The organism is Pontibaca salina, from assembly GCF_016307205.1.
In the GTDB taxonomy this organism is placed as follows: Bacteria; Pseudomonadota; Alphaproteobacteria; order Rhodobacterales; family Rhodobacteraceae; genus Pontibaca; species Pontibaca salina.
The window spans coordinates 1-115343 of the sequence record NZ_JAEIJD010000002.1 but is presented as its reverse complement, the minus strand read 5'-3'; the positions used below and the strand labels follow the sequence as shown (position 1 = coordinate 115343).

At 59.6% G+C, this 115343-nt stretch carries 110 protein-coding genes, 2 tRNA genes and 1 other RNA gene (1 of these 113 running past the window's edge); 49 read left to right on the top strand and 64 right to left on the bottom strand.

Annotated elements, in window-relative coordinates:
- From JAO82_RS03260 to JAO82_RS03250, 3 genes are all read right to left on the bottom strand, one after another.
- Positions 1–1467 carry the 5' portion of an OmpA family protein gene (locus tag JAO82_RS03260; RefSeq protein WP_198684916.1) on the bottom strand. Its footprint begins 714 nt before the window's first position, so 1467 of the gene's 2181 nt are visible here — the first part of the coding sequence; the start codon lies at positions 1465–1467; its stop codon lies beyond the left edge, outside the window.
- A 270-nt stretch (positions 1468–1737) separates the two neighbouring features.
- Positions 1738–1995 (bottom strand): succinate dehydrogenase assembly factor 2, encoded by a 258-nt coding sequence (locus JAO82_RS03255; RefSeq protein WP_198684915.1) that lies wholly within the window; start codon positions 1993–1995, stop codon positions 1738–1740.
- The gene (locus JAO82_RS03250; RefSeq protein WP_198684914.1) at positions 1992–2390 is read right to left on the bottom strand and encodes a helix-turn-helix domain-containing protein; all 399 of its coding nucleotides are present in this window, start codon (positions 2388–2390) and stop codon (positions 1992–1994) included. Before JAO82_RS03250 ends, JAO82_RS03255 begins: the two co-directional genes overlap by 4 nt.
- A gap of 88 nt (positions 2391–2478) precedes the next feature.
- Between JAO82_RS03250 and JAO82_RS03245 the strand changes: the two genes are divergently transcribed.
- Entirely contained in the window at positions 2479–3681 is a 1203-nt protein-coding gene (locus JAO82_RS03245; protein WP_198684913.1) for a pyridoxal phosphate-dependent aminotransferase, read from the top strand.
- An 85-nt stretch (positions 3682–3766) separates the two neighbouring features.
- On the opposite strand, the gene JAO82_RS03240 is transcribed toward JAO82_RS03245, so the two are convergent.
- The 3 genes from JAO82_RS03240 to ppk2 all read right to left on the bottom strand — a co-directional run bounded on the left by JAO82_RS03240 (position 3767) and on the right by ppk2 (position 7298).
- Positions 3767–4840, bottom strand: coding sequence for a PAS domain-containing sensor histidine kinase (locus JAO82_RS03240; protein ID WP_232897206.1), 1074 nt, complete (start codon positions 4838–4840; stop codon positions 3767–3769).
- A 68-nt stretch (positions 4841–4908) separates the two neighbouring features.
- The gene (locus JAO82_RS03235; RefSeq protein ID WP_198684912.1) at positions 4909–6261 is read right to left on the bottom strand and encodes an MATE family efflux transporter; all 1353 of its coding nucleotides are present in this window, start codon (positions 6259–6261) and stop codon (positions 4909–4911) included.
- 95 nt (positions 6262–6356) lie between these two features.
- Positions 6357–7298, bottom strand: a complete 942-nt coding sequence (ppk2, locus tag JAO82_RS03230) for a polyphosphate kinase 2 (protein ID WP_198684911.1) — start codon at positions 7296–7298, stop codon at positions 6357–6359.
- A 152-nt stretch (positions 7299–7450) separates the two neighbouring features.
- Between ppk2 and parE the strand changes: the two genes are divergently transcribed.
- From parE to JAO82_RS03195, 7 genes are all read left to right on the top strand, one after another.
- A complete protein-coding gene (gene parE / locus JAO82_RS03225) occupies positions 7451–9409 on the top strand; it encodes a DNA topoisomerase IV subunit B (protein WP_198684910.1) in 1959 nt (652 codons plus the stop codon).
- An 872-nt stretch (positions 9410–10281) separates the two neighbouring features.
- Positions 10282–11535 carry an ABC transporter substrate-binding protein gene (locus JAO82_RS03220; RefSeq protein ID WP_232897205.1) on the top strand — a complete coding sequence of 418 codons (1254 nt, stop codon included), beginning with the start codon at positions 10282–10284 and terminating at the stop codon, positions 11533–11535.
- A gap of 74 nt (positions 11536–11609) precedes the next feature.
- Positions 11610–12479: a branched-chain amino acid ABC transporter permease gene (locus JAO82_RS03215; protein ID WP_198684908.1), complete on the top strand. Its 870-nt coding sequence runs from the start codon at positions 11610–11612 to the stop codon at positions 12477–12479.
- Entirely contained in the window at positions 12472–13449 is a 978-nt protein-coding gene (locus JAO82_RS03210; RefSeq protein ID WP_332872474.1) for a branched-chain amino acid ABC transporter permease, read from the top strand. The genes JAO82_RS03215 and JAO82_RS03210 overlap by 8 nt, the downstream gene beginning before the upstream one ends.
- Positions 13446–14213 (top strand): ABC transporter ATP-binding protein, encoded by a 768-nt coding sequence (locus tag JAO82_RS03205; RefSeq protein WP_198684907.1) that lies wholly within the window; start codon positions 13446–13448, stop codon positions 14211–14213. The genes JAO82_RS03210 and JAO82_RS03205 overlap by 4 nt, the downstream gene beginning before the upstream one ends.
- Positions 14203–14910 (top strand): ABC transporter ATP-binding protein, encoded by a 708-nt coding sequence (locus tag JAO82_RS03200; protein WP_198684906.1) that lies wholly within the window; start codon positions 14203–14205, stop codon positions 14908–14910. Before JAO82_RS03205 ends, JAO82_RS03200 begins: the two co-directional genes overlap by 11 nt.
- The gene (locus JAO82_RS03195; protein WP_198684905.1) at positions 14882–15529 is read left to right on the top strand and encodes a tetratricopeptide repeat-containing protein; all 648 of its coding nucleotides are present in this window, start codon (positions 14882–14884) and stop codon (positions 15527–15529) included. The genes JAO82_RS03200 and JAO82_RS03195 overlap by 29 nt, the downstream gene beginning before the upstream one ends.
- Positions 15530–15591: 62 nt before the next feature.
- Here JAO82_RS03195 and JAO82_RS03190 read toward each other — a convergent pair.
- A tRNA-Leu gene (locus JAO82_RS03190) sits at positions 15592–15676 on the bottom strand.
- 114 nt (positions 15677–15790) lie between these two features.
- Positions 15791–17356 (bottom strand): NAD(P)H-hydrate dehydratase, encoded by a 1566-nt coding sequence (locus JAO82_RS03185; protein ID WP_198684904.1) that lies wholly within the window; start codon positions 17354–17356, stop codon positions 15791–15793.
- A gap of 157 nt (positions 17357–17513) precedes the next feature.
- Between JAO82_RS03185 and JAO82_RS03180 the strand changes: the two genes are divergently transcribed.
- The 4 genes from JAO82_RS03180 to purB all read left to right on the top strand — a co-directional run bounded on the left by JAO82_RS03180 (position 17514) and on the right by purB (position 21575).
- Positions 17514–17852, top strand: coding sequence for a P-II family nitrogen regulator (locus JAO82_RS03180; protein WP_198684903.1), 339 nt, complete (start codon positions 17514–17516; stop codon positions 17850–17852).
- A gap of 34 nt (positions 17853–17886) precedes the next feature.
- Positions 17887–19293: a type I glutamate--ammonia ligase gene (gene glnA, locus JAO82_RS03175; protein ID WP_198684902.1), complete on the top strand. Its 1407-nt coding sequence runs from the start codon at positions 17887–17889 to the stop codon at positions 19291–19293.
- Between the two features lie 143 nt (positions 19294–19436).
- Complete coding sequence (locus JAO82_RS03170; protein ID WP_198684901.1) at positions 19437–20093, top strand: 5-formyltetrahydrofolate cyclo-ligase; 657 nt, start codon at positions 19437–19439, stop codon at positions 20091–20093.
- A 177-nt stretch (positions 20094–20270) separates the two neighbouring features.
- Positions 20271–21575 (top strand): adenylosuccinate lyase, encoded by a 1305-nt coding sequence (purB, locus tag JAO82_RS03165; RefSeq protein WP_198684900.1) that lies wholly within the window; start codon positions 20271–20273, stop codon positions 21573–21575.
- A 149-nt stretch (positions 21576–21724) separates the two neighbouring features.
- On the opposite strand, the gene irrA is transcribed toward purB, so the two are convergent.
- Entirely contained in the window at positions 21725–22141 is a 417-nt protein-coding gene (gene irrA, locus JAO82_RS03160; protein WP_198684899.1) for an iron response transcriptional regulator IrrA, read from the bottom strand.
- Between the two features lie 198 nt (positions 22142–22339).
- Here irrA and fabA point away from each other — a divergent pair, with 198 nt between their 5' ends.
- From fabA to JAO82_RS03145, 3 genes are read left to right on the top strand one after another with little or no spacing between them, the layout of a single operon-like run.
- Positions 22340–22852 carry a bifunctional 3-hydroxydecanoyl-ACP dehydratase/trans-2-decenoyl-ACP isomerase gene (gene fabA / locus JAO82_RS03155; protein ID WP_198684898.1) on the top strand — a complete coding sequence of 171 codons (513 nt, stop codon included), beginning with the start codon at positions 22340–22342 and terminating at the stop codon, positions 22850–22852.
- A 42-nt stretch (positions 22853–22894) separates the two neighbouring features.
- Positions 22895–24124, top strand: coding sequence for a beta-ketoacyl-ACP synthase I (gene fabB / locus JAO82_RS03150; RefSeq protein WP_198684897.1), 1230 nt, complete (start codon positions 22895–22897; stop codon positions 24122–24124).
- A gap of 6 nt (positions 24125–24130) precedes the next feature.
- On the top strand, positions 24131–24922 hold the full coding sequence (locus JAO82_RS03145) for an enoyl-ACP reductase FabI (protein WP_198684896.1): 792 nt from the start codon (positions 24131–24133) through the stop codon (positions 24920–24922).
- 36 nt (positions 24923–24958) lie between these two features.
- Here the strand turns inward: JAO82_RS03145 and JAO82_RS03140 are convergent, their stop codons facing one another.
- The 3 genes from JAO82_RS03140 to JAO82_RS03130 form a co-directional block, all read right to left on the bottom strand.
- The gene (locus tag JAO82_RS03140) at positions 24959–25387 is read right to left on the bottom strand and encodes an FKBP-type peptidyl-prolyl cis-trans isomerase (RefSeq protein WP_198684895.1); all 429 of its coding nucleotides are present in this window, start codon (positions 25385–25387) and stop codon (positions 24959–24961) included.
- A 303-nt stretch (positions 25388–25690) separates the two neighbouring features.
- Entirely contained in the window at positions 25691–26500 is an 810-nt protein-coding gene (locus JAO82_RS03135; protein WP_198684894.1) for a VOC family protein, read from the bottom strand.
- Between the two features lie 31 nt (positions 26501–26531).
- Positions 26532–27251 carry a DUF1428 domain-containing protein gene (locus tag JAO82_RS03130; RefSeq protein WP_198684893.1) on the bottom strand — a complete coding sequence of 240 codons (720 nt, stop codon included), beginning with the start codon at positions 27249–27251 and terminating at the stop codon, positions 26532–26534.
- A gap of 49 nt (positions 27252–27300) precedes the next feature.
- On the opposite strand from JAO82_RS03130, the gene JAO82_RS03125 reads away from it, so the two are divergent.
- Positions 27301–27714, top strand: coding sequence for a hypothetical protein (locus tag JAO82_RS03125; RefSeq protein WP_198684892.1), 414 nt, complete (start codon positions 27301–27303; stop codon positions 27712–27714).
- Here JAO82_RS03125 and trmB read toward each other — a convergent pair.
- The 7 genes from trmB to JAO82_RS03090 all read right to left on the bottom strand — a co-directional run bounded on the left by trmB (position 27641) and on the right by JAO82_RS03090 (position 34371).
- Positions 27641–28345, bottom strand: coding sequence for a tRNA (guanine(46)-N(7))-methyltransferase TrmB (trmB, locus tag JAO82_RS03120; RefSeq protein ID WP_198684891.1), 705 nt, complete (start codon positions 28343–28345; stop codon positions 27641–27643). The genes JAO82_RS03125 and trmB overlap by 74 nt on opposite strands.
- A gap of 102 nt (positions 28346–28447) precedes the next feature.
- Positions 28448–28888: a F0F1 ATP synthase subunit epsilon gene (locus JAO82_RS03115; protein ID WP_198684890.1), complete on the bottom strand. Its 441-nt coding sequence runs from the start codon at positions 28886–28888 to the stop codon at positions 28448–28450.
- 11 nt (positions 28889–28899) lie between these two features.
- Positions 28900–30324, bottom strand: a complete 1425-nt coding sequence (gene atpD / locus JAO82_RS03110) for a F0F1 ATP synthase subunit beta (protein ID WP_198684889.1) — start codon at positions 30322–30324, stop codon at positions 28900–28902.
- Positions 30325–30342: 18 nt separating this feature from the next.
- A complete protein-coding gene (locus tag JAO82_RS03105) occupies positions 30343–31230 on the bottom strand; it encodes a F0F1 ATP synthase subunit gamma (protein WP_198684888.1) in 888 nt (295 codons plus the stop codon).
- Positions 31231–31243: 13 nt separating this feature from the next.
- Positions 31244–32782, bottom strand: a complete 1539-nt coding sequence (atpA, locus tag JAO82_RS03100) for a F0F1 ATP synthase subunit alpha (protein WP_198684887.1) — start codon at positions 32780–32782, stop codon at positions 31244–31246.
- Positions 32783–33343, bottom strand: a complete 561-nt coding sequence (locus tag JAO82_RS03095; RefSeq protein ID WP_198684886.1) for a F0F1 ATP synthase subunit delta — start codon at positions 33341–33343, stop codon at positions 32783–32785. It lies immediately after the preceding gene.
- A 284-nt stretch (positions 33344–33627) separates the two neighbouring features.
- Positions 33628–34371 (bottom strand): methyltransferase domain-containing protein, encoded by a 744-nt coding sequence (locus tag JAO82_RS03090; protein ID WP_198684885.1) that lies wholly within the window; start codon positions 34369–34371, stop codon positions 33628–33630.
- Between the two features lie 66 nt (positions 34372–34437).
- On the opposite strand from JAO82_RS03090, the gene gloB reads away from it, so the two are divergent.
- Together gloB and clpA are read left to right on the top strand one after the other, a co-directional pair.
- Complete coding sequence (gene gloB / locus JAO82_RS03085) at positions 34438–35205, top strand: hydroxyacylglutathione hydrolase (RefSeq protein ID WP_198684884.1); 768 nt, start codon at positions 34438–34440, stop codon at positions 35203–35205.
- Between the two features lie 171 nt (positions 35206–35376).
- Entirely contained in the window at positions 35377–37698 is a 2322-nt protein-coding gene (clpA, locus tag JAO82_RS03080) for an ATP-dependent Clp protease ATP-binding subunit ClpA (RefSeq protein WP_198684883.1), read from the top strand.
- Positions 37699–37774: 76 nt separating this feature from the next.
- Here the strand turns inward: clpA and JAO82_RS03075 are convergent, their stop codons facing one another.
- Genes JAO82_RS03075 through JAO82_RS03065 form a run of 3 tightly spaced genes read right to left on the bottom strand, consistent with a single transcriptional unit; the run spans position 37775 to position 41037 of the window.
- Positions 37775–39250 carry a peptidoglycan -binding protein gene (locus JAO82_RS03075; RefSeq protein WP_198684882.1) on the bottom strand — a complete coding sequence of 492 codons (1476 nt, stop codon included), beginning with the start codon at positions 39248–39250 and terminating at the stop codon, positions 37775–37777.
- A gap of 3 nt (positions 39251–39253) precedes the next feature.
- Entirely contained in the window at positions 39254–40438 is a 1185-nt protein-coding gene (locus JAO82_RS03070; RefSeq protein ID WP_198684881.1) for a biopolymer transporter ExbB, read from the bottom strand.
- A 53-nt stretch (positions 40439–40491) separates the two neighbouring features.
- On the bottom strand, positions 40492–41037 hold the full coding sequence (locus tag JAO82_RS03065; protein ID WP_198684880.1) for a gamma-glutamylcyclotransferase: 546 nt from the start codon (positions 41035–41037) through the stop codon (positions 40492–40494).
- 66 nt (positions 41038–41103) lie between these two features.
- Here JAO82_RS03065 and JAO82_RS03060 point away from each other — a divergent pair, with 66 nt between their 5' ends.
- Positions 41104–42105, top strand: coding sequence for a DUF2125 domain-containing protein (locus tag JAO82_RS03060; RefSeq protein ID WP_198684879.1), 1002 nt, complete (start codon positions 41104–41106; stop codon positions 42103–42105).
- Between the two features lie 64 nt (positions 42106–42169).
- Here the strand turns inward: JAO82_RS03060 and JAO82_RS03055 are convergent, their stop codons facing one another.
- From JAO82_RS03055 to JAO82_RS03035, 5 genes are all read right to left on the bottom strand, one after another.
- A complete protein-coding gene (locus tag JAO82_RS03055; protein WP_198684878.1) occupies positions 42170–43093 on the bottom strand; it encodes a prephenate/arogenate dehydrogenase family protein in 924 nt (307 codons plus the stop codon).
- Positions 43090–44175 (bottom strand): histidinol-phosphate transaminase, encoded by a 1086-nt coding sequence (gene hisC, locus JAO82_RS03050; protein ID WP_198684877.1) that lies wholly within the window; start codon positions 44173–44175, stop codon positions 43090–43092. The genes JAO82_RS03055 and hisC overlap by 4 nt, the downstream gene beginning before the upstream one ends.
- Positions 44176–44358: 183 nt before the next feature.
- Complete coding sequence (gene rpsD, locus JAO82_RS03045; protein ID WP_198684876.1) at positions 44359–44979, bottom strand: 30S ribosomal protein S4; 621 nt, start codon at positions 44977–44979, stop codon at positions 44359–44361.
- A gap of 135 nt (positions 44980–45114) precedes the next feature.
- Complete coding sequence (locus JAO82_RS03040; protein ID WP_198684875.1) at positions 45115–47160, bottom strand: oxidoreductase; 2046 nt, start codon at positions 47158–47160, stop codon at positions 45115–45117.
- A gap of 9 nt (positions 47161–47169) precedes the next feature.
- A complete protein-coding gene (locus tag JAO82_RS03035; RefSeq protein ID WP_198684874.1) occupies positions 47170–48735 on the bottom strand; it encodes a trimethylamine methyltransferase family protein in 1566 nt (521 codons plus the stop codon).
- Between the two features lie 226 nt (positions 48736–48961).
- Here JAO82_RS03035 and xsc point away from each other — a divergent pair, with 226 nt between their 5' ends.
- Positions 48962–50740 (top strand): sulfoacetaldehyde acetyltransferase, encoded by a 1779-nt coding sequence (gene xsc, locus JAO82_RS03030; RefSeq protein ID WP_198685216.1) that lies wholly within the window; start codon positions 48962–48964, stop codon positions 50738–50740.
- On the opposite strand, the gene fmt is transcribed toward xsc, so the two are convergent.
- From fmt to def (JAO82_RS03015), 3 genes are read right to left on the bottom strand one after another with little or no spacing between them, the layout of a single operon-like run.
- Positions 50737–51648: a methionyl-tRNA formyltransferase gene (gene fmt, locus JAO82_RS03025; protein ID WP_198685217.1), complete on the bottom strand. Its 912-nt coding sequence runs from the start codon at positions 51646–51648 to the stop codon at positions 50737–50739. The genes xsc and fmt overlap by 4 nt on opposite strands.
- A 2-nt stretch (positions 51649–51650) precedes the next feature.
- Positions 51651–52145 (bottom strand): peptide deformylase, encoded by a 495-nt coding sequence (gene def, locus JAO82_RS03020; protein ID WP_198684873.1) that lies wholly within the window; start codon positions 52143–52145, stop codon positions 51651–51653.
- A gap of 1 nt (position 52146) precedes the next feature.
- Positions 52147–52665, bottom strand: a complete 519-nt coding sequence (gene def, locus JAO82_RS03015) for a peptide deformylase (RefSeq protein WP_198684872.1) — start codon at positions 52663–52665, stop codon at positions 52147–52149.
- 93 nt (positions 52666–52758) lie between these two features.
- Here def (JAO82_RS03015) and JAO82_RS03010 point away from each other — a divergent pair, with 93 nt between their 5' ends.
- On the top strand, positions 52759–53931 hold the full coding sequence (locus JAO82_RS03010) for a MalY/PatB family protein (protein ID WP_198684871.1): 1173 nt from the start codon (positions 52759–52761) through the stop codon (positions 53929–53931).
- A gap of 15 nt (positions 53932–53946) precedes the next feature.
- Here the strand turns inward: JAO82_RS03010 and JAO82_RS03005 are convergent, their stop codons facing one another.
- Positions 53947–54297 carry a hypothetical protein gene (locus JAO82_RS03005; protein WP_198684870.1) on the bottom strand — a complete coding sequence of 117 codons (351 nt, stop codon included), beginning with the start codon at positions 54295–54297 and terminating at the stop codon, positions 53947–53949.
- A 160-nt stretch (positions 54298–54457) separates the two neighbouring features.
- Between JAO82_RS03005 and JAO82_RS03000 the strand changes: the two genes are divergently transcribed.
- A complete protein-coding gene (locus JAO82_RS03000; RefSeq protein ID WP_198684869.1) occupies positions 54458–55444 on the top strand; it encodes a glutathione S-transferase family protein in 987 nt (328 codons plus the stop codon).
- Here JAO82_RS03000 and JAO82_RS02995 read toward each other — a convergent pair.
- Positions 55429–55788: a response regulator transcription factor gene (locus JAO82_RS02995; protein WP_198684868.1), complete on the bottom strand. Its 360-nt coding sequence runs from the start codon at positions 55786–55788 to the stop codon at positions 55429–55431. The two genes, JAO82_RS03000 and JAO82_RS02995, sit on opposite strands and share 16 nt — an antisense overlap.
- 230 nt (positions 55789–56018) lie before the next feature.
- Between JAO82_RS02995 and cbiB the strand changes: the two genes are divergently transcribed.
- Positions 56019–56942, top strand: coding sequence for an adenosylcobinamide-phosphate synthase CbiB (gene cbiB / locus JAO82_RS02990; RefSeq protein ID WP_198684867.1), 924 nt, complete (start codon positions 56019–56021; stop codon positions 56940–56942).
- A gap of 10 nt (positions 56943–56952) precedes the next feature.
- Here cbiB and JAO82_RS02985 read toward each other — a convergent pair whose 3' ends face one another.
- The 5 genes from JAO82_RS02985 to JAO82_RS02965 form a co-directional block, all read right to left on the bottom strand.
- A complete protein-coding gene (locus JAO82_RS02985; RefSeq protein ID WP_198684866.1) occupies positions 56953–58113 on the bottom strand; it encodes an alpha-D-ribose 1-methylphosphonate 5-triphosphate diphosphatase in 1161 nt (386 codons plus the stop codon).
- The gene (locus JAO82_RS02980; protein WP_198684865.1) at positions 58110–58889 is read right to left on the bottom strand and encodes an alpha/beta fold hydrolase; all 780 of its coding nucleotides are present in this window, start codon (positions 58887–58889) and stop codon (positions 58110–58112) included. The genes JAO82_RS02985 and JAO82_RS02980 overlap by 4 nt, the downstream gene beginning before the upstream one ends.
- Positions 58890–59097: 208 nt before the next feature.
- Positions 59098–60750, bottom strand: a complete 1653-nt coding sequence (gene groL, locus JAO82_RS02975; RefSeq protein ID WP_198684864.1) for a chaperonin GroEL — start codon at positions 60748–60750, stop codon at positions 59098–59100.
- 54 nt (positions 60751–60804) lie between these two features.
- Positions 60805–61116 carry a co-chaperone GroES gene (locus tag JAO82_RS02970; RefSeq protein ID WP_198684863.1) on the bottom strand — a complete coding sequence of 104 codons (312 nt, stop codon included), beginning with the start codon at positions 61114–61116 and terminating at the stop codon, positions 60805–60807.
- A 146-nt stretch (positions 61117–61262) separates the two neighbouring features.
- A complete protein-coding gene (locus JAO82_RS02965) occupies positions 61263–61937 on the bottom strand; it encodes a DUF2161 domain-containing phosphodiesterase (RefSeq protein ID WP_198684862.1) in 675 nt (224 codons plus the stop codon).
- Between the two features lie 118 nt (positions 61938–62055).
- On the opposite strand from JAO82_RS02965, the gene JAO82_RS02960 reads away from it, so the two are divergent.
- The 4 genes from JAO82_RS02960 (at position 62056) to JAO82_RS02945 (ending at position 66821) form a co-directional block, all read left to right on the top strand.
- Positions 62056–62976, top strand: coding sequence for a manganese-dependent inorganic pyrophosphatase (locus JAO82_RS02960; protein ID WP_198684861.1), 921 nt, complete (start codon positions 62056–62058; stop codon positions 62974–62976).
- Between the two features lie 279 nt (positions 62977–63255).
- Positions 63256–64800 (top strand): phospholipase D family protein, encoded by a 1545-nt coding sequence (locus JAO82_RS02955; RefSeq protein WP_198684860.1) that lies wholly within the window; start codon positions 63256–63258, stop codon positions 64798–64800.
- Positions 64801–64902: 102 nt separating this feature from the next.
- Positions 64903–65955 carry a YeiH family protein gene (locus tag JAO82_RS02950; RefSeq protein WP_198684859.1) on the top strand — a complete coding sequence of 351 codons (1053 nt, stop codon included), beginning with the start codon at positions 64903–64905 and terminating at the stop codon, positions 65953–65955.
- Positions 65952–66821: a LysR substrate-binding domain-containing protein gene (locus tag JAO82_RS02945; RefSeq protein ID WP_198684858.1), complete on the top strand. Its 870-nt coding sequence runs from the start codon at positions 65952–65954 to the stop codon at positions 66819–66821. Before JAO82_RS02950 ends, JAO82_RS02945 begins: the two co-directional genes overlap by 4 nt.
- Here JAO82_RS02945 and JAO82_RS02940 read toward each other — a convergent pair whose 3' ends face one another.
- From JAO82_RS02940 to osmF, 4 genes are read right to left on the bottom strand one after another with little or no spacing between them, the layout of a single operon-like run.
- Complete coding sequence (locus tag JAO82_RS02940; RefSeq protein ID WP_332872473.1) at positions 66822–67574, bottom strand: ABC transporter permease; 753 nt, start codon at positions 67572–67574, stop codon at positions 66822–66824.
- Positions 67571–68506 (bottom strand): ABC transporter ATP-binding protein, encoded by a 936-nt coding sequence (locus JAO82_RS02935; RefSeq protein ID WP_198684857.1) that lies wholly within the window; start codon positions 68504–68506, stop codon positions 67571–67573. Before JAO82_RS02935 ends, JAO82_RS02940 begins: the two co-directional genes overlap by 4 nt.
- Entirely contained in the window at positions 68503–69690 is a 1188-nt protein-coding gene (locus JAO82_RS02930; RefSeq protein ID WP_198684856.1) for an ABC transporter permease, read from the bottom strand. Before JAO82_RS02930 ends, JAO82_RS02935 begins: the two co-directional genes overlap by 4 nt.
- 16 nt (positions 69691–69706) lie before the next feature.
- The gene (gene osmF, locus JAO82_RS02925; protein ID WP_198684855.1) at positions 69707–70615 is read right to left on the bottom strand and encodes a glycine betaine ABC transporter substrate-binding protein OsmF; all 909 of its coding nucleotides are present in this window, start codon (positions 70613–70615) and stop codon (positions 69707–69709) included.
- 334 nt (positions 70616–70949) lie between these two features.
- Here osmF and JAO82_RS02920 point away from each other — a divergent pair, with 334 nt between their 5' ends.
- Both JAO82_RS02920 and JAO82_RS02915 read left to right on the top strand, forming a co-directional pair.
- Complete coding sequence (locus tag JAO82_RS02920; protein ID WP_332872472.1) at positions 70950–71414, top strand: group III truncated hemoglobin; 465 nt, start codon at positions 70950–70952, stop codon at positions 71412–71414.
- A 63-nt stretch (positions 71415–71477) separates the two neighbouring features.
- Positions 71478–72740 carry a SulP family inorganic anion transporter gene (locus JAO82_RS02915; RefSeq protein ID WP_198684854.1) on the top strand — a complete coding sequence of 421 codons (1263 nt, stop codon included), beginning with the start codon at positions 71478–71480 and terminating at the stop codon, positions 72738–72740.
- A gap of 9 nt (positions 72741–72749) precedes the next feature.
- On the opposite strand, the gene JAO82_RS02910 is transcribed toward JAO82_RS02915, so the two are convergent.
- Both JAO82_RS02910 and JAO82_RS02905 read right to left on the bottom strand, forming a co-directional pair.
- Complete coding sequence (locus JAO82_RS02910; RefSeq protein ID WP_198684853.1) at positions 72750–73013, bottom strand: DUF6522 family protein; 264 nt, start codon at positions 73011–73013, stop codon at positions 72750–72752.
- A gap of 26 nt (positions 73014–73039) precedes the next feature.
- Positions 73040–73456 carry an RrF2 family transcriptional regulator gene (locus JAO82_RS02905; RefSeq protein ID WP_198684852.1) on the bottom strand — a complete coding sequence of 139 codons (417 nt, stop codon included), beginning with the start codon at positions 73454–73456 and terminating at the stop codon, positions 73040–73042.
- Positions 73457–73593: 137 nt separating this feature from the next.
- Between JAO82_RS02905 and ctaD the strand changes: the two genes are divergently transcribed.
- The gene (gene ctaD / locus JAO82_RS02900) at positions 73594–75255 is read left to right on the top strand and encodes a cytochrome c oxidase subunit I (RefSeq protein ID WP_198684851.1); all 1662 of its coding nucleotides are present in this window, start codon (positions 73594–73596) and stop codon (positions 75253–75255) included.
- Positions 75256–75297: 42 nt separating this feature from the next.
- Here ctaD and JAO82_RS02895 read toward each other — a convergent pair whose 3' ends face one another.
- Positions 75298–76212 carry a mechanosensitive ion channel family protein gene (locus JAO82_RS02895; RefSeq protein WP_198684850.1) on the bottom strand — a complete coding sequence of 305 codons (915 nt, stop codon included), beginning with the start codon at positions 76210–76212 and terminating at the stop codon, positions 75298–75300.
- 1200 nt (positions 76213–77412) lie between these two features.
- On the opposite strand from JAO82_RS02895, the gene JAO82_RS02890 reads away from it, so the two are divergent.
- Positions 77413–77682 carry a DUF1127 domain-containing protein gene (locus JAO82_RS02890; protein WP_198684849.1) on the top strand — a complete coding sequence of 90 codons (270 nt, stop codon included), beginning with the start codon at positions 77413–77415 and terminating at the stop codon, positions 77680–77682.
- Positions 77683–77755: 73 nt separating this feature from the next.
- On the opposite strand, the gene JAO82_RS02885 is transcribed toward JAO82_RS02890, so the two are convergent.
- Positions 77756–78949 (bottom strand): RtcB family protein, encoded by a 1194-nt coding sequence (locus tag JAO82_RS02885; RefSeq protein ID WP_198684848.1) that lies wholly within the window; start codon positions 78947–78949, stop codon positions 77756–77758.
- A gap of 338 nt (positions 78950–79287) precedes the next feature.
- On the opposite strand from JAO82_RS02885, the gene JAO82_RS02880 reads away from it, so the two are divergent.
- The gene (locus JAO82_RS02880; RefSeq protein WP_198684847.1) at positions 79288–80634 is read left to right on the top strand and encodes an ABC transporter substrate-binding protein; all 1347 of its coding nucleotides are present in this window, start codon (positions 79288–79290) and stop codon (positions 80632–80634) included.
- 53 nt (positions 80635–80687) lie between these two features.
- On the opposite strand, the gene JAO82_RS02875 is transcribed toward JAO82_RS02880, so the two are convergent.
- The 4 genes from JAO82_RS02875 to JAO82_RS02860 are packed head-to-tail and all read right to left on the bottom strand — an operon-like array spanning position 80688 to position 84508.
- Positions 80688–81887 carry a branched-chain amino acid ABC transporter permease gene (locus JAO82_RS02875; RefSeq protein ID WP_198684846.1) on the bottom strand — a complete coding sequence of 400 codons (1200 nt, stop codon included), beginning with the start codon at positions 81885–81887 and terminating at the stop codon, positions 80688–80690.
- Position 81888: 1 nt separating this feature from the next.
- A complete protein-coding gene (locus JAO82_RS02870; RefSeq protein ID WP_198684845.1) occupies positions 81889–82962 on the bottom strand; it encodes a branched-chain amino acid ABC transporter permease in 1074 nt (357 codons plus the stop codon).
- A gap of 39 nt (positions 82963–83001) precedes the next feature.
- Positions 83002–83709, bottom strand: coding sequence for an ABC transporter ATP-binding protein (locus JAO82_RS02865; protein ID WP_198684844.1), 708 nt, complete (start codon positions 83707–83709; stop codon positions 83002–83004).
- Positions 83696–84508 (bottom strand): ABC transporter ATP-binding protein, encoded by an 813-nt coding sequence (locus tag JAO82_RS02860; RefSeq protein WP_198684843.1) that lies wholly within the window; start codon positions 84506–84508, stop codon positions 83696–83698. Before JAO82_RS02860 ends, JAO82_RS02865 begins: the two co-directional genes overlap by 14 nt.
- 358 nt (positions 84509–84866) lie before the next feature.
- Between JAO82_RS02860 and JAO82_RS02855 the strand changes: the two genes are divergently transcribed.
- A complete protein-coding gene (locus JAO82_RS02855; RefSeq protein WP_198684842.1) occupies positions 84867–85742 on the top strand; it encodes a hypothetical protein in 876 nt (291 codons plus the stop codon).
- 84 nt (positions 85743–85826) lie between these two features.
- Here the strand turns inward: JAO82_RS02855 and rpmG are convergent, their stop codons facing one another.
- From rpmG to gatC, 6 genes are all read right to left on the bottom strand, one after another.
- Positions 85827–85994, bottom strand: coding sequence for a 50S ribosomal protein L33 (rpmG, locus tag JAO82_RS02850; RefSeq protein ID WP_021098674.1), 168 nt, complete (start codon positions 85992–85994; stop codon positions 85827–85829).
- Positions 85995–86119: 125 nt separating this feature from the next.
- Positions 86120–86505: RNase P RNA component class A (gene rnpB, locus JAO82_RS02845), an RNA gene on the bottom strand.
- Between the two features lie 33 nt (positions 86506–86538).
- On the bottom strand, positions 86539–87201 hold the full coding sequence (locus JAO82_RS02840; RefSeq protein ID WP_198684841.1) for an N-acetylmuramoyl-L-alanine amidase: 663 nt from the start codon (positions 87199–87201) through the stop codon (positions 86539–86541).
- Between the two features lie 6 nt (positions 87202–87207).
- Positions 87208–87987 (bottom strand): hypothetical protein, encoded by a 780-nt coding sequence (locus JAO82_RS02835; protein ID WP_198684840.1) that lies wholly within the window; start codon positions 87985–87987, stop codon positions 87208–87210.
- A 39-nt stretch (positions 87988–88026) separates the two neighbouring features.
- Positions 88027–89514: an Asp-tRNA(Asn)/Glu-tRNA(Gln) amidotransferase subunit GatA gene (gatA, locus tag JAO82_RS02830; protein WP_198685213.1), complete on the bottom strand. Its 1488-nt coding sequence runs from the start codon at positions 89512–89514 to the stop codon at positions 88027–88029.
- Complete coding sequence (gene gatC / locus JAO82_RS02825) at positions 89514–89801, bottom strand: Asp-tRNA(Asn)/Glu-tRNA(Gln) amidotransferase subunit GatC (protein WP_198684839.1); 288 nt, start codon at positions 89799–89801, stop codon at positions 89514–89516. Before gatC ends, gatA begins: the two co-directional genes overlap by 1 nt.
- Before the next feature lie 159 nt (positions 89802–89960).
- Here gatC and JAO82_RS02820 point away from each other — a divergent pair, with 159 nt between their 5' ends.
- Together JAO82_RS02820 and JAO82_RS02815 are read left to right on the top strand one after the other, a co-directional pair.
- Positions 89961–90653 (top strand): metal-dependent hydrolase, encoded by a 693-nt coding sequence (locus JAO82_RS02820; RefSeq protein WP_198684838.1) that lies wholly within the window; start codon positions 89961–89963, stop codon positions 90651–90653.
- Between the two features lie 49 nt (positions 90654–90702).
- Positions 90703–91065, top strand: a complete 363-nt coding sequence (locus tag JAO82_RS02815; RefSeq protein WP_198684837.1) for a YigZ family protein — start codon at positions 90703–90705, stop codon at positions 91063–91065.
- 5 nt (positions 91066–91070) lie between these two features.
- Here the strand turns inward: JAO82_RS02815 and JAO82_RS02810 are convergent, their stop codons facing one another.
- Positions 91071–91529 carry a nucleoside deaminase gene (locus JAO82_RS02810; RefSeq protein ID WP_198684836.1) on the bottom strand — a complete coding sequence of 153 codons (459 nt, stop codon included), beginning with the start codon at positions 91527–91529 and terminating at the stop codon, positions 91071–91073.
- A 62-nt stretch (positions 91530–91591) separates the two neighbouring features.
- Between JAO82_RS02810 and JAO82_RS02805 the strand changes: the two genes are divergently transcribed.
- The 11 genes from JAO82_RS02805 (at position 91592) to JAO82_RS02755 (ending at position 103653) form a co-directional block, all read left to right on the top strand.
- Positions 91592–92413, top strand: coding sequence for a pseudouridine synthase (locus JAO82_RS02805; RefSeq protein WP_198684835.1), 822 nt, complete (start codon positions 91592–91594; stop codon positions 92411–92413).
- Between the two features lie 189 nt (positions 92414–92602).
- On the top strand, positions 92603–93487 hold the full coding sequence (locus JAO82_RS02800) for a 5-bromo-4-chloroindolyl phosphate hydrolysis family protein (protein WP_198684834.1): 885 nt from the start codon (positions 92603–92605) through the stop codon (positions 93485–93487).
- 35 nt (positions 93488–93522) lie between these two features.
- Positions 93523–94713, top strand: a complete 1191-nt coding sequence (locus JAO82_RS02795; protein ID WP_198684833.1) for a toxic anion resistance protein — start codon at positions 93523–93525, stop codon at positions 94711–94713.
- Between the two features lie 5 nt (positions 94714–94718).
- Positions 94719–95696, top strand: a complete 978-nt coding sequence (locus tag JAO82_RS02790; RefSeq protein ID WP_332872470.1) for a DUF2927 domain-containing protein — start codon at positions 94719–94721, stop codon at positions 95694–95696.
- A gap of 26 nt (positions 95697–95722) precedes the next feature.
- Complete coding sequence (locus JAO82_RS02785; protein ID WP_198685211.1) at positions 95723–96832, top strand: SPFH domain-containing protein; 1110 nt, start codon at positions 95723–95725, stop codon at positions 96830–96832.
- A 45-nt stretch (positions 96833–96877) separates the two neighbouring features.
- On the top strand, positions 96878–97993 hold the full coding sequence (locus JAO82_RS02780; RefSeq protein WP_198684832.1) for a zinc ribbon domain-containing protein: 1116 nt from the start codon (positions 96878–96880) through the stop codon (positions 97991–97993).
- A gap of 23 nt (positions 97994–98016) precedes the next feature.
- Positions 98017–98454: a D-aminoacyl-tRNA deacylase gene (gene dtd, locus JAO82_RS02775; RefSeq protein WP_198684831.1), complete on the top strand. Its 438-nt coding sequence runs from the start codon at positions 98017–98019 to the stop codon at positions 98452–98454.
- Between the two features lie 116 nt (positions 98455–98570).
- Positions 98571–100157 carry an ABC transporter substrate-binding protein gene (locus tag JAO82_RS02770; protein WP_198684830.1) on the top strand — a complete coding sequence of 529 codons (1587 nt, stop codon included), beginning with the start codon at positions 98571–98573 and terminating at the stop codon, positions 100155–100157.
- Between the two features lies 1 nt (position 100158).
- On the top strand, positions 100159–101115 hold the full coding sequence (locus JAO82_RS02765; protein WP_198684829.1) for an ABC transporter permease: 957 nt from the start codon (positions 100159–100161) through the stop codon (positions 101113–101115).
- Between the two features lie 85 nt (positions 101116–101200).
- A complete protein-coding gene (locus tag JAO82_RS02760; protein ID WP_198684828.1) occupies positions 101201–102016 on the top strand; it encodes an ABC transporter permease in 816 nt (271 codons plus the stop codon).
- Positions 102013–103653 (top strand): ABC transporter ATP-binding protein, encoded by a 1641-nt coding sequence (locus JAO82_RS02755; RefSeq protein ID WP_198684827.1) that lies wholly within the window; start codon positions 102013–102015, stop codon positions 103651–103653. Before JAO82_RS02760 ends, JAO82_RS02755 begins: the two co-directional genes overlap by 4 nt.
- A 143-nt stretch (positions 103654–103796) precedes the next feature.
- Here the strand turns inward: JAO82_RS02755 and JAO82_RS02750 are convergent, their stop codons facing one another.
- The 6 genes from JAO82_RS02750 to dgcN all read right to left on the bottom strand — a co-directional run bounded on the left by JAO82_RS02750 (position 103797) and on the right by dgcN (position 110825).
- On the bottom strand, positions 103797–105674 hold the full coding sequence (locus tag JAO82_RS02750) for an acyl-CoA synthetase (RefSeq protein WP_198684826.1): 1878 nt from the start codon (positions 105672–105674) through the stop codon (positions 103797–103799).
- A 112-nt stretch (positions 105675–105786) separates the two neighbouring features.
- Positions 105787–107598 (bottom strand): ABC transporter transmembrane domain-containing protein, encoded by a 1812-nt coding sequence (locus JAO82_RS02745; RefSeq protein WP_198684825.1) that lies wholly within the window; start codon positions 107596–107598, stop codon positions 105787–105789.
- Between the two features lie 123 nt (positions 107599–107721).
- A tRNA-Gly gene (locus JAO82_RS02740) sits at positions 107722–107795 on the bottom strand.
- Between the two features lie 121 nt (positions 107796–107916).
- Positions 107917–108780 (bottom strand): D-amino-acid transaminase, encoded by an 864-nt coding sequence (locus tag JAO82_RS02735; protein ID WP_198684824.1) that lies wholly within the window; start codon positions 108778–108780, stop codon positions 107917–107919.
- A 4-nt stretch (positions 108781–108784) separates the two neighbouring features.
- Positions 108785–109744, bottom strand: coding sequence for an N-acetyl-D-Glu racemase DgcA (gene dgcA, locus JAO82_RS02730; RefSeq protein WP_408635497.1), 960 nt, complete (start codon positions 109742–109744; stop codon positions 108785–108787).
- A 79-nt stretch (positions 109745–109823) separates the two neighbouring features.
- Entirely contained in the window at positions 109824–110825 is a 1002-nt protein-coding gene (gene dgcN, locus JAO82_RS02725) for an N-acetyltransferase DgcN (protein ID WP_198684822.1), read from the bottom strand.
- Positions 110826–111010: 185 nt separating this feature from the next.
- Here dgcN and JAO82_RS02720 point away from each other — a divergent pair, with 185 nt between their 5' ends.
- Positions 111011–111967: an L-malyl-CoA/beta-methylmalyl-CoA lyase gene (locus JAO82_RS02720; protein WP_198684821.1), complete on the top strand. Its 957-nt coding sequence runs from the start codon at positions 111011–111013 to the stop codon at positions 111965–111967.
- Positions 111968–112302: 335 nt separating this feature from the next.
- Positions 112303–113265: an acetyl-CoA carboxylase carboxyltransferase subunit alpha gene (locus JAO82_RS02715; protein ID WP_198684820.1), complete on the top strand. Its 963-nt coding sequence runs from the start codon at positions 112303–112305 to the stop codon at positions 113263–113265.
- A 199-nt stretch (positions 113266–113464) separates the two neighbouring features.
- Here the strand turns inward: JAO82_RS02715 and JAO82_RS02710 are convergent, their stop codons facing one another.
- Positions 113465–114109 (bottom strand): GntR family transcriptional regulator, encoded by a 645-nt coding sequence (locus tag JAO82_RS02710; RefSeq protein WP_198684819.1) that lies wholly within the window; start codon positions 114107–114109, stop codon positions 113465–113467.
- Positions 114110–114128: 19 nt separating this feature from the next.
- Positions 114129–114818: a M48 family metallopeptidase gene (locus JAO82_RS02705; RefSeq protein ID WP_198684818.1), complete on the bottom strand. Its 690-nt coding sequence runs from the start codon at positions 114816–114818 to the stop codon at positions 114129–114131.
- 101 nt (positions 114819–114919) lie between these two features.
- Here JAO82_RS02705 and JAO82_RS02700 point away from each other — a divergent pair, with 101 nt between their 5' ends.
- Positions 114920–115246, top strand: coding sequence for a TIGR02300 family protein (locus tag JAO82_RS02700; protein WP_198684817.1), 327 nt, complete (start codon positions 114920–114922; stop codon positions 115244–115246).
- The last annotated feature ends 97 nt before the right edge of the window (positions 115247–115343 follow it).

Genomic DNA, 115343 nt, shown 5'->3' with positions numbered 1-115343 from the left:
ACGGCGCAGCAGGGCGTCATCATTCTTGAGCACAGCCAGTTCGCCATCACGGCGCACCACAACCCGGTCGCCCGAATTTGACACGACCTCATCGCCGTTGCTGAGAACCGTACCGACCACTGCGGCCCCCAGACCCAAAAGCAATGCTTTTTCAAACTTGCTCATCCCATCGTCTTTTTCCGCCTCGGGGGTGTCGATGGTTTCGCCGGTGGCGGCAACATTGGTGTCGAACTCTTCATCCGACGAGCGAACATCCTCTTCGCCAACTGTCTCTTTTTGGGTTTCAGTCGCGTCAACTTCTTCTTCGGCTGCAGCCGCTGCGCGGCGCTCGGCGCGACGTTCCGCGCGGCGCTCGGCACGCGCGGCTTCTTCCTCGGCCTCAGCACGGGCTTCTTGTTCAGCGCGCTCATCGGCCTGATTATCGGCCTCCTGAGATTGGGTATCGCCGTCGGATTCGGCTTCTGTCGCGGCCTGCTGTTTTTGACCCTCCGCTTCCAATTGGGCTTTTAGATCGGCTTCCGCATCAGCCTCCTGCTGGGCTTGCGTTTCCGACTCGCCTTGCGGCTCCGCATCGGATTGCTCATCGCTCTGCGCGTCTGTGGCCTCGGCTTCCAGTTGGGCCTCCAGATCGGCCTCCACACCAGCCTCCTGCTGGGGTTGCGTTTCCGGCTCGCCTTCCGGCTCTGCATTAGATTGCTCATCGCTCTGCGCGTCGGTGGCCTCGGCTTCCAGTTGGGCCTCCAGATCGGCTTCCGCATCAGCCTCCTGCTGGGCTTGCGTTTCCGGCTCGCCTTCCGGCTCTGCATCGGATTGCTCATCGCTCTGCGCGTCGGTGGCCTCGACTTCCAGTTGGGCCTCCAGATCGGCTTCCACACCAGCCTCCTGCTGGGCTTGCGTTTCCGGCTCGCCTTCCGGCTCTGCATCGGATTGCTCTCCGCTTAGGTCTTCGGCTGGCTCAGCTTGTTCTGCCTTGCCCTCGACGACCGTCAGCGCGCCAGATTCCGTGTCTTGCGGTGCCAGTTCCTCCACCGCCTGAGACAGCGCCTCGGCTTCGCCATCTGCCTCCGGCGGCACATCCACCTCTGGATCCGCTGGTGCGTCGCTTGCCGCCTGTTCCGTGGCGTCTTGCTGACCTTGCGCTGCTTCAGGGTCGACTACCTCTGGCGTGGTCTGCTGCGCCTGTTCTTCCGCGGCCGAACCAGATTGCAGTTCTCCATCCGAATCAGCTTCTTGCTTTGCCGTGATTTCCGCGTCGATATGCGGTTGCGCCGGCACACCGCCGCCCAAAGTCAGCAATGCTTCGTTATTCTCAACGACCTCGTTGTTCGCGCCCTTACAGGGGAACTGCCTTTCAGCCTCATCGAGTGCGCAAAAGGGCGTTTGCCCCTCTTGCGCCGCGCCCGACGCGCTCAGGCCGACACCCAGCACAAGGGCCAGTGACGTTGTGGAGAGATAGTGGCGTGGCATGATCGTTCCTTCGGAAAATGAAAAACTGTTTCAGCCCCCAACGCGTCGATCGGCCGGAAGGTTCCTCGAGCCGTTCCCAGGCTCAATGGGTATTAAAGGTCCGAGAAAAAGGGGCGCTCTGGCGACCCGGTGATCAAGCACCGCGGCAACCAATCGCAATAAAGCGCCCGCGATCTCGGCTTCATGTTTGTGTCGGTTTGCACGTGCGCCAGCGCAGCGGGCGACCCAAGATCGATAAGCCCGAACCGTTAACCGTGAGAGAAAACAGCCTCAGCCCTGAAAGACGCCAGAAATTTCCTTGATCATGCTTTGATAGCGCTTGGGAGCGTCAGTCTGTCCTGTCACCCATTGGTAAAGGTCATGATCGTTTTCATGCAGCAGCGCTTCGTAATCATTCAGCGCACTATCGGTCATTTTGGCAAGATTGTGATCGGCATAGGCTGTCAGGATCAGGTCCATCTCACGAATGCCACGCCGCATCGACCGCATTTTCAACCGCTTGAGGCGGGCCTCGGCCGGGCTGGTCATTCTGCTGCTTGCCGCACCAGACGGTGCAGCTTTTTTTCAAGGCGGGCAGCGCGTTCGGCATTGGCGCGCATGCTGGTGCGGATTTCGCGCAATTCGGTCAGCACATCGGAAAAATCAAGCACAGCTTCATCGACCGCAATGGGGTCGAGTGTTCCGTCGCCCTCCCCTGTCAAAAGCCACATGATCGATACATCCAAAAGCCCCGCCATCATCGAAAGACGATTAGCGCGGGGTTCAGAGAGATCCTGCTCCCATGCCATGAGCGTCGTTTTCTTGACCCCCAGTCGACGCGCCAACTGTGACTGGCTCATCCCCGCAGCTTCGCGTGCACCGGCTACACGGTCGCCGAAGGTTGCAGCCTCCGCTCCGAACCAGTTGTTTTCCTGATCGTTCATGGCTTCTCCTGCATGCTGCGCAACGGCTTGATCGAGCACAAATCGCACCCTATGACAGACAAGGCAATTATTCAAACCAGGATCGTCCATGTCATTTCTGTCCGCGACATTATCTCGTGTCAAACCGTCACCGACCATCGCGATTAGTGCGCGCGCCCGCGAAATGAAAGCCGCCGGACACGACGTCATCGCGCTGAGTGCGGGCGAGCCAGATTTTGACACTCCCGACAACATCAAGGTTGCTGCCAAAGCGGCAATTGACGCAGGCCAAACGAAATATACTGACCCCGACGGCACGCCTGAGCTAAAATCCGCGATCAGTGCCAAGTTCCAGCGCGAGAATGAGCTGGACTATAGCGAAGCACAGATCAGCATCGGCACCGGCGGCAAGCAGATCCTTTACAACGGGCTGATGGCCACACTGAATCCTGGCGACGAGGTCGTAATTCCCGCGCCCTATTGGGTCAGCTATCCCGATATGGTGCTTCTGGCCGGCGGCACTCCGGTGATCGCCACGACAACCTTGGAAAGCGGGTTCAAACTCAGTGCCGAGCAACTTGAGGCCGCGATCACGCCGCGGACCAAGTGGATCATCTTCAATTCACCGGGCAATCCCAGTGGCGCGGGCTATTCATGGGAGGAACTCAAAGCCCTGACTGATGTGTTGATGCGCCATCCGCATGTGTGGGTGATGACCGATGACATGTATGAGCACCTCGCCTATGACGGTTTCGAATTCTGCACACCGGCGCAGGTTGAGCCAGCCCTGTACGAACGCACGCTCACCATCAACGGCGTGTCCAAAGCGCACGCCATGACCGGCTGGCGCATCGGTTACGCGGGCGGGCCCGAGCCCTTGATTGCCGCTATGCGCAAGATCCAGAGCCAAAGCACCTCCTGCCCCTGCACGATCAGCCAATGGGCCGCTGTAGAGGCGCTGGAGGGCCCGCAAGACCACATCATCGCCAATAATGCCGTGTTCAAACGTCGCCGCGATCTGGTGGTGTCACGGCTGAATGCCATCACGGGCATCACCTGTCCGACGCCCGAAGGCGCGTTCTATGTCTACCCCTCGATTGCCGGTCTGATCGGGCGAACCAGCGCGGGCGGTACGAAAATCACAGATGACGAGGCCTTCGCCACCGCTCTGCTTGACGAAACCGGCGTCGCTGTTGTCTTTGGTGCGGCCTTTGGGCTCAGCCCCAACTTCCGGATCAGCTATGCCACCGCCGACGCCGCGCTGGAAGCGGCCTGCGCGCGCATCCAGACGTTCTGTAACAATCTGACATAAAGAAAGCTCTCGTTCCACCAGCAGATCTGTCGGTGCTCAAACACTATCGATGATGGGTCCGCTCGATCATGTGACGTCGGGCGCCTTATGATGAGTTTTGCATCACGAATGTGAACTCCGTCGCGGTCCTGTCCGAGCGAAAGCTCAGCCGGCCGTGATGCGCCTCGGCAATCTGCGCGGTGATAAACAGCCCTAGCCCCAACCCATCGGCGCCTTCCCCTTCCCCTGCAAGCCCACGGGTAAAGGGTTCGAACAGGCTGTCACGGGCCTCGGTCGGGATCGGGTCGCCAGAGTTAATGACGCTAAGCATAAAGCGGTCATCGTCATCATTCGCGACGACAATTACCGGATGCGCGTGTGATCCATGTGCGACGGCATTGGCCAGCAGGTTGGACAGCATCTGGCAAATGCGCTGGGGGTCGCAATAAACCGGATCATCAAAATTGATCCGCTCTTCGATCTGAATGTGAGGATGGCTGAGCCGGATTTCGTTTATCGCATGCTCAAGCGACGGGCGCAGCGGGATATCGCGACGGCGCTCAATGGTGATACCGCCGCCCAGACGGGCACGGGTGAAATCCATCACATCGTCAATCATCCGGGTCATCCGGTCTACCGACCCGTCAATTGTTCCGAGCATGGCATTCACGTCTTGGTCCTGAACGGATCGCGCGATCATACGTCCGGCCGCCGAGATCGCGGCGAGGGGATTGCGCAGATCGTGCCCCAAAACGGCGATGAACTGTTCCCGGAACCGGGCCTCGGCTTCGGTACTGCGCAGAGCGATTTCATTGGCTTTCTGCTCGGTGATGTCGCGGGCGCTGCAAAAAAACTTATCGCCCTCGGGAACGCCGTTCCAAGACAGATAGCGATAACTTCCATTACGGTGGCGATAGCGGTTTTCGAACCCTAAAATCGGTTTCCCGATAAGAATCTGGTCAAAAGCGCTATGAGTCCGCGCTAAATCCGCCGGGTGGATGAACTCGAAAAATCGACGCGACTGGATATCGGAAGGATGGTATCCCAACACGCGCTGCCATGCCGGATTGGTCGCTTCAAAATACCCCTCATTGTTTAGAATGCCCAATAAATCGGGGGTGACCCGCCATGTCAGGCTGTACTTCGACTCTGCGGCAATCATCGCGCTAGTGCCCTGCATTCAAACAAATTACTGCATCCGCGAAGAGATTAGACGATTGCGAACAAAAAGCACCACCCAAATTTCTATCAGCAAATAACTGCCATACGATTCAAGCCTCTGCGCCAAAACCGCAGGGTCAGGAACAAACCAGCACACCCCAACCCGATGACCAAACCCAACCAGACGCCGGTACCCCCCCAGCCAAAGACAAAGCCCAGTAGATAAGATGTCGGAATCCCCAGCGCCCAATAGGACAGCGCCGCCACCGCCATCGGTACGCTGGTATCTTGCACGCCGCGCAACAGACCGATCGCGACGGCCTGTGCGCCATCAACCAGTTGAAACAGCGCCGCGATAGCAAGGAACCCGACACCAATGGCCAGAATATCGAGACGCGCCGGGGCGTCATTGTCCATGAATAGCGACAGAAGCGGCACCGGAGCGGTCAGAAAGACCGCTACAGTAACCAGTGAAACGCAAAGTGACAGCGCCGTCACCACCAGCGCGCCGCGTCGCATATGGTCGCGGTCACCGCGCCCATAGGCACTGCCGGCACGGATCGTCGCGGCGTTGCTCAACCCCAGATGGACCATAAATGCAGCGCCCGAAATACTGATGACGATACCATGCGCCGCCAGCGGAACCGTGCCAATCCACCCCATCATCATCGACGAGGCAGCAAACATGCTGACCTCGCTGAGCACCGTCAGGCCGATCGGAAGACCCAGAACAAAGACCCGCGCGAACATCTCCCAGTCCGGGTGCCACAGCCGCTGGAACAGATTGTGATGCGGCAAGGCGCGAATGGCGTAGAAGATCACCGCAATCAGGGACGCCCCGTGGGTCGCCAATGAGCCGATGGCCGCGCCTCTGATGCCCAGTTCGGGCGCGCCCCAGTTGCCGAAGATAAGCGCGTAATTCACCACTGCGTTGATCAAAGCTGCCAGCACGGTGATCCACAATACCGCCTGTGTGCGCTCCAATGCCGCGAGATATGATTTCAGCACCATCACGAGCAATGCCGGAAACAGCCCCCAGCCCGCGATCCGCAAATATGTCGCGACCATCGCCGCCACGTCTTCGGTCTGGCCCAGCGCCAGCAAGATCGGCTCGGACCACCACATGACCGGCATCGCCAAGGCCGCGAATAGCACGGACAGCCACAATCCCATGCGTGTGCAGCGTCGGATCGAGACCTGATCACCGGTGGCGGCAGCCGTGGCGACCAGGGGCATCACTGCGAAGGCAAAGCCCGAGCCTAAAAGAAAAAAGACCAGAAAATAGCTTCCGCTGGCCAAGGTCACCGCCGCCAGTTCCGCGACGCCATACCAGCCAAGCATTGCCGTGTCGGTCAACCCAATGGCGAACTGCGCCAGATGGCCGCCGACCAACGGCAGCCCCAGTAATAGCGTCGCCTTCACGTGCCCCGGATATGTCATTACCGCTGCCATCGGACCGCCTTAGGCCCAATGCAATCCTGCGGCAAGTGCAGACCTATCTTGCGCGCCCGCTCAGGCCGAAAAGGGCCGACCAATTACTCTGTTCCGTCGCCGGGTTGTGGTGCTGTCGCGGGCATATATTCGGCACGCTGGATGACATTATGCGCCTGCCCCACGATCAACGGATCGGGCGGCTGCACGACTGCGTCATCCCGGTCGGGATAATCCAGCGAGTACAGGAAATGCCGCATGCAATTCAGCCGCGCGCGTTTCTTGTCATCGGACTTGATTACGGTCCACGGCGCATCGGCGGTGTCAGTGTAAAAGAACATCGCCTCTTTGGCTTCGGTATAATTGTCCCATTTGCCCAAAGAGGCCTTGTCAATCGGCGACAGCTTCCAACGTTTCAGCGGATCGGTGGCACGGCGGTCGAACCGGCGTCGTTGTTCGGCCTGTGAAACCGAAAACCAGTATTTGTAAAGCCGGATCCCCGCGCGCACCAGCATCCGCTCAAGCTCGGGAGTCTGGCGCATAAACTCCAGATACTCGTGCGGTTCGCAAAACCCCATCACCCGCTCGACCCCGGCGCGATTGTACCAAGAGCGATCATAGAACACCATTTCTCCCGAAGTCGGAAGATGGCGAATATAACGCTGATAATACCATTGTCCGCGTTCGCGGTCGGTGGGCTTATCCAACGCAACGACACGCGCCGTTCGCGGGTTCAGATGTTCGTTGAACCGTTTGATCGTCCCGCCCTTACCCGCAGCGTCGCGCCCCTCAAACAGCAGAACGAATTTCTGCCCTGTCTCATGGGCCCAATGCTGTACTTTCAGCAGCTCGGCCTGCAACTGGGCTTTTTCGGCTTCATAGGCGCGCCGCCCCATTTTTTCGGAATAGGGAAAGCGGCTGCTTTCAAAGGCATGTCGCACCTCTTCGGGGATGGGCTTGCCGGGGCGGCCAGTGTCAGAAACGTCTTCCTCAACGGGTCTGACGTCAGTTACGGAAGCAGTGGACGATGTAATGGGTGAAATCATATAAAACCTCTTATTGAGCAAATATGCCACAACCTCCCTTAAGGGGCCAGCCACTCTGGCATGCCGTATTCTGCGCCACGCGCAGTCCCTTTCCCCGCCCCGCAGGCTCTGCCATAATAAGGGCCAACCAATCAAAAGAGCAGCATCAACACATGGCCGACGACCTTCTCAGTGCCCAGCACTCCGCCGATTATGACGCCGCCTCGATCGAGGTTCTCGAAGGGCTGGAACCGGTGCGCAAGCGCCCCGGCATGTATATTGGCGGCACCGACGAGCGCGCGCTGCACCATCTGGTCGCCGAAGTGCTCGACAACTCGATGGACGAAGCGGTCGCTGGTCACGCCAACCGCATCGAGGTGGAACTGCACGCGGACAACTCGATCACCATCCGCGACAACGGGCGCGGCATCCCGATCGATCCGCATCCGAAATTCCCCGGCAAATCCGCGCTGGAGGTGATCCTGTGCACCCTGCATGCGGGCGGCAAGTTCTCAGGCAAGGCCTATGAGACCTCGGGCGGATTGCACGGGGTGGGCGCCTCTGTGGTGAACGCGCTCAGCGACTCGATGGTGGTTCAGGTGGCGCGCGACCGGCAGCTACATGAACAGCGGTTTTCGCGCGGTCTGCCGCTTGGCCCTGTCGAACAGATCGGGGCCGCCCCCAACCGGCGCGGCACCACGGTGACCTTTCACCCTGATGCCGAGATCTTTGGCCAGCATCGGTTCAAACCGGCGCGGCTGTTCAAATCGATCCGCTCCAAGGCGTATCTGTTTTCAGGCGTCGAAATCCGCTGGAAATCCGCCGTCGAGGAGGGCGACACCCCGACCGAGGCAACCTTCCACTTTCCCGGCGGGCTGTCTGATTATCTGGGTGAGACACTGGGCAAGGCCAGCACCTATGCTGACAAACCCTTCGCCGGTACCGTCGATTTCCGCGAAAGGTTTAACAGCGCGGGCAAGGTCGAATGGGCGATCAACTGGACCCCGTCGCGCGACGGTTTCATCCAATCCTATTGCAATACCGTCCCCACCCCCGAAGGGGGCACGCACGAGGCCGGGTTTTGGGCTGCGATCCTAAAAGGCATCCGCGCCTATGGCGAATTGGCAGGCAACCGCAAGGCCGCGCAGATCACCCGCGAAGACCTGATCGCCGGGGGCTGCGCGCTGGTGTCCTGTTTTATCAGCGAACCAGAATTCGTCGGCCAGACCAAAGATCGACTTGCGACGGTTGAGGCGCAACGGCTGGTGGAAAACTCGGTACGTGACCATTTCGATAATTGGCTGGCCGCAGACACCAAGAGCGCCGGTGCAATCCTTGATTTTCTGGTCTTGCGGGCCGAAGAACGGTTGCGGCGTCGGCAGGAAAAGGAAACCCAGCGCAAATCTGCAACCAAAAGGCTGCGCCTGCCGGGGAAGCTGACCGATTGTACGTCGAACAGCCGCGAGGGCACCGAACTGTTCATCGTCGAGGGTGACTCGGCGGGTGGCAGCGCGAAGATGGCCCGCGACCGCAGGACCCAGGCCCTGCTGCCCCTGCGCGGCAAGATTCTGAACGTGCTGGGGGCGGCCAGCTCCAAACTGGGCAGCAATCAGGAAATCAGGGATCTGTCTCAGGCGCTCGGTGTCGGATTGGGTAGCAAGTTCAAGCTTGATGACCTGCGTTATGAAAAGGTCATCATCATGACCGATGCCGATGTTGACGGCGCGCATATCGCATCGCTGCTGATGACATTTTTCTTTACCCAGATGCGCCCGATGATCGATGCCGGGCACCTTTACCTCGCCTGTCCACCCCTGTTCCGCCTGACCCAAGGCGCGCGCCGCGTCTATTGCGTGGACGAGGCCGAAAAGGACGCGCTGCTTGAGAAAGGTCTGGGCGGAAAAGGCAAGATCGACGTCAGCCGCTTCAAGGGTTTGGGCGAAATGGACGCCAAGGATCTGAAAGAAACCACCATGGACCCGGCGAGCCGCAAACTCATCCGGGTGACGATCGACGAGGATGAACCCGGCGAAACCGGCGAATTGGTGGAGCGGCTCATGGGGAAAAAACCGGAACTGCGGTTCCAATACATTCAGGAGAATGCCCGCTTCGTAGAGGAACTGGACGTCTAGGGCGTATTGTATTCAATCGAATTCGCCTGCTGTCATGAGGCAGCGGTTGCGCGGCAAAGGCGTTCATGACAGCTGGCGAATAAGTGAATCCATTTAAACCTAACTCCGGCTAATCAATAGTTCTCTTTCGCACAATCCTATTTCTTGCTGCGATCTTCGTATGTTATCGCGAGAACATGTCAGGGAGCGCTCACTGCAGTGTGCGCCTGAGCGGATCAACCCGCATAGGCAAACAACCACTACGCCCGTATGGAAGGCGGCCGCCCTCATACATGACCGCGCCTTTCGTGCATTTGGGTAAGCGCTGGATCGGTCGCTGGCACCGATCAAGAACTCTCGAGAATTCCGAACCTCTGATGGGTCCGCCGGGAAGGTATATCCCGCCTTTTGCGACCAATTGCTGCGTGCCCCACCTGCGTTAGCTGCGTCATCATACTGCAGCCGAATAGCAGCGACCTATCCACCCTAGACTGAGTTGGCGTTGGCCTCGATGCAGCGCTCAGGAACCAGTTGCGCACAAAATGTCTGTATTTGGTTCAGATCCGGTCCTGCATCGTACAGCCGATCAGGCGCCAACCATAATACCGCCCAAAACCCGCATGTTAATAAACCCCTGCGCAACTTTCGGGAATCGGTCTCACAAGTCCGGCAATTAAATTTCTTGTCAGGAAATCCGTATACTGTTAGCTTTTTTACAGGAATCACGGATAATTTTGGGATTAGCCGCAAAAACTGGTGCAGCACTGGCGTTCACGCCCTCCCAACTGGTTTGAAACTGGTTCCCTAAAAAATATCACGCAAAAAATTGCGGAAAACCAACATGGGAGGAACGAATGATTGCCAAGGCTTTGAGGGGCGGGTTTTCCCGTCGCATGTTTCTGAAATCCAGCGCGGTTACTGCGCTTGGCGCAGCTCTGCCGAACATGACACTGGCTGCAGGTGAAACCATCAAAATCGGGTTTCTGGCGCCGCTGACCGGACCGGTTTCTGCTTGGGGAAAACCCGGCCTGGACGGTTGCACAATCTGGGCTGAACGGGTGAACGCGGAGGGCGGCATCAAGCTGGAGGATGGCGAGCATAAGATTGAATTCGTTGCCTATGACAATGAATATGATCCCGCCAAGGCCCGCACCGGTGCGACAAAGCTTATTCGCGAAGACGGCGTCAGCTTTGTGATGATGTTGGGCGGTGACACTTGGCCAGGCGTGCAGCCCGTCGCCGACAGAACAGGCATGCTGTTCTCGACCCTGCTGCCCTCGGATCTATCACCAGATACCACGACCCTTGTCGCCCCGACCGAGGTGCACCCGATCTATATCGTGACCGGGGTACAGTGGCTGGCCGAGAACCGGCCCGAGTTGAAAACCGCCGTCATGTGCGCGCAGGACGACGCGCTGGGTCTACCATCGGTCGCTACATATCTTGCCGCGTTCGAAGCCGCCGGCATCGAAATGCAAGACGATCCGCTGCTGTTTGACCCCGCAACCACCGATTTCGCGCCTGTGGTGACGCGCTTGCTGTCCTCCAATCCCGATATCGTCTGTCTCGATACCTGCTATTCCGATTACGTGCACCCAATTTGCACGCAATTGTTCTTGCAGGGTTTCAAGGGGCAGATCATTTCGGCAACGGCGGATTTTTACGACCAGATGATCGCCAAGACTTCGAAAGAGTTTATGGAAGGTTTCATCTTCCAATTCCCCGATTTTGACGATCCAGCCCTGAATGCCGAGCATATCAACTTTCCCGACGCCAACGGGTTCTACACCGAGTATAACAAGCGATATCCGGGCCAGTGGGGCGCGGTCAGTTGGGAATACGCCTCGATTATGGAATTGTGGAAGTTGGCTGCCGAGAAGGCCGGCAGCGTCGATCCCGAAGCAGTTCTAGCGGCGATGCAAGAGGGCGGCAAAGGTCAACACGCGTTTGGCGAGGCCTCATGGTGGGGCGAGGAACTGTTTGGTATCGACCACGCGCTGGTTGGCGATTGGCCTGTCGTAATGATCGAAGACGGCAAAGCAAGGATCAAGGCCTTCGTATCGATCCCGGATTGGTATGACCAACATGGCGATCTGCTGATCAAATATATGACTAAATACGATCAGATGTGGAGCCAGCGTAGCTGATCTGACGCGGTCTCCCACCGGCGGCGCGTGCCCCCTGCCCGCGCCGCTGCAATTCGCAGAAACGGGAATACGCTATGATTGAACTTCTGGCCCAAACCGGCCTGAACGCGGTCTACGCCGCCAGCTATATATCTCTGGTCGCGGTCGGACTGGTTCTGATCTTCGGTGTCATGGGCGTCATAAACTTTGCCCATGGCGAACTGTTCATGGCGGGTGCCTATGTTGTCGTCGCCCTTTACGCCCAACGTTTTGTGCCGTTCTTTATCGCGGTTGCTGCCGGGTTGGTCTTTGTCGGCCTACTGGGTCTGTTGATGGAACGGGCATTGTTTCGCCCCTTGCGGGACAATCCGCTTGGCGGGTTGGTCGCGTCGATCGGATTTCTGATGATCCTTCAGGCGCTCGCGGTGATGGGGTTCGGCGTACGCATGGAATACATCCCCCCCGTCACGCAAGAGGTCATCGCGTTCTCGGACAAGGTGCGGCTGCCGATTTCGCGACTATATGTGATCATTGCCGCCGTCGTGATGCTCTCATTGCTGTGGTATTTCCTGAAACGAACGCGGTTCGGCTGGGCCTTGCGGGCCTCCGCGCAGGATCCGCAGGCAGCGGCGCTTCAGGGCATTTCCGTAACTCTGACAGCCAAAATCGCGATGTTCATCGGCGCGGGTTTTGCCGGTCTGGCCGGAGCGCTGACCGCGCCTTTGGTGTCGGTCAATCCATATATGGGCCACTCGATCATCGTCACCGCCTTTATCGTGATTATCGTCGGCGGGGTCGGCTCGCTGGAAGGGGCGGTGCTGGCCTCAATCGTTTATGCCTTTGTCCACACCTTCGTGACCACGTTTTACGACGGCGTGATTGCCGATATCACCGGCCTGATGCTGATGCTGATTGTTCTGATCGTCAAGCCAACCGGCCTGTTCGGGAGTGCCGACCGTGCGTAACATCTTCATTTGGACCGTTATCGCCGCGATATTGTTCGCCCTGCCAAATCTTCTCAGTTTCTCGCAGCAGGAAGTGTTGGTTTTCCTGACCATCAATATACTGGTGGTGGCGTCTTATCGTCTTTTGACGCTGACCGGTGAGTGGTCATTGGGTCATGTGGTCATTATGGGCGTCGGGGCTTATGCCTCGGCGATGCTAACGAAATCCTCTGGCCTTTATGTCCCGCTCGGGATCGTGATGGGCGGGGTCGTCGCAGGCCTGACCGCGCTGGCGCTCAGCTATCCGCTGTTTCGCATGAAGGGGTTCTATTTCCTAATTGGCAGCTTTGCCGCAGGTGAAATCATCCGACTTCTCTGGAAGCGTTTCCGCGAACCTTTCGGGGGCACCAAGGGCATCAAAGGCATCGACCCCATGCCGGATTTCTCGGTCGGTTTCTATGATTTTGATTTTTTTGAACCAACAAGCTATTTCTACTTCTCGGCCATCGTGGTGGCGATCTGCCTTTGGATCCTCTGGCGGATCGAAAAATCGCCGATCGGGTTGACCTTCCAAGCGGTGCATTGGCAAGACAAACTGGCCCAGGCATCAGGCGTCAATTTACGGGCCTATCGAACACTGGCCTTTGTTATTGCCTCCGGGTTTGCCGGCATCGCGGGGGCGCTGCTGGCGCACTATATCGGAACCATCAACCCCAACAGCTTTGATGTCGAGGTTATGGTATTCGTGCTTACCTGGGCCATCGTCGGGGGTACCAGCACGTTCTATGGCCCAATTCTGGGCTGTGTGGTGCTGACGATCCTCAATGAAGTCGTCCTGCGTGAATTGGGCCTCGAGCAGACAAGGCCGCTGATCTACGGCCTCATCCTGATCCTGTCGATCCTGTTCATGCCCAACGGCTTAGAGAGCATCGTGCAAAAATTCACCCGTCAGAAAGAGCGCAGATCTCTGCGCCCGGAGGAAGCCAAATGACCTCTCTTTTGGAAGTAAAAGACCTGACGATGCGCTTTGGCGGACTGACCGCCGTAGACACCCTGAACTTCAAGGTCGAGAAGGGCACGATCCACGGTTTGATCGGCCCTAACGGGGCCGGCAAAACCACCACCTTCAACATGATTTCAGGTTTTTACACCCCGTCAGCGGGTGAGGTTCTGCTGCGCGGCGAAAACATCGCTGGCCTTCCGATGCACGAGGTCGCCCGCCGCGGGGTGGTACGCACGTTCCAGCACTCGACCCTGTTCGCCGAATTAACGGTGTTGGAAAACGCACTCGTCGGGACGCATATGCCGTTTCGCCCCAACCTCTTTGCGGCGATTTTCGGCTGGGACAAAGACGCCCGCAATGGTGCCGAGGCCCGCGCCCGAGAGGCTTTGACATTTTTCGGTTTGGCGGATGTCGGCCACGAACACGCCGGGGATTTGTCCCATGGTCACCAACGTGCGTTAGGTATGGCTGTGGCCTATGCCAGTCATCCCGATATCGTCCTTCTGGATGAACCTTTTACCGGGATGAACCCGGAAGAGACCAAGCACATGATGGGACTGATGAAGCAGCTTTGCAGCGACGGCATTACTATTCTGCTTGTAGAGCATGACATGCAGGCGATCATGGGCCTGTGCGATAACATCACCTGCATGAGTTTTGGCAAGTTTCTTGCCGAGGGCGGTCCAGCTGAGATCCGCAATCACCCGGCTGTCATCGAAGCCTATCTGGGAGGCGCCCGACATGTTGCTTGAAATGCGCGATATCAACGTGAATTACGGCAAGATCTCGGCGATCCGCAACATCTCGATAAATGTCCCCGAAGGCCAGATTGTCACCATCATCGGCGGCAATGGCGCGGGCAAGACGACAAGTTTACGCGCCATGTCCGGGATGCTGCCCCTGAAAAGCGGTGAAATCCATTTCGAAGGCAAGCGCATCGACGGCATGGCGCCGCATAAGATCGTAGCACACGGCATCGCCCATGTGCCCGAAGGGCGGCGGATTTTCCCCGATATGACAGTCGAGGAAAACCTGCGCACCGGAGCGTTCCTGCGCAAGGACAAAGCCAAGGTCGAGAATGATCTCAAAGACGTGTTCGAACGTTTCCCGCGCCTGCACGAAAGACGGCGGCAACGGGCGCAGACCATGTCGGGCGGCGAACAGCAAATGCTGGCGATCGGGCGGGCGTTAATGTCCGATCCGCGCATCTTGCTGATGGATGAGCCGTCAATGGGTCTCGCCCCCGTCATCGTCGAGGAAATCGCCGTCATCGTCGAAGAGATCAACGCGCGGGGATTGTCGGTGGTTCTGGTCGAACAGAACGCGGTGCTGGCGCTGGAATTGGCGAATTACGCCTATGTTCTGGAATCCGGCAACATGGCATTGGAGGGCCCTGCGAGTGAACTTCATGACAACGAACATGTCCGCGCCGCATATCTGGGGCTTTAGCCGGGACGACCGTGAGATGCAGGCCGCGCGCGCCGCCGGTTGGACGCGGGCAGATCTGGTCTGGGAGCGTCTGATGGAGGCGGGCAATCGCCGGTATTGCGAAGCTCGCATCGCCAAATCCGCCGCGCTATTCCGTCAGGCCGAAATACTTGCGCGACTGGCTTTTGAGCGCTCCGACCTGCGGCGCGCCACCTCAGCGGCCAGTCTGGCGCGGATCGCAATGCACAACGGTGATCTGTCTCGCGCCCAAAAGCTCCAGCGCCGGGCGTTGTGCATATGGCGCAATGCCCCGGAACAGATCGCCGCCATGAAGATCGCCCCGCGCTCGCGCAGTTCCCTTTTCCATCTGCGTATGGAAGTGAAACACCGCGACACATTTCACGATAACATGCGCATTCGGTTTTCCCGTTTCGCTGCAGAAACCGAAGAAACCCTGCGCACGTTGACCGCGCCGACTGCAAAGCCGCGCCGGCATTTCTCCCGCTGGCGCGGCGAGCGCCCCGGCATGTATGACGACACCCGCAAGATCATCGGCGCCTGTCTGCTGATCACAGATCAGAATCAGAAGGCTTCCGCCGAACCTGCCCCTCGACCAGGTAAGAAAACTACAACAGCGTAGTTACGATTCCCACGCTGGAATCGGCGCGTGAACTCGCCAAGTGCCCATAGAATATCTTGGTATGGTGCGGGTGAAGGGACTTGAACCCCCACGCCTTGCGGCGCCAGAACCTAAATCTGGTGCGTCTACCAATTCCGCCACACCCGCACAGCACCGCCGGGGTGTTCCGGCGGGTTGCTGCCTCATAGCAAAGCCTGCCTGAGGAAGCGAGAGGGAAATTGCAATCGCGCCGTGCTTGCCAATCTTCGATCACCAAAGCGGTCACGTCAGCTTGCGTAAGACCAATGGCAAAGTTTCCGCTATATCCTCGGCAATCAGACCGGGACCAAATTTTCGCGCGCATTCCACATGGAGCCACGCAGCGGCTTCTGCCGCCTGCATCGGATCAAGCCCGCGTGCCAGCAGACCAGTGATGAATCCCGCAAGCACATCCCCAGCCCCGGCTGTGGCAAGCCAAGGTGCTGCCCATTCGCGGCGGGCCGAATTAATGGCGCATGTCCCGTCGGGAGCGGCGATTACCGTGTCAGACCCTTTCAACAACACCACACACCCCGCCCGCTGCGCTGCCGCGCGGGTAGCATCAACGCGGGAATAGGCCGGCCCTGTGGTTGCCGGTGTGGCCAATTTGTCGGCAATGTCCGCAAACAGGCGCGCGAACTCTCCCTCATGTGGGGTCAGCACACAGGCTTTGTGCAACATGTCAAACAGGGTTTGGGGATCATCCGAAAACACGGTCAGCGCGTCCGCGTCCAAAACGCAGGCCCGCCCGCTTGTCAGCGCGACTGTAACCAAATCGCGAGCGCGGCTTAGTCCCAATCCCGGCCCGAGGCAAAGCGCGTTGATCCGCGCATCTTCAAGCACCTGCCCTAACGCGTCACCATCATCGACCCGTTCCAGCATCAGGGCAGTGATCTGGCTGGCGACCTCCTGTTGCGCCGACCCCGGCACGCCCAGGGTGACCAGCCCGGCCCCGATCCGCAGCGCGCCGCGCGCCGCCAGTCGCGCCGCCCCGGTCCGCCCCGCCCCGCCCGCCAGGACCAGTGCATGACCATGTGAATATTTATGGGCACCCGTGGACTTCGCAAGCCTTCGCGACGAACTCCGCGCCTCCTTCACTAGCTCGATGCCGGACACCAGATCGCGGACCTTTTGGTCCAACCCAATGCTTTTGACCACGGTCTTGCCCGACAGTGCGCTGCCTTGGGACAGCCGATGCCCAAGTCGCGCTCGCTCGAAGGTCACAGTCATGTCAGCCGCTGTCAGTGTCCCCGATGAACCGTCCGGTTTGACCAGTTGCCGCCCACTATCCGAACAAAGGCCCGAAGGCATGTCCACTGCGACCAATCGCGATGGACCCGCCGCCCCGCGCATGGTCGCGACTTGTCCGATGACTTGCACCAGCATTTCATCGACTGGGCGCGTCAGGCCGGTTCCGAATAATGCATCCAGAATAAGATCGGGGGAAAGCCGAGCAATATTCTGCGGACCGGATAGCGGGTGCACCGAACCGAGCGCCGCCCAGCGGTCATAATTCTGCCTTGCATCCGGCGGCAGTCTTTCGGCGTCGCCGTAAAGGAACAGATCGATCCGCCAGCCCTGCTGCTGCAGCAAACGCGCCACCACAAAGCCATCACCGCCATTATTGCCCGGTCCGCACAGGACGACCGCATGACGCGGCAACTGTTTCCACTCTGGCCATTCCTTCAAAATCGCCTCGACGATAGCCTGTCCGGCGCGCTCCATCAGGATCAACCCGGTCGTGTCGCCGCTGTCAATCGCTGCATTTTCTATGGTGCGCATCTGCGCCGCGCTCAGCAATTCAGTCATGTGACGCCTTCACTCCGTTATTGCCAAAACCACCAAGTCGATGCATAAAATATCCACGCCGCCCGTAAAACCTATGGCTCTGCACTATCCTATATGATTGTCTTGACCCGCGAAAAATGGTCTGTGTCGACTCATCCTGCCTGAAGGAACTCCGCCCATGAAAAAGATCGAGGCTATCATAAAACCCTTCAAGCTCGACGAGGTCAAGGAAGCGCTTCAGGATGTGGGGATGCAGGGATTGAGCGTGATCGAGGTAAAGGGATTTGGTCGTCAGAAAGGTCACACCGAACTTTACCGGGGCGCCGAATATGTCGTGGATTTCTTACCCAAGGTAAAAATCGAACTGGTGCTAGAGGATGATCAGGTAGAAGCCGCGATCAAAGCGATCATAGACGCCGCCCGCACCGACAAGATCGGCGACGGCAAGATATTTGTCACCCCGGTCGAACAGGCCATCCGCATCCGCACCGGCGAATCCGGCCCGGACGCCCTTTAAATATCCGCGTTTCCAAAGGAAGGACGCAACGCCAATGAGTACCGAAGCCATTCTGCAACAGATCGTCGACGAGGACATCGAATTTGTCGATATCCGCTTTACCGATCCGCGGGGCACAATGCAGCACGTCACCCTTGTCGCCGATCTGGTCGACGAGGATTTCATCGACGAAGGATTCATGTTCGACGGCTCGTCAATTGCCGGTTGGAAAACGGTTGAAGCCTCAGACATGAAGTTGTTACCGGATACTGAAAGCGCCTATGTCGATCCGTTCTATGCGGAAAAGACCCTGTGCATCCATTGCACCGTGGTAGAACCGGATACCGGCGAACCCTATGCGCGAGATCCGCGCGGCACTGCTCAGAAAGCCGAAGCTTTTCTGATCGCAAGCGGCATCGGCGATACTGCTTATTTCGGACCGGAAGCCGAGTTTTTCCTGTTTGATGATGTGCGGTTCTCGTCCACAATCAACAAAGTTTCTTACGAGGTGGATGCAACCGACGGATCGTGGAACACCGATACCGAGTACGAGATGGGCAACATGGGTCACCGACCGGCGCTGAAAGGTGGCTATGTCCCGATCAACCCGGTGGATGAGGCTCAGGATCTGCGCTCGGAAATGCTCAGCACGATGAAGCGGCTTGGCATGAAAGTGGATAAGCACCACCACGAAGTTGCCTCGTGCCAGCATGAGCTGGGGTTGCTGTTTGGCACGCTGACCACGCAGGCTGACGAAATCCAGAAATACAAATATGTCATCCACAACGTTGCTCATGCCTATGGCAAGTCGGCAACTTTCATGCCCAAGCCGATTTCCGGCGACAATGGCAGCGGCATGCATGTCAACATGTCGATCTGGAAAGACGGCAAGCCGCTTTTTGCGGGAGATCGCTATGCCGATCTCAGTCAGGAGGCGCTGTATTTTATCGGCGGCCTGTTGAAACATGCGAAAGCGTTGAACGCATTTACCAACCCGACCACGAACAGTTACAAGCGGCTGGTGCCGGGATTTGAGGCCCCTGTTCTGCGGGCCTATTCAGCACGCAATAGGTCTGGCTGCATTCGTATTCCGTGGGCAGAATCTCCCAAGGCCAAACGGGTCGAGGCGCGCTTTCCCGATCCGGCGGCAAACCCCTATCTGTGCTTTGCAGCCCTGCTGATGGCTGGCCTGGACGGGATCAAATCCCGGATCGACCCGGGCGAGGCGATGGATAAGAACCTTTACGATTTACCCGCCGAGGAACTGGCCAGTATTCCGTCGGTTTGCAGCTCCCTGCGTGAAGCGCTGGAAGAACTGGAAACCAATGGTGAGTTCCTGCTGGCGGGGGATGTGTTCACGCGTGACCAGATTGATGGATATATCCGCCTGAAACGTGAGGAACTGGAGCGGTATGAAACCACGCCCCATCCGGTCGAATTCGCGATGTATTACAGTTGCTGATCGCACCAGCGGGCGGCTTAATCTCCGCCCGCTCGCCCGTGCGCGAAGCTTGGAATTGGGTATTTTAAACCAGAAAGAAGCTGGCGGTCTTTGACATCCATCGTGGTGCCTCCTAGGGTTGCCGGAAGAATGGAGGCACGCGCATGTCCGATAGCACCGGGGGCTCGGAGCCCTGTTTCGCCCATGAACTGATTGACGGCCATCCGGTCGATCCGCAGACCGCAAAAGATGTCGCGCGGTTTCGCACCCGTGAAAGAGCTAGGTTATACGAAATGCGCCGCTCGACATCGCAAAGCGACAACGCCCAGATGGCGCAGGTCGTGGGTGCGGAGCTGGACCGACTGATCAACGCACCGCAAGGGCAAAACATCGCCGTTTATTGGCCAATTCGCGGCGAAATGGACCTGCGGCCATGGATGACAAAAGCCCATGAGGCAGGTGCGAACATCGCCTTGCCTGTCGTGCTGAAAAAGGGACAGCCGCTGGAATTCCGGCCCTGGGCACCACGCTGCAAAATGGAACGCGGCATATGGAATATCCCGGTGCCGGTCGATGGCGATGCCGTGCAGCCAGACATTGTGATTTCGGCGGTTTTGGGGATTGATAACCAGCTTTATCGGCTTGGCAATGGCGGGGGCTATTATGACCGCACATTGGCTGCGATGGATAAACTCCCCTGGGTGATCGGGGTCGGCCAGCCCTTTGCGCGCATGAAGAGCATTTTCCCGCTGCCTTGGGACATTCCGATGCAGACGGTGGTTCTAGGCGATGGTTCCGTGCAAGGACACATCCCAAACTGATACAGCTTGGATCCGAGCACCTTAACGGTTGCTCCAACCCATATCACGTTGCGCAATACCCCGTTGCCGACCTGACCAAGAGCACTCAGTTTCAGGGTTACGCCGGCTCTTACCTTGTGGCAGCGGCCTAGGCGGTCTATTAGGCTCGCAACTCCAATATGAAAGGTGTCGCTGCCAATGATCCCCCGCTATTCCCGCCCCGATATGGTTGCCATCTGGTCGCCCGAAACCAAGTTTCGCATCTGGTTCGAGATCGAGGCCCACGCTTGCGATGCCATGGCCGATCTGGGCGTGATCCCGCGGGAGAATGCGCAAGCGGTGTGGAAGGCCAAGGACGTGGAGTTCGACGTTGCCCGCATTGATGAAATCGAGGCGGTGACCAAACATGACGTGATCGCCTTCCTGACTCATTTGTCCGAGATCGTCGGCGCGGATGCAGCGCGCTTCGTGCATCAGGGCATGACCAGCTCCGATGTTCTGGACACCACCTTCAATGTGCAACTGGTGCGCGCCGCCGACATCCTGATTGCCGACATGAAGGAATTGCTGGCTGCCCTGAAACGTCGCGCTTATGAGCATAAGGAAACGGTGCGCATCGGGCGCAGCCATGGCATCCACGCTGAACCGACCACGATGGGCCTGACATTTGCCCGGTTCTATGCCGAGATGGAGCGCAACCTCAATCGGCTGGAAAAGGCGCGATTTGAAGTCGCCACGGGCGCGATTTCTGGTGCAGTCGGCACATTTGCCAATATCGATCCGCGTATCGAAGAGCATGTCTGCGCCCAGATGGGACTGGAGCCCGAGCCGATTTCCACACAGGTGATCCCGCGCGACCGGCACGCCGCTTTCTTTGCGGCGTTGGGTGTGGTTGCCAGCAGTATTGAAAATATCGCCATCGAAATCCGGCACATGCAGCGCACCGAGGTGCTGGAGGCCGAAGAGTTTTTCAGCGCCGGCCAAAAGGGCAGTTCTGCCATGCCACACAAGCGCAACCCGGTGCTGACCGAAAACCTGACTGGCCTTGCCCGTCTGGTCCGTATGGCCGTGGTTCCAGCCATGGAAAACGTGGCGCTTTGGCATGAGCGCGACATTTCCCATTCCTCGGTCGAGCGCAATATCGGGCCCGATACCACCGTCACGCTAGACTTTGCCTTGGCCCGGCTTACTCAAGTGATCGATAAACTGGTGATCTACCCCGAGAACATGCTGGCAAACTTGCATAAGTTCCGCGGTCTGGTGATGTCGCAGCGGGTGCTTCTTGCCCTGACTCAGGCAGGTGTATCGCGCGAGGATGCCTATACCCTTGTCCAACGTAACGCGATGAAAGTCTGGGAAGAGGGTAAGGATTTTAAAACTGAACTTTTGGCCGATGCGGACGTGACCGCCGCGCTTAGCCCCGCTGAGATCGAAGAGAAATTCGACATGGCCTATCACACGAAACACGTGGATACGATTTTCAAACGTGTGTTCAAAGACTGACGAGAACCATAGAACCAAGTAAGATTAAGATGAAGCGCCAGAACAAGCTGTCTGGCGCTTCATCTTTTTGGATCCTAGGTGCACATATCGACCACAGATCAAGCCATATGTCGGCGCTCTGAGAGCGGTTAACAAACAGCGAAAAGCAATCAGACCCGGCGTAGCCTGATGACCACGTCGACCGAAACGATCTCGGCCCCTTTAGGCGCTTGCGGTAGGCCGCTGATGCGCAATTGCTCGGACGGTGCGTCGCTCAGATGCCCTTCGTCTTCCCAGTAGAAATGTGGGTGATCGTGGGTGTTGGTATCGAAATAGCTTTTCGAGCCATTCACCGTCACCTCTTGCATAAGACCGGCTGCGCAGAACGCGCGCAATGTGTTGTAAACCGTCGCCAGCGATACGGCAGCTCCGGTATCATGCGCCGCTTCAAACAGGCTTTCGGCGGTAACATGGCGATGCCTGCCATCGCCCACCAGCAATTCCGCCAGTGCCACGCGTTGTCGGGTCGGGCGCAAATCCGCCTTGCTCAACCATGTCGTTGCCGTTTCTGTAGGACAGTCGCTCATTGGTATCTCTGTCTTGGCCATATCTCTATATAAGGCGTTCATAGCACAGGTTTCAAATGAAATTCATTCGCAACTAGGAGGATCGCTCTCGGTGATCCATGACCATGCTGGCTGCCACCGGCGACCTTGCAGGAGGACCAAGTGCAATGCTAGACGAAGCAAGATGCGCGAAACGAAATAGTCAGGAGAGCACGCCAGATGGCCCAATACCCCAGCAGCTTTGACAAAGAGGGCTTGCTGAAATGCGCCCGCGGCGAACTTTTCGGCCCCGGTAATGCACAGTTGCCCGAACCGCCCATGCTGATGATGGATCGCATCACCGAGATCAGTGCCGACGGCGGCAGTCACGGCAAAGGCCATGTGATCGCCGAGTTCGATATTCATCCCGACCTGTGGTTCTTTGACTGCCACTTTCCCGGCAATCCGATCATGCCGGGCTGCCTGGGCCTGGATGGGTTGTGGCAGCTCACCGGTTTTAATCTGGGCTGGCGCGGGATGCTTGGTCAGGGCATGGCGCTGGGTGTGGGCGAGGTCAAGCTGACCGGTATGGTCAAACCCGACCGCAAGATGCTGACTTATTATGTAGACATGACCCGCGTCATTGACCGCAAGCTCAAGATCGGTGTCGCCGATGGACGCGTTGTCGCCGACGGCGAAGAGATCTATGCCGTCAAGGATATGAAGGTTGGGCTGGCCACGCCTGAGGCCTGATTGCCCGGGCGAGGAGCCAACAAGATATAAAAGGAGAGGCCGATGCGCCGCGTCGTTGTAACAGGGCTGGGCATAGTTTCGTCCATCGGAAATAATGCAGATGAGGTTCTGGAGGCTCTGAAGGCCGGGCGCTCGGGAATCGAGGCCTGCCCCGCCATGGCCGAGCATGGGTTTCGCAGCCGGATTGCCGGCACGCTGAAGATTAACCCCGCGGAACATGTGGACAAGCGCACCCTGCGCTTCATGGGGCCGGGGGCCGCCTATGCCCATATCGCAATGGCCGAGGCGATTGCCGATTCGGGTCTGGACGAGGGCGATATCGTCAACCCGCGCACCGGCCTTGTTGCCGGGTCCGGCGGGCCATCGACCAGCGCCATGCTGACCGCCCATCAGACCGTGCTGAAAAGCGGCGCAACCCGGCGGATTGGACCCTTTGCGGTGCCCAAATGCATGTCTTCGACGGTCAGTGCCAATCTGGCCACCGCCTATAAGATCAAGGGCATCAATTACTCCATCACCAGCGCCTGTTCGACTTCTTTGCACTGCATCGGCAACGCCGCTGAACAGATCATGTTGGGCAAACAGGACGTGATGTTTGCCGGGGGCGGCGAAGAACTAGACTGGACCCTGTCCTGCCTGTTCGATGCAATGGGCGCGATGTCGAGCAAATATAACGACACCCCCGAGCGCGCCAGCCGAGCCTTTGACGCCGATCGCGACGGGTTCGTGATATCGGGCGGCGGCGGTATCCTTGTCCTGGAAGAATTGGAGCATGCGCGCGCGCGCGGTGCGAAAATCTATGCCGAGGTCACCGGTTACGGTGCCACCAGCGACGGGCATGATATGGTTGCGCCATCTGGCGAAGGCGGCGAACGCGCCATGCGTCTGGCCCTGCAAACCCTGCCCGAGGGGCGCCGCGTTGGCTATATCAATGCGCATGGCACCAGCACCCCGGTTGGTGACGTGGGCGAGGTCGAGGCGGTACGCCGTGTGTTCGGTCAGGGGCAGACCCCGCCGATCAGTTCGACCAAATCGATGACCGGCCATGCGCAAGGGGCCGCCGGAGCCTTGGAGGCAATCTTCAGCCTGCTGATGCTGGAACACGACTTCATCGCCCGTTCGATCAATGTGGAAACGCTGGACCCAGCGCTGGAGCCGTCGGAAATTGCGCTAGAGACCGTGCAGAATGCTGGGTTGGACAGCGTGATGACCAACAGTTTCGGCTTTGGCGGAACCAATGGGTCGATGATCCTTTCGAAATTTCAAGGATAACAGCAGATGTCAGATGCATTGAAGGGGAAGCGCGGCCTGATCATGGGGGTCGCGAATGAGCGCTCGATCGCTTGGGGGATCGCCAAGGCAATGCATGAGGCAGGGGCCGAGCTGGCCTTTACCTATCAGGGCGAATCATTCGGCAAGCGGCTGGAGCCATTGGCGGCCAGTGTCGGGTCCGATTTCATGGTAGATGTCGACGTGACCGACGATGCCTCGCTGGATGCCGCTTTTGCCGCGCTGGCCGCAAGCTGGCCAACGATTGATTTTCTGGTCCACGCCATCGCCTTTTCCGATAAATCGGAACTGACCGGACGATTCCTGAACACCAGCCGCGCCAATTTTCGCAACTCGCTGGAAATCAGCGCCTATTCTTTCATCGAGGTGGCCCGCCGCGCGCATCCTTTGATGACGCAGAATGGCGGTACATTATTGACCCTGACCTATCAGGGCAGCAATCGGGTGGTTCCTAATTACAACGTAATGGGCGTGGCCAAAGCGGCGCTGGAATCGGCCACGCGGTATCTGGCCAACGATCTCGGTCCTGAAGGGATCCGGGTGAACGCGATTTCGCCGGGACCGATGCGCACTTTGGCGGGTGCTGCAATCGGCGGGGCGCGCAAAACCTATAAGTTTACCGAACAAAACGCCCCGTTGCGGTCCAATGCCACGCTTGAAGCGGTTGGCGGTACCGCCGTCTGGTTGGCCTCGGATGCTGGTGCCTACACGACCGGAGAAACCGTGCGCGTTGATGGCGGCTATCACGTTCTCGGTATGCCGCAGCCAGAATCGATGTGAGTTCGCCCCGCCTGTAGTGGCGGGGCAATCCTAAATTCAGGCAACTTCGACCAGTTCGACGTCAAAGCGCAGATCCTGCCCGGCAAGCGGATGGTTGGCGTCCAATGTCACTTCGCTATCGGCGACTTCGACCACGGTGACAGGCATCACCTGCCCTTCTGGCGTCTGCATTTGCAACTGGGTGCCGATTTCAAGCGGAATCTCGGCCGGGATATGCTCGCGCGGCACTGCCTGACGCATTTCGGGATTCACTGGGCCATAGGCCTGATCGCAGGGTACTTCGACCGTCTTCTTCTCGCCGACCGACATGCCAGGCATTGCCACATCCAGCCCCGGAATAATCTGGCCCGATCCAACCTGAAACTCCAGCGGGTCACGCCCTTCGGAACTGTCGAATGTGGTGCCATCTTGAAGGGTGCCAGTATAGTGAATGCGCACGGTGTCGCCGGTTTTGACCTCGGTCATGAAAACTCCAATCTGTAGGGGGGGAATTTGTGAATTGCAAAGGCCGCGTGTCTGCGCGGGTGCTTTCGAGACGCACAACGTAATCATTCAGCAGTCGATGTAAACCCGCCCCCTTTTGATTTTTTTCGTGAAAAACCCCGGTCCAGCGAAGGGAAACGCTGTGAAATTCACCCGCCCCCTCCTCTTGGCGCGTTTCAGCCAAACTTGGGCGGTCACCACATAGGATGGCAGCCCCGCCCTGCTCGCTTCCGCAGGGCTGGCCCGCAAAGGCCGCATGTGAACCTTCTGTCCGCCCTCAATAAATCACTTAGCTGGACCGACAATGGCAAACCATGCGCCTTGGGGATCCTGAGCAACCGCAATAAAGAGACCACCCGGCACCTCAGCCGGTCCGTGATGCACATTGCCACCTGCGGCCTTGATTACATCAATGCTGTCCGACACGCGGCCATCGATTCCGAAATAAGGCAGCCAGTTAGACACTGGCGCATCACCCAGCCCCATCATGCCGCCGATATCCACGCCATTGCGGCGGAACATTTGGTATTCACCAGTCTCGCCCATGTCGATCGCGTCGCCTTTGGTCCAGCCAAACAGATCTGAATAGAACGTAAAACCCGCAACAGGGTCCGTCGACATCAATTCGTTCCAGCTGGCATGGCCGGGTTTACTTTGGTCGAACGCGCCCCCGTCCGTATCAGCCTTGGCCATGTCGGCCGCCGACATGCTGCTCATATCCGCTTGCAAGACCCCGAATACGGCCCCTTGCGGATCGGCCAGCACCGCAAACCGTCCGGTCCCCGGAATGTCTGCGGGGTCTCGGTGAATGCTGGCACCGGCCTGCTTTGCATCGGCCACGGCCCTGTCCGCATCATCGACCGCAAAATAGATCATCCAGAAGGGCGGCATCTCGGCCACGTCCTCGGGCATGGTCATCAACCCCGCCACCATCTCGTCACCGACCTTGGCAAGGTGGTAATCTACGCCTTCCATGCCCGAATCTTGCACCTGCCAGCTGAGAATTTTGCCATAAAATTCCTCAGCCGATTTGAGATTGCCCTTGCTGGTCGCCAGTTCATACCAACATGGATTGCCATGATTGCTTGTGGTCATTGTCTCACTCCCTAGGCTTGGCCGAGGATGATTAGGCTTTCGAATCAAAGACCGGCTCGAATCCCGCCCATATCATCCGCATGCCGTCGAACGGCATTTTGGACATGTCGAAATCGGCCATCTCGGCCTCCATAGCCTTGGCCGCGGCATCGCAACTGGCACGGTCAGGCCAGGCGATCCAACTGAAAACCGGGATCTCACCAGTTTGCGCCTTAGTCGCACGATAAAAATCGGTCTGCTTACCGTGCGGCACGTCTTCGCCCCAAGCTTCAACCATTTCAAGCGCACCATGTTTCTTGAACATCTGCCAGCCTTGATCGGCCATTTCGATATATGCGGACTTGTTCTTTTCCGGCACTGCCAGCGTGAACCCCTGATAGTAACCCACTCCAGAGCTGCTGCCCCGCTCGTATACGGGACTAAAGCCGCCAAAAATCATGCGGCGGCCGTCAAAGGGCATTTCCGGTAGGTCTTTCATCGCCGAGCTGTTTTCGATCTTTTGCCATGCGGCATCCGTGGTCGCCTTATCGGGCCACGCGATCCACGAAAACACGATGCTTTCATCATCTTTGGCCTGCACCGCCCCGTAAAAATCGGTGACCTTGCCGTTCGGCACATCGACCCCCCACGTTTCGACCATCCGGCCCGCCCCAAAGGATGCGAACACAGGCCAGACTGCGACCACATGATCGATATATTTCTGCTTATTCACGGTCGGGACGGCCGCGATTGAACCGGTGTAATAGGTCATCGCGCGTCTCCTTTTTCAATGGCGTGCCGCTTCGACCCCGGTCACCAGCATGCCCGCTGAATTAGTTCAAAGCAACTTCCTGTCGCAAAAAGTGACCGGGAAAAGCGAGGCACGGCGCATCCGCTATGAAAGAAGCAGTATGGCAGCCCGTACGCTTAACACCATCGGCGGCTGCCAGTCGCTGTTCGGGGTATGCAAGCTGATTTATGCGCCCAAGCGGTTGCGTAATTACTCTCGGGCCGCCGCCCTTTATAGCACGATCGACCTGCGGGTTTTGATCGCCAATGATTTGGTTGGTAGGATCAGCGTGGATGGCATTATCGCGGCGCAGGATTTCGGCGATCTGGTCCGCTTGCCGGCGGATGATCACGCAACTCCAGCGCTTGGACTTAATCCTTGCGCCGAAAGGTCAGGTAATGCGGCGAACGCCCTTCGCGCAGTGCCTTTTGTTCATAGCGGGTAGAGATCCAATCATCCCATGGTTCGCGCCAGTCGGCCGGGCGCTCGGCAAGCCAATCGAACCCGGCGCGCGGCACCTCTTCCAATGCTTGCCGCACATAGTCGGGAATATCCGTCGCAAGTCGCAGGATCGCCCCGGGCGCCATTGCGCGGGCCAAAGGCTCAAGATGTTCTTGCGTGACGAAGCGGCGGCGATGATGGCGCTTCTTTGGCCAGGGATCAGGATAAAGCAGAAACGCCCGTGCAACCGATCGAGGCGGAAGAACATCCATTAAATCGCGCGCATCACCCGGATGCACTGCCAGATTGCGAACACCGGCGCGCCGGATCTTGCCCAACAGCATCGCCACGCCGTTGATATAAGGTTCGGCTCCGATGATTCCCACATCGGGGTTGCGGGCGGCCTGATGCACAAGATGCTCGCCCCCGCCAAAGCCGACCTCCAGCCAAAGCGGTCGTCCGCCATATAATGTCTGAATATCAAGCGGTGTGCGCTCTGGGTTTACATCCCAATCGACCGCTCCTGGCGAGAAGGAAGCCAGATCTTGATCGATATAGGCTTTCTGGCTGCGCCGGAGTGATTGCCCCTTGGTGCGGCCATAAAAATTTCGGTGTGGGCGAACTGATTGTTTCATGGCGCGCGGTTTAGCGACGGATTGCCGGCAAGGCAACGCGCCTTCTCAGCTGAGGTTACAATCGAAGAAAACCGGCCCGAGGGGGGCCGGTTTTATCACAAATCAGCCGGGCAACGGCGCGTTTGACGACAATCTGATATGGTCGCCCACGGCCACCATATCAGCCAGAACCTTTGCCGCGTCATCAACCGGGCCCGGCTCATTCTTGAAGGTTTCCTGCGCGTTTTCATGCGCCTTGCGGGCTTCTTCAATCATCTGGTCCAGATCCTCGCGGGTCATTTCGCCGACCGGGATCGCTTTTTCCGCCAGCACCGAAAGGCTGCCCGCGTTGATCTCGGCGAAACCACCGCTGACGACATAATCCATCTCGCCGTCAGGTCCATCGACTTTTAACACGCCGGGGCGCAGGGTGGTGATGGTGGGCGCGTGGCCCGCCATCACGGTCATGTCGCCTTCGGCCCCCGGGATCTTGACCGAAGCCACCTTGTGCGAAGCAAGGCGGCGTTCGGGGCTCACGAGGTCGAACTGCATTGTATCTGCCATCAGGCTTCTCCTCAGGCCGCGTCGGCAGCCATGCGCTCGGCTTTAGCCTTCACGTCGTCGATGCCACCAACCATGTAGAACGCACCTTCGGGCAAGTGGTCGTACTCACCAGCAACAACCGCCTTGAACGATGCGATGGTTTCCTCCAGCGGCACCTGCACACCGTCCGATCCGGTGAACACCTTGGCCACATCGAATGGCTGCGACAGGAAGCGCTGGATCTTGCGCGCGCGCGCCACGGCCAGCTTGTCCTCTTCGCTCAACTCATCCATGCCCAGAATAGCGATGATATCCTGTAGCGACTTGTAGCGCTGAAGCACCTGCTGCACATCGGTGGCAACCTTATAGTGTTCCTCTCCGACCACCGCCGGGTCAAGCAGACGCGAAGTCGATCCCAGCGGATCCACCGCAGGATAAATACCCAGCTCAGAAATTGCGCGGTCCAGAACCGTTGTCGCATCAAGGTGGGCGAAGGACGTCGCAGGAGCCGGGTCGGTCAAGTCGTCCGCGGGCACGTAGATTGCCTGCACCGAGGTGATCGAACCCGATTTGGTCGAGGTGATCCGCTCTTGTAGCGCACCCATGTCGGTCGCCAGCGTCGGCTGATAGCCCACCGCCGATGGAATCCGCCCCAGAAGCGCCGACACCTCGGAGCCCGCCTGCGTGAAGCGGAAGATGTTGTCGACGAAGAACAGAACGTCAGTACCGGACTGGTCGCGGAACTGTTCGGCCAAGGTCAGACCGGTCAGCGCGACACGGGCCCGTGCCCCTGGCGGTTCGTTCATCTGGCCATAGACCAGTGCCACCTGCGATTCTTCTAGATTGTCGGGATTGATGACGTTGGATTCGATCATTTCGTGGTAGAGGTCGTTGCCCTCGCGAGTCCGCTCTCCCACGCCCGCGAACACGGAATAGCCCGAGTGAACCTTGGCGATGTTATTGATCAGCTCCATGATCAGAACCGTCTTGCCGACACCAGCACCGCCAAACAGGCCAATCTTACCGCCCTTGGAATAGGGTGCCAGCAGGTCGATCACCTTGATCCCGGTGATGAGGATTTCGGATTCCGTGGACTGCTCGGCAAAGTCCGGCGCTTCGCCGTGGATCGCACGGGTTTCAGTCGCATTGACCGGCCCCTTTTCGTCGATCGGCTCGCCGACCACGTTGAGGATACGGCCCAAGGTGGCATCCCCGACGGGCACCTGAATCGTGCTTTCGGTATCCGTCACTTCCTGACCCCGCACCAGGCCCTCGGTTGCGTCCATCGCGATGGTGCGCACGGTGTTTTCGCCAAGGTGCTGGGCGACCTCAAGCACGAGGCGCTTGCCATTGTTATCGGTTTCCAGCGCGTTCAGGATCTCGGGAAGCTCGCCTTCGAACTGCACATCGACCACGGCGCCAATGACTTGCGTCACCTTGCCTTTTGCTTTTGCCATGTTTTTAACTCCGGTTCGTTAGAGCGCCTCGGCGCCCGAAATGATTTCAATCAGCTCGTTGGTGATCACGGCCTGGCGCGAACGGTTGTATTCGATCGTCAGCTTGTCGATCATCTCGCCCGCGTTGCGGGTGGCGTTGTCCATCGCGGACATCCGCGCACCCTGCTCGGATGCGCCGTTTTCCAACAGCGCCGAGAAGACCTGCGTCGCGACACCGCGCGGCAGCAGGTCGGCCAAAATCGCCTCTTCGTCCGGCTCGTAATCATAGACCGCGCCGGTATCGGCCTGCGTGTCCTCGCTCACTTCGGTCTCATAAGCCGCGGGAATGATCTGCTGTGCAGTTGGCTCCTGAGTCACAACGTTGACGAATTTCGAATAGAACAGCGTCGCCACGTCGAACTCACCCGCATCGAACCGCTTGATGATATCGCGAGCGATACCCTGCGCATCGGAATACGCGATGCGCTTGATTTCGGTTAGATCCACATGGTCAACGAAATACTCTTCATATTCACGCTTAAGCGCATCACGGCCCTTTTTGCCGACGGTCACAATCTTGACCGTCTTGCCTTCGGCTTTCAGCTGTCCGGCATGAACGCGCGCCAGTTTGGCGATATTCGCGTTGAACCCGCCGCACAACCCCCGCTCGGCGGTGAGCACCACCAGCAAATGGGTTTGATCGCTACCGGTTCCTGCCAGCAGGCGTGGCGCAGAATCTGATGCGCCCACCGATGCGGCCAATTGCGCCATGACGGCATTGAACCGCTCCGTATAGGGGCGCGACTGTTCCGCAGCCTCCTGCGCGCGGCGAAGCTTCGCCGCGGCAACCATTTGCATGGCCTTGGTAATCTTGCGCGTATTCTTGACGCTTTCGATCCGGTTCTTTAGATCCTTGAGGTTTGCCATCTGTCAAACCCCCTTAAGCGAAATCGGCGGCGAATTCGTCGATTGCAGCCTTGATCTTCTCCTCGGCTTCGCCTTTGACCTTGGGATCTTCGTTGGTGATGAAATCCAAGATATCCGAGCGTTTGCCCCGCAGGTGCGCCAGCAGACCGGACTCAAAGCGGCCCACATCCGACACCGGTAGATTGTCTAGATAGCCGTTCGTCCCAGCATAGATAACGCAAACGATTTCAGCGTTGGTCAGCGGAGAATACTGCGGCTGTTTCATCAGTTCGGTCAACCGCGCGCCGCGGTTCAGCAGACGCTGCGTCGCCGCGTCAAGGTCCGAACCGAACTGTGCGAACGCCGCCATCTCGCGATATTGCGCCAATTCCAGCTTGACCGGACCGGCGACCGATTTCATCGCGTTGGTCTGCGCCGAAGAACCCACACGTGACACCGATAGACCAGTGTTCACCGCTGGGCGGATGCCCTGATAGAACAGCTCGGTCTCGAGGAAAATCTGCCCGTCAGTGATCGAAATCACGTTTGTGGGAATAAACGCCGACACGTCGCCGCCTTGTGTTTCGATGATCGGCAGCGCGGTCAGCGACCCAGCACCGAAATCCTCGTTCAGCTTGGCCGAACGCTCGAGAAGCCGCGAGTGCAGATAGAACACGTCACCCGGATAGGCTTCGCGTCCTGGTGGACGACGCAGCAGCAGCGACATTTGACGATAGGCCACAGCCTGCTTCGACAAGTCGTCATAAACCACCAGCGCGTGACGGCCATTGTCGCGGAAATGCTCGGCCATGGCGGTCGCGGTATAAGGAGCGAGGTACTGCAGCGGAGCAGGCTCGGAAGCAGTTGCGGCAACGACGATGGAATATTCCATGGCGTTGTTCTCTTCCAGCTTTTTCACCAGCTGCGCCACGGTCGAACGCTTCTGGCCGACGGCGACATAGACGCAATACAGCTTCTTGCCCTCATCGTCGCCTGCAGCGTCATTATAGGATTTCTGGTTCAGGATCGTGTCGAGCGCCAAAGCGGTCTTGCCGGTCTGACGGTCGCCAATGATCAGTTCGCGCTGGCCGCGTCCGATCGGAATCATCGAGTCGACGGCCTTCATGCCCGTCGCCATCGGCTCGTGCACAGATTTACGCGGGATGATGCCCGGTGCCTTGACGTCGGCAACACCGCGTTCGGTCGTCGCGATCGGCCCCTTGCCGTCGATCGGATTGCCCAGACCATCGACAACGCGGCCCAGCAGCGCATCGCCAATCGGAACATCCACGATGGAGTTGGTCCGCTTGACGATATCGCCTTCGCCAATGTCACGGTCGGAGCCGAAGATCACGACGCCGACATTGTCGGTTTCCAGGTTCAGCGCCATGCCCATGATGCCGCCGGGGAACTCGACCATCTCACCGGCCTGCACGTTGTCCAGCCCATAGATGCGGGCAATCCCGTCGCCTACGCTCAGGACGCGGCCCACCTCGGCCACCTCGGCTTCCTGACCATAATTCTTGATCTGGTCCTTTAGTATCGCAGAAATCTCTGCTGCTTGGATACCCATTTATCCGACCTCTTTCATTGCATTCTGGAGGGAATTGAGCCGCGCGCGAATCGACGTGTCGATCATCTTGCTGCCCACCTTGACGACAAGACCGCCGATGAGGCTTTCATCGACAGTCGCGTTGATGGTGACGGTCTTGCCCACATTCTTCGTCAGAGTGGACGCGAGTTTTTCGGTTTGTGCCTTGGTCAGGGCCTTGGCGCTTGTGACATCGGCGACAACCTCGTTGCGCTGTGCAGCCAGCAGGGCGCGCAGCGCCGTGATCAGGTGCGGCACGACGTAGAGGCGGCGCTTGTCAGCCATCAACGCCAATGTATCGCGCAGCACTGGAACCAGTTTCATTTTCTCCGCAATCGCGACAATGGCACCTTTCTGATCGGTCCGCGATATCACTGGCGATTCGATCAGATTACGCAACTCGGCGCTGTCTTCCAGCGTGGTGGCCAGATCCGTGAGACTGGCCTCAAGTCCGGCGAGATTATCATTCTCTTGCGCGATCTCAAATATCGCGGTGGCATAGCGCTCGGCGATACTTGTGGAAATCGATGCTGCTTCTGACACGTCCACCCTTCCGGTATTGGCCCCGGTTAGCCGCATATGCTGCGATCTCCGGGGGCGTTGAATAGCCCGGCGAATTGGCAGGGCATCAAAATCAGCGTGGATGTAGCAGAGGCATCCCATTCCCGCAACATGGCACAGGCATTATGCACACTCCGATTATTCGCATATTTCCAGTATCTTGGACACTCGGCGGTAGATTGCGGGAAATCCGTGATAAATTTGCCCTATCTGATGATCGGGTTTTCAAACGATTCCCGCATGTTCAAGCAATCTAGAGTTCTCCATCAGGCCGGGCGTGTGACCCCTTTTACCCCCTTGAGGGCGCGCGCCGGTCGTCTGGCAAGTTCCTTCACGCCGGTTCCTGTCGGTGCCTGTACCCGTTTACTGACCTCGATCATCACCACCCCGCCGGCGACAACTGACGGCAACCTCCGCCCCAACCGTTCAAAGACCGTTCGCGACTTCAGCCAGAATCGCCGTGACGATGGCGGCTGATACAACGCTGCAGCATGTCTTTCCGGTACAAAGCGATGCTGTCTCAACAGGGTCTCCAACTGACCCGGCGTATACGGTTGCCCGTGCCCGAACGGCGTGGCGTCGTTGCGCGACCAAAGCCCGCCGCGGCTCGGTACGATAAAGATCGCTCGCCCCCCCGGCCCCAACACCCGCCAGCACTCGTCAAGAAGCTGTGAAGGGTGTTCCGACCCTTCCAGCCCATGCATTACTAGAAGCTTGTCGATATGTCCGGTTTCGATCGGCCACTGCGTCTCTTCAGTCAACACCGACTTATTCGGCAGCCCCGGCGGCCAGGCAATCACGCCCTGCTGCGCGGGCATCAATGCGATCATCCGCCGCGCCTGCGGCAGATAAGGGCGCAGCGCCGGCACTGCAAAACCAAAGCCGGCGACGGTCTGGCCGTTGGCCTCGGGCCACAATTCCAGCAATCGCATGCGGATCGACGCCTGCGCTCCGCGTCCCAGCGTGCTGCGATAGTAGAAGCTGCGAAGTTCCTGCACGTCGAGATGCATTGCGCACGCCTGTCAGTTAAGTCAGTCTTGGCTGAATGAAGTTTAACAACGAAAGGACGAAAGACCATGCCCTTGGAGATTTTGACCGTCCCGTGCCTGTCTGACAATTATGCCTTCATCGCGCATGACAGCGAAAGCGGTGAAACCGCCGTCATTGACGTGCCCGAGGCCGCGCCGATCTTGGCGATGCTGCAAGAACGTGGCTGGCAGGTCAATCAAGTACTGCTGACCCACCATCACGCGGATCATGTGCAGGGGCTAGATACGCTGCTGGAAAGCCATTCCGCCAAAGTGGTCGGGGCGCGCAGCGATGCGCATCGCCTGCCCGCGCTCGATATCCAGGTGGACGACGGCGACACGGTCAGGATCGGCGGGCAGACCGGCCATGTTATCGCCGTACCGGGCCATACGCTGGGCCATATCGCGTTCCATTTTCCCGACAGCAAGGCGGCCTTCACCGCCGACAGCCTGATGGCCCTGGGTTGTGGACGTGTGGTCGAGGGCACGATGCCGCAAATGTGGGAAAGCTTGCAAAAGCTGGCCAATCTGCCAGAGGACACGATCATTTACTCAGGCCATGAATATACTCAAGCCAATGGCGCTTTTGCCTTGACTATTGAACCCGATAACCAAGACCTTATATCGCGTGTTGAAGACATCGCGCAGGCGCGGGCGCAGGACATCCCGTTGGTTCCCTCTCCCCTGCGGCTGGAACTGAAAACCAACCCGTTTCTGCGCGCGAATGAACCAACGGTACAGACCGCCCTTGGCATGGAAGATGCCAGCCCTGCAGAGGTCTTTGCAGAGATCCGCACCCGAAAAGACAAATTTTGATCCCCGCGCTTCACGCCGCCTTGCAACGGTCACGGGAAATGTGACTGCGCCAGCAAAGAAAAAACTTGAAGACGTGGCTCTATCAACCAAACTCTATTAGTATAAGATCAAGTTGGCTCGGGGGTGCGACCCCATTCGCTCCCTCACCGACACAGACCAGAGGAGCACGCCGTGCCTTCATTTTCGAGCACCCTTGAACAGGCCATCCACGCCGCGCTTGCGCTGGCGAATGAACGGCGCCACGAATTTGCAACGCTGGAACATCTTCTGCTGGCGCTGCTGGATGAACCCGATGCGACCCGCGTGATGCAAGCGTGCAGTGTCGACATGGGCGAATTACGCAACACGCTTGTCGAATTCATTGAGGACGATCTCAGCAATTTGGTGACCGATATCGACGGATCGGAGGCGGTGCCAACGGCGGCGTTTCAGCGTGTGATCCAGCGCGCGGCAATTCATGTCCAATCCTCAGGCCGCACCGAGGTGACTGGCGCCAACGTGCTTGTCGCAATCTTTGCCGAGCGGGAAAGCAACGCAGCCTATTTCCTGCAGGAACAAGACATGACTCGCTATGATGCGGTCAATTTCATTGCTCATGGTGTCGCCAAGGATCCGGCTTTTGGCGAAAGCAGACCGGTAACGGGGGCGGCTGACATGGATAACGAATCTGAGCACGTCAGTGCAGGCGACGACAAGGAAAGCGCGCTTGGCAAATATTGCGTCAACCTGAACGCGAAATCGCGCGGCGGCGGTATCGACCCACTGATCGGTCGCGAAGACGAAGTCGAACGCTGCATTCAGGTGCTTTGCCGGCGGCGCAAGAACAACCCGATTCTGGTGGGCGATCCCGGCGTGGGCAAGACAGCGATCGCCGAAGGGCTGGCGCGCAAGATCGTTGCCGGTGAAACCCCTGAGGTGCTGGCGAAGACAACGATCTTTTCGCTGGACATGGGCGCGCTGCTCGCCGGAACCCGCTATCGCGGCGATTTTGAAGAGCGGCTGAAAGCGGTGATGACCGAGCTTGAAGAACATCCCGACGCGGTATTGTTCATCGACGAGATCCACACGATCATCGGCGCTGGTGCGACCAGCGGCGGGGCTATGGACGCGTCCAACCTGCTCAAGCCCGCGCTTCAAGGTGGCAAACTGCGCTGCATGGGCTCGACCACTTACAAAGAGTTCCGCCAGCACTTCGAAAAGGACCGCGCGTTGTCGCGGCGGTTCCAGAAAATCGACGTGAACGAGCCGTCGGTCGAAGATTCGGTGAAAATCCTGAAAGGTCTGAAACCCTATTTCGAAGAGCATCACCGGGTGAAATACACCGCCGACGCGGTCAGGACCGCGGTGGAACTGTCGGCGCGCTATATGAACGACCGCAAACTGCCCGATAAGGCCATCGACGTTATCGACGAGGCAGGCGCGGCGCAGCATCTGCTTGCGGAATCCAAGCGCCGCAAGACCATTGGCACCAAGGAAATCGAAAACGTGGTGGCGAAAATCGCCCGTATTCCGCCCAAAAACGTCAGCAAGGACGATGCCGAGGTTCTCAAGGATCTCGAAAGCTCGCTCAAACGTGTCGTGTTTGGGCAGGACAAGGCGATCGAGGCGCTTTCCAGTGCGATCAAATTGTCGCGCGCGGGTCTGCGCGAACCGGAAAAACCCATCGGAAACTATCTGTTCGCCGGTCCCACCGGTGTCGGCAAGACCGAGGTGGCGCGGCAGTTGGCCGATTCGCTGGGCGTCGAGCTATTGCGCTTCGACATGTCAGAATACATGGAGAAACACGCGGTTAGCCGGCTCATCGGCGCGCCTCCGGGCTATGTCGGGTTTGACCAAGGCGGCATGTTGACCGACGGAGTCGACCAGCACCCGCATTGCGTGCTGCTGCTCGACGAGATCGAAAAGGCGCACCCGGACGTCTATAACATCCTGTTGCAGGTGATGGACCACGGCAAGCTGACCGACCACAATGGGCGCACCGTGGATTTCCGCAATGTGGTGCTGATCATGACCTCGAATGCGGGCGCAACCGAACTGGCCAAATCGGCGATCGGCTTTGGCCGCGACCGCCGCGAAGGCGAGGATACGGCCGCGATCGAACGCACCTTCACGCCGGAATTCCGCAACCGTCTGGATGCAGTGATCTCCTTCGCGCCGCTCAGCAAGGAGGTGATCCTGCAGGTGGTCGAAAAGTTCGTGCTGCAGCTTGAGGCACAATTGCTGGATCGTGGTGTGAGCATCGAACTGACCCGCGCCGCGGCGCAATGGCTGGCAGACCGGGGCTACGACGACAAGATGGGTGCGCGCCCGCTGGGGCGCGAGATCCAAGAGCATATCAAGAAACCGCTGGCCGAGGAACTGCTGTTCGGCAAGCTGGCCAAGGGCGGTCTGGTCAAGGTTGGCGTCAAGGACGGCAAACTGGAGCTGCGCATGGACGGAAAAGAAAAACCGCGCCTGTCGGGCAACAAGCCGCCACTTCTGACGGCCGAGTAACACAAAGGGCAGCTGCCCTGTGCCAATGACGCCCGCTGCGATCTTCAGGTCGCGGCGGGCGTTTTCGTTCCAGCTGCTATTTCTCGGTCAGCTTCAACTCGATCCGGCGGTTCTGGGCGCGCGCTTCGGCCGTGTCGGCGGTGTTGACTGGCTGGAACTGTCCGAATCCGTTGGCGGTCAGCCGGTCGGGCGGAATCTCCAGCGCGTCGACCATATAGCGCACCACCGAGAGCGCCCTCGCCTGGCTGAGCTCCCAATTGTCGGCAAATCTGCCATATCCGCTGAGCGGCGTGCTGTCGGTATGTCCGTCGACCCGGATCACCCAATCAAGTTCGGGCGGGATATCGTCGATAATGCCGCGCAGGATGTCGGCCACCCGGGCGATCTGCTGCTGGCCTGCTGGCGACAAAAGCGCGCTGCCAGACGGAAACAGCACCTCGGAGGAAAACACAAAGCGGTCGCCCTCGATGCGTATCCCTTCCTGATTGCCCAGCAGGTCGCGCAGCCGCCCAAAAAACTCCGAGCGGTACCGTTCCAGATCCTTGGCCTGCGCGCGCAGTTCCTCCGCCTCCTGTGCCAGCCGCTGGCGTTCCGTTTCCTCCAGCAGGCGGCGTTTGCGCTCTTCCGAAGCGGCGCGGGCCAGTGCCGCGTTCAGATCGGTTCCCAGATTCTGCAATTGCACCTGCGCTGCCGCGTCACGCTCTTTATAATCGCCTAGCAGCGCCTGTAGCTGGCCAAGCTGCCCCCGCAGCGCTGCGACCTGCTGGTTCAACAGTGCGGTCTGGCGCTGTGCCTCGGTCGAATGCTCTTTCTGTTCGGCCAAAAGATGCAAGGTTTCTTCCGCCTCTTGCCGCTGGCGTTCCAGAAACAATGTCATCGCGGTCAGTTCCGCATCGGCATCGGCCAACTTGTCGCGCAATGCCTGAGCCGCCGCAGCCTCGGCCAAGCGCGCGGCCTCTTCGTCGCTTAACTGTTCTTGCAATGATTGCGCGCGCTCCTCGGACTGCACCTTGTCGGCGCGAAGGTCCGCCACCAGCGCCTCCAGCGCCTCGCGCCTGGCGGCGGCCAAACGGGCGGCCTCGGCCTGGGCGTCGAACTCCTCGCGGCTTTGGGCCAGCGCGAGGGTCAGCGCTTGCTGCTCGCTCAGCAATTCGCTCCGTGCCTGCTCCAGATCTTCGATGCGGCCCTCGGCGCGGTCGCGCGCCATGCTCAGCGATGCGATCCGCTCGGACTGGCTGGCCAATTCGTCCTGTGCTGCGGCAAGATCAGATTGCGCAGCACTCAGCGCGGCGTTCAGCGCCCCCAAACGGGCCTCAAGCACGCCGGCACGCTGTTCCTCCATCCCCAACGCCGTGGACAGCGCGCCGACTTCGCTGGTCAGCGCATCCAATTCGCTTTCCTGTCCGCTTATGGTTTCGCGCAGCACGAATTGCACCACCATAAAGATGGTCAGCAGGAACATCAGCACCAGCAAAAGACCGGTCATTGCATCGACAAAACCCGGCCAGATCGATGCCTGAAACCGTTGTCCTGTACGTCGTTGCAGGGCCATCCCCTAGCCCTCCCTCGGGCCATCCGACGAATGCGCGTGCCCCTGTCCGTGCGGCAACGTGAACGCCCTGACCAGTTGGTCGATCTCTTTGCGCAATTCTGCCATGCTTTCCTGCCGCCCGGCGGAAATTTCTTCGAGAATCCGCAACATCTGTACGTCGATCGAGCGCAGCCGCATCCGACTTTCGGCGTCGATGGTCTCGCCCGGTCCATGCTCGCGCAACAGATCGGTCAATCGGTCCTGCGCCCCGGCCACACGCTCCAAAGCGGTGGCGGTCGCGTCGGATTGATCCAGCCTTTCGTTTATCTGGGCAAAGGAGTCGATCAACCGACCCAGCTTGTGATCAAGCGCCGCGCGCCCCTCATCGGACTGACGGAATATCGCATGCAGCGCGTCCATCTGGTCTAGCACCGTCACCATCACATCGGCATCCGTGCTGCCACCTTCTTCCTCGCCCGAGGAAAACCCGACCCGGGTAAACGAGGACAGCCATTCCTCCAACTCGCGATAAAACCGGTTCTGACCGTGCCCCGCGAACAGTTCCAGCAGCCCCACGATCAGCGATCCGGTCAGCCCCATCAGTGACGAGGCAAAGGCAACCCCCATGCCTCCCAATTGCGCCTCAAGTCCGGTCATCAAGCGGTTAAAGACGCCGATCGCCTCTTCGCCTTCTTGCGGCGCTAGGCTGCGTATTGTTTCCACAACGGCGGGGACGGTGGTGGCCAGACCATAGAAGGTGCCAAGCAGGCCAAGGAAAATCAGTACGTTGACGATATAGCGGGTGATCTCGCGTTCTTCGTCGATGCGGGTGGCGACCGAGTCCAGGATCGACCGGGTCGAGGACGCGCCCAGTTGCATGCGTTCGGCCCGCGCGCGCAACAGCGACGCCAAGGGGGCCAGTAACTGCGGTGCTGATTTCGTCTGATTGGGGTCACCGGCAACAAAACGTTCGATCCACCTTACCGATCCGGCGAGTTGAAACACCTGCCAGAAACATGCCAGCACGCCGATCACAAAAACGAAAAAGATGAACCCGTTGAGATAGGGATTGGCCTGAAACACCGGCAGCACGCGCGGCAATGCCAAAACCGCGCCGGCCCCCGCCAGAACGAGAACCAGAACCATCGATACGATCTGGCGAACCGGCTGCGTGAACTGAGGCCGAATTTTGCGGTCTGATTGCGCCATGCGCCTCGATCCTAACACTTTTCTGCACGGGCAAAGCCTATCGAATACAATCCTCAAACGCCAAGTGTTTGTCCAGCAAGCCCACGCACCCGCTGGGTCAACCAGTCCAGATCGGGATCATGCAACCCAACTTCGGCCAGATGGTCGGCGGTGTTATACAGATATTCGGTGTTCGGGCCCATTTCGCCCACCGCGCGAGCGATGATATGGGCCTGGTCTTCAAGCGAGAGATCTTTGCAATATTGCTCATGCGTGGGGTCAATCACATATGTGACTGCGCCCACCTCGGTCCCATCCTCCAGCGTGATGGTGAGAACCCGCTCCAGATAGGCTGAAGAGATCAGTTCGCGCGCTCGCAGATACTCCAGCGTCTGCGCCTCCTGCCCCGGCGCAACGGCCAGCGCCATGCCGATGCAGGACACATCCGGTGCGGCATCAAGCGCAAGCACCAGCCCCGGTACCTCGGCTGTGCCGCGATGGTGGATCGAGCGCATGCAGAACGACCGGTGGTAGCCCGGCAAGGTCGCCACTACGCGCCGCGTAACTTTGAATCCCGGATTCCACAGCAGCGAGCCGTATCCGAACACCCACATCGTCATTGTTCTGGTCCTTGTTTCACGGCCCCTATAAACAGCAAATTAGGGGCAGGTGAAAGGGGGCAGCACATGAGGCGCGTGCTGAAAATCCTGATAATTCTGGGGTTGCTCTGGTCGGCCTGGTGGTATGGTGCGGGCTACATGATGCGCCGCAACATTGCCCACTGGTTTGACAAGCACGACGCTCAGGGCTGGCAAGCGGATTATGCCACGATGTCAACGTCAGGCTATCCGCTCCACTTATTCACGATGATCGACAAACCCGCTCTGGCTGATCCTGCCACTGGTCTTGCATGGCGGGCCGATTGGCTGCATCTGCAAGGCCCCGCGATCTGGCCCGGACGGCTGACCCTGCACTTCCCTGCCAGCGCGCAGCGGCTGTCCTGGCTCGACCAAACCACGGTGATCAATGCGCAGGATATGTCCGCGAATCTGCATTTGGCCCGCAGCCGCGCACTGGAGGTCGAGCGGATGGCGTTACAAACCGGTCCGTTGGAGGCAAGTAGCGAAGGGATCCCGCTGATCAGTGCCGAAAGCATCACGGCGATGATGGTCCAGACCGATATGCCCGAAACCTATGATGTCGAGATTAAAGCGACAGACTTTTCCACCGGTCCGCTGCTGCGGCGAACGCGCGGCCGCGCCGACAACCTGCCAGATACTCTCGGCACGCTCGACATCTCCATGCGCGTAGCATTCGACCGGCCTTGGGATCGCCGCGCTCTGGAAGAACGTCGCCCGCAACCCACCGCCATAGATTTGGCGCTGGCACTGCTCGATTGGGGGCCATTACGTCTGAAGGCCACAGGGCAAGTCACTGTTAACCGAGATGGAATCCCTCAGGGTCAGGTGACGATCAGAGCTGAAAACTGGCGCGACATGCTGGCTCTGGCGCAGGACAGCGGCGCGCTGTCGCCGCGCTCGGCTGCGACTTCAGAAAAGGTCCTGTCGCTGCTATCAAGTCTTGGCGCTAGCGGCGATACGTTGGATCTCAGCCTAGATCTGCGCAACGGAACCATTTATTTCGGCCTGTTGCCACTTGGCCCGGCACCATATCTGATACTGCGTTAAACGCCAAAACAGGTTCTGGCACAACCGGCAATGCCCCCGCACTCCAGAACCATCGCCAGCGATACTATTCTTTGGCCTTTGCGCGTCCGAAATCGGGCGCATCGGTATCCTGCCCCGCCTCGATGATGCCCCGGCGGATCGCGCGTGTGCGTGTAAAATATTCGTGCAGATGCTCACCATCACCGGTGCGGATCGCGCGTTGCAGGGCGAACAGCTCTTCCGTGAACCGGCCGAGTATCTCCAGCGTCGCATCTTTGTTGGACAGGAACACATCGCGCCACATGGTCGGGTCGCTGGCCGCAATCCGGGTGAAATCGCGAAACCCGGCGGCGGAATATTTGATCACTTCGCTGTCAGTCACCCGGCGCAGATCATCGGCGACACCCACCATCGTATAGGCGATCAGGTGCGGCGTGTGGCTGGTCACTGCCAATACCAGATCGTGGTGGTCCGGATCCATGATCTCGACATTTGCGCCCAGCAGTTCCCAGAAGGACTGCAACTGTGCGATGGGAGTTTCTGCCGTGCCATTGACCGGAACCACGAGACACCAACGGTTGTCAAACAGTTCGGCAAAGCCGCTCTCGGGGCCGGAATGTTCGGTCCCGGCCAGCGGATGCGCCGGAACGAAATGAACGTCGTCAGGCAATTGCGGCTCCACGGCAGTGATCACCGCCCGCTTGACCGAGCCCACGTCGCTGACCGTCGCCCCCGGCTTCAGCGCCGGCGCAATTTCCGCCGCGACCTGCCCCATGACGCCAACCGGCACGCAAAGCACCACCAGATCGGCCCCTTCGACCGCTGCCGCGGCACTGTCGCAGACGCGGTCACATAACCCGATCCGGCGCGCAGTGTCGCGGGTGGCCTGCGACCGGGCATAGCCCGTCACCTCCCCCACCACGCCGGCGCGTTTGATCGCCCAGTACATCGACGACGCAATCAGCCCCAGACCAATCAGCGCGACGCGGTTATAAATCGGGCCATTCACGCCACTATACCCTTGAAATTGGCCACCGCAGCAGCGACCCGGCGACAGGCGGGTTCGTCCCCGATGGTAATGCGCAGCGCGCTTGGCAAATTGTACCCCGACACCCGGCGCACGATCAGCCCTTGCGACTGCAAATAGTCGTCACAGGCTTCCGCCTCGGCCTGACTGGCAAAACGTGCCAGAATGAAATTGGCACAAGACCTGTCCGAGGGAACACCGACTTCGGCCAGCGCCGCGGCCAGCCAGTCACGCCAGCGCGCATTCTCGGCGCGGCACCATTTCGTATAATCCACATCGGCCAGCGCCGCCCGTGCGCCGTCAATCGCAGCGGTCGAAAGATTGAACGGCCCGCGCACCCGGTTCAACACGTCGATGATCGCTTTGGGCCCATAAGCCCAGCCGACGCGCAAGCCCCCCAACCCGTAAAGTTTCGAGAACGTGCGCGTCATCACCACGTTCTCACGTGCCGCGACCTGCGCCGCGCCACCGTCAAACCCCTCGACATATTCGGCGTAAGCTCCGTCCAGCACCAAAATCGCCTGCGGCGGAATGCTGTCTGCCAGTCGCGCCACCTCCTCCGCACCGATCATCGTGCCGGTCGGATTGTTCGGATTGGCAATGAACACCAACTTGGTCCGCTCGTTGCACCCGGCGATGAGCGCATCGATATCTGTGACCCGCTCACGCTCCCGAACCTCAACTGGTGTCGCCCCCGCAGCCTGCGCGCAGATTCGGTACATACCAAAGCCATGCTCGGTATGCAGCACCTCGTCGCCCGGCCCGGCATAGGCTTGACATAGAAAGGTGATGATCTCGTCGCTGCCCGCGCCACAGATGACCCGCTCAGGCTCCAACCCATGCGCCGCGCCAATCGCCGCGCGCAAATCCCCGTGATCGGAGGAAGGATAGCGATGCATCCGCGCCGCCGCCGCCTGCACCGCCGCAACCGCTTGCGGGCTGGGGCCAAAGGGGTTCTCGTTCGAAGATAGCTTGACCACATCGGCCACCCCGGCGACATGCGCTGCGCCGCCTTGGTAAAGCGCGATATCCATGATTCCGGGCTGCGGGGCGATCTTGTTCATGTCACGGACTCCTTGCCGGTATTCTCATACTCGGTGGAATGAGGCGTGGAAAGCGCTCCACACCAAGATAATCTGCTTCTTTCTGGTGGGAAATACCCCTGGGGCGTGGGGGCAGCGCCCCCACAATAAAAAGGCCGCGCAACCGCGCGGCCCTGTATCGTAAAGAAGGCGCGCCGAGGCGTATCAGTTCTTGGCGTAGAATTCGACGACCAAGCTTGGTTCCATGATCACCGGATAGGGCACGTCGCTCAGGCTCGGCGTGCGCACGAATGTGCAGGTCATCTTGGAGTGGTCCGCCTCGATGTAATCCGGCACGTCCCGCTCAGGCAGTTGGACGGCTTCCAACAGCGCGGCCATTTGCTTGGACTTGTCACGCACTTCAATCACGTCGCCCTCTTTCACTCGGTAGGAGGGAATGTTGACGCGCTTGCCGTTCACCTTGACATGGCCGTGGTTCACGAATTGGCGGGCGGCAAAGACGGTGGGCACGAACTTGGCACGGTAAACCACGGCGTCCAAACGGCGCTCGAGCAGACCGATCAGGTTCTCACCGGTATCGCCGCGCACGCGCTCAGCCTCGCCATAAATACGACGGAACTGCTTTTCGGTCAGGTCACCGTAATAGCCTTTGAGCTTCTGCTTGGCGCGCAGCTGAATGCCGAAATCGCTCAGCTTGCCCTTGCGGCGCTGGCCGTGGTGGCCGGGGCCGTATTCGCGACGGTTGACCGGGGACTTGGGGCGACCCCAGATATTTTCGCCCATGCGGCGGTCAATTTTATATTTGGCAGACGTGCGTTTGGTCACGGCTGATCTCCTTCCTTATGTGCCCGTGGGGCGTGAAGGGCGTTGTCCTTTGGCCGAAGCCCGACAGGTATCCCCTTGCGGGGGCCACCAACACCAATGAAGCCGCGCTTATATTGCTCATACCGGAGGAGTCAATCAGATATCCTTGACCAGCCGCAGCGCGTCATAGATTGCCGCATGGGTATTGCGGGCCGAGACTGCATCGCCAATCCGAAACAGTTGAAACCGGCCCTTCGGGTTGCGCCTGATGGTCTGCGCCCGCCCATCGATCAGCGCCTGTTGATCCACCCCACCCTTATTTTGCGCAAGCGGTCGCAGGTCAAAATAGAGGTCAGCCAATGGCAATGTGCCGTAATTCAACACGACTTGATCATATTGTGCCTGCTGGGTCAGATCGCTGTAATCGGTGCCGATTGTTGCGGACAGGCGGTTGCCACTGCGCGTCACATCCAGCAGCCGCCTTGTGACGGTAAATGTCACGTCTTTATCCTGCAGCGCGCGCATGTAAGGCACAAGATTCATCGCCATGATCTCGGGCGCCAAGGTCCGGTCCGGCGTCATCACTTCGACCTTAGACCCCGCAGCGGCGGCGACCTCGGCGGCCTGAAGCCCCGGATGATCGCCGCTTTCGTCGTAGATCAGCACATGCCCGGCGGGTTTCACAGCGCCGGAAATAATGTCCCAACTGGTGATGACATGCGCCGCCTCACCTTTCTGTTCGAACAGTTCGGTATTGGGCAGGCCGCCAGTGGCGATGATCACCACATCGGGGTTCTGTTCAATGACATCCGCTGCCTCGGCCCAGATGCCAAAACGGAATTCGACATCGCGCGCGGCACATTGCGCCATGCGCCAGTCGATGATGCCGATCATCTCGCGGCGGCGCGGGCTTTGCGCGGTCAGCCGCACCTGCCCGCCGGGATCTGCCGCGGCCTCGAATACGATCACCTGATGGCCGCGCTCGGCCGCCACGCGCGCCGCCTCCAACCCTGCCGGACCGGCACCGACAATCACCACCTTGCGGCGCCTAGGCGCGGCTGTAATTTCATGCGGCATCGTCAATTCGCGCCCGGTTGCGGCGTTGTGGATACATAGCGCATCGCCCGCCTGATAGATCCGGTCAAGGCAGTAGGTCGCGCCAACACAGGGGCGGATATCGTCCTCGCGCCGCTCAACGATCTTTCGCACAATATGTGGGTCCGCCATATGCGCGCGGGTCATCCCGACCATATCCAGAAGCCCCTCGGCCACCGCGTGACGCGCGGTCGCCACATCGGGGATGCGCGCGGCATGAAAGGTGGGCATGCCGGTCGCATTGCGCACTGCTCCCGCAAAATCCAGATGCGGCGCGCTTTTCATGCCCTGCACGGGAATCACATCGGTCAGTGCCGGGTCGGTGTGGATACGACCCCGGATCACATTCAAGAAATCAACCTTGCCCGACTCGGCAAAACGGCGGGAAATCTCGAGCCCTTCTTCGGCGCTCAGCCCGCCTTTCTGCGCCTCATCCGCCGTATAGCGAAAGCCGACGATGAACTGATGGCCAACGCGCTTGCGGATCGCTTCCAACACGTCCATCGGAAAGCGCAGCCGGTTTTCCAGCGTATCGGCCCCATAAGGGCCGCTCAGATCATTGGTCAGCGGCGACCAGAACTGGTCCAGCAGATGGCCATAGGCCTGGATCTCGATCCCGTCCATCCCGCCCGCCTGCATCCGCTCGGCGGCGTCGGCGAAATCCGACAGGATGCGGTCGATATCCCAGTCCTCGATCAATTTGGGAAAGGCACGGTGCGCCGGTTCGCGATGGCGCGAGGAAGAAACCGACGGCAACCAATCGCCTTTGTTCCAGCCGGTCCTACGGCCCAGATGGGTCAGCTGGATCATCACCGCGCAGCCATGTTCGTGGCAGGCATCGGTCAGGTTTCTGATCCACGGCACGACCTCGTCTTTATAGGCCAAAACATTGTTGAACACCGGCGGACTGTCGCGACTGACGGCAGCTGAACCGGCCGTCATTGCCAGCGCCACACCGGCCTTTGCGCGTTCGGCGTGATAGGCGGCGTAACGTTCTTTCGGCATGCCGTCTTCGGGATAGGCCGGTTCATGCGCGGTGGTCATGATCCGGTTCTTCAGGGTCAGATGTTTCAACTGAAACGGCTCCAAGAGCGGGTCTTTGGTCATCCTTCCGCCTCAATACCACGCGTCGGGCATCGACGTTTTTTTCTCAGTCATGAAATCCAGCAAGGCTGCGTCGATAGCGGGGTCAAGCGGCGGTGGCTCATAGGCCGCCAGAACCGCCTTCCAACGGGCATTGGCGCGGGTGGCGGCGTCAATCCCGCCCTGCTCGCTCCAGGTTTCCCACGGCTGATTGTCATCCAGCGCGCTGTCGTAATAGGCGGTCTTGTAATGGCGCAGCGTGTGGGCCGTGCCGAACAGATGCTGGCCCGGTCCCAGCTCGGCCAGCGCGTCAAAGCCCAGCGCATCGTCACTGGTATCCAGCCCGTTGAGATAGACATGCAGCGCGCCGCAGGCGTCGGTGTCCAGCATGAATTTTTCATAGGACATCGACAATAATCCGTCGAGAAACCCGGCAGAATGCAGCAGATAATTGGCGCCACATTGCACCGCCGACAGCATCGACATCATCGCCTGTTGCATCGCCTGCGCGTCGGGCAGTTTCGAGGTCGAGAAATTGCCGGCACAGCGCAGCGGCAAACTCAGGCGGCGCGCCAATTGTCCCATCACCAGCGAGCCCAGCGCCGGTTCTGCGGTGCCGAAGGTGGGCGAACCCGAGCGCAGCGACATGGTGCTGAGGAAACTGCCCAGCACCGCCGGCGCACCGGGGCGCACCAGTTGCGTCAGCGCACAAGAGGTCATCGATTCAGCCAGACATTGCGCCACCGCCCCCGCCATGGTCAGCGGCGACACCGCCCCGCCCAGCAAGAACGGCAGATGGATCGAGCCCTGCCCGGCAGCCGCATAGGTGCGAATGCCCCGCGTCGTGTTCCCGTCGAGCACCAGCGGCGAAGTTGTGTTGAAATTGCCCATGATGACGCAGTTTTCATCCACGAAATCCGCGCCGAACAGAATGCGGCACATCGCGATGCTGTCCGCAGCGCGCTCGGGCGCGGTGATCGACCCCAGAAACCCGCGATCAGAATAGCGGATATGGCTGTAAACCATGTCCAGATGCCGTTTGTTCACGGGAATATCAGTCGGCTCGCAAATGGTGCCGCCGGAATGGTGCAGCCAGGGGCTGGATTGGCCCAGCTTGATGAAGTTGCGGAAATCCTCGATCGTGCCGTAACGGCGGCCTTGATCCAAATCCATCACGAAGGGCGAGCCATAGGCAGGTGCAAAGACCACCGCATCACCGCCGATCTCGACATTATTGGCCGGATTGCGTGCGTGCTGGGTGAATGTTGCCGGCGCGGTTTTCAGGAGGTCGCGGATCAGCCCCGGTTCGAAGCGAATGTTCCAGACATCGGGACTTTGTTCCCTGACCGTCCCGCCTGCCGCGCGAAACAGATCGACGGTTTCGGGGTCTTCGCGGAACTCCATGCCGATTTCAGCCAGAATACGGTCGGCGGTCGCCTCGATCCGTTCAAGCGCCGGTTCGCCCAGAATGTCGTAGGTGGGGATGGCACGCCGGATGAACGGCACTTCAAGATGCGGATTGTCCCCGGATGAGGCCGAGCGTCTGGCCCCACTGCCGCGACGTCTGCCCCGCCTCGATGTGGTTGCATTCGCGGTCATGGACCCTCCCCCGCCGGTCATTACAGATGATGGTACAGCCCTCGCGCTTGGCCCACCTGCCAAGAAAGACCTTTTATCCGATGGTTACGACATCGCCCCCGAAACCCAACCGTAGGCAGGAGCCATGGCGAACGTGGGGAAGGCCCGAACGCGTCATCCCATATTGCCGGATGCAGTTGGCGGCGGTACACCGGTTTATACCGCTTGGCAGGAGGAGGACGTGTCGATGAAAATGACCACCGAAGAGGCATTCGTCAAAACGCTTCAACGCCACGGTATCGCACAGGCCTTCGGCATTATCGGCTCGGCCATGATGCCGGTGTCCGACCTGTTCCCCAAGGCCGGAATCACATTTTGGGACTGCGCACATGAAGGTAGCGCCGGGATGATGGCCGATGGCTATACCCGTGCCACCGGCAAAGTCTCGATGATGATCGCCCAGAACGGCCCCGGCATCACCAATTTTGTCACCGCCGTGAAAACCGCCTATTGGAACCACACACCGCTTTTGCTGGTGACACCGCAAGCGGCCAACAAGACCATCGGTCAGGGCGGTTTTCAGGAAGTTGAACAGATGGCCCTGTTCCGCGACATGGTGGCCTATCAGGAAGAGGTCCGCGACCCGTCGCGCATCGCCGAGACCTTGAACCGCGTGATCCTTCAGGCCCGCCGTGCCAGCGCGCCGGCACAGATCAACATACCCCGTGATTTCTGGACCCAAGTGATCGATATCGATCTGCCCGACGTCCTTGAATTCGAACGCCCGGCAGGAGGCGCGGCGGCGATTGCTGAAGCGGCGGCGCTACTAAGCGGCGCGCAAAACCCCGTCATCCTGAATGGCGCTGGCGTGGTCCTAGGAAACGCAATCCCCGCCAGCATGGCGCTGGCCGAGCGGCTGGATGCGCCGGTTTGCGTCGGTTATCAGCACAATGACGCCTTTCCCGGCTCGCATCCGCTATTCGCCGGGCCGCTGGGTTATAACGGCTCGAAAGCGGCTATGGAATTGATTTCACAGGCCGATGTGGTGCTGTGCCTTGGCACCCGGCTGAATCCGTTTTCCACCCTGCCCGGCTATGGTATCGACTATTGGCCCAAGGATGCGAAAATCATTCAGGTGGATATCAACCCCGACCGGATCGGCCTGACCAAACCGGTCACGGTCGGCATTGTCGGGGACGCAAAGAAAGTGGCCCAAAGCCTGCTCGCGCAACTGAATGACAGCGCTGGCGATGCCGGACGGGCAGAGCGCAAGGCGCGCATCGCTAAGGCGAAGTCGCGATGGGCACAGCAACTGTCCAGCATGGATCACGAGGCGGACGACCCCGGCACCGATTGGAACGAACGCGCCCGCATGGAAAAACCCGACTGGATGAGCCCCCGCATGGCCTGGCGCGCGATACAAGCGGCGCTTCCGCGAGAGGCGATCATTTCATCGGATATTGGCAACAACTGTGCCATCGGCAATGCCTATCCTTCGTTCGAGACCGGGCGCAAATATCTGGCACCGGGGTTATTTGGCCCCTGTGGTTATGGGTTGCCCGCGATCATCGGAGCCAAGATCGGCTGTCCCGATATGCCCGTGGTTGGCTTTGCAGGCGACGGGGCGTTTGGCATCTCGGTTAATGAACTGACCGCCATCGGACGCGCGGAATGGCCGGCGATCACCATGGTGGTGTTCCGCAACTATCAATGGGGCGCGGAAAAGCGCAATTCGACCCTGTGGTTCGATGATAATTTCGTCGGCACCGAACTGGATGAAGCTGTGTCTTATGCCGGAATCGCCAGAGCTTGCGGGCTAGAAGGGGTGCAGGCGCGCACCATGACAGAACTGACCGCGGCGCTGGATCAGGCGCTGAAAGACCAGAAGGCAGGTACAACCACGCTGATTGAGGCGATGATCAATCAGGAACTGGGCGAGCCTTTCCGCCGCGATGCGATGAAAAAGCCTGTGACCGTGGCCGGGATCAACCCGGACGACATGCGGCCGCAAGCGGTCTCCACCTAAAGCCGCGTCCCCTTCTCGATCCGCTGTCCACGCAGGAAGCTGGCACTATCCTGTGCGCCACGTCCGGCGCGTTGCAGGCGCGTTATCTCGATCGCGCCGCCGGAACAGGCGACCACCAGCGCATCGCCGGCTTGCAGCACCTCCCCCGGCGCGCCCTGCCCCGGCGCCAGACGCGAATGCAACAGCTTGACGCGCGCGCCGTCGATCTCGGTCCAGGCTCCGGGAAAAGGCGATAGGCCGCGAATGTGGCGATCCACGACTTCCGCCGGACGGTTCCAATCCACCCGCGCCTCGGATTTGTCGATCTTTACGGCATAGGTCACGCCGTCATCGGGCTGCGGATCCGGCGTCAGCCTGTCGATACGTTCCAGTGCTTGCACGATCAGCGCCGCGCCGTTTTCTGACAGACGGTCATGCAGCGTGCCGGTGGTATCCTCGGGAGCGATCGGCACCGGCTCACGCAACAGCACGGGACCGGTATCCAGCCCGGCGTCCATTTGCATGATGCAAATGCCGGTTTCGGGATCGCCCGCCATGATCGCCCGGTGAATCGGCGCCGCCCCGCGCCAGCGCGGCAGCAGGCTGGCATGGATATTCACGCACCCCTGCCGCGGCGCGTCCAGAATCGCCTGCGGCAAGATCAGCCCATAGGCGACGACGACCGCGACATCAGCGTTGAGGGCGGCAAAATCCGCCTGCACCTCGGGTGCCCGCAGCGAGACCGGATGGCGCACCTTCAGGCCCAGTTCTTCGGCGCGCTTTTGCACCGGGCTGGGCCGGTCCTTTTTTCCCCGCCCCGCCGGGCGCGGCGGCTGGCAATAGACGGCGGCGATCTGATGCCCTGCATCGACCAGCGCCTGCAGCACCGGCACCGAAAAATCGGGCGTTCCCATGAAAGCCACGCGCATGGTCATGATAGCTTGCGCGCCCGGCGCAGCAGCATATCGCGCTTCACCTTGGATAGGCGGTCGAAATACATCCGCCCCGCCAAGTGGTCGATCTGGTGCTGAACACTGGTGGCCTCAATCTCGACGAAATCCCGCTCGGTCGGTGCGCCGCTCTCGTCCAGATAGCGCACCGTAACGGCGCGGGGGCGCTCTATCACTGCCGAAACACCGGGCAAACACGGGCTGGCTTCTTCATGTTCGCGCAACTTGACCGAAGCGTGCAGGATCTCCGGATTGGCCAATCGCACCGCGCCGCCGCGTGCCGGAGATGTCGCAACCACCGCCAGCCGCAATCCGACACCGATTTGCGGCGCCGCCAGCCCGACGCCGGGCATAGCCTCCATCGTGTCGACCATGTCGTCCCAAATCGCACGCACCTCAGAGTCTACCGTCGCTACTTCGCCAGCAGGAACGCGCAAGCGCCGGTCGGGCCAGCGCAGGATTGGCTGCACCGCCATCTTAGGCGCGCGCCTTTTCGCGTTTCAGCTTCTGCATCCGCCGGGTGATCATCTGGCGCTTCATCGGCGTGAGATAATCGATGAACAGCTTGCCGTTCAGATGGTCGATCTCATGCTGCACACAGGTCGCCCACAAGCCGTCGAACCCCGCCTTCTGCAGTTTCCCGTCGCGGTCGATCCAAGACACTTCCACCTCGGAGGGGCGGGTGATCTCGGCATATTGGTCAGGAATCGACAGGCACCCTTCTTCATAGCTGTTGGTCGCCTCCGAAACTGCCGTGATCTCGGGGTTGAACATGATCATAGGCTGCGGTGGCGCGCCCTCTTCCTTGACGCAATCCAACACGATCAGCCGCGCCAGCACGCCAACCTGCGGAGCCGCCAGACCGATGCCGGGGGCGTCATACATGGTTACCAGCATATCATCGGCCAATTGACGCAGATCATCGTCAAGATCGGCCACGGGGGCGCAGACCTTTTTCAGGCGTGGGTCGGGATGGATTAGGATCGGGCGTTTCATATCTCTGATTTAGGAGATCGCGGCGCGCGCTGCAACGCCTCTTGCGCCGCTCTGACATTGCGCTAGCCTGCGCCGCGATCAAAGGAGACTGCCATGGATTTCGACACGCCCATCGACCGGCGCGGCACCCACAGCACCAAATGGGACAAGATGGAGGCGCTTTACGGCGTGTCGCCCGACGATGGGCTGGCCATGTGGGTGGCCGACATGGATTTCCGCGCGCCCAAAACCGTGCGCGACGCCCTGCGCCAACAGGCTGATTTGGGGGTCTTTGGTTATGCCGACCTCGAATCCCCCTATCGCGATGCGATCTGCTGGTGGATGGAGCAACGCCATGGCTGGCAGGTTGACCCCAAGGCGATCTTCACCACCACGGGATTGGTGAATGGCGTTGCCTTGTGCCTTGACACCTATACCGATCCCGGCGATGGGATTGTGCTGTTTACACCGGTTTATCATGCATTTGCCCGGGTCATCAAAGGCGCAGGGCGCAAGGTGGTGGAATGTCCGCTGGTCAATAATGCCGGGCGCTACGAGATGGATTTCGCCGCCTACGATGCGCAAATGACCGGAGCCGAGCGCATGGTGATCCTGTGCTCACCGCACAATCCGGGCGGAACGGTGTGGACCCGCGACGAATTGCAGGGGCTGGCCGATTTCGCGCGCCGTCATGATCTGATTCTGCTGTCGGACGAGATCCATCATGATCTGGTCTTTCCCGGGCAGACCCATATTCCGATGACGAACGTGGACGCGTCGGTTCATGACCGGCTGTTAATGCTCAGCGCCCCCTCCAAGACCTTCAACATCGCCGGATTGCACACCGGCAATGTGATCATTCCTGACCCGGACCTACGCAAACGATTCGCTGCGCGGATGAGCGCGCTCAGTCTTGCGCCCAATACGCTGGGCCAGATTGCGGCCACTGCCGCCTATTCGCCAGAGGGGGCCGAATGGGTTGATGCGCTGATGGACTATCTTGATGGCAACCGGCAGATTTTTGACGCGGCGATTGCAGATATTCCGGGGCTCACCTCGATGCGGCTGGAATCGACCTTTCTGGCCTGGGTCGATTTTTCGGCCACCGGAATGCAGCCCGCCGAGTTCATCGCCCGCGTCGAGCGCGATGCCGGTATCGCCGCCAATCACGGCGACACCTTCGGAAGCGGCGGCGAGACGTTCCTGCGCTTTAACATCGGCACGCAGCGCACGCGGGTCGAACAGGCCGCCGAGCGTCTGCGCGCGGCCTTCGCAGATCTGCAATGACCGGCCGCAGCGCGCTTATTCGTGCGTCAACAATCCTACCGGCGCATCCGGATCGCTATAGAAATCCAGCGCGGCAGCGTCAGCAATGGCGGTGTTGCGCTTGAATTCATAGCGCATTTCGCCAGCTTCGGCATCGCTGGCCACGATCAGGCACTGATATAGATGCTTGCCGCCTCCATAGAGATCGACCAGACCGCGCAGCTTTGGCGTTGTGGCGTCTTCAACTGCGAATCCTTCGCGCCACAGCCGCAGCACCGGATAGAACTCATCGCCCACTTGCACGCGCAGGCGGCTGGTTTTCTTCAGGGTCGCAAGCCGCGCCTCCCACAGCCCCTCTTGCAATTCCTTTGGCAGATAGGTCGTCATTTCGCACCCTCCCCTGTGGCCGACTAAGGAAAGAGTGACGCATCTCCGGTTTTAATCAAGCACCATTTTGCATGATAGCGCCACTGCGCCGCAAGACTGGGCAATCGTGCCACGCTGTCTTAGCTTGCCAACCATAGACGGCAAAAAAGGAGGGCACGACATGGGTTTGCTGATCGACGGCATATGGCAAGACCAATTGGATAACACCGAAAAAACGGGGGGCGCCTTCAAGCGTGAACAGGCGCAGTTTCGCAACTGGATCACTGCCGATGGCGCGCCGGGACCAACGGGAACGGGCGGTTTTGCCGCAGAGTCGGGGCGCTATCATCTCTACGTTAGTCTTGCCTGCCCCTGGGCGCATCGCACATTGATCTGCCGCCGCCTCAAGGGGCTGGCCGAGCATATCGGGGTCTCGGTGGTGCATCCCGATTTGCTGGGCGAGGGCTGGACCTTCCGCACCGATTTTCCGGGCGCAACCGGCGACAGCCTATACGCAAGCAACTATTTGCGCGACATCTATCTGCGGGCGAAACCCGATATGACGGGGCGCGTCACCGTACCGGTCCTGTGGGACAAGGAAACGAACACCATCGTTTCCAATGAAAGCTCCGAGATCATCCGCATGTTCAATGCGGCCTTTGACGATATCACAGGCAATAGCGACGATTACTGGCCCGCCCAGCTGCGCGCCGCCATCGAAAGCGTGAATGAGCGCGTTTACGACACCGTCAACAACGGCGTTTACAAGGCCGGGTTCGCCACCACGCAAGAGGCCTATGACGCGCCAGTACATGTGCTGTTCGACAGTCTCGACTGGCTCGAGCACATCCTGTCAGAAAACCGCTATCTGACCGGCCCGCGCCTGACCGAGGCCGACTGGCGCCTGTTCACAACGCTGGTGCGGTTTGATTCCGCCTATCACACTCATTTCAAGTGCAACCGGAAACGGCTGACCGACTATCCCAATCTGTGGGGTTTTACCCGGGAATTATATCAAATGCCGGGCGTGGCCGAGACCGTCGATCTCCAACATATCGTGCGGCACTATCATCACAGCCATGACACCATCAATCCACACCGCATCATTCCGATCAACCCGGTGATCGATTTTGACGCGCCGCATGGGCGCGATCAGCGCGCGGCGTAATGTTTGACCATCGCGGCCAAGTCTTCGGGCGGAGTCTCGCTCTGGACATAGGCGCAAGCATTGGCGAAATGGGCGAAGATCGATCCGTCGGAAAAAAAGGTCGTGTTGGTGACAAAGATCACCCGCGCACCGGGGCGCCGATAGCTGGCGAAATCCGCCACCGCCAGCGCGCTGCCCTCCTCAAGCACCAGATCCAGAACGATGATCTGGAAATCGCCTTTATAAAGCGCCTGAATCGCGTTTTCCTGGTTGTGCACAAGTGTGACTTGCGCCCCTTGCCGTTCAAGGTGACGTTGCCATAAGCGGCCCAGTTCGGGTTCGCTTTCCACAATTAGAACTTGCATTGATCCACCGGACTCATATTGCGAAATCGACTGAGCGTCTCTCATCCTTTATGTGTGATGTGCCGAAAGTGTTAACAAACCTTAAACGCGAGAAAGATACATCTTAGACGTGTGCAATCCTTATAAACTCAGCGACAACGCGCTTGAAACAGGCCAGCTTGGCGGGTGCCGATTATCATCACAAGCTCTTTGACCCTGCCTACCCTTAAAATGCCAGGCAACAGTTCCGAATGACACATTCCCTGATTCTCGTGATAGCACTTATGCTGGACGCCGCCCTCGGCGAGCCACGATGGCTTTGGTCCCGCGCTCCGCATCCGGCGGTCTTGATGGGCCGGGCGGTGGCCGCGCTGGATCGCCACTTGAACCGCGGCAAATATTTGCGCGTTATGGGGGTCTTGACGGCGGGCGTCTTGATGGGCGCAGCGCTGGCGGTGGGGTGGACTCTCTCACTTGCCGGGCCGCTGGTCGAGACAGTCATCGCCGCAATGCTATTGGCACAACGCTCGTTGGTGCAGCATGTGCAAGACGTGAGCGCCGGATTGCGGCTGTCGACGGGTGACGGGCGCGTGATGGTGACGCGAATCGTCAGCCGGGACTGCCAACATATGGATGCATCGCAAGTGGCACGCGCCGCGATCGAAAGCGCTGCCGAAAACCTATCCGACGGGGTGGTTGCGCCGGCCTTCTGGTTCCTCGTCGGTGGGCTGCCGGGGATGTTAATTTATAAGGCAATCAACACCGCCGACAGCATGATCGGCTATCGCACGCCACGCCATGAACGTTTTGGTTGGGCGGCGGCACGGCTTGACGACCTGTTGAACCTGATCCCGGCGCGGCTAACCGGCCTGATCCTCGCGGCGCTTTCAGGTCAGATGCGGGAGTGGCCCGCCATCGTCAAGGACGCGCGTGCGCACCGCTCGCCCAATGCAGGCTGGCCCGAGGCCGCTATAGCCCGCGCGCTAGATGTCGCGCTGGCCGGTCCCCGCGGCTATCATGGCACCATGCTGGCACTGCCTTGGGTCAATCATCGCGGGCGCCACGATATTGGCCCGGACGAGATCGACGCCGCCGTGGTCATGCTCTGGCGGCTCTGGGCGGTTCTGCTCTTCCTGACGCTGGGGGTGGCCGGATTGAGCCTGTTCCGGGTGTGAGGCCACGCGATCAGGGGCCGACCGCCATAAACCGCGCCCCGATGGCACCGGAAAGATAGGTGAAGGTGCCGGCCGCCATCACCGCCGCGACACGACCGGTTGCGGCATCCAAAATCGCAAGATCAGCGCGCATTCCCGGCAGCAACGCGCCCCGGTCCTGCAGCCCCAGCACCTGCGCCGGACCCGACGAGACCAGCCCCCAAGCTGTCTCGAAATCGCAAATGCCACGCTCTACCAGCAGCAGCGCCGCGCGCCGGGGCGATGGATAGTGATAATCCGACGCCAGCGCGTCGCACAATCCGTGTTCGATCAGATCCTGCGCGCTGACATTGGAGTTATGCGACCCACCCCGCACCACATTCGGCGCGCCCAAAATGATCGAGTCGCCCCCCTCACGCGCTGCCGTCGCCGCCTCGACAGTCTCGGGGAACTCGGAGATGCGCACGCCGCGTGCGCTCCAGTCGTTACGCCCCTGCGCAGTGGTATCATCATGGCTGCCCATGTGAACGCCTTGGACGGCGAGAATTTTCGTCAACCGATCCAGCGCCGCCGGAACCTCGGAGCGCTGCGCGTGCATGCGCTGCATCAGTTCCAGATGGCGCTCGGGGTTGCGCCCGGCCCGCAACGCCTGACCGGCCAGCCGCGGTGGCTTGCGCCCGTCGGCCAGCCTTGCATGGGGCAGATGATCGTTGAACACCAGATAATGCACCCCCCACTCTTGCAACAATTGCGGCAGGCGCTGGTAATCCCCGAGCAAATGTATCTCGAAGCGTAGTTGCGGGATCAGATCGGTGGCAAGGTCGCCCCGCACCCGGGCAATGGCCCGCATGACACGGTCGGCAAATTCAGGGCTGCGCACCCCGCCTTCCCAACTGTGGAACTGCGCCAATACTGCCGTGGTGATCCCGTTGACGGCCAATTCCGCCTCGGTTGCGATGACCCCGTCGGCAGCGTCTTTCACTGCGCCACGGCGCGACGCGACGTGGCGCTCGAACCCGTCACCATGCAGATCGACGATTCCCGGTACAATGCGATAACCGCTCAGGTCGACCGCCCGTCCAGAGCTGTGGGACGTTATGACACCTTCAGCCAGCGACAGCCGGGTGCGCACCAGCCCGGCACCGGGCAGCAGGACCTCGGCGCCCTCCAGATCCAACGCAAGCGCACTCATTGCGCACCCCCCATCCGGGCTTTTGATGAGCATTCATCTTCGCCCGGCGCACAGTTCGTATTAACACGGCCAAACAGCGCATCCAGCCAGGAGATGTCAGGGTTGAAACGTCCGTTCTCGATAAAATAGACGGCTTCTGCGATCACGCGAGGGTTGTTCATCATGAAAGTATGGGTCACCGGTAGCGTGATGTGATCGGTCATGCCCTCAACAAAGGTCGAGGCGACCGAAACCTTGCCGTCATCCTGCCCATCTATCATCGAGGAAAACACCGGGTTTAGGGACATAGTGCCGGCAATTACCCCCAACGGGAAATCCACCGGTGGCAGGTTCAATGGCACACTTTCAGGCCCGGTGCCCAATTGCATGCCCGCCGGGCCGTGCAACAGGCCGAACACCTCCCAATCGCCAAGGCGGTCAACCAACTGGCTGCCCTGATTGGGCGGCCCCAGCATCACCACCCGGCCCAAGTAATCCGGGCTCTGATCGCGCAGCCAGAGCCGGATCAAGATGCCACCCATCGAGTGACTGACGAAATGCACCGGCGCGCTTCGACACTGAGACACGGCGGCAGGCAGCGTTTGTTCGGCGAGATCGGGAATCGGTAGATCGGTCGAAGGATAACTTGGCCGGACCACTTGATAGCCGCGTGCTTCCAGGACTTGTTCCATGATGGCAAAGGACGTGTCTGTGCGTGCCAAACCATGCAACAGCACAACGCAATCGGCCCGCGCGACGACGGGCCAAAGCAGAAATATCGGAAACAGCCACTTCATGCCGGCCAGATAAACCTTCTGCGCGGTGAGGGGAAGATGGCAGAGTGATCGCTCCGGCAACACTTTATAGAACGGTGAGTACCTCGGGCACGTTTTTCTAATCAGCTCAACTCACAAAAAAGGGGCCGCCCGGCAAGGGCGACCCCGAATTTTGGCGGTGTGGCGGTCAGCTCCCGTTGCCGGATGCTTACTGCCACGCCTGGTCGGCTTACATCATGCCGCCCATGCCGCCCATGCCGCCCATATCGGGCATGCCGCCACCGGCGGGGGCGCCTTCTTTCTGCGGCTTGTCAGCAATCATCGCCTCGGTGGTGATGAGCAGTCCGGCGACCGATGCCGCATCTTGCAGTGCGTGACGCACAACCTTGGCCGGGTCGATCACACCGAATTTGAACATGTCGCCATACTCTTCGGTTTGCGCGTTGAAGCCAAACTTGAGATCGTCGCTTTCGCGGATCTTGCCTGCGACAACCGAACCGTCGACGCCAGCATTCTCGGCGATCTGACGCAGCGGCGCCTCAAGCGCCTTACGCACGATGCCAATACCGACAGTCTGATCGTTGTTTTCGCCGGTCAGACCTTCGAGCATTTTGCCCGCTTGGATCAGAGCAACACCGCCACCGACGACGATACCTTCCTGAACCGCAGCACGGGTCGCGTTCAGCGCGTCATCGACACGGTCCTTACGCTCTTTTACTTCGACTTCGGTCATGCCACCGACGCGGATCACCGCAACACCGCCGGCCAGCTTGGCAACGCGCTCCTGCAGCTTTTCGCGATCGTAGTCGCTGGTGGTGTCCTCGATCTGCTGGCGAATTTGTGCAACCCGCGCTTCGATCTCGGCCTTTTCTCCGGCACCGTCGACGATGGTGGTTTCGTCTTTGGTGATGGTGACCTTCTTGGCGTTGCCGAGCATGTCCATGGTGACATTTTCAAGCTTCATGCCCAGATCTTCACTGATCACCTGACCACCGGTCAGGATCGCCAGATCCTGCAGCATGGCCTTACGGCGATCGCCAAAGCCTGGTGCCTTGACGGCTGCGATCTTCAGACCGCCGCGCAGTTTGTTGACCACCAGGGTCGCCAGTGCTTCGCCTTCAACGTCTTCCGAAATGATCAACAGTGGCTTCTGGCTCTGAATCACCGATTCCAGCAGCGGCACCATCGGCTGCAGCGACGAGAGCTTCTTCTCGTGCAGCAGGATCATGCAGTCTTCCAACTCGACGGTCATCTTGTCGGCGTTGGTCACGAAATATGGCGACAGGTAGCCACGGTCGAACTGCATCCCCTCGACCACGTCGGTCTCGGTTTCCAGTCCTTTGTTTTCCTCGACGGTGATGACACCTTCGTTTCCGACCTTCTGCATCGCATCTGCGATCTGGCGACCGATCTCGGCTTCGCCGTTGGCGGAAATCGTACCGACCTGTGCAACTTCTGCGCTATCGCTGACGTCGCGGGCCGCTTTGCGGATTTCTTCGACAACCTTGGCAGTGGCCAGATCGATGCCGCGCTTGAGGTCCATCGGATTCATGCCAGCGGCAACCGATTTCAGACCTTCACGCACAATCGCCTGGGCCAGAACGGTCGCAGTGGTGGTGCCGTCGCCGGCTTCGTCATTGGTGCGGCTGGCGACTTCTTTCACCATCTGCGCGCCCATGTTCTCGAACTTTTCTTCCAGTTCGATTTCCTTGGCAACGCTCACACCGTCCTTGGTGATGCGCGGCGCACCAAAGGATTTGTCGATCACGACGTTACGACCCTTGGGGCCCAGCGTAACCTTGACCGCATCGGCCAGAATATTGACACCCCGGAGCATCCGGTTACGGGCGTCGGTATCGAACTTCACGTCTTTTGCAGACATTATCGATCTCTCCTTGAATTTTCGTTAGTTACGGGAACATGCAGCGGGCAGCGTTCAGGCGGCCTTGGCAGCCTTGTCAGCCCCGATGATGCCCATGATGTCGCTTTCTTTCATGATCAGCATCTCTTCACCGTCGATGGTAACCTCGGTGCCAGACCATTTGCCGAACAGGATGCGGTCGCCTTCCTTGACGTCGGGCGTGATCCGCTCGCCGCTGTCATTGCGCGCACCCGCGCCGACCGAAACGACGATGCCCTCGGCGGGCTTTTCCTTGGCGCTATCGGGGATGATCAGCCCGCCAGCGGTTTTCTCTTCTTCTTCCACGCGGCGGACCAGCACACGGTCGTGAAGTGGTGTGAATGCCATCTTTGCAGCTCCTTACAGCTCAAAGGTTGATACTGGGTGGCCCTCCGCCGAGCGAAGGGCCGCTATCACTCAACCCAGTCGAGTGATAACGATGCAGAGGTAAGAGACCTTTTGCTCTCTGTCAAGTATCATGTTGCTGAAGTTTTTCATCGTGCCTGCAAGTGCTTGCAACCATGGTAAGCAAGGCCGGTCTGGCCCGATTTAGTCAGGTCGTAGATGCCGGTCCGAACCCGTTGAAACCAGCCATAATGGTTGTCGGACATGATCCGGGTCGCGCGCGCAACGCCTGTGGCTCGGGCAACATCAGCGCCTTTGCTGGCCCCGTTCTGCGCCAGATGCACCGCGCAGGCCAACGCATCCTGACGATAAACCGTGACAATGCCCCGCCGCGTCGATCCCCCAGTATTTGGGTCCCCCTTTAGCCTCTCAAATTCGCGCAGCAGCCGGGCGCGTCGCGGGTTCGATTTACGCGGTGCATATGGCCCTGGGTCGCATTGCACTTCTGCGCGACCATCCGCGCTTAGAGTGATCAGCCCCAGCCCCAGACGTCGGCACAGGGCCAGATTGTCGCGCAGCGTCCGCCGCGCGGTGCGCCCGCCGGGCCGACACACTGCAATGTAAACTACATCGGTGATCGCCAAACGGGCCACCGCCTGATGGAATAACGCCAGCGAAAAGCGTAGCTTCAACTCGACAATTACCGGCGGCTCATCGCCACGTCGCGCCACGATGTCGGCGCTGCCGACCTCGCCCTTGACAGTATAGCCCTGCCCTTCCAGCAGCATCTTAACCGGTGCATAAAGATCTTGTTCGCGCATCATCGCGCGCATGTTAGTCAACGCGGCGCCCCGCGTTCAATTTACCCCGCCGCCTTACGTGACATTGCCGGGCCGCTTTTCTATAAGACGCGCAAATCGCCCCCGCATACAGGACATCCTCATGACGATTCAAATTTTTGGCCATAAATCCCCCGACACCGATTCCGTCGGCTCGCCGCTGATCTGGGCGTGGTATCTGAGCGAAATCAAGGGTACCCCTGCAAAACCGGTGCTGCTGGGTGAACCCAATACCGAAGCCGCCTTCATGCTGAATCATTGGGGCCTGGACAAGCCCGAAATCATCTCGGACGTGGCTGACGATGCGCCCTGCGTGATTGTCGACACCAACAATCCAGCTGAATTGCCCGCCAATATTAACGGCGCAGACGTGCAGGCTATCATCGACCACCATAAACTGGTCGGCGGTCTTGAGACCAAGGGCGCGATCGACATCACCATTCGTCCACTCGCCTGCACCGCCACGATCATGTACGATCTGATCGGTGCGGACATGGACAAGATGCCGCAATCGATAAAAGGCGCGATGCTGACATGTATCTTGTCCGACACGCTGCATTACCGCTCGCCCACCACAACCCAACATGACAAGGACGTGGCCGAGAAACTGGCTGCCGATCTGGGCGTGGATGTGGCCGAATACGCGGCGCAGATGTTTGCGGCAAAATCCGATGTTTCGCGCTTTTCCGACGCTGAATTGCTGCGCATGGACTCTAAGGAATATGAGGTCGCTGGCACAAAGTTTCGTGTCTCGGTTCTGGAAACCACTGCGCCCAAGACCGTGCTTGAACGCAAAGACGCCCTGATGCAGGCAATGAGCGCCGTTGCTGCCGAGGATGACGTCGACCAGGTGCTGCTATTCGTGGTCGATATCCTGAACGAAGAGTCCACCTTGCTGATCCCCAATGATGCGGTACGCAGCTGCGCCGACATCAGCTTTGGGGTGAGTTCTGAGACTGACACGGTGGTTCTGCCCGGTGTCGTCAGCCGCAAGAAGCAGATCATCCCCCACCTCAAGGTCTGAGGTCAAGGCATCGCCCGCGCATTAGTCCGCGGGCGATGCGATCACGGCACCTATTGCAGCATCGCATTGCGCGCAGCCCGCCGTCACTCCACCCGGATAAATGCTTGACCGCAACGGAAAACATCCACAAACCTAGTTACGGGATGATAGCCCATGTGATGCGGCTTGACCCGCCTCGCACTCACCATGAAGCCGAAGGGGTGATCGCCCGCTGGACTTGCCCGACGAGGGTCAGGATAAGTTCCCAAACCGGCTATGTCGCGACGGGAAGGGACAGCAATGATGGCCACACTGAGATACACAGCTTTAACGCTGCTCGTGATAGCGCTGACGATCATGATCTCGCGATTCATCTTTGTCCTGCCCCCGAACGAGAAAACGCAAGGCACACATCTGCCGCCTGTTGAAACCGGCCCGTTGGCCGAGGCGCTGATACCACAGTTGCGCCAGCATGAGGGCAAGACCGGCATTGCGCCCTTGCAAAGCGGTGGCGATGCCTTTGCCGCCCGGATGATCTTGGCCGACGCTGCCGTCTCTTCAATCGACGCACAATATTACATCTGGCACGACGACCTGACCGGCCTGTTGCTATTGGATGCGCTGAAACGAGCGGCAAACCGGGGTGTACGGGTGCGGTTATTGCTAGACGACAACGGCACATCGGGTCTGGACCCAGAAATCGCGGCGCTTGATGCGCATCCGATGGCCGAGGTGCGGCTCTACAATCCCTTCAACCTGCGCCGGTTCAAGCTGCTGTCCTACGGGTTCGATTTCTTCCGCCTGAACCGGCGGATGCACAACAAATCCTTCACCGTAGACAGTCGCGCCACGATTCTGGGCGGGCGCAATGTCGGAAACGAATATTTCGACACTGGGCTGATGCCGCTTTACATCGATCTCGACGCGCTGGCGGTGGGGAAGGTGGTGTCCGAGGTCTCGCAGGATTTCGACCGCTACTGGAATAGCCGCTCAGTCCATGCCGCCGCCCCGATCGTCGGCGCGCCGCCACAAGATGATCCGATTGCCAGCCGTTTGGCTAGCTTTCAGGGCGACCCCCAGATTGGAGAATACCGCGACATCCTTAACTCCTTGGACATCGTCGGGGCACTGGCGCGGGGCACCATTGAGCTAGAATGGACTGATGTCCTGTTGATCAGCGACGATCCCGCCAAGGGAGAAGGTGTGGTGCCCCGCGACGATTTGCTGGCGGTGCGACTGATGCAGGCGGTGGGCAACGTGGAAACCCGCTTCGACGGGATCTCGCCCTATTTCGTTCCCGGAGTCGCGGGCGTAGAGTTCTTTGCCGGGCTCGTACGCGACGGCGTCGAGGTGCGGCTGTTGACCAATTCGCTGGAGGCCACCGACGTGCTGCCGGTTCATGCGGGCTACTCCAAGCGGCGCAAGGCCATGCTGGATGCCGATATCTCTCTGTATGAACTGCGCCGGCAGGCGGCCTTGGATGCACCGCGCGATGTGATGGGGCCGTTCGGGTCATCCGGGGCCAGTTTACATGCCAAAACCTTCGCTGTGGACGAGCAACGGATCTTCATCGGGTCGTTCAACTTCGATCCGCGTTCGACCTCGATCAACACCGAGATGGGGCTTTTGATCGACAGCCGGACGCTGGCCGGTCAGATGCACCGGGCTTTTGATAACGGCTTCGGCGGGCTGGCTTGGAAGGTTGAAAAACGCAATCGCGATCTGATCTGGATTAGCGCCGAAAAACCTGGCGCCCAACCCCGGATGGACGAGCCAGGCGGCAGCTTCCTACGTCGCGTGGCCGTCACAGTGATTGGCTGGCTGCCGGTGGAATGGATGCTCTAACAGGTCCATCGAAAAACACGAACGTTCCGACAGGAACAATCAGTTGGATTTGTCAATTGCGTGGCTTTAGGTGTTCCCTTGAGTCAAGCGGAAGGGTCCAGAATGGCTAATTTGCCTACCGACAGAGACACGGACGGCCTGAACGCCGGGTCCGTTTCCAATGCGACAACCGGGAGCATTCTGCCCGGTCTGGCGCTGACCGGGTTGATTGCGGCGACCGCCTTCGGATTGCGACTGATCCCCGGTATCGACGTGTTCAGCCCGCTGATCATCGCGATCCTGATCGGCATGGCACTGAACAACCTGATCGGCACCCCTGCCCTTGCCCAACCCGGCGTGGCCTTCAGTCAAAAACGTGTGCTGCGGGCGGGGATCGTGCTGCTGGGCTTGCAACTGACGGCGCAACAGGTGATCGCAGTGGGCGGCGTCGGAATCGCGCTGATCATCATGACGTTGCTTGCCACCTTTGCCTTTACCACGTGGCTGGGCCGTGCCCTGCGCGTCAATGCCGGGCTGACACAACTGATCGCGGCGGGCAGTTCGATCTGCGGAGCCTCGGCGGTGATCGCCACCAATACCGTGACCCGTGCCCGCGATGAGGACGTGACCTATGCGGTGGCCTGCGTCACCATCTTCGGCTCGCTATCGATAGTACTGATGCCGCTGGTCGGAGGGCTGCTGGACATGGGCCCACATTCGTTCGGCCTCTGGACCGGTGCCTCGATCCACGAAGTCGCGCAAGTCGTCGCCGCCGCCTATGCCCGCGGCCAGGACTCCGGTGAAATCGGCACCATCGCCAAACTGACGCGGGTGATGATGCTGGCGCCGATGGTGCTGGTGCTGGGTGCGATCGCCGCAAGCCGCCTGCGCAAACAAGGTGGTGAATCGAGCCGTTTCGCCCCCCCCGTGCCGTGGTTTGTGTTCGGTTTCATCGCCATGATCGGCCTTGCCAGCACCGGCTGGGTGCCCGAGGCGACCGCACCCTTTACCACCGGCACCACGCAATTCCTGCTGGCCATTGCGCTGGCTGGGATGGGTCTGGAAACTGATCTGCGCAAATTGGCCGCCGAGGGGCTGCGTCCCGCGCTGCTGGGGGCCGGGACATGGGTTTTCATATCCCTTTTCAGCCTCGGTCTGGTTCTTGTCTTGGCATGACCCTTGACCAGCTTCGCATCTTCATCGCTGTTGCGGAACGCGAACATGTCACGCAGGCGGCGGCAGCGCTGCACCTGACGCAAAGCGCCGTCAGCGCCGCCATTTCGGCCCTAGAGGAGCGCCATGCCGTCGCCCTGTTCGACCGGGTCGGGCGGCGCATCGTTCTGACCGATGCCGGACGGCTGTTCCTTGACGAAGCGCGCGCGGTTCTGGCCCGCTCCGAACAAGCCGAGCGTCTGCTGGGCGATCTGGCGGGACTGAAACGCGGTCGGCTGCGTCTTGCCGCCAGCCAGACGGTGGCGAATTACTGGCTGCCGCCCTTGATGCATCAATTCCGCCTCGCCCATCCCGGTTTTGCTTTGGACCTGACCACCGGCAACACCGCCGAGGTCGCGCGCATGGTCCATGCCGCCACCGTCGATCTGGGGTTTGTCGAAGGGGAAATCACGGATTCAAACCTTTCGGTTCGCCTGTTGTCCGGCGACGATATGGTTTTGGTGGTCGCACCCGGCCATCCTTGGGCCACGCATCCGCCGCGCGATTTGCAAGCCAGCCCTTGGGTGCTGCGCGAATCCGGCTCTGGCACCCGCGCGGTGGTCGAGGCGATGCTGGCCGAACATCGCCTGTCCATCGAGATGCTCGATATTGCGCTGGAACTGCCCACCAATGAGGCCGCGCTCGCCGCCGTCGAAGCCGGGGCTGGCGCAACGGTGCTGTCGATGCTGGTGGTCGCATCCGCGATCGACTCGGGGCGGCTTGTGCGGGTGGATTTCGCGCTGCCATCGCGCCGTTTCCGCGTATTGCGCCACAAGGAACGGCACCTGTCGCTGGCCGAACAGCGATTTCTGGAACTGGCCGATGTGTGATCAGGCGGCCTTGCGCGGCGCGGGCCTGCGCCGGTCCAGCAGCCGGTTCTCGATCTGCACGAAAGCATCATAGATCAGCACCGCAAACAACCCGACAATCAGCCCGCCCTGCAAGACAAAGGCGGTATTGTTGGTCAGCAACCCGGCAATGATTGGCTCGCCAAGTGTGCGCGCCGCCACGGTCGAGCCGATGGTTGCCGTGCCCAGCGCGATCATGACTGAAACACGGACCCCGGCCAGGATCACCGGCGCGGCCAGCGGCAATTCGACCTGTATCAACCGCTGCCAACGATTCAGCCCCATGCCGCGCGCCGCCTCCATCGTACGCGGCGGAAGCGTCGAAAGCGCGGTCAGGGCATTCTCGAAAATCGGCAGCAGCCCGTAGAGGAACAACGCCACCAGCGTCGGTCGCGCGCCAAAGCCCAGCGCCGGGACTGCCAGCGCAAGAACCGCAACCGGCGGAAATGATTGGCCAATATTGGTAATCGTGCGCGACAATGGCCGGAAGGCTTCGCCGGCTGGACGCGTGACAAAAATCGCCAGCGCAACCGCGATAACGGTCGCGGCAAGGCTCGCCACCGCCACCAGGACCAGATGGTTCATCGCCAGCGACAGCAGCGAGGTGCGGTCATAGATTGCCGACCCACGCTCAGGCGCGAATGGCTTGAACATCCACACGAACGCGTGCGGGCGCAGCACCAAAGCCAGTAATAGCCCCAACAGAGCGAGCCGCAGAATTGTCGCCGGTCTCACGGGTGTTGCCCAACGCGGTGGCGGATCGCGGCCAATGTGACGCGCCCAATAGGGGCGCCATCGCGTTCGACCGGCACCGCATCGCGCCCGGTCCAGAGACAGGCCGACAGCGCATCGCGCAGGCTTGCGGTCTCGGGCACAGTCGATCCTTCCGCCGCGCCCTCTTCGGTCAGATCGCGTACCGGAATCAGCGATAACAACCGCATCGGGCGCTCGGCATCGCCCACCATATTGGCGACAAAGCCGTTCGCCGGACGTTCGACGATTTCTTCTGGCGGGCCATATTGCACCAGCTTGCCGCCATCCATCACCCCGACGCGGTCGCCCAGCCGGATGGCCTCGTCCATGTCATGGGTAACCAGTACGATGGTCGAGCCCAGCTTGCGCTGTATCTCTCGCAGATCATCTTGTGCGCGGGCGCGAATGATCGGGTCGAGCGCGCCGAAAGGTTCGTCCATCAACAGCAGATCGGGGCGCGAGGCCAGCGCCCGGGCAACCCCGACCCGTTGTTGCTGCCCCCCCGAAAGTTCTTGCGGAAAGCGGTCGCGGAATTCGTCCGGGTCCATTCCGAACAGGGTCAGAAGCTCGTCCACGCGGGCGTTGATCCGGTCTGCCGGCCAGTCCAGCAGGCGCGGCACCGCCGCGATATTGCGCGCCACTGTCTGATGTGGGAACAGGCCGTGGCCCTGAATCGCATAGCCGATCCTGCGGCGCAAAAGATAGGGCGCAATGGCATCGGTCGGTTCGCCGTTGATACGCACCCCGCCCGAGGTGGGCTCGACCAGGCGGTTGATCATCCGCAGCAGAGTCGTCTTGCCCGACCCTGATGTGCCGACAACCACGGTGATGGTCCCAGTCTCGATCAGCATGGACACCGCGTCCACCGCGTTGATCTCGCCATAAGTCTTGGTGATCTGGTCGATTTCGATCATGGGTATTTCCGGTTTAGAGTAGGTTGCGCGATTTCCACCACGATATCCATCAGGATCGCAGCGACCAAGGCCATCAAAACGGTAGGCAGCGCCCCCAGCAGGATCAGATCGGTGGCAGTCTGGTTCAGGCCTTGGAAAACAAATGTCCCGAATCCGCCGCCCCCGATCAGCCCGGCGATCACCGCAAGGCCGATATTCTGCACCAGCACGATACGCAGCCCGGCAAGGATCACCGGCAGCGCCAGCGGCAGTTCGACCGTCCAGAACCGCTGCCACGCGGTCATCCCCATGCCGCGCGCCGCTTCGACGCTGGTTGCAGGGACTGCGCCCAGTCCGGCCACGGTGTTGGCGACAACCGGCAGTAGCGAATAGAGCAGCAGAGCCACAAAGGCCGGGGCAAAGCCGATCCCCGCGATGCCGATGGATTGCGCGCCCGGTACCGTGTCACCGACCCAGCCCAAGATCGGGATCATGATGCCAAACATCGCGAGCGACGGAATTGTTTGCATAAAGCTGAGCACCGGCAGCGTAACCGCACGCACGCGGTCCCTGCGGAATGCCAGAATACCCAGCGGAAAGCCGATCGCGGCAGCGACCCCCAGCGAGCCGAGCGCGAGCGCCACATGCCGCCATGTCGCGGTGCGGAACGCTGCGGCGCGGGTGCGATATTCCTGCATCGGCGACAGATCATTCAACGCGCCCGACCATAGCAGCACCGCCAACCCCGCCAGCACCACGGCGAGCAGCGCAAACCGCAGCCGTGGGCCGGGGCGCAGACCGCCAATCGCATCTGCCATCAGCAGCATGATAACCGCAAGCAAGCACCAAAACCCGGCGGCGGGCGAGACCCGTGCGAGATTGTCGGCCCCCTTCAGCAAAGTTGCTGCACCAAGGGCCAGCAATACGACCAATCCGGCAAGGCCGATCAGACTGCCGGCAAAGCGCACCCACGGGCGCGATGGTAACAGGCCAAGGGTCAGCCCCGCCGCGATCGCGATCAGCGCAGCGGTGCTGGCGATTGGGTCGGCAACCTCCCACGGTGCCGCGCCTTCGCCCGCAACGATGCGGTTCGCGCGCAGCGTGAGGAACGGCAGCCAAAGCGAGGCCGCTCCCAATAGCGCAAACAACACACCGGGGGGCGAAACCGTCAGACCTGCAGCAGGCGAGACATCCGATGCAGCCATCAAAACCGCCTCTGGGTCAGTCGAACACGCCGATCTGCGTCAGATAATCGCGCGCGACGGATTCGGCCCCTTCGCCGCCGACCTGAATGCGACCGTTCAGTTTTTGCAACGTGGTCATGTCAAGTGTCTCGAAAATCGGGTTCAGAACGTCAGCGATCGAAGGATATTCTTCCAGCACTTCGGCGCGCACGATGGGAGCCGGCTCATAAACCGGCTGCACGCCCTTATCGTCATCCATCACCACCAGTCCGGTCGCACCGACCCCGCCATCGGTGCCATAGACCATCGCCGCATTGACGCCAGAGGTGCCTCGCGCCGCCGCTTGGATCGTTGCTGCGGTATCGCCGCCCGACAAGATCACGGTCTGATCCTGCCCCAGTTCGAAGCCATAGGTTTCCTGCATTGCCGGAAGCACCGCCGGGGAAGAGACGAATTCGGTCGAGGCCGCCAGCTTGACCTCGCCGCCACCCGATACCCATTTGCCAAAATCGCTCATCGTGGCGAGGTCATTCTCCTCTGCCACGGGGCCGGTCACGGCAATTGCCCACGTATTGTTGGCCGGGGCCGGTTGCAGCCAGACGATATTATTCTCCTCTGCATCCAACTCCTTGGCCCGCGCATAGCCCGCATCGGCATCTTTCCAAGCGTCGCTGTCGGCCTCGTTGAAGAAATACGCGGCATTGCCGGTATATTCCGGATAGATGTCGATCTGATCGGCCAGCAGCGCCTCGCGCACCACCTGTGTACCGCCCAGTTGCAGACGGCGCACCACCGGCAACCCGGCACCTTCCAGCGCAAGCGCAATCACATTGCCCAGCAAGCCGCCTTCGGTATCGATCTTCGAGGACACTGTAATATCGGCCTGCGCCATCGACGCAACCCCGAGCGTAAGCCCGATTGCAGTGATGAATCTGGTGGCGGTCATTGGAAATACTCCTGTCTGTTGGCTAACTGAAGTAGGTAGGCGAGGTTTCCCCCGCGCCAAGTTTTTGATTCAATATCGCGCCAAGGTGGCCAACGGATCCGCAAATGGAAAGCGCAAACTGGCCCAAGCGCTGGTTTCAGCGAAACATCGGCCCGCTGACAACGCCCGGCCCAATGGGGCATTTACAATACCAATTGAGCCACTTACAATTGTAGCCGTAGGATAACCATCCTGTCAGGCGATGTAACAATGCGCCTGCGAGGCGATCGAGCTGCCGCATCCGTCGCTTGTGAGCACAATGGTACGGCGGCCCTGCAGGGGTTCGGAGAAATCTGTGACGGACAATAAATTCGCAATAGCTCATGGCCATAGCGCCAAGAAACGGACCCAGATCCGCGCAGCAGCGGCAGCAAAGGGCATTGACGAGGCCTATCTTTCGTTTCTGGTCGATGAATTCTATTCCCGTGTGCGCGCTGACGCCCGATTGGGGCCGATTTTTATCGGTGAAATCGGCGATGATTGGGCCGCACATCTGGAGCAGATGAAAGCCTTTTGGGCCTCGGTCGCGCTGAATGCGGGGCTCTATTCCGGTAAGCCTGTGCCTGCCCACCAAAAGCTCGTCGGTGTCGAGCGTAGTGATTTCGGGCGCTGGCTTGGTCTGTTCCGCGACACGCTGAACGATACTGCGCCCACGCCGGAAGCCGCAGCTTATCTGAAGATCCGCGCCGAGCGGATCGCCAGAAGTCTGGAAATGGCAATGTTCGAACGCCTGCCCGACGGAGTTCCGTCGCTCGGTTAACCTGACAACATGCAGCAAAGTGATCCATTGCGGGCTTCCCGCCGAAATGGCTAAGTTGAGGCCATGAAACCAAAATTGATCACCACCCTGCGAACTTACACCCTGCAGCTATTCTTGGCCGATCTTCTTGCCGGCCTGACGGTGGCCATGGTGGCATTGCCGCTTAGTCTGGCGATTGCTATCGCGTCCGGGGCCGAACCGGCTGATGGGTTGGTCACGGCAATTGTCGGCGGGTTCCTGATTTCGCTGCTGGGCGGCAGCCGTGTGCAGATCGGCGGGCCGACGGGGGCGTTCATCGTCATCGTCTTTGGTATTATCGCGCAACATGGCTACGATGGTTTGGTTTTGGCGACCTTCATGGCCGGAGTGATCCTGATCGTGGCGGGGTGGCTGCGAGCAGGCAATTTGGTTGAGTACGTCCCCGAACCTGTGGTCAACGGGTTCACCATCGGCATCGCAGTGATCATTGCCACCAGTCAGATCAAAGATCTGTTCGGCGTCACCTTTGCGCAGCAGCCGGCGAACTTTCTCGAAACGCTAGCCAGCCTGAGGGCCTCATATTCCACATGGGGCTTGGCCGCGACCGCCATCGGCTTGGGTACGATGGTATTGATCGTTGGATTTCGCCGGCTGGCGCCGCGGTTCCCGGGCCTCATCGTTGCGGTCGCAGTGACGTCTTGCATAGTGGCGGTGGCCGGGCTCCCGGTGGATACAATCTTCAGCCGGTTTGGTGCCCTGCCCAATACCCTGCCAAGCCCCGCGCTGCCCGACCTTTCGCTGACGCGGATTATCGCTCTTTTGCCATCGGCGTTCATCATCGCCTTTCTGGCAGGCGTGGAATCGCTACTGTCAGCGATGGTGGCCGATCGCATGATCGTCGGCAGCCACCGCCCCAATGCCGAAGTTCTGGCACAGGGAGTCGCCAATATCGGATCGTCGCTGTTCGGCGGCTTGCCCGCCACCGGAGCCATCGCGCGCACAGCCACCAATGTGCGCGCAGGCGGCCTAACGCCGATGGCCGGGCTGATTCACGCTCTGGTAATCCTGCTGATCATGATACTGGCCTCCGATCTGGCCGGCTATCTGGCAATGCCCGCCTTATCGGGGCTGCTTATCCTGACTGCTTGGAACATGAGCGAGCCAAAAAAATGGCGCGGCTATCTGCGCGCCCGTCCTTCGGATCGTGTGCTCCTGGGTCTAACGCTGGTGCTCACCGTGTTTGCCGATCTGACCGTTGCCATCGGCGTCGGTGTCGGGCTGGGTCTCGCTCTGAGAATGCGTCGACGCAATGTTTCACCCCCGGATTGGACACCGCCTGATCCATGACAGCCCCAGCTAAGACGGTCGCCTTGTGTAACCTACCGAACTGCAAGTGAGTATATTGCCTGCGTCATCTGCCGTGATCCGCATTCGGCGCGCAGGCGAAAAGAAGGTGACCCGGACCCGGCCCGCGTCTTCGCCCTCGCCGCGCTCGCAACGGCTGGTGATTGAGCCATCGCGCATGCCCTGTTTAAGCGCTGCGGCATCGATCTGCAGTCCGCTGGCCACAGCCTGCGCATCGATCACGATCACGTCCTCGGCGATTTCTATCCGGGTCATTGGGATCGCCCCTTTTCTGCGCTCCGTCAGGCAGCGGCACCGTCGCGCCAAGTACAGTCGGCGATGGTGCTTCGGTCAAGATCCTTAAAGAAAGCTTCACGCGCCGAGGCCAACCGCGCCTTCAGCCGACAGCGCGGTTCAAGCACACATTCACCACCATCCGTTTGGAAACACTCGACCAGTGCGAAACGCCGCTCAAGATACCGCACGACTTCGCCCAAGCGGATGGTATCGCTGTCACGTGCCAGCGAGATGCCGCCGCCGCTGCCGCGCTGGGTGGTAATGAACCCACCGCGTGCCAGATCCTGTACCACCTTGGTCAAGTGATGCTGAGATACTCTGAATTGAGTGGCCAGTTCAGCAGTACTAAACCGCCGCTCGGGCGCATCCGCCAATCGCATGAGAATCCGCAGTCCATAATCGGTAAAAGCCGCCAAGCGCATGAACGTTCCTTCAGTCTATATTGACAAAGCCTATTATAGGGCATGTAATCTGCGTTGAAAATACCTGTTAGACTCCGCGCGCCGGGTCAAGGTCGTCCATCCCGACGCCGTCTTGTCACCGTTCGAGGAGAAGACCGATGAGCGAGGCCACACTAGGTCATAGCGCTAGAGGGCGCGATTTCTTCACCCGCTGGTTCATGTCGACGAACCACAAGGATATCGGCATCCTCTATCTGTTTACGGCGGCCTTCGTCGGGTTGATCGCGGCAGCACTCTCCGTGCTGATGCGGCTTGAGTTGATGGACCCCGGCGTGCAATTTTTCTGCACCGAGGGGCTGCGCTTTTGGATTCTAGCCACGGCTTGCACCCCGGATAGCCATCTCTACAACATCCTTGTCACCTATCACGGCCTGCTGATGATGTTCTTCGTGATCATCCCGGCGCTGTTTGGCGGTCTTGGAAATTACTTTCTGCCGCTGATGATCGGCGCGCCGGATATGGCGTTTCCACGGCTCAATAACCTCAGCTACTGGCTGTTTGTCGCGGGAACATCGATGGCGGTCATGTCGTTTTTCGTACCGGGCGGTGACGGATCGCACGGCGCGGGCGTGGGCTGGACCCTCTACGCCCCGCTTTCCGTACATGATGATAGCATGTCAATGGATATGGCGATTTTCGCTGTGCACCTATCGGGTGCGAGTTCGATACTTGGGGCGATCAACATGATCACCACGTTCCTGAACATGCGCGCACCGGGAATGACACTGTTCAAGGTACCGCTGTTTGCCTGGTCGGTCTTTGTCACGGCGTGGATGCTGCTTATGGCCGTCCCTGCCTTGGCTGGTGCCGTCACCATGTTGCTCATGGACCGCAATTTCGGGTTTGGGTTTTTCACGCCTGCCGAGGGCGGCGATCCGGTCCTTTATCAGCATCTGTTCTGGTTTTTTGGGCATCCCGAGGTTTATATCGTCGTCCTTCCAGGATTTGGCATCGTTAGCCACGTGATTGCCACATTCTCAAGAAAACCGATCTTTGGCTATTTGGGAATGGTCTGGGCGCTGATCGCGATTGCCTTTCTTGGGTTCGCGGTGTGGGCGCATCACATGTTCACTGTTGGCATGTCGATCCCGCAACAGAGCTTTTTCCAGATCGCATCGGTGACGATCGCGGTGCCCACCGGTATCAAGATCTTCTCATGGCTTGCCACCATGTGGGGTGGCTCGATCCAGTTCAAGACGCCAATGCTATTTGCGACCGGGTTCATCTTCCTGTTTACGATCGGAGGTGTGACCGGCGTAAGCGTCGCGCAGGCATCCATAGACCGATATTATCACGACACCTATTATGTGGTGGCCCATTTCCATTACGTGATGAGCCTTGGTGCCATATTCGCTCTGTTCGCTGGGCTTTATTACTGGATGGCCAAGATCTCTGGCCGACAATATCCCGAATGGGCGGGCAAGCTGCATTTTTGGCTGTTCTTCATCGGGGTCAACCTGACCTTTTTTCCACAGCATTTTCTGGGCCGACAGGGCATGCCACGTCGCTACATCGACTATCCCGAAGGCTTCGCACTGTGGAACCACATCTCAAGCTGGGGTGCGCTACTGTCGTTCGCATCGTTCCTGCTCTTTATCGGCATCGTGACCTATACGCTGCTGGCGGGCAAACGAGAAATCCGCGCGAATTACTGGAACGAATACGCCGATACGCTGGAGTGGACCCTATCCAGCCCACCCCCTGAACACACTTTCGAGCAGTTGCCACACCCCGACGATTGGCGCCATCACCCGGCCTGATGGTCTGCGGCCGTAATGATACGCCATCGCGCTGACGCGCAATCAGTCGAAGTCATCTTTCATTACAGAACTGCCGCGCGCGCCGCTGCGCACCAGTTCAATCCGGCGATGCGGTACGATACTGCCCGCCTGACGCAAGGCATCGTCGATCAGGCTGTATACCTCATCGCGGCAGTCGACGTCGCGCTCAAACCGGGACAGCCAGTAGCGCACGGAATAGGTGATACCGCCTTCGTCATAGGAGCGAACACGCACATCGGGCGATGGATCCTGCTGGATCAGCTTGGCCTTTTTCACCGCTTCCAGCATCAACTCACGTGCCGTTGAAATTGGCAATGTGTGGTCCAGCGTAATCGCGATCTGGGCCCGGTATTGCGGCTTGGGAGCGGAATAGTTGATGATGCGTTGGCGCGCAATTTGGCTGTTCGGCAGGATCGTATAGGCGGAATCGCGGGTCAGAATTCGGGTTGTACGCCAACCGATCTCGATCACCTTGCCACGGGCCAGCCCGTCGATGTCGATCCAGTCGCCGATACGGAACGGCCCTTCGATGCCCAGCGCGATTCCCGACAACGTGTCGGCCACCACGTTTCGGATCGCGAAGCCCAGCATCGCGATAACCAGACCCGAACCCGCCAAGGCTCCCACGGCGCCCTGCCCCATAAACAACGCGCCTGTCGCGGCAAAAGCCACGAAAAACAGAATAACGGCGATCAGATCCTTCAATAGGCGCGGGTAGCGCCGCTTGCGGATCGGGTTCTGGTCAAGAACCAGTGCCACAATACGACTGAGCAGCCACGCGGCTGAGAAATATGACAATGCAGTGATCGCAAGGATCACCAGGTCGCCATTTTCAAACAGCCCAGCGAGCGCTGTCCGGTTAATCAGCAGCCCGACCGCAACGATCATCAGAACGACCGGCCAGACAAGACGTCTAAGATTTTGTTTTGCGCTCATGCAACATGCCTAATAATTGGACGACGCGATAGAACTCGGCGTCGCGGGGTGATCGGATGATGACAGTGAGGACAGCGCACACGAGCGGCTCGGGGCAGGATCGCAGCGCAACCAGCACAGATGACGCGAAATAATGCATAAGACACGGTACAACTCCATACAGCAGTGTCAGCGTTGAAAGTAATAGAACCGCGGAAAACAGAGCTTCTACTACGTATACACAAAAAGGTGGTCCTGTAGAGAAATCCATAGTCGCAGGGTGATCCCCACGGGATTGTGACTCAACTTTCCAAGACCGGCGCAACAAAAAGCACCAGTTCGAAGATCAGACCAGCGGTGAACGGCAGGCGAAACAATTAGAGTTCGCCTAGTCCGATCAATGTAATCCCAAACAAAGAGGCTACAGGGATGTCTTCGAGGCCGGTGTCGGCCCGCACCAGCCGCGCGCAGCACACCTACTGAACCACATAGGTCATATGTGAGTCGAACGACACAAGATCGCGAGAGAGCGCCCTATAAGTCCAAGCGCTAAAGTTGATCTTATCACGCAGGATAAAGCCTGAGTTTGTCGACTGGCCCTTGATGGTCATGCCACCTCCCAAACAACCTTAAGGTTATTTTCCGCATCAGGATTATCAGGAAGCCCCGGAAGGCGACACAGGCGTTCTGACGCCACCCCCCGGGGTCAGAGGCGGGTCAGCAATCGAAAACGGAAGTAATATTGGTGAACCATCATAGGGCCACCATAAAGATCCCTACCATTTTAGTCAACTAGCCTCCGAACCCGAACGGGTGACCGCAGCGTCGACGCGACAATCGCCCGCTAAAACAGGCGTTTTCATGCCGATTCCACCTAAAAAGAGCAGCCTCAAGGGATTGAAATTCAGAGCCATTGAGACCATATGAAGGGTATGCTCGTGTTCAGTTTGTATAGGAAATTTATGCACCATGCGGGGTCACTACTGACCCGCATGTAACCCCGGGCGACAGGGATCGTCTACACCCCTGTCGGCCTCGGGGTCTTCTTGATCAATTACCGATCAATCGTGCGTGCGACCTTCGCCGCACAAACTGGCAACAAGGCAATCCCAACGGATTCTCCGAAATCGCCACACAGCGTTTTCCGGCGTCGCTGTCACCGTATTACCGCAGCGCCACCGGATCAAAAGCACCTGATTTCTGACATGAGGAGACAAAAACATGACTGTACATACACAACCGCAGTGGCAAGGTCAGTTGCACCCGCAAATCTTTGCGCCAGCAATGCCCGGCCTATTTCGCCGTCTACGCCGCGTCTTCGCCAGAGGATTCGCCAACTGGCAACGGCGCCGCGCGATTGCCACTCTGCAAAGCTTTGACGACCATCTGCTGTCCGATATTGGCATCACGCGCGGGCAAATTCCGCACTATATTCGCGAAATCGAAACGTATGAAGCCGATCAGTCTCTGACGTCACCGCGTCAGCGATAAACTCCGACCTCTACGCGTGTCGTCCATATTTCGGGCGACACGCCATTTCATAGCCGCTTACGCAAGTCGCTGATTAATCCGCCATACATACGATCAACGGGCGCAATCTGTGAAGAACCTTCACGGTTCCCGCATGTGCCTCAAGAACTTCGGACAAATTCTTGTAAACTTCTGGTGCCTCATCCGCGCCGCCCCCCCGCAGGACGATCCCTTCGTTTATTAGCCTGTCCTGTACCGCGTCGAAATCCACGCGGCCGCCCTCATGTACCCATTCATTAAATCTATATGTCGTTCCGTCCGACCTTTTTCTTTGGCTGCGGACCCTACGCCTTCGACCTGCCGCCTGTGTGCGTGACATGACGCGCCCGGCCCCATGAATGGTCGAGTAGAACAACCTGCGCGATGCTTCGTTGTCCACACCTGTCAGAATGACGGAATCATCGCCCATTGAGGCACCGACAAACCCGCGCTGATCGGGAAAGGCCGGAGTGGCTCCCTTTCGCACAACCCAATATTCTTCGTTATCATGCGTTTCCAGCCAGGCATAGTTGTGGTGATTGTGGACCTCGTCCGTGATTCTCCCGCCTAAAATGTCCACCACGGTTTCACAAACCCAGTCGCGACCGGCATAGGCATATTGTCCCGCCAATTTCATGCAGGCGATATAGTCTTGGCCAAGCTGCGAGTTCACATCAAGTGTATGGGGAGTTTGATCCATAATATTCAGATTATCCCCGGCTTGTTTCATGAAATGCGAGGCGATACTGTGACCCAGATTACGCGATCCGAAATGCGCACCGACCCAAATATCGTCATTTTCATCGGCAAAGACATCGACATAATGATTTCCCGCGCCGATCGATCCCAATTGCGCGCGAGCGGTTCGCTTCAATCGGGGTGTATCTTTTAAAAATGGAACTTCATTCCATACCGGATCGTCAAAGAGCGCATGCTCGACCCTGATCTTGTTATCCTCACCGACTCCGAAAGCCAGTGTATCAAAGATGGTTTCGGCCAAAGGTTCCAGTCTGCGCTTGATATCGCCAACCTTAATGTCGGTCTTGACGGCCTTGTTCCCGCACGCAATATCAAAGCCCACACCGGCCGGAGGAATTTTATCTTTATAGACGGCTACACCGCCGACCGGCATGCCATAGCCCTTGTGATTATCCGCCATCAGCAACATCGCTTCAGCGTCAACCAGGCAGTTTTCGGCCTGTTTTATCGCGCCTTGTTCCGCGTCACCCATGACGATTATTTCTTTCATGCTTGTCTTCCTTGATGCAGGTTCCCCCGACGATTCTTCAACCTGTACTCAGGCGAAACGGGTTTGGGGTTTGGGTTATGGCCGATGCGGCGCATTTTCACGCGATGCGCCTACTGCATATCAAAGTATAGAATGCAGCCTATCAAGGCCGAGCCCCTCTTTTAAACCATTACCGCAATGTCGGCAAGTTTCCCACGTGGCCTCCCGGAATCCTCTGGCTTTCTCCCGAAAAAGATCATTTGGGGCAAATCGGCACCCTATGCTACCCTTCCCTTGTTATCGTAGCAGGAAACGGTCGGAACAACCCACCACCCTGCGCATGGCAACAGGAGGAATACATGTCAAAAAAACAATTAAATAATCCCCATCGCCGCAGGTTTATGAACTCTGTTGGCTTGACGGCAGGCCTAGTGACGCTTAGCGCGTCCTTCGCCGCATCAACCTGGGCGCAGGAAGCGCCGCCCGAAGTCCCGATCGGTCAGGTCGTGGCGTTTACCGGCTCCGGTGCCGAGTATGGCGTATTCTACCGCGATGCGGCCAAGCTGGCGCTCGATCAGATCAATGTTGCCGCAGAAGAGGTTTTTGGCGGCCCCATCGTTTCCCGGCTGATCGCGGAAGACTCCAACACCTTGCCGACCCCCGCAATTGAGGCGGCGCGCAAGCTGGTCGAGGCAGACGGCGTGCCGGCGGTCATCGCCGCATGGTCCAGTGGCGTCACCGTCGCGATTGCAACATCGGTTACCATTCCCTCAGGTGTGCTTCAGGTCGGTAACGGTACGACATCGCCGCTGGTTTCGATCCTGCCCGAAGATGCCGAGGCTGATCTGCTTTTCCGGACCAGTCCCTCGGATGCCCTGCAAGGCGTGGTTGCAGCTGACCTAGCGGCGGGCAACCTTATTGATGACTACAAATTTTCAACAGCAGCTACGATTTATATCAACAATCCATATGGTCAGGGTCTATCGAACGCGTTTACCGCAGCTTTTGAGAAGCGCGGCGGCACGGTTCTGGCCGAGGTCGCACATCCCGAAGAGGTCCAGCCGACCTATCGCTCACAACTGTCGGCCGCGCTCAAGGATAATCCGGATATCTTGATCTTGCCGACCTACCCCGCTCATACTGCGGCAATCCTGAAAGAAAGCCGCGATATCTTTGACTATACCAATTGGCAGTTTACCGATGCCAACCGCTCTAGCGAGGTGCTAGATGCAGTCGGCGGGGCAGATCTGGTTGGCAAACTCGGCACCGTGCCCTCTGCCGACCCGGAATCGGAAAGCTACAAAAGTTTCGCTGAAGCCTACAAGGCCGCATATGGACATGACCGTATTCCTCCCTTCAGCGAAACCACTTATGACGCAGGCATGGTGATCGGTCTGGCGCTGGCCAAGGCGATTGCCGATGGCATCACCGACCCGGCCGAGATTACCGGGCGCGAACTGGCCGACCGACTGCGCCCGATCGCCAATGCCCCCGGCGAAACGATCATCGGCGGCAGCCAAGCAGAGATCACCAAGGCGCTGCAAATGATCAAGGATGGGCAAGACATTGATTATGTCGGTGCTGGCGGGTCGGTCGATTTTGACGAAAATGGTGACGTGAAAACCCCGGTCGCGATCTGGCAATTCACCGAAACCGGCGACGAGACAATTAATATCGTCCCAGCGGAGCAGATCGCCTCGGAGTAAACCCGAACCATCGCAAGCAACTGGAGCGGCGCCCTATTAGGGCGCCCTTTCTTTCACTCGTCTTTCGGAAGGAAATCCGACACCTTCTTACGCTCGCGCAGTATCCCTTGGGGCCGAAACAGGACGATCCCCCCCAGCAGGATTGCCACCAGCATCCAGCGCAGATAGGCACCGCGCGATGGTAAATCAGCTGAGATCGCGCGCAAGGCGGGACTGGCCATGTCGATCACAAATGCGGCTCCGCTCCACACCGCCCAGACGGCAAAAGCCCCCAAGATTGCGCCTTTGTTGTTGCCGCTGCCCCCCAACATCAGCATCACCCAGACGATGAAGGTAGCGAACAGCGGGTTGAAGTGGCTGTAATCGATGCTGACAACATAATGGGCATAGACCGCACCAGCGACCCCCATGATGAAGCTGCCTACAACAAAGGATTCAATGCGGCGCAACGTGACATTCTTGCCATTCATCGCTGCAGAGTTCTCTTCATCGCGCACCGCACGCTGCATCCGCCCCCAAGGCGAGCGGGCGATACGTTCGAGCGCCAGATAAACCACCGCCACGATCAGCGCGACCACGACAAGGTAAAAGAACACATAATCGCGCGGGCTGAGTGGGGCGAGCCAGTTCGCGACCCTTGCCGGCAACCAAGAGCAGGCCGGATCCGCAAACAGACAGTCAAGTGGTCGCGGGATGCCGCGCATCGGCTGCGGACCGTTAGCCAGCCAGCGTTCATTCTGAAAGATGAACCGGATCACCTCGGCAATGCCCAAAGTGGCGATGGCGAGGAAATCCGTGCGTAATCTCAGCACTGGAATCGAGATCAAAAAACCGACAAACGCCGCAATGATCCCCGCCATGAGAACGCCCGCCAGAAACGGCCATTCCAGTCCGAATGCCTGCTGTGAATACGCCGCCAACGCGCCTTCGGGCATCTTGGTCGTGAACAGCGCCGAGGTGAAGGCACCCACTGCAAAAAAACCGGCGACACCAAAGTTGACGTGCCCGGTCAGCCCCCATTGGCTGTTCAGCCCAAGGCTAAGAATAGCGTAGATCCCCGCCATGGTCGAAAACGAGGCCAAATAGGTGAGAATGCCACGAGGTAACCAAAGCGGCAGCACCAGCGCAACAATCGCGGCCGCGACCACCGCCAGCAGCAACCGCAGCACAGGTCGCCCTGGAAACACCAGCAGCCCCAGCAATACCAGCGGCAGAAACAGGAATGACGCGCGCGCAAGATCAACCGGCTCCATGTCAATCCCCTCCCTTGCCGAACAACCCCTGCGGTTGCAGCACCAGCACGATCACCAGCAGCACAAATGCCACCCCCGGCCCATAGGCGGGATTGATGAATGACGAAGAAACCTGCTGCGCAATCCCGATGATCACTGCGCCCACAATCGCTCCCACTGGATTGCCCAAGCCCCCCATGATCGCGGCGGCGAACATGGGCAGCAACAGCCAAAACCCCATTTCGGGACGCAATTGCGAGGCCAACCCATACATTACGCCACCCGCCGCAGCGAGGCTGGCCCCCAACACCCAGGTCCAGGCGATGACGCGCTCGGTATTGATACCGCGCACCTGTGCCAGATCCGGATTGTCGGCGGTGGCACGCATCGCCTTGCCCATCCGCGTGCGCTCCAACAGGAGCCAGGTCAACGCCACAAGGATCATCGCCAGAACGAAAACAAAGATCTGGTCGGCTTGGATACGGATGCCCAGCGGCAAATGCAGGGCCGGATTAGCGCGTCCGGGATAGTAGAACAGAAAATCCGGACCCCAGATCAGATAGATGGAACTGCGCAGAAAGAATGCCGCCGCCAACGATGCCATCGCCAGCAGCACCAGCGATGCGTCGCGCTGGCGCAGCGGGCGAAACAGTACCCGGTCGACGACCAGCGCCACCAGCGATACGGCAGGCATGGCCAACACCATCGCCGCGAGCAACTCCCATCCGAACGAAAACGGCAACAGCACCGGCCCACGCGGCAGGAATGAGGCGATGGTAAACGCGCCGTAAGCGCCCAGTGTAACCAGCGCGCCATGAGCAAAGTTTGGGAACTTCAGCACGCCGTACACCAGCGTCAGCCCAATCGCACCGAGCGAGATAATACCGCCCAACATGATGCCCCAGACGGTCAGCGACAGCAGGTCCGACAGCGATGCGCCGTTGCGCTGGCCAAGGATCCAGAACACCACCAGCGTCAGCAGCAACGCCACACCAAGCGCCACCCGACTGCGCAGCGCAGCTCCGATGCGCTCGCGCAGCGAGCGGTCATCGTGTCGGCGGCCAACCGCATCGTCTGGCGTGTCTTGCATGCTCATCCTTGCCTCTCCTCCTGCGGCTTTGTCGCATCGCCCGGTTCAGCCCCCCAGATAAAGCCGCCCCACCTCGGGATCATTCAATAGTTCTTCGCCGGTCCCCTCGAACCGATTTTCGCCGCTGGCCAAAACATAGCCCCGGTCGGACATCTGCAGTGAAAGCTGCGCGTTCTGCTCGACGATCAAAATGGCGGGTCCGGAATCGTTGATCTTCTTGATCTGCTCGAAGATCACACCAACCATCTTTGGCGACAGCCCGGCCGACGGTTCGTCCATCAGCACCAGTTTCGGTTCCAGCATCAGGGCGCTGCCCATCGCCACCATTTGCCGCTCCCCCCCCGACATCTTGCCGGCGCGCTGGTTGCGCCGCTCTTTCAGGCGCGGGAAGTAATCATAGATGCGCTCCTTGCGGGCGGAAATATCGCCCTTTTTGGCCAGAAACGCGCCCATCTCGAGATTCTCCGCGACAGTCAGCTCGGTAAACACGTTTGATACCTGCGGCACATAACACATACCGCGCTCCACGATCTGATAAGGATGCAGCCCAGAAATATCGTCACCGTCAAAAAAGACCTTGCCCTCGCGCGGGTGCAAGAGGCCGAAAATCGTCTTCATCAAAGTCGATTTACCGGCGCCATTGGGGCCGATTATCGAGACCATCTCGCCCCGGCGGACTTGCATCGAAACGTCGCGCAGGATCTCGGTGTCACCGTAACCAGCGGTGACGGATTGCACGTCAAGCAGCGCCATACTGCCCCCCCAGATAGGCCTCGAGCACGTGTGGATCATTGCGCACCTCCTCGGGGTGGCCTTCCATCAGGCGCCGGCCCTCGCTCATCACGATGACCGGATCGCAAAGCCGCATGACAAGGTCCATGTCGTGTTCGATCAGCAGAAAGGTGATGCCGCGTTCGCGCCGCAGATATTCGATGTTCTCGGACAATCGTTTCATTAGCGTGCGGTTCACCCCGGCGGCAGGCTCGTCCAGTAGCACCAGACGTGGCTCCGCCATCAATGTGCGTGCCAGTTCCAACAGCTTTTTCTGTCCGCCCGACAGCCGCCCGGCAAGTTCATCAGCCAGATGCGTCAGATTCACGAAATCCAGAACTTCCATCGCCCGGTCGCGGATCTCGCGTTCCTGCCTGTGCACCAGTTCCGGGCGAAACCAGCAATTCCAGAATCGTTCGCCCGCCTGATCAGGCACGACCAGCATTAGGTTTTCCAGCACGGTCATGGTGCCATGTTCACGCGGGATCTGGAAAGTCCGGCAAATCCCGCGATTGAAAACGCCATGAGGGGGCAGGCTGGTGATGTCCTGCCCATCGGTCAGCACACGGCCCGAATCCGGCTGGAAAAAGCCGGTGATCGCGTTAAACAAAGTCGTCTTGCCGGCACCATTGGGACCGATCAAACCGGTGATCGTTCCTTCGGCAACCTTGAGAGAGCAACGATTCAGTGCGCGCAACCCGCCGAAATTCTTGACCAGATCGCGCACTTCTAGAACTGGCGGCTTCTTGTGCGCGTGTTGGCCGTCATCCGTTTTCTGCATGTGACGCCTCCCCGGATCATGATGAACGCGGAAATTTTCAAATGCAACAGGGAGGTTGGCTGATTCTCGCTCCAGTGTTCGGCGCTCAGCGCGACCTCAGCGCATGCGATTATATCGCGGACTTGCACCACGGCATCGCTGTAAGCCTCAACGCGTTGACGCGCAACTCCCGGACGAGTTTCGCATCAGATAGATCGCGTGATCACTCCAGATGCTGCGCACGAAATTGGCCAGCATCGTCAACGTGCCAACGCGGTTTCCCTATCTTTAGCCCTGACTACAGGCTCCACATTGACGATGCGACGCGCAAAGGCTAGGGCCGGCAAGCACTTGCACAAACAGGGTCGAAACCGCACAGATGCACATCGTTTTTCATCCGGGTGTCCATCACACCGACGGGGATCGGCTGATGAAATGCCTGCTGAGCAACAAGGAAGGTTTCTGCAAGAAAGGCGTCGCTGTCCCTGGTCCCAGCCGGTATCGCACGTTGTTCCGAGAGGCTTTCGACGCCTTAAAACACGCCCCTGCTGCACCTGATTCGCGGAATGTTTTGCTGGACGCCATACTGGATGAGGAACAGGCCGCTCGATTGATCCTGTCCAATGTCCATTTTTTCGGGTCCGCTCGGTTCGCCTTGGGGGACGGGCAGCTATACCCTCTGGCCGGCGAACGGGTCGCGCAGCTGCGCCAATTACTACCCACGGGCCAGATCGAAATCTTCATGGCCATTCGCAATCCCGCCAGTTTTCTGCCCGTAACCTTTCCGGGCATCACCCAAACCGAACTGGACAACCGTCTTGCGGGACGCGATCCCCGCGAATTGCGCTGGTCCGAAACCATGGCCCGAATCCATCGGGCAGCCCCTGATGTGGCCATCACGGTCTGGTGCCATGAGGATATGCCGCTGATCTGGGCGGCAATCATTACCGAAATGGCCGGTTTGCCAGAACACGAGAAAATTAATGGCGCATATGATCTCTTAAGCCAGATCATCTCAGCCCGGGGCATGAAGCGATTTCGCGCCCACCTCCAGCAACATCCGAATCTGGACATCGGGCGCGAACGCACCGCCATCGCGGATATGCTGGACGCCTATGCGCTTGAAGATCAGGTAGAGGAAGACCTGAACCTTTCGGGCTGGAACGATGCGCTGGTGGCCGAGATGACCGAGATTTATGAGCACGATATGATACGACTTCGGGAAACGCCCAATCTGCGTATGATCACACCCTGATCGACAGCCCGCGAATTCCACGACGGAAACACAAAAAGGGCCGCGCCCCGCGCGACCCCATGCCGATCCGTAAAATAGGCTATCTTACTTGATCTTACCTTCTTTGTACTCGACATGCTTACGGACAACGGGGTCATATTTGCGCACGGTCATTTTCTCGGTCATCGTACGTGCGTTTTTCTTGGTGACATAAAAATGCCCTGTTCCCGCCGACGAGTTCAGACGGATCTTGATTGTGGTCGGCTTCGCCATGATTTCTCTCCTGCGTCGAAAGACCAGCGGCCTTTCGTAAAATCTCTTTGAGGGTGCGCTTGTACCCGCGTGATGGCCCAAGTCAAGGACGTTTTGCCCCGTCGGATCCCGCATTTGACCCAAAATTGCGCGGAGGGCCTATAAGCCGGATTTTGTCTGGAGACACAAGGCCCCCTGGATGACCATTCATCTGGGACGCATGTTGCCATGCGCCTCAAGCTGCCAACCCGATCCCCCGACCAGAGCGGGCTCGCGGGCAAGGCCCGCGCGAGGATCCTATTTGGCATTGCTCCCGGTGGGGCTTGCCGTGCCGCCGCTGTTGCCAGAGGCGCGGTGGGCTCTTACCCCACCGTTTCACCCTTACCCCGGACCTGCCGGGGCGGTCTGTTTTCTGTGGCGCTTTCCGTCGGGTTGCCCCGCCCGGGCGTTACCCGGCACCGTTGCTTCTTGGAGTCCGGACTTTCCTCTCGGGTCGGGTTCCCCCTGCCCAAGCAGCCATCCAGCCCTCCGCGCCCGTCCGATATGTGCGCAAAGCCAAGGCAGGTCAATGGCATTGCGCGACGAACCCCGCCAGTGCGGCCATATCCGCCGCACACAGATCGCCCTGTCCGCAGGGACGTAACCGCCAGCGTACCACCGCCAACAGGTCGCCATCGCTGGTCGGGGCAGTAAACCCGGCCCGTCGCGCCAGATCCCGAAACGCCGGCCAATCCGCAACGCCCCCGCAGATGGGCGCAATTGCCTGCGCCATCCCCTTGCGTGCCAGCCGGGCCCAATCGAACCGGGGACCGGGATCACGCTTGCGCCCCGGGGCCATGTCCGCATGCCCGATCACACCGGCAGGTGGAATGCTGTGGCGCACCATCACGCCGGACAGCAGACCCTCCAGCGTGGCTATCTGCGGCTCGCTGAACGGATGGTTTCCGGCATTGTCCAACTCCACCCCGATTGAGCGCGAATTGATATCATCCATACCCGCCCATTCGCCCGCACCTGCGTGCCAGGCCCGCTGGCTCTCATCCACCAGCTGCCACAATTTGCCGTCGCGCCCGATCAGATAATGCGCCGAGACCTCGCTGCCGGGGTCGCACAACCGGTCCAGCGCCGCCTCGGCGGATTGCATCGCTGTGTAATGCAGAACGATCAAATGCGGGATTAAACCGTCGCGACGCGGACCAAAATTCGGTGACGGATGCCACAGTGGCATTGCTGCTTAGTTCCGCACCGAATTCCGGAACGGCGATGGATCCCAGCCGCAAGCGAACCCGTCACCATCCGGATCCAGTCCCAGCCGGTCGCGTTTCGGTCCGCCCTTTGCCAGAAATGCGATCTGGGCCTGATCAGGTGACGGATAGGCGGCGCAGCGGCGTTCGCTCCGCGCCCCCAGTTTGATCGGCGAACGATTGTAAACCTTGGTTCCGGGAGCGTGAGTCGTGCTAAGCGCATAGCTGACGATATTGGGCCGCCCCTCGCTCGGACGCGGCGGCAACTCAGTAGGCTGCACCACCTGATATTGCGCCCGATTGCGCGCAATCCGCTCGGCGTCGCTTTCAATGCTTTGCCGTGCCGACACCGCGACGAAATCGTTTTCGCTGGAAATTCCGAACTGATTTACGGCAGCCGGGGAGGAATTGTCGGGCATCGCGGAAAGTGGCTCACCGGTTTCGATCGGGTTGGGCGGGCTGATATGCGACGGCCCCTCATCCGCGCCATCGTCCTTGTCGGAACTGGCTTCCAAAGCCGCGGCGGTTTGGGCTGCGATGTCAGAGGCGCTGTTCGCCGGACCCGGAGCATAGGCCGCCCCTGTGGCCGGATCCAGTGATTGCTGAGACACTTCGGCGGGACGAGTCAGCCGATTCGCGCCAGCCAATTCCCCACGCAACTCGCTTTCGCGTGCGCGGTCGGCAGAGCCGCCCCACCACGCATCATTCGGGGTTTGTGGGGCACAGGCACCTGCAAGCGCCATGGCAAAAACGCAAATCGCTGCACGCATCGGAATGTTCCTGTTTCAATCGTTGTTGCGCACGTGAAATTACCACCATTTCTCCGGCTTGGCTACAAAACCAGCGGCGCGCTCCAGCGCGAAAGCGGCATTCAGCATTTCGCCCTCTTCCCAAGGCCGCCCGATCACTTGCAGACCCAGCGGCAGCCCCTGCCCGTCAAGCCCCGTCGGCACTGTAACCCCCGGCAGCCCGGCCAGATTCACCGTCACGGTGAACACGTCGTTGAGATACATCTGCACCGGATCCGCGTCTTTCATCTCGCCCAGACCAAAAGCCGCCGAAGGCGTCGCAGGTGCCAGAATCGCATCGACGCCATCCGCGAACACGGTTTCAAAATCGCGCTTGATCAAGGTACGCACCTTGCGAGCGCGGTTGTAATAGGCGTCATAAAACCCAGCACTCAGCACATAGGTGCCGATCATCGCGCGGCGCTGCACCTCGTGGCCGAACCCCTCTGCGCGCGTCTTTTCATACATCTCGTTGATACCGTCGCCCTGTGCCAGTTTCGCCCGATGCCCATAGCGCACTCCATCATAGCGCGCCAGATTCGACGACGCCTCGGCCGGAGCCAGCACATAGTAGACGGGCAGCGCATATTTGGTGTGCGGCAGCGAGATATCGACGATCTTCGCGCCCGCGTCGCGCAGCATGTCGGCACCATCCGACCACAGCTTTTCGATCTCGGCGGGCATACCCTCCATGCGGTACTCACGTGGGATGCCGATGGTCTTGCCCTTGATGTCGCCGGTCAGCATCCCCTCGAAATCTGGCACCGCCAGATCGGCACTGGTGCTGTCCTTGGGGTCGTGACCAGCCATCGCTCCCAGCATGATCGCACTGTCGCGCACCGATTTCGTCATCGGCCCGGCCTGATCGAGACTGCACGCAAATGCCACGATCCCCCAGCGCGAGCAACGCCCATAGGTCGGCTTGACGCCAACGGTCCCGGTAAAGGCCGCCGGTTGGCGGATCGAGCCGCCGGTATCGGTGCCGGTCGCAGCAAGACACAGATCGGCGGCGACTGCCGCCGCTGACCCACCGGACGACCCGCCCGGCGTCAATTGCGCATCGTCGCCCGAGCGCCGCCAAGGGTTGACCGCGTTGCCATAGACGCTGGTTTCATTCGAGCTGCCCATAGCGAATTCGTCCATGTTCAGCTTGCCCAGCATCACCGCCCCGGCATCGGCCAGGTTCTGCGTGACCGTGGATTCATATTCCGGCACAAACCCCTGCAGGATTCGGCTGCCCGCCTGCCCCGGCACACCTTTGGTGCAGAACAGATCCTTGATCCCGATGGGCAAGCCGCACATCGCTGGCGCGTCGCCTGTCTGCAAACGCTCATCGGCGGCACGTGCGCGTTCCATCGCGATTTCGGGCGTCTTGTGAACGAACGCATTCAGCGCTCCGGACCCTTCGATAGCACCTAGACAAGATTCTGTCAGTTCGACCGATGTGACATCGCCGCGCTTCAATGCATCGCGCGCTTCGGCAAGACTCAGTTTGTTCAGCTCGTCCATCATTCCATCACCTTCGGCACGGCAAAGAAACCTTCACGCGCATCGGGCGCGTTGGCGAGGATTGCCGCCTGCTGATTGCCATCCGTTACCTCATCGGCGCGTTGCTTCAACCGCTGCGGCGTGACCGAGGTCATCGGCTCGACCCCTTCGACATCGACCTCGTTCAGTTGTTCGATAAAGCCGAGGATGGCATTGAACTCTTCCGCCAGCTCCGGCAGCGCGTCCTCTTCAACCTTAATACGGGCCAGCTTGGCAATCCGTGCGGCGGTGGTTTGGTCAATCGACATGGAGACTTTCCTTCTAGCGTTGTTGCGCATTTATCGTCCTGCCGCGCGACCCGCAAGTCTTGGCTCGGTTCGGTGCCGGACATGGTCCAGCTTTGCACCCCAAGGTTGCATTTCCGGCCCGCTATGTTACCTGTTTCACAAACTCTCGGAGGATTTGATATGAAGCTCATCTGGCTTGGCCATGCCGGCTTTCGCCTTGAAACCGGTAATCTGGTCATCCTCATCGATCCCTGGCTGACCGGCAACCCGATGCTGCCGGAAGATCAGCACGAGGCGGCCGTGGAGGGGGCCACGCACATCCTGCTGACCCATGCCCATTTTGACCATTCCGGCGACGTTCTGTCGCTGGCCAAAAAACACAATGTGCCGGTTCTGGGGCAGTTCGATATCATGAATCTTTGGGCAGAAACCGAAGGCATCGAAACCATCGGCTTCAACAAAGGCGGCACGATCGACGTCGGCGGAGTGCAGATTTCGATGGTGAATGCGGAACATTCCTCGACCTTCCAGACCGATGACGGCCTGCGTCCCGGCGGCTCTGAAGTGGGCTATATGATCGCCGCCGAAGGGCACATGATCTATCATAGCGGCGACACCGATATCATGGCCGACATGGAATGGTTTGCCGACTATTACAAACCCGATATCGGCATCCTGTGCGCCGGCGGACATTTCACAATGGACATGGCCAAGGTCGCCTATGTCGCCAAACGCTGGTTTGACTTTAAGACGATCATTCCCAGCCATTACCGGACTTTCCCGCTGCTGGCCCAATCCGCCGAGGAATTGATCACCGCCCTGCCCGACGTCAACATTATCGAGCCGCAGGTGATGAAACCCATCAGTTTTTGACAAGCCTCGGCGCCTTGCAACCGCGTCATCGTCTCGCTAGCTGATAGATATGCTTTTGCTTGAGAATATCATCAGCGACCGCGGGTCCAAATATGCCGTTGCCGGCGGCCCGTGCCGGTCAGACAAGGAGGCCAAGAAATTTCTTGCCCAACTGAAACGCCGCAAGAAATTTGCGAAAGCAACGCATAATTCATGGGGGCTGTTGACCGATGACGGCCCGATCAAGAACGACGACGGAGAAAGCGGCGCCGGTCAGGTGATTTTGCGGATGCTGGAACGCGAAGAATTGCACAACCATATCATCGTTGTGAGCCGCTGGTTTGGGGGCAAGAATCTTGGCGGCGACCGCTTTCGCCACGTGCAGACCGCGGTGCGGATCTATCTGGACGAACTTGCTCAGGGCAAAGCATAGGCGCTTCAGTCCATGATACGCCTGTCGCGGAAAAACTCTCGCAGTAAGGTTTCGGATTCTTGCGCGGAAATCCCGTCATAGATTTCGGGGCGGTGATGGGCCTGAGGATGCGACAGCACCCGCGCGCCATGCGCCACGCCACCCGACTTCGGATCGCCGGCACCGTAATACAACCGCGCGACACGTGCGGCGGCGATGGCGGCGGCACACATGGCGCAAGGCTCCAGCGTGACATACAGATCATAGCCGACCAGACGTTCGGACCCGGCGGCGGCACAGGCGGCGCGAATCGCGACAATCTCGGCATGGGCGGTTGGGTCGCTCAGTTCGCGGGTGCGATTTCCGCCCGATGCAACCACGGTGCCATCGGGCGCAACGATCACCGCCCCAACCGGCACCTCGCCGCGTGCGCCTGCCGCACGGGCTTGCTCCAACGCTTCCTGCATATACGACTTGAATACCATCGCCGCTATCTGCCCCGCATCTGCATCTTTCGCAAGCCGCGCTGATACGCTATCGCAGGGTCATGAGTACATCCCCTCCCCCCGGCGATCGCATCGCCAAAGTTCTGGCCCGCGCCGGTGTCGCCTCGCGCCGCGAAGCCGAGCGCATGATCGAAGCCCGCCGCGTCAAGGTTAACGGCAAAACCATCGACAGCCCGGCGCTGAACGTCACCGATTCGGACCGTATCATGGTCGATGGAAAACCGCTGGCCGAACCCGAACCGCCACGGCTGTGGCTCTATCACAAGCCGCCCGGCCTGGTGACCAGCGCACGCGACGAAAAGGGGCGCGACACCGTGTTTGATGCCCTGCCCGAAGACATGCCCCGCGTGATCAGTGTCGGACGGCTGGACATCAATTCCGAGGGGCTGCTGCTGCTGACCAATGACGGCGCGATTGCCCGCAAGCTGGAACTGCCCAGCACCGGCTGGCTGCGCAAATATCGCGTGCGCGTGAATGGCCGCCCGAAAGACGAAGATTTCGCGCCGCTGCGCAAGGGCGTAGTGATCGATGGCGAAAAATTCCAGCCGATGGAGGTCAGCCTTGACCGCCAGCAGGGCGCGAACGCTTGGGTCACTGTCTCTGTGCGCGAAGGCAAGAACCGCGAAGTGCGCCGCGCCATGGCCGAGGTCGGGCTGGCGGTGAACCGACTGATCCGGGTGTCTTACGGGCCGTTTCAACTGGGCGACCTGAAACCCGGTGCCGTCGAGGAGGTCCGCCGCCGCGTGATGCGCGACCAACTTGGGCTTGATAACAACGCCGAACCGCCGGTCGGCACCGCCAAACCGGGTAAACCCGGCGCGACGCCCAAACGCAGCCGCCCCTCGCAACGGCCAAAACGCTGATCCATACTGTATGATTTGCCTCCTATGTCGCTTCTCTCTGGCAAGCGCGCCCTGCATCGCCTAGATTCCCTTTAGCGAACCAGCGAAAGGGCCATCATGTCAGGACGCACGGTTCAGAGAATCGCTTATGCAGGGCTGATCGTCCTGCTGCTCGGCGTGGCGACCGGGTGGCTGGGGGGGCTTTAGGCCATGGCGCAGCGTTATGGCGGCAAATACAGCCCCGAAACCGACGATGTCGCCCCCACAGCAAAGAACAGTTTTGACGGCGCGCAGGTCGACCCGATCGGATTTGCCTCGAACCTGCTGTTCGTTCCGCCGATCCTACTATTCTTCCTGTCGCTGTTTAAAGGCCCGGTCGGGCTTGGCTTTGGTGTTTTGGGCGCGGCACTGTTGGGCCTTGGGGCGTGGCTGTTGCGCGACGGGCTGCGTGCGCAAGCTGCTTATGACGCGCGCAAAGTGGCCCGCCGCCCGGCCTTTCCGCGCAAGATCGCGGCGGCGGTGTTGGCCGCGCTCGGTGTGGGGGCGGGGATTCTGGCCCAGCCCGACGGCGGCACACTGGGGGCGGCGCTTTATGGTCTAGTCGCGGGAGCCTTGCATTTGGTCGCCTTCGGTCTCGACCCGCTGACAAGCAAGGGCGCACCTGGCGTCGACGATTTCCAGCAATCCCGCGTCTCGCGCGCGGTGGACGAGGGCGAGACCTATCTGGCCGATATGACCCGGGAAATCGCCCGCGCAAATGACCGCCGGATGAGCGCTCGGGTCGAGCGCTTTCAGGCTACCGCACGCGATCTGTTCCGCACGGTTGAAGAAGACCCCCGCGACCTGACCGGCGCACGTAAATACATGACCGTATATCTGATGGGGGCACGCGACGCGACAGCGCGGTTTGCGAATATCTATGCGCGCAGTCGCGATGCCAAGGCACGCGAGGATTATCTTGCCCTACTTGATGATTTGGAACAGAATTTCGCCGCCCGGACCCGCAAAATGCTGCTTGAGGACCGCAGTGACCTGACCATCGAGATCGATGTGCTGCGCGACCGCCTGAAACGTGAAGGCGTGCGCCCACAGTAAATTTACAACCGCTCCAGTAACAAGGATTTCCATTGATGTCTGACGATGTGCGCAGCAAGGCCCAGCAAACCGCAGCCGAGGTCGAGCAGGTAACCACCGCCACCCTGTCCGACCCATCACCCGAAATTGTGTCGCTGGAACAAGCCGATGCCTCGATGAGCGCGGAAATCCGCCGACGTATCGACGAAATCGACATGAGCGACACCGGTTCCATCGTCGGTTTCGGCGCGCGCGCGCAGAGCGAGTTACAACAGATCAGCCAAGCCATGCTGGCCGATGTCCGCAATAAAGATGTCGGTCCCGCAGGCGATTCGCTGCGCGGCATCGTCACCACGATCCGGGGCTTTTCAGTCAGCGAACTGGACATCCGCCGCCAGCGGTCGTGGTGGGAAAAGCTGATCGGCCGCGCGACTCCGCTGGCCAAATTCACTGCCCGCTTTGAAGAGGTGCAAGGCCAAATCGACAGCGTTACCGATGATTTACTGAAACACGAGCACAGGCTGCTGAAAGATATCAAATCTCTCGACCTGCTGTATGAAAAGACGCTGGAATTCTACGACGAACTGGCGCTTTACATCGCCGCGGGCGAAGAAAAGCTGCACCAGTTGGACAGCGAGACCATCCCCGTCAAAGCGGCTGAAGTCGATCAGGCCGCCGAGGACGATCAGGTGATGAAGGCGCAGGAGCTGCGCGATCTGCGCGCCGCGCGCGATGATCTGGAGCGCCGGGTCCATGATCTGAAACTGACCCGGCAGGTTACCATGCAATCGCTGCCCAGTATCCGCTTGGTCCAAGAAAACGACAAATCATTGGTGACCAAGATCAACTCGACCTTGGTGAACACGGTGCCGCTTTGGGAAACCCAGCTGGCCCAAGCGGTCACTATCCAGCGCAGTGCCGAAGCGGCAGGTGCAGTGCGCGAGGCCAGCGACCTGACCAACGAACTGTTGACGAAGAACGCAGCCAATCTGCGCGATAGCAACAAGATAATCCGGCAGGAAATGGAGCGCGGTGTGTTCGATATAGAGGCGGTTAAACAGGCCAATGCCGATCTGATCGGCACGATCGAGGAAAGCCTGCAGATCGCCGACGAGGGCAAGGCCCGCCGCGCCCAAGCCGAAGCCGAACTGCAAAAGCTGGAGGCCGAGCTGCGCGATACGCTGGCATCGGCCAAGGCCCGCAACCACGGTACCGGTGACACTGCGGCAACCGCAGTCCCCCGTTAGGGTGGGTGGCTTTGGAAATGGGTCGTAACTTTCTGCGGCTTTGTACCGCAACATTGTCGGCGGCAGGTGCTGTCACCCTGACCGCCTGCACCGCGCCACAGCCTCCGGCCTCGGTGGTGCCCCCCAACCGCCCCGGCGGTTTGGCAAAAGCGGTGCAACCGGTGGTCACCCCGCGCTCGGCTCAAAGCAGCGATCTTCAAGACTATTACATCCGCATTCAGGACGATTTACTGGTTCAGGGCCTGTTGCGCACCGATGGCGGAGGGCCGGACACGCCGTTTTCGCCCGAGGATCTGGTGCGCAACTTCGAGAATATCGCGTTTTTCGATGAATATACCCGCGGCGGCGGGCTGCGGGCCGGAGGTGCCAGCGGCGGGCTCAACCGATGGTCACAGCCGGTGCGCATCAGTGCCGAGTTTGGCTCCAGCGTTCCGCTCGACCAGCGGCGGCGCGATCAGGCCGCAATTAATGAATATGCCAGCCGCCTTTCCCGTGTCACCGGCCATTCCATCACCGGGGTCCGCAGCGGCGGCAATTTCCACGTTTTTGTGGCGGGCGACGATGACAACGAGCAATTGCTGCGTCGTCTGAACCAACTTGTCCCCGATATCAGCCGGGTCGAACTTGGCCTGTTCCGACATCTGCCGCGCTCGTTTTATTGCATGGTCGTCGCGGTGTCCTCGGCACAAGATCCCCACAATTATTCGCGCGCCATCGCATTGATCCGCGCCGAACACCCCGATCTCGTGCGCCTTTCCTGCATCCACGAAGAGATCGCGCAGGGTCTGGGACTGCCCAATGACAGTGCGGCGGCGCGCCCTTCGATCTTCAACGATGATAACGAATTCGCGCTGTTGACCAGACATGATGAATTGCTGCTGAAACTTCTCTATGATCCCCGCCTGAAACAAGGCATGACCGCGGATGAGGCGCGCCCGATTGCTCTCGCCATCGCACATGAACTGATGGGCATGGAACTGTGACACCGGCATGGGAAAGGAACTGAATGATGGGTATCTTTGATTTTCTCTCGGGACAGTTCATCGACGTTATCCACTGGACCGATGACACCCGCGATACCATGGTCTGGCGCTTTCAGCGTGAAGGCCATGAAATCAAATATGGCGCCAAATTGACCGTGCGTGAAGGTCAGGCTGCCGTTTTCGTACACGAAGGCCAGACCGCTGATGTCTTCACCCCCGGACTTTACATGCTCGAAACCAACAACATGCCGGTGATGACCTCACTTCAGCACTGGGATCACGGGTTTCGCAGCCCGTTCAAATCGGAAATCTATTTCGTCAATACCACCCGTTTCAACGATCTGAAATGGGGCACCAAGAACCCGATCATCTGCCGCGATCCCGAATTTGGACCGGTGCGCATCCGCGCCTTTGGCACCTATTCGGTACGGGTGACCGATCCGGCGCGTTTTCTGTCGGAAATCGTCGGCACCGATGGTGAATTCACCATGGACGAGATCAGCTTCCAACTGCGCAATATCATCGTGCAGGAGTTTTCTCGCACCATTGCCGCGTCGGGTATTCCGGTTCTGGACATGGCCGCCAACACCGCAGATCTGGGCAAGCTGATCGCGACGCAAATCGCACCCACACTGGAAGAATATGGCGTCGGCACGCCCGAACTCTATATCGAGAACATCTCGCTGCCAAGCGCCGTCGAAGAGGCTCTGGACAAGCGCTCCTCGATGGGGCTGGCCGGCGACCTTGGCAAATTCACCCAATATTCCGCCGCCGAAGCGATGAGCACCGCCGCGCGCAATCCCGCTGGTGGCGGCATGGCCGCAGGGCTGGGGGCTGGTATGGGCATGGCGATGGGCGCGCAGATGGCACAGCCGGGGCCGTGGGGTACAGTCCCGACCCAGCCCACGCCACCACCGCCGCCGCCGGTCGAGCGGGTCTGGCACATCGCCGAACAGGGGCAGTCTCGCGGGCCATTTTCGCGGGCCGATCTTGGACGCATGGCTGCAGACGGTTCGCTCAGCCGTGAAACCCATGTCTGGACGCCAGGGCAAGATGGCTGGCTGCGCGCGGGCGAGGTCGATGAGCTTGCCCAGTTATTTACGGTAATGCCACCGCCGCCACCACCTGCCCCTTGAGCATTTCTTCTTGCGCAAAATATCCCCGCCGGAGGCATGAAATCAATGTCCGACGCCAGCCCAGCGCTGCCACCCGCGCCGATCGAGCACCGCTTTCCCTGCGAAAACTGCGGGGCCGATTACCGGTTCGACCCGGCCCGTGATGTGCTGCACTGTGACCATTGCGGCCATGAAGAACCTGTCGCGTCGTCTCCATGGCTGGGCACTGCGCTGAAAGAACAGGATTTCGAAGCCGCCCTAGCCCATCACCTGCCCGCACAGGAATTTGAGGAAATCCGCGCGCTGTCTTGCCCCAATTGCGGGGCGCAGATCGAATTCGCACCCGACAGCCACGCCACCGAATGCCCGTTCTGCGCCACCCCCATCGTCACAGACACCGGCGCGCAAAGGCAGATTAAACCGCGTGGAGTTCTGCCGTTTTCCGTGGACGAACGCAGCGCCCGCAAGGCCATGACCGACTGGCTGGGCAGCCTGTGGTTCGCCCCGAACGGGTTGCGCAAATATGCCCGCAAGGGGCGGCGGATGCAGGGGATCTATGTGCCCTACTGGACTTTCGATGCGGATACGCAATCGCGCTATCGCGGCGAACGCGGCACGGTCTATTACGCCACGCGCACTGTCATGCGTGACGGCAAGCGCGTGCAAAAACGCGTGGCCAAAGTGCGCTGGAACCGCGTATCAGGCCGCGTCGCGCGGTTTTTCGACGATGTGCTGGTGCTGGCCTCGCAAAGCCTGCCGAAAGCCTATACTGACGCGCTGCAGCCTTGGGATCTGGGCGCACTGCAGCCCTACCAGCCGCAATACCTGGCCGGATTTCACGCCGAAGGCTATACTGTCGACCTTTCCGACGGCTTCGCCGAGGCGCGCGCCCATATGGCGCGCGTCATAGAACGCGACGTACGATTCGACATCGGCGGCGATCGCCAGCGCATCCATGATATCAAGACCGACGTGACCGACGTAACGTTCAAACATGTTTTATTGCCGGTCTGGTTGGCGGCTTACAAATATCGCGGCCGGACCTATCGCTTCGTGGTCAACGGCGAATCCGGCCGGGTTCAGGGCGAGCGGCCCTGGTCCGCCATCAAGATCGCAATCGCGGTGATTATGGGGCTGATTGCCGCCGGAATCGTCGGTTATTTCGTTGCCATAAACCAGTAAACAACAATGAATGAGGCTTCCAGATGCGCGCCCTGATCCAACGTGTGACCCGTGCCAGTGTCGATGTGAACAATGAAACCATCGGCAGTATCGACGAGGGTCTTTTGCTACTGGTCTGCGCGATGAAGGGAGATACTGACGCCCAGGCCGAACAGCTGGCGGCGAAGGTTTCCAAGCTGCGTATCTTTCGCGACGAACAGGGAAAAATGAACCGATCGATCCTTGATATCGGCGGCGCAGCTCTGGTGATCAGCCAGTTCACTTTGGCGGCCGACACATCGCGCGGCAACCGCCCCGGGTTTTCCGCTGCCGCCTCTCCAGACGAAGGCGAGCGCCTGTATAACCGCTTTGCCGAGGCTCTCGCGGGGCTTGGTATACCGGTGCAAACCGGGCGTTTCGGCGCTGATATGGCAGTGTCGCTTGTAAACGATGGTCCGGTTACGCTAAGTGTCGACGTTTGACGCAGCTGGCACGCCTCGCAATTAAGCTAGGTGGGATAAAAGGTTGCCAGGTTGTGTGAAATGCGTAACGCTTCGTCTAGAAGCGCGAAAACAAAAACACCAAGGGGGAAACTGGTATGAAAAAGCGGATTGACCATTATGCGGCTGACGTGACTGGCGGCAGGATGAGCAGGCGCGAATTCATGGGTCGGGCTGCGGCATTGGGGGTATCTGCCTCGGTCGCCAGCGGAATCCTTGCAAATGCAGCTTATGCCCAAGACCCCCAGAAGGGCGGCCACCTGAAAATGGGACTTGGTGGTGGCGAAAGCTCGAACTCGTTGGACCCGGCCCTGACCCTCAGCCAAGCCCCTTATAACGTGATCGCCCAGATCGGAGAGACTCTGGCCGAAGTGGATTTCGATGGCGGGCTGACCCCCCGCGTCGCCGAAGAAATCAGTTCGACACCCGATGCCAAGGTCTGGTCTTTCAAGATCCGCGACGGGATTCAGTTTCATGACGGCAGCACGCTAAGCGCAGAAGATGTGCTGAAGACGATGCAGCGCCATTCCGATGAAAAGGCGACCTCAGGCGCGTTGGGCCTGATGAAAGGCATCGAATCCATGCGCGCCGAGGGCGATCTGTTCGAGGTCACGCTGCACGAGCCGAACGCCGACCTGCCCTATCTGATGACCGACCCCCATCTGCGCATCCAGCCGGGCGGCGGGATTGAAAACCCGGCCAGTGGCATCATGTCGGGCCCTTATCGTATCGTCGTCAACGAACCCGGTGTGCGACATATGATGGAGCGCTTCGAAGATTACTGGGACGATTCGCGCGGCCATTTTGACAGCACCGAAGTGCTGGTGATCAATGACCCGACCGCCCGTATTTCCGCGCTGCAATCGGGGCAGGTCGATATGGCCAACCTAATTGGGCCCAAGCTGGCCGATCTGCTGGATCGCGCCCCCGGCATGGTGCTTGAGCGCACGCAAGGACGCGGCCAGAACGTGTTTGTGATGATGGTGGACACGGCCCCATTCGATAATAATGATCTGCGCCTAGCACTGAAATACGCGGTCGACCGCGAAGACATGGTCGACAAGATTCTGCGTGGCTATGGCACGGTCGGCAATGACATCCCTGTAAACGCCACCTATCCACTGTTTGACGGCAGCCTGCCCCAGCGCGAATTCGACCTGGAAAAGGCCGCCGAACATTACAAGAAATCCGGCCACGATGGTCGGCCAATTATCCTTCGCGTGTCGGACGTCGCCTTTCCCGGCGCGGTCGAAGCGGCGCAGCTTTATCAGCAGACCGCGCGCCAAGCTGGAATTCCACTTGAGCTCAAGCGCGAGCCGGGAGACGGTTATTGGTCCGAAGTCTGGAACAAACAACCGTTCTGCGCCTCTTACTGGAGCGGACGTCCGACACAGGACCAGATGTATTCCACTGCCTATCTGTCCTCCGCAGACTGGAACGACACCCGTTTTGACAATGAAAAGTTTGATAAGCTACTCCTTGAGGCCCGCGCCACGCTGAATGATGAAAAGCGCACCGAAATCTACAACCAGATGGGTATGATCGTACGCGACGAAGGCGGGCTGATCATGCCCATGTTCAATGACTTCCTCGACGCGCGTTCTGAGCGCATCGCCGGCTGGCGCCCCCACCCCAACGCCGACATGATGAACCATTCCGCAGCAGTGTTCTGCTGGATGGCCTGAAATGCATCCCGTCGTGATCCTTATCGCCCAGCGCATTGCGCTGGGCGTGTTGTTGCTTTTCGCGACTTCAATCCTGATCTTCGTCGGCACGCTAATTCTGCCCGGAGATGTGGCGCAGGCCATTTTAGGACAGTCCGCAACACCACAATCGCTGGCCAATCTACGCGAAGAAATGGGGCTAAACGATCCAGCTTGGCAGCGCTATTTCCAGTGGCTCCGCGGCGTATTGCAGGGCGATCTAGGTTCCTCACTGTCCAACCAGCGCGACATTGCCACGCAAATCGGCGCGCGGCTGGGCAATACGCTGTTTCTGGCATTCTGGGCAGCACTTGTTGCGGTTCCGCTGGCGATCTTCCTCGGCCTGCTCGCCGTACGCTACCGCGACCGCTGGCCGGACAAATTGATTTCCGGATTTACGCTGGCCTCGATCTCCCTGCCCGAGTTCTTTCTGGGCTACGTGCTGATCTATTTCTTCGCGGTAAAGTGGCGCTGGTTTCCCTCGGTTTCGACCATCTATGACAGCATGAGCTTTTGGCAAAAGCTAGACGCAATCGTCCTGCCGGCAGCGGTGCTGACACTGGTGATCCTGGCGCACATGATGCGCATGACCCGCGCGGCGATTCTGAACGTCATGCAATCGGCCTATGTGGAAACCGCCGAGTTGAAGGGCTTGACCACATTCGATGTGATCCGCAAACATGCCTTCCCGAATGCGATTGCGCCCGTGGTCAACGTGGTGATGCTGAACCTCGCCTATCTGGTGGTCGGCGTGGTCGTGGTTGAGGTGGTTTTCGTCTATCCCGGCATGGGCCAATATCTGGTCGATCACGTTAGTAAGCGCGATGTTCCCGTGGTCCAAGCCTGTGGTTTGATCTTTGCGGCCGTCTATATCGGGCTGAACATGATCGCCGACATCGTATCCATCCTTGCCAATCCGCGGCTGAGGCACCCAAGATGACCCCATCATTATCTAAAATCAATGCGTGCAGGCTGGACCGCTTTCCGGCTGTAAGCGCACATCCCCTCCTCCCGGAGGATTTCTGATGAAGAACATCCCCGTTGCCGCCATGCTTGGGCTGTTGTTCACCGGCCTTTATTTCCTTGCCGCCATTTTTGCGCCGCTGCTTGCCCCATACGGGATGGCCCAGATTGTCGGCGACGTGTGGGAGCCATCGTCGTCACGACACTGGCTGGGCACTGACAGTATTGGACGCGACCTGCTCAGCCGGATGATCTATGGTGGGCGTACGACCATTTTCATCGCCACAGCCGCCACATTGCTTAGTTTTCTCACCGGCTCGGTGTTAGGACTGATCGCAGCAGTGATCGGTGGCTGGGTGGATCAGTTCCTTAGCCGCTTCATCGACCTGATCATGTCGATCCCGACACTGATTTTTGCCCTGGTGATTCTTTCGGTGATGCCGGTCACGATCCCGATCCTGATCCTGGTTATGGGGCTGCTGGATTCCACCCGCGTCTATCGTCTGGCCCGTGCTGTGGCGGTAGACATCAACGTGATGGATTTTGTCGAAGCCGCCAAATTGCGCGGCGAGGGGCGGATCTGGGTGATCTTCCGCGAGATTCTTCCCAACGCGCTGTCGCCGCTGATAGCGGAAATGGGACTGCGCTTCATCTTCGCAGTGCTGTTCGTCTCGACACTGTCATTTCTGGGCCTCGGCGTACAACCGCCGCAGGCGGATTGGGGTGGCATCGTCAAGGAAAACAAGGACGGCATCGTTTACGGTATCCCGGCCGCGCTGATCCCAGCCATCGCCATCGCAACGCTGGCGATTTCGGTCAATCTGGTGGCCGACTGGGTGCTGAACCGGACCACCAGCCTGAAAGGAGGCCGCGGTTGACCGAGGACACGTTTCTGAAGGTCCGTGATCTAAAAATTGGCGCGACTGCCTATCCGCCGGGCGAGCCGCCGAAATGGATCGAAATCGTCCATGGCGTTTCCTTAGATCTTGAAAAGGGCAAGGTCTTGGGCCTGATCGGTGAAAGCGGAGCAGGTAAATCAACCATTGGTCTGGCTGCGATGGGCTATGGCCGCGGCGGCGTCGAAATTTCTGGCGGTGAAGTTTGGATTAATGGGCGCGACATCCTGTCTGGTAGCCCCCGCGAACTGCGCCGCCTGCGCGGTTCCGAGGTAACCTATGTCTCGCAATCTGCGGCGGCTTCGTTCAATCCGGCCAAGAAGATCATGGAACAGGTGATCGAAGCCTCGGTCCGCCATGGCAAATTCTCCCGCTCCGAGGCTGAAAAGCGCGCTGTTTCCCTGTTCGACAAGCTGGGCTTGCCCGATCCTGAAACCATCGGCGAGCGCTATCCGCACCAAGTGTCGGGCGGCCAGTTGCAACGGGCGATGACCGCGATGGCGCTGTGCCCACAGCCCGATCTGGTGGTGTTCGACGAACCCACCACAGCACTGGACGTGACCACTCAGATCGACGTGCTGAAAGCAATCAAGGAGGCGATTGCCGATACCGGCGTGGCCGCGATCTATATCACCCACGATCTGGCCGTGGTGGCGCAAGTGGCCGATGATATCATGGTTCTGCGCATGGGCGAGAAGGTAGAATACGGCAGCACCGAACAGATCATCAACGCGCCACAAGAGGAATACACTCGTGCGCTGGTCTCGGTCCGCTCCATAAGCCACGAGGAAAAGCCCCCCACCAATGAGCCGCTGCTCAGCGTTCAAAATGTCACCGCGCGCTATCGCGGCACCAATTTCGACGTTTTACACGATGTCAGCGTGGATGTGCATCCTGGTCAGACACTGGCTGTGGTTGGCGAAAGCGGGTCGGGAAAATCCACGCTGGCGCGGGTGATTACGGGCCTCTTACCACCCCGTGACGGGATGATCGAATTTTCGGGGCGCACCCTGTCGCCGACGCTCGCCGGTCGGACGCGCGAGGATCTGCGCGAATTGCAAATGATTTATCAGATGGCTGATGTGGCGATGAACCCGCGCCATACGGTCGGCACGATCATCGGTCGCCCGCTCGAGTTCTATTTCGGCCTGAAAGGCGCCGAAAAGAAGAAACGGGTCAAAGAACTTCTCGACGAGATCGAAATGGGAGATGGGTTTCTTGACCGCTATCCCGCAGAGCTTTCCGGCGGTCAGAAACAACGTGTCTGCATCGCTCGGGCGCTGGCGGCCAAACCCAAGCTCATCATTTGCGACGAAGTGACCAGCGCGCTTGACCCACTGGTCGCGGACGGCATCCTGAAACTGCTTCTGAATCTCCAGAAAAGAGAGGACGTCGCCTATCTTTTCATTACCCATGATATCGCCACGGTGCGCGCCATCGCAGATTCCATCGCGGTGATGTATCAGGGTCGCGTACAACGCTACGGTGCCAAATCTACCGTCCTGTCGCCGCCCTTCGACGACTATACCGACCTGCTGTTGTCTTCGGTCCCCGAGATGAAATTGGGCTGGCTGGAAGAGGTGATCGAAACACGCCGGATGACCAGCGCCGGAAACTGAAAACGGTTCTTCTTGCCCGAAATATCCCCAACGGAGGCTCAAAATCTCTTTGAGGGTGAGAGCTTCGATGCCTCCGGCGGGGGTATTTTGAACCAGAAAGAAACGCGACTTTTTAGTTTCCGCGCCTCTCGCCCGAACGGCGTTCAGGCTTCCCAATCCCAGGGTCGGGTGAAGTCACTCAACGCCTGGGCGACCGCCCCCTCGTCCGATCCATTGCGGCGCAATTGCGCGACCAGCCCGCGCTTCTTGTCGTCGATGACCGAAACCACGCGCGCCGCCAGCCCCGCAGTCTCCAAAGCGTCGTTATAGACGCGGGTGATTGCCAGTTTGCGCAGCGCGGGTTTAAAGACCTTGCCGACAGCTGTCTTGGGCAGCTCTGCCATGATCTCCACATGTTTCGGTTGCGCCGCCCGCTCATGAACATGGGCCTTGCAATGTTCCATCAGGTCGCCGGGAGTGACCACGGCACCGTGGACCAGTTCGACATAGGCGCAGGGCAATTCGCCGGAATGGGCGTCGGGCTGGCCGATCGCGCCAGCAAAGGCCACCGCCTCATGTTGTAAAAGCGCCTCTTCGATCTCGGCAGGGTCGATATTGTGGCCGCCGCGAATGATGAGATCCTTGGCCCGACCGGTAATCCAGAGATAGCCGTCAGGGTCGATCCGGCCCAGATCTCCCGTGCGCAGATAAATGCCGTCATGGAAAAGATCGCGGTTCTTCTCGGCTTCAGTGTAGACGCTGCCGGAATTTACACCGGGATTGGTCAGGCAGATTTCACCGATCTGATCCACATCGGCCTCGACGGGGCCGGTTTCTGTCGATTTGATAATTTTCACATCTGTATAGGGGAACGGAATGCCGACCGAGCCGATCTTCTTCACGCCCTCGACCGGATTACAGGCGACAAGGCAAGTCGCCTCGGTCAGACCATAGCCCTCGATAATCGTGACACCCGAGGCCTTTTCAAAGCGTTTGAAGAGTTCCAGCGGCAGCGGAGCCGAGCCGGAAAAGGCCTTTTTCACTGTCGATAGGTCGGCATCAACCGGGCGCTGCATGCTGGCGGCGATGGCCGTCGGTACCGTGATGATAAAGCTGATCTTCCAGCGCTCGTTAAGCTTCCAGAAATTGTCGAACACGCCGTCGCCGCGATAGCCTGCAGGGGTCGGAAACACCACATGCGCCCCGCAATAGACCGCTGCCATAAAGATCACATGGCACGCGAAGACATGAAACAAAGGCAGCGGGCACATGATGTTGTCCTCGGCTGACAGCAGTAACTCGCCGCCGATCCACGCGTTATAGATCACACCGCCATAGGTATGCTGTGCCACCTTGGGCATCCCGGTTGTACCGCCGGTGTGGAAATGAAATGCGACCCGATCCTGGGCTTCATCTGCGAAGGTCAATTCCGTCGGCTGACGGGCGAGTTCGGCGTTGAAATCCTTGTATGACGCTGTCGCCCTTTGCAGCTTGGGGCGGATCAGCGGCACCAGCCAGGACTTGGGCGGCGTGAGATAGCGGTTGAGATCAACCTCAAGCACGGTCTTGACCCCGGGTGCACCAGCAATCGCCGCGGCGGTCTTTTGTGCCACATCCGTCTTGGGGAAAGCTTTCAAGGTGACCACGACTTTCGCGCCGGTCTCGCGCAGGATCGATGCAATCTGTTCTTGGTCCAGAAGCGGATTGATCGGATTCACGATTCCGGCAACTGCGCCGGCGAGAATGGTTATACCGGCTTCGCTGCAATTGGGCAGCACGCAAGCCACCACATCCTTTTCACCCACGCCGAGCGAGCGGAATAGGTTGGCAGCCTGATTGACGCGGGCGAGAAGATCGCGCCAGGTCAGTGTCTCAGCCTTGTCCTGGGGCCCGGACAGAAGCTGGAAACTGGTGGCATTGTACTCGGGAAAGTTGCGCGCGGTGCGCGACAGCATTTGGTGAAGCGTAACCGGCACATCACGTCTCGACCATGGCATTTCATTCTCAATCGCATCGCGATCTGCCCGGTTTGCAAATGACATCGCGTGCTCCCCTTCCTCTCATACCCATTTCGGGGCATCTTCATTGAGGTCAGGATGGGCGGAAAACGTTGTGTTCGCAAGCCGCTGCCGGGTCGCGAACACCCAAGTTGTCTTATTCGGCAGCGATCCCGTCGGTGAACTGCAACCGCGCCAACCGCGCATAGAGACCGCCCTCGGCAACCAGCTGGTCATGGGGACCGGTGGCAACGATGCGGCCCTGATCCAGAACCACAATGCGATCGGCTTTTTTCACGGTTGCCAGACGGTGCGCCACGATCAATGTCGTACGTCCCGCGCTAAGCTTGTCCACGGCCGCTTGTACCGCGCGTTCACTTTCGGCATCCAGCGCGCTGGTGGCCTCGTCCAGCAGCAGCACCGGCGCATCGCGCAAGATCGCCCGAGCAATGGCGATTCGCTGTCTCTGCCCCCCCGAGAGCATCACGCCACGTTCTCCGACAAAGCTATCATAGCCCTGTGGCAGATCCATGATGAAGTCATGGGCAGCGGCTGCGCGGGCGGCCTGTTCGACCTCTTCATCACTGGCATCAAGGCGACCGAACCGGATATTGTCGCGCGCACTGGCTGCAAAGATGACCGGGTCTTGCGGTACAAGGGCGATCGCTTTGCGGAAATCTTCGCGCGCCATGTCGGACAGGGCGATATCATCCAGCAAGATTTTTCCCTCGTCAGCGTCATAAAACCGCTGGATCAACTGGATGATTGTGGTCTTCCCCGCGCCCGATGGTCCGACAAAGGCCACCGTTTCCCCGGGCGTGATGCTAAGCGTCACATCTTGCAACGCCGCGACCTCTGGACGGGCCGGATAGCGGAAAGACACGTTGCGAAAGGCGATCTCGCCGCGCACCGGGCGGGGCAGTGCGATCGGCTGTTTCGGATCGCGCACATAGTCGTTGGCGTGCAAAAGCTCGACCAACCGTTCGGTGGCCCCTGCTGCGCGCTGCAATTCGCCCCAGATTTCGGACAAGGCGGCCACCGATCCGGCGACAAGAACCGCATAGATCACGAACTGGATCAGCGCACCTTCCGACATGGTGTCCGCACGCACATCGCGCGCGCCCATCCACAACACGCCGACAATGCCAGAAAACACCAGAAAAATCACGATCACCGTCATGATTGCCCGGGTGCGGATACGACGCTGCGAGACCTGGTACGAGGTCTCAATCATGTTCCCGAACTGAACCCGGCTGGCGGCTTCATGGGTGAAGGCCTGAACCGTTTGCACTGCGGTCAGCGATTCCGAGGCATTGCCCGAAGACGCAGCTATCCAGTCCTGATTTTCCCGGCTGAGCACCCGCAACCGGCGGCCCAGAAACAGAATCGGCACCACGACCACCGGCACGATCAGCAGCACCAACCCGGTCAATTTGGCCGAGGTCAGCAGCATCAGGGCCAACCCGCCCAAAAACAGCAGCGCGTTGCGCAATGCGATGGAGATCGACGAGCCCAGAACCGATTGAATCAATGTGGTATCGGTGGTGATCCGGCTCAGCACTTCGCCGGTCATGATCGTCTCGAAGAACTCGGGGCTCATCCCGACCATGCGGTCAAAAACGGCCTTGCGAATATCGGCCACGACCCGTTCCCCCAGCTTCGTGACCAACGCGTAGCGCAGCCCTGTTCCCAGGGCCAAAAGTGCGGCAATGACCAACGCGCCCACAAAATACTGGTTCAGCAACGCCGCGTCATCGGTGCGGAAGTTATCGACCACCCGGCGCACCGCCAGTGGCAATGTCAGCGACACACATGCCGCCAATACCAGTGCCAGCACCGCCGCCAACATCAATCCGTTATAGGGGCGCAAAAACGGCCACAACGCAGCCAGATTGCCGATTTGGCGCGACTTCTCGCGCTCTTCTGTCTTGCCGGGAAGCGCAGCAGGCGGCTGGGGGGAACGTGCCATTCGGGGAATCCTTTAGTATCGCCGCAGCGCGGTCTTTGGCGATGCTTAATCGCAATGCAGCGCGGCGGGGTCAAGCGCTGCATTATGGCTTTAAAAGCCGGTGATCATGGGATCCGGGGTTTCTGGAGCGGGCGGCGGGAATCGAACCCGCGTCATTAGCTTGGAAGGCTAAGGTCTTACCACTACACAACGCCCGCTCACAGAACCCGGTCTTTATTTTACAACGCGCCTGGGGTCAAGTGGCCTCTGGCCCCTATTTAACGAAGAGCCAGTTTTTTAGACGATGCGGCTGACCCGCACCAAAAAAATCGGTCCATATCAGATAGCGGTCTTGAGGCTTTCCTCAATATAGATCTTGCGCAACCGCTGTGCCACGGGCCCCGGAGTGCCAGCGCCCAGCGCGACATCATCAATCTGGACCACTGGCATGACAAAGGTCGTGGCCGAGGTGACAAATGCCTCATCTGCTGCCTTCGCCTCCTCCAGCGTGAACTTGCGCTCCGCCACTTCCATCTGCGCTTCCTCGGCAAATCGCAGCACCGCCGTGCGGGTGATCCCGCTCAGGATCTCGCTGGAGGGCGGGCGGGTGATAATTTGGTTGCCTTGCACGATATAGGCGTTGTTGCTGGTCCCTTCGGTCACATAGCCGTCTTCGACCATCCAGGCATCATCCGCCCCGGCACTTTTCGCCATCATCTTGCCCATGCTGGGATAAAGGAGTTGCACCGTCTTGATATCACGCCGTCCCCAGCGGATATCGTCGATGCTGATGATCCGGATGCCCGTCTGCGCGGCCGGATTGTCGGCCAGTCCGGGTTTGGATTGGGTAAACAGAACCAGCGTCGGCGGGGTGGTTCCCGGATCGGGAAAGGCAAAATCACGATCACCTGGCGCACCACCGCGCGTGATCTGCAAATAGACCAGCCCTTCGTCGATCCCATTGCGCGCCACCAGTTCGCGGTGGATCTGCAACAGCTCGTCCTTTGTCACCGGTTTGACAATGTCGAGCGCCGCCAATGAGCGCTCTAGCCGCGCAATATGGCCGTCAAAATCTACCAGCTTGCCGTCCAGCACGCTGGTCACTTCGTAAACGCCATCCGCCATCAGAAACCCGCGGTCGAAAATCGAGACCTTTGCCTCGGCCTCTGGCAGATAGGTCCCGTTTACATAAGCTGTGTGCATCCTATCATCCCCACAATGCTGCATCCGGGGGATGCACGCCGTTCTCGTCGAATGTCAAAGCGTTTTCGCGGTCTTCCGCCAATAGAAGCGGGCCGTCAAGATCGGTCACCACCGCCCCTTGCGCGACCAGCACCGCCGGGGCCATCGCCAGCGAACTGCCAACCATGCACCCGACCATGACCCCAAAGCCTTGGGCGCGCGCCGCATCCCGCAGGGCCAATGCCTCGGTCAATCCGCCCGCCTTGTCGAGCTTGATGTTCACCATGTCGTATTTGCCTTTCAGCCCCGGCAAACTTGCCCGGTCATGGCAACTTTCATCAGCGCAAACCGGCACCGGTCGCGCCATCTGGGCCAGCGCATCGTCCTGCCCCGCCGGCAGAGGCTGCTCGACAAGTTCAACGCCAAGTCGCAACAAATGGGGTGCCAGATCCGCGTAATCACCAGCGCTCCATCCCTCATTGGCATCCACAATGATACGCGCCTCCGGGGCGCCTTCCCGCACCGCTTCCAGCCGGGGCATATCCTCGGGTGTGCCCAGCTTGATCTTCAGCAACGGGCGGTGGGCATGTTTGGCCGCCTGTGCCCGCATCGCGTCGGGCGAGTCCAGCGACAGGGTATAGGCCGTGATCTCTGGCCCCGGCGCCCCCAGCCCTGCCAGCTCCCAGACCCGCCGGCCGGTGCGCTTGGCTTCCAAATCCCACAGCGCACAATCCGCCGCATTGCGCGCCGCCCCGGCAGGCAGCAAGTCACGCAAGCTCTGGCGATCAAACTGCGCCGGCAACCCGTCGATCTGCAGCGCGACCGACTCCAGCGTCTCACCATAGCGCGCATAGGGCACGCATTCGCCCCAGCCACACAGATCGCCATAGCATAATCGCACGGTTAAGACCTGTGCTTGGCGCCGCGATCCGCGCGAAATAGTAAACGCCTGCGCCAGCCGAAAGACATTGCGCTCAACCGTCATTTTCACGGACCTCATCCTTCTTCTTGCGAAAATATCCCCGCCGGAGGCTCCCGCGCTCTCATTTTGCGCCATCAGTCGATCACAAGCTTGCCAGCGCATCCACCAGCCGGTCGGCCCCGTGACGATAAGGATCAATCGCAGGCAAGCCCATGCGCCGCTCTACGCCGGCAAGGTAATCCTTTGCCATGTCGTCGTCCATCGCCCGGGTATTCACCGCGATTCCCACGACCTCGCAAACAGGATTGGCGACCCGGGCCAACGGCAGAGCAATATCGCGCAACGTTTCTAGGCTGGGCAGCATATAGTCCGGCAGGCCGCGCATATGGGTACGGGTCGGCTCGTGGCTCAGGATCAACGCATCGGGCTGCCCGCCATGAAGCAACGCCAGCGTCACGCCGGAATACGAAACATGAAACAGGCTGCCCTGCCCCTCGATGATGTCCCAGTGATCAGAGTCATTCTCAGGCGTCAACCACTCCACTGCGCCGGCCATGAAATCGGCCACCACCGCATCCAGTGGCACACCGCGGCCAGCGATCAGTATGCCGGTCTGCCCGCTGGCACGAAAAGTGCATTTCATGCCCCGCCTGCGCATCCCTTGCTCCAGTGCCAGCGCAGTATACATCTTTCCAATCGAACAATCTGTGCCCACAGCCAGCACCCGCTTGCCGCTGCGCCGAACCCCATTGGCGATGGGGTAGGAAACCGCAGGCACGCGCACGTCATGTAACGTCCTGCCATGATCTGTCGCCGCGCGAACCAAATCGTTTTCCTTGCGCAACAGGCTGTGCAGCCCCGACGCCAAATCAAAGCCCATGCCAAGTGCCTCGATCAGAACCTTTTTCCAAGCCTCACTGATCGTGCCGCCTCGGTTGGCGACGCCGATCACAAGCGTACGCGCTCCGGCCTCGCGCGCTTCGGCCAATGACATGTCGCTCAGCCCGGCATCCGCCTTGCACCCGGCCATGCGGAACTGCCCCACCGCGCTTTCGGGCCGCCAGTCAGCGATGCCCTGTGCCACCTTGGCCGCCAATTGGTCCGGCGCATCGCCCAGAAACAGCAGATAGGGGGTCTGGATCATGCCACCGCGCTCCTGTGATTCTACGTCAGCCTAGCAAATCCGCGCGATCCACGCAGGGTCATTTTACCTCATCGCCACCGGATGATTGCTCCACCTGCTTATATAGCCTTGCAAATCCAAGGGTAATTTCATAACCCCTAGATGTCACAAAGCGCAACATCCTTACTTCGCGAGGTATCTGCACCATGAGCTTCCGCCCGCAACCCACGCCCCCTGCCCGCCCCAACCGCTGCCAGCTTTTCGGGCCCGGCTCCAATGAGCGTCTGTTCGAGAAAATGGCGGCTAGCGAGGCGGACGTTATCAACCTCGATCTCGAAGATTCAGTCTCGCCATCTGACAAGGACACGGCGCGGGCGAATATCATCAAGGCAACCGGTGCCGTCAATTGGGGCAACAAGACGCTTTCGGTCCGTATCAACGGGCTGGATACGCCGTGGTGGTATCGAGATGTGGTTGATCTGCTCGAGCAAGCTGACGAGCGGCTGGACCAGATCATGATTCCCAAGGTCGGCTGCGCCGCCGATATCTATGCCGTCGATGCGCTGGTCACCGCGATCGAGACTGCCACGGGCCGCGACAAGAAAATCGGCTTCGAGGTCATCATCGAATCCGCCGCCGGCATCGCCCATGTCGAGGAAATCGCCGCCGCTTCGCCCCGCCTGCAGGCGATGAGCCTTGGTGCCGCCGATTTTGCCGCTTCCATGGGCATGGCGACAACTGGGATCGGCGGTACCCAAGAAAACTATTATATGCTGCATGAAGGTCAGAAACACTGGTCCGATCCGTGGCACTGGGCGCAGGCTGCCATCGTCGCCGCCTGTCGCACCCATGGGGTTCTGCCAGTCGATGGGCCTTTTGGCGATTTCAGCGATGACGAAGGATTCCGAGCGCAGGCGCTGCGCTCGGCGACATTGGGTATGGTTGGAAAATGGGCGATCCACCCCAAGCAAATCGCCCTTGCGAATGAGGTCTTCACCCCCTCGGCCGAGGCCGTCGCCGAAGCGCGCGAGATCCTTGCTGCTATGGAAGAAGCCACGGCCAAGGGCCAAGGCGCGACCGTCTACAAGGGTCGGCTGGTGGATATCGCTTCGATCAAACAGGCTGAGGTAATCGTGCGGCAATCAGAGATGATCGACGAATAACCCATATACGCACCCAAGCTATGATCTGCCCTTGCCTTTTGGAAGGGGCTGCGACTGTGCGAGACTGCAGCTATTGCCCAGCACGTCACTTATGTTGGGCTGAGGCAAAGGTCGAACCGCTTGCCTCTTGTTGTTAGCCGAGCCTCGCGGAATTAGGGGCACCCCGTCTTTTCCGATCGCCTGATCCGCTGTCTGAGCTTTGAGGTACATGCCAAACAAGGTGACAGACAGGCGATCAACGATAGCTTGGGGATCAATGACGTTCATTCTGGCGCGTTGACATTGCATTGGCCGCGTTAGGGCGGCATAACCCCGCCAAATCGGCGGAGCGGATAATGACACAATACCTGGATTTCGAAAAACCCCTGGCCGTGATCGAAGGCAAGGCAGAAGAACTGCGCATGCTGGCGCGCAGCAACGAAGGCATGAACGTCGCTGACGAGGCCGCCGCGCTGGACGCCAAAGCCAAAACGCTGCTCGACAATCTTTACAAGAACCTCACGCCTTGGCGCAAATGCCAAGTCGCCCGCCACCCAGAGCGGCCTCATTGCGGGGCTTATATTGACCGGTTGTTCACGGATTTCACGCCACTGGCAGGAGATCGGAACTTTGCCGACGACCTGGCTGTTATGGGTGGACTGGCGCGGTTTAATGGTCAGCCTGTCATGGTGATCGGCCACGAAAAGGGCAGCGATACGAAATCGCGAATCGAGCGCAATTTCGGCATGTCCCGTCCCGAAGGATACCGCAAGGCGGTTCGCCTGTTGAACCTTGCCGGGCGTTTTAAGCTACCGGTCATCACCTTGGTGGACACGCCCGGCGCCTATCCCGGCAAAGGGGCCGAGGAACGCGGCCAGTCCGAAGCCATCGCGCGCTCAACCGAGGCGTGTCTGCAAATTCAGGTGCCCTTGATCAGCATCATCATCGGTGAAGGAGGGTCGGGTGGAGCCGTGGCTTTCGCAAGTGCCGACCGGGTCGCGATGCTGGAACATTCGATTTATTCGGTGATCACCCCCGAGGGCTGCGCGTCGATCCTGTGGAAGGACGCAGAAAAGATGCGCGAAGCCGCCGAGGCCATGCGCCTCACCGCGCAGGATCTGAAAAAGTTGGGTGTCATCGACCAGATCATTCCCGAACCGCGCGGCGGCGCCCATCGGGGACCGGAAACCGCGATCGATGCGGTCGGTCAAACTATTGCCGACATGTTGGAAGAGCTTCGAAACGAAGATGGCGCGACGTTGGTAAAACAGCGGCGGCAGAAATTTCTCGACATGGGCAGCAAGGGACTCACGGCCTGATCCCTTCGCCAGATCCGCAGCGGCAGCCAGCAGAATGAGTCCGCCGTGATGGAGACTCCGCATCCGTACAGGCGCGCAGGAACGTTCGGTCGCCGGGCGATGGCATGGTCGCGCCCGGCCATGTCCCAATCCGCGGTCACCTCATGCGGCTTATTAGCCCACGGTGCTAATCCGGTTTGGAAGCGATAACGCCGCATGATCAGCTGGTGATAAAACGCAATCCCTGCGTCACATCCGTGCGCACGGCCAAACGCAGCCCCGGCTCATCTCCCGCTTTCAGCGCAGCAATGATCAGCTTGTGATAACGCGGCGAATCAGTTCGTCGCAATCGGCCATAAAGCGCGCGCATAGTCGGCCCCAGTTGCAGCCAGACGGTTTCGGCCATGGCCAGCATCGCGGGTGCCTGTGCGCGCAAGTAGAGTGTGCGGTGGAACTCAAGATTGGCGCGGATATAGCCGACCGCATCGCGGCTGGCTGCGGCGTCTGCCACGGTGCCATCAATCGCGATCATACGGTGAATCAGCGCAATATGGGCACGCGGCAAGGCCCGGCTGGCCAGTTCAACTTCAAGCAGCGCACGCAACGCGGCCAATTCCTCAATTCGGTCATTGTTCAACTCTGGCGTTGAAACCCGCCCCGAACTGGACAGGAACAGCGCCCCCTCGGCCACCAGACGGCGCACAGCTTCGCGCGCTGGTGTCATCGAAACACCAAAATCGCGGCCAATTCCGCGTAATGTCAGTGCCTGTCCCGGCTCGATTTCGCCATGCATAATTCGCGTGCGCAAGGCGCGGTAAACCCTTTCATGGGCGGCGGTGACGATATCAACGGGGCGTTGGGTCATTCTGGTGCCTGTCCTGCAATTAATCTGTCTGAAACCGGTACCGGTGAAGGCTATGACCGTGATCGCGCAGCCACTTGCGTTGCTCCTCCCAAGGGCCGTGCAGACGCTTGACTGTGTCCCAGAACGCGGGTGAGTGATTCATCTGGGCTAGATGTGCAACCTCATGCGCCGCAACATAGCGCAGGATGCTGGCTGGCGCTAAAATCAGCCGCCACGAATACATCAACGCCCCTTGCGCCGAACACGAACCCCACCGCGACCGCGTGTCACGGAGCGTGATCCGGCTGTATTGTCGCCCCAGTGCGGCAGCGTAATGATCTGACGCTGCAGCCAGTCGGTCACGTGCCAGCGCGCGTAGCCATGACTGCAATCTCGCGCCAACCGCGTCGTCAGGTACAGCGATGCGATCGGGGGCCAAAACGACACCGCGCCCGGACGCTGCGACAATCCGGCGCGGCACGCCTTCCACGGGGATTGTGGTCCCCGCCGCCACGATCACGTTGTCGAGACGCTGTGCCAGATGCCCCCGGATCCAGCTTTCCTTGCTGCGGGCAAATGCCAGTGCTTCGGCCTCGGCGACCCGGTGCGGCAGGGTCAGCGTCACGCGACCGTCAAGCTGCGAAATGCGCAGATTGATCTGCCGTGCCCGTGCGGAGCGACGCAGAATCAAAGGCACCGGCGGTCGCCCCGGCAGGCAATGTCTACCCATTCTAGCTCCCAATCGCTGTCAAAGCCTTTGACAGTGCCAAACTCATATGGCACGTGACCAGAATCGTCGATATGACTCACGCTTTATTTGAGGGGATTCACATGCCCAAGGAAGAATGGGGCGTCAAACGCGTATGCCCGACCACCGGCAAACGGTTTTACGACCTGAACAAAAACCCAATCGTCAGCCCCTACACAGGCGAGGTTGTGGAACTGGACATTAGCAAAAACCGCATGATCGCGGCTGACGCCGAAGATGCGGCCACGCTTAAGGCCAAGACGGCCGCCGCAGAGGACGATGATGCCGTTCTGGACGATGACGACACAACGGATGTCGATCTGGACGATGATCTGCTTGAAGATGATGACGACGACGACGTCTCGCTTGAAGAAATTGCGGATGTTTCCAAGGACGACGACGACGAGTGATCGTGACCTGCCACGGGATTTTTCCTCCATCTGGAATTAGAGTCTGGCCCAACGAAGGGACGGACAATGAAGCGATCAAGATACACAGAAGAACAGA

Coding starts and splice junctions, on each gene's coding strand:
- JAO82_RS03145 (WP_198684896.1), top strand. CDS start 24,131: ATGTCAGATGCATTGAAGGGGAAGCGCGGCCTGATCATGGGGGTCGCG.
- ppk2 (WP_198684911.1), bottom strand. CDS start 7,298: ATGATTTCACCCATTACATCGTCCACTGCTTCCGTAACTGACGTCAGA.
- dtd (WP_198684831.1), top strand. CDS start 98,017: ATGCGCGCCCTGATCCAACGTGTGACCCGTGCCAGTGTCGATGTGAAC.
- parE (WP_198684910.1), top strand. CDS start 7,451: ATGGCCGACGACCTTCTCAGTGCCCAGCACTCCGCCGATTATGACGCC.
- JAO82_RS03200 (WP_198684906.1), top strand. CDS start 14,203: ATGTTGCTTGAAATGCGCGATATCAACGTGAATTACGGCAAGATCTCG.
- rpmG (WP_021098674.1), bottom strand. CDS start 85,994: ATGGCGAAGCCGACCACAATCAAGATCCGTCTGAACTCGTCGGCGGGA.
- atpA (WP_198684887.1), bottom strand. CDS start 32,782: ATGGGTATCCAAGCAGCAGAGATTTCTGCGATACTAAAGGACCAGATC.
- groL (WP_198684864.1), bottom strand. CDS start 60,750: ATGTCTGCAAAAGACGTGAAGTTCGATACCGACGCCCGTAACCGGATG.
- JAO82_RS02800 (WP_198684834.1), top strand. CDS start 92,603: ATGGCGCAGCGTTATGGCGGCAAATACAGCCCCGAAACCGACGATGTC.
- JAO82_RS03035 (WP_198684874.1), bottom strand. CDS start 48,735: ATGACCGCGAATGCAACCACATCGAGGCGGGGCAGACGTCGCGGCAGT.
- JAO82_RS02710 (WP_198684819.1), bottom strand. CDS start 114,109: ATGACCCAACGCCCCGTTGATATCGTCACCGCCGCCCATGAAAGGGTT.
- purB (WP_198684900.1), top strand. CDS start 20,271: ATGATCCCCCGCTATTCCCGCCCCGATATGGTTGCCATCTGGTCGCCC.
- JAO82_RS02705 (WP_198684818.1), bottom strand. CDS start 114,818: ATGGGTAGACATTGCCTGCCGGGGCGACCGCCGGTGCCTTTGATTCTG.
- JAO82_RS03075 (WP_198684882.1), bottom strand. CDS start 39,250: ATGGCCCTGCAACGACGTACAGGACAACGGTTTCAGGCATCGATCTGG.
- JAO82_RS02875 (WP_198684846.1), bottom strand. CDS start 81,887: ATGGAGCCGGTTGATCTTGCGCGCGCGTCATTCCTGTTTCTGCCGCTG.
- JAO82_RS02905 (WP_198684852.1), bottom strand. CDS start 73,456: ATGCGCTTGGCGGCTTTTACCGATTATGGACTGCGGATTCTCATGCGA.
- JAO82_RS02835 (WP_198684840.1), bottom strand. CDS start 87,987: ATGCGTGCAGCGATTTGCGTTTTTGCCATGGCGCTTGCAGGTGCCTGT.
- JAO82_RS02780 (WP_198684832.1), top strand. CDS start 96,878: ATGTCCGACGCCAGCCCAGCGCTGCCACCCGCGCCGATCGAGCACCGC.
- JAO82_RS02955 (WP_198684860.1), top strand. CDS start 63,256: ATGATGGCCACACTGAGATACACAGCTTTAACGCTGCTCGTGATAGCG.
- JAO82_RS02965 (WP_198684862.1), bottom strand. CDS start 61,937: ATGATGCGCGAACAAGATCTTTATGCACCGGTTAAGATGCTGCTGGAA.
- JAO82_RS03185 (WP_198684904.1), bottom strand. CDS start 17,356: ATGACTGAATTGCTGAGCGCGGCGCAGATGCGCACCATAGAAAATGCA.
- JAO82_RS03070 (WP_198684881.1), bottom strand. CDS start 40,438: ATGGCGCAATCAGACCGCAAAATTCGGCCTCAGTTCACGCAGCCGGTT.
- JAO82_RS03130 (WP_198684893.1), bottom strand. CDS start 27,251: ATGACCTATTACACCGGTTCAATCGCGGCCGTCCCGACCGTGAATAAG.
- fmt (WP_198685217.1), bottom strand. CDS start 51,648: ATGCGCGTGGCTTTCATGGGAACGCCCGATTTTTCGGTGCCGGTGCTG.
- JAO82_RS03205 (WP_198684907.1), top strand. CDS start 13,446: ATGACCTCTCTTTTGGAAGTAAAAGACCTGACGATGCGCTTTGGCGGA.
- JAO82_RS02760 (WP_198684828.1), top strand. CDS start 101,201: ATGAAGAACATCCCCGTTGCCGCCATGCTTGGGCTGTTGTTCACCGGC.
- JAO82_RS02885 (WP_198684848.1), bottom strand. CDS start 78,949: ATGAAAGAAATAATCGTCATGGGTGACGCGGAACAAGGCGCGATAAAA.
- hisC (WP_198684877.1), bottom strand. CDS start 44,175: ATGAACAAGATCGCCCCGCAGCCCGGAATCATGGATATCGCGCTTTAC.
- JAO82_RS02980 (WP_198684865.1), bottom strand. CDS start 58,889: ATGAAGTGGCTGTTTCCGATATTTCTGCTTTGGCCCGTCGTCGCGCGG.
- JAO82_RS03195 (WP_198684905.1), top strand. CDS start 14,882: ATGTCCGCGCCGCATATCTGGGGCTTTAGCCGGGACGACCGTGAGATG.
- cbiB (WP_198684867.1), top strand. CDS start 56,019: ATGACACATTCCCTGATTCTCGTGATAGCACTTATGCTGGACGCCGCC.
- JAO82_RS02720 (WP_198684821.1), top strand. CDS start 111,011: ATGAGCTTCCGCCCGCAACCCACGCCCCCTGCCCGCCCCAACCGCTGC.
- JAO82_RS03065 (WP_198684880.1), bottom strand. CDS start 41,037: ATGACGATGTGGGTGTTCGGATACGGCTCGCTGCTGTGGAATCCGGGA.
- atpD (WP_198684889.1), bottom strand. CDS start 30,324: ATGGCAAAAGCAAAAGGCAAGGTGACGCAAGTCATTGGCGCCGTGGTC.
- JAO82_RS02995 (WP_198684868.1), bottom strand. CDS start 55,788: ATGCAAGTTCTAATTGTGGAAAGCGAACCCGAACTGGGCCGCTTATGG.
- def (WP_198684872.1), bottom strand. CDS start 52,665: ATGAAACGCCCGATCCTAATCCATCCCGACCCACGCCTGAAAAAGGTC.
- gatA (WP_198685213.1), bottom strand. CDS start 89,514: ATGGACGAGCTGAACAAACTGAGTCTTGCCGAAGCGCGCGATGCATTG.
- JAO82_RS02985 (WP_198684866.1), bottom strand. CDS start 58,113: ATGAGTGCGCTTGCGTTGGATCTGGAGGGCGCCGAGGTCCTGCTGCCC.
- JAO82_RS03245 (WP_198684913.1), top strand. CDS start 2,479: ATGTCATTTCTGTCCGCGACATTATCTCGTGTCAAACCGTCACCGACC.
- JAO82_RS03170 (WP_198684901.1), top strand. CDS start 19,437: ATGTCCGATAGCACCGGGGGCTCGGAGCCCTGTTTCGCCCATGAACTG.
- JAO82_RS03180 (WP_198684903.1), top strand. CDS start 17,514: ATGAAAAAGATCGAGGCTATCATAAAACCCTTCAAGCTCGACGAGGTC.
- JAO82_RS02770 (WP_198684830.1), top strand. CDS start 98,571: ATGAAAAAGCGGATTGACCATTATGCGGCTGACGTGACTGGCGGCAGG.
- gloB (WP_198684884.1), top strand. CDS start 34,438: ATGCCCTTGGAGATTTTGACCGTCCCGTGCCTGTCTGACAATTATGCC.
- JAO82_RS03240 (WP_232897206.1), bottom strand. CDS start 4,840: ATGCAGGGCACTAGCGCGATGATTGCCGCAGAGTCGAAGTACAGCCTG.
- JAO82_RS02735 (WP_198684824.1), bottom strand. CDS start 108,780: ATGCACACAGCTTATGTAAACGGGACCTATCTGCCAGAGGCCGAGGCA.
- JAO82_RS02935 (WP_198684857.1), bottom strand. CDS start 68,506: ATGATCGAAATCGACCAGATCACCAAGACTTATGGCGAGATCAACGCG.
- irrA (WP_198684899.1), bottom strand. CDS start 22,141: ATGAGCGACTGTCCTACAGAAACGGCAACGACATGGTTGAGCAAGGCG.
- JAO82_RS02910 (WP_198684853.1), bottom strand. CDS start 73,013: ATGACCCGGATAGAAATCGCCGAGGACGTGATCGTGATCGATGCGCAG.
- fabA (WP_198684898.1), top strand. CDS start 22,340: ATGGCCCAATACCCCAGCAGCTTTGACAAAGAGGGCTTGCTGAAATGC.
- JAO82_RS03220 (WP_232897205.1), top strand. CDS start 10,282: ATGTTTCTGAAATCCAGCGCGGTTACTGCGCTTGGCGCAGCTCTGCCG.
- JAO82_RS03105 (WP_198684888.1), bottom strand. CDS start 31,230: ATGGCAAACCTCAAGGATCTAAAGAACCGGATCGAAAGCGTCAAGAAT.
- JAO82_RS03000 (WP_198684869.1), top strand. CDS start 54,458: ATGGGTTTGCTGATCGACGGCATATGGCAAGACCAATTGGATAACACC.
- JAO82_RS02805 (WP_198684835.1), top strand. CDS start 91,592: ATGAGTACATCCCCTCCCCCCGGCGATCGCATCGCCAAAGTTCTGGCC.
- xsc (WP_198685216.1), top strand. CDS start 48,962: ATGAAAATGACCACCGAAGAGGCATTCGTCAAAACGCTTCAACGCCAC.
- JAO82_RS02915 (WP_198684854.1), top strand. CDS start 71,478: ATGAAACCAAAATTGATCACCACCCTGCGAACTTACACCCTGCAGCTA.
- JAO82_RS02945 (WP_198684858.1), top strand. CDS start 65,952: ATGACCCTTGACCAGCTTCGCATCTTCATCGCTGTTGCGGAACGCGAA.
- JAO82_RS02960 (WP_198684861.1), top strand. CDS start 62,056: ATGACGATTCAAATTTTTGGCCATAAATCCCCCGACACCGATTCCGTC.
- JAO82_RS03215 (WP_198684908.1), top strand. CDS start 11,610: ATGATTGAACTTCTGGCCCAAACCGGCCTGAACGCGGTCTACGCCGCC.
- JAO82_RS02820 (WP_198684838.1), top strand. CDS start 89,961: ATGAAGCTCATCTGGCTTGGCCATGCCGGCTTTCGCCTTGAAACCGGT.
- JAO82_RS03135 (WP_198684894.1), bottom strand. CDS start 26,500: ATGACCACAAGCAATCATGGCAATCCATGTTGGTATGAACTGGCGACC.
- JAO82_RS03090 (WP_198684885.1), bottom strand. CDS start 34,371: ATGCATCTCGACGTGCAGGAACTTCGCAGCTTCTACTATCGCAGCACG.
- JAO82_RS03040 (WP_198684875.1), bottom strand. CDS start 47,160: ATGACCAAAGACCCGCTCTTGGAGCCGTTTCAGTTGAAACATCTGACC.
- def (WP_198684873.1), bottom strand. CDS start 52,145: ATGGCGGTGCAGCCAATCCTGCGCTGGCCCGACCGGCGCTTGCGCGTT.
- JAO82_RS02970 (WP_198684863.1), bottom strand. CDS start 61,116: ATGGCATTCACACCACTTCACGACCGTGTGCTGGTCCGCCGCGTGGAA.
- JAO82_RS02890 (WP_198684849.1), top strand. CDS start 77,413: ATGACTGTACATACACAACCGCAGTGGCAAGGTCAGTTGCACCCGCAA.
- JAO82_RS02815 (WP_198684837.1), top strand. CDS start 90,703: ATGCTTTTGCTTGAGAATATCATCAGCGACCGCGGGTCCAAATATGCC.
- JAO82_RS03140 (WP_198684895.1), bottom strand. CDS start 25,387: ATGACCGAGGTCAAAACCGGCGACACCGTGCGCATTCACTATACTGGC.
- JAO82_RS03010 (WP_198684871.1), top strand. CDS start 52,759: ATGGATTTCGACACGCCCATCGACCGGCGCGGCACCCACAGCACCAAA.
- JAO82_RS02880 (WP_198684847.1), top strand. CDS start 79,288: ATGTCAAAAAAACAATTAAATAATCCCCATCGCCGCAGGTTTATGAAC.
- JAO82_RS02895 (WP_198684850.1), bottom strand. CDS start 76,212: ATGAGCGCAAAACAAAATCTTAGACGTCTTGTCTGGCCGGTCGTTCTG.
- JAO82_RS03125 (WP_198684892.1), top strand. CDS start 27,301: ATGCCCGCTGAATTAGTTCAAAGCAACTTCCTGTCGCAAAAAGTGACC.
- JAO82_RS02810 (WP_198684836.1), bottom strand. CDS start 91,529: ATGGTATTCAAGTCGTATATGCAGGAAGCGTTGGAGCAAGCCCGTGCG.
- JAO82_RS03235 (WP_198684912.1), bottom strand. CDS start 6,261: ATGACATATCCGGGGCACGTGAAGGCGACGCTATTACTGGGGCTGCCG.
- trmB (WP_198684891.1), bottom strand. CDS start 28,345: ATGAAACAATCAGTTCGCCCACACCGAAATTTTTATGGCCGCACCAAG.
- dgcA (WP_408635497.1), bottom strand. CDS start 109,744: ATGACGGTTGAGCGCAATGTCTTTCGGCTGGCGCAGGCGTTTACTATT.
- JAO82_RS03060 (WP_198684879.1), top strand. CDS start 41,104: ATGAGGCGCGTGCTGAAAATCCTGATAATTCTGGGGTTGCTCTGGTCG.
- JAO82_RS03115 (WP_198684890.1), bottom strand. CDS start 28,888: ATGGCAGATACAATGCAGTTCGACCTCGTGAGCCCCGAACGCCGCCTT.
- JAO82_RS02765 (WP_198684829.1), top strand. CDS start 100,159: ATGCATCCCGTCGTGATCCTTATCGCCCAGCGCATTGCGCTGGGCGTG.
- JAO82_RS02840 (WP_198684841.1), bottom strand. CDS start 87,201: ATGCCACTGTGGCATCCGTCACCGAATTTTGGTCCGCGTCGCGACGGT.
- JAO82_RS03250 (WP_198684914.1), bottom strand. CDS start 2,390: ATGAACGATCAGGAAAACAACTGGTTCGGAGCGGAGGCTGCAACCTTC.
- JAO82_RS02700 (WP_198684817.1), top strand. CDS start 114,920: ATGCCCAAGGAAGAATGGGGCGTCAAACGCGTATGCCCGACCACCGGC.
- JAO82_RS02950 (WP_198684859.1), top strand. CDS start 64,903: ATGGCTAATTTGCCTACCGACAGAGACACGGACGGCCTGAACGCCGGG.
- gatC (WP_198684839.1), bottom strand. CDS start 89,801: ATGTCGATTGACCAAACCACCGCCGCACGGATTGCCAAGCTGGCCCGT.
- dgcN (WP_198684822.1), bottom strand. CDS start 110,825: ATGATCCAGACCCCCTATCTGCTGTTTCTGGGCGATGCGCCGGACCAA.
- JAO82_RS02715 (WP_198684820.1), top strand. CDS start 112,303: ATGACACAATACCTGGATTTCGAAAAACCCCTGGCCGTGATCGAAGGC.
- glnA (WP_198684902.1), top strand. CDS start 17,887: ATGAGTACCGAAGCCATTCTGCAACAGATCGTCGACGAGGACATCGAA.
- JAO82_RS02795 (WP_198684833.1), top strand. CDS start 93,523: ATGTCTGACGATGTGCGCAGCAAGGCCCAGCAAACCGCAGCCGAGGTC.
- JAO82_RS02930 (WP_198684856.1), bottom strand. CDS start 69,690: ATGGCTGCATCGGATGTCTCGCCTGCTGCAGGTCTGACGGTTTCGCCC.
- JAO82_RS02860 (WP_198684843.1), bottom strand. CDS start 84,508: ATGCAGAAAACGGATGACGGCCAACACGCGCACAAGAAGCCGCCAGTT.
- fabB (WP_198684897.1), top strand. CDS start 22,895: ATGCGCCGCGTCGTTGTAACAGGGCTGGGCATAGTTTCGTCCATCGGA.
- JAO82_RS02865 (WP_198684844.1), bottom strand. CDS start 83,709: ATGGCGCTGCTTGACGTGCAATCCGTCACCGCTGGTTACGGTGACACC.
- JAO82_RS03255 (WP_198684915.1), bottom strand. CDS start 1,995: ATGACCAGCCCGGCCGAGGCCCGCCTCAAGCGGTTGAAAATGCGGTCG.
- ctaD (WP_198684851.1), top strand. CDS start 73,594: ATGAGCGAGGCCACACTAGGTCATAGCGCTAGAGGGCGCGATTTCTTC.
- JAO82_RS02785 (WP_198685211.1), top strand. CDS start 95,723: ATGGGTATCTTTGATTTTCTCTCGGGACAGTTCATCGACGTTATCCAC.
- JAO82_RS02855 (WP_198684842.1), top strand. CDS start 84,867: ATGCACATCGTTTTTCATCCGGGTGTCCATCACACCGACGGGGATCGG.
- JAO82_RS02745 (WP_198684825.1), bottom strand. CDS start 107,598: ATGGCACGTTCCCCCCAGCCGCCTGCTGCGCTTCCCGGCAAGACAGAA.
- osmF (WP_198684855.1), bottom strand. CDS start 70,615: ATGACCGCCACCAGATTCATCACTGCAATCGGGCTTACGCTCGGGGTT.
- JAO82_RS02750 (WP_198684826.1), bottom strand. CDS start 105,674: ATGTCATTTGCAAACCGGGCAGATCGCGATGCGATTGAGAATGAAATG.
- JAO82_RS02870 (WP_198684845.1), bottom strand. CDS start 82,962: ATGAGCATGCAAGACACGCCAGACGATGCGGTTGGCCGCCGACACGAT.
- JAO82_RS03005 (WP_198684870.1), bottom strand. CDS start 54,297: ATGACGACCTATCTGCCAAAGGAATTGCAAGAGGGGCTGTGGGAGGCG.